This window comes from Methylobacter sp. S3L5C (assembly GCF_022788635.1).
In the GTDB taxonomy this organism is placed as follows: domain Bacteria; phylum Pseudomonadota; class Gammaproteobacteria; order Methylococcales; family Methylomonadaceae; genus Methylobacter_C.
Genome location: NZ_CP076024.1, coordinates 4,665,965 through 4,781,307 on the forward strand (window position 1 = coordinate 4,665,965; position 115,343 = coordinate 4,781,307).

Here is a 115,343-nt window from a genome sequence, read left to right on the forward strand (position 1 = left end):
ACACCACGATCATCGGTTATCTTCATAACGGTTTCCAAGGCTTTGCCATCAGCGCTATTAATTACTGAGGTTGCACCGAAGCGTTTTGCGACGGCCAGGCGATTATCGTCGAGATCTATCACGATAATCTCGGCTGGCGAATAAAATTGCGCGGTAAGTAAGGCCGCCAGCCCGACAGGTCCGGCACCAATTATTGCTACAGTGCTGCCCGGCTGAACTTTACCGTTTAACACGCCGCACTCAAATCCTGTTGGCAGAATGTCACTTAACATGACCAGAGCTTCTTCGTCGGCACCCTCTGGAATGCGATAGAGACTGGTGTCTGCATAGGGAATGCGGACAAATTCGGCTTGTGTTCCGTCGATGGTATTGCCAAGTATCCAGCCGCCGGTAGTGCAGTGAGAGTACATTTTTTTTCGGCAATAAGTACATTTGCCACAGGCACTGATGCAAGAGATTAGCACCCGGTCTCCAGGCTTGAAAGTGGTGACAGCTGACCCGATCTGGTCAATAACACCAACGCCTTCATGGCCAAGGATACGACCAGGCTGACAACTCGGTACATCACCCTTGAGGATGTGCAGGTCAGTACCGCAAATAGTTGTTTTGGTAATAGTGACAATCGCATCAGTAGGTGCGGTGATTTCCGGTTTTGACCGGTTTTCCAGAACTTTTTCCCCAGGTCCTTTATAAACGAGAGCTTTCATAGATGGCTTCCTTAGGTTTTTGTCAATTAGGCCCGGCAAGCCAAATGTAGCATGGTCGAGCAGAAGTAGTGGTAAACAGCATATAACACTACTAGTGAGTTGATCTGTGCGGAAGAACACATAATGACCATATCAGGTAAGTTCTTTATGCTCAGAAAATTGAACGTAATAAAATCAAATAAGTGGCAAAACCATCGAAAAAAAAAATTTCATTCAGAGCGTGATAACGTTTAAGTTTTCTAAAATTTATCCGTTCTGGCAAGTACGTTAGAGTGGTTAGCAAGATGAGTAGGAACTTACGCTTAAATTTGGTTATGCTGGATATTTGTTGCAAAATGGATTCTATGCATTGCATAAAAGCCTTGGGCGTATCGGGTTATTATCGTCGCTGACTACATCTTCAAATACTGGGAGGCTGTCCGGGAATAGGAGTCGTAGCGAGTGGAAGCCATTTTGAGTCAAATCTTTGGATCATTTAACGCAAATAGAGGTTCCATTCAACGAAAATGAGCAGAAAATCTGGCTAAAACAACTTTTCCGCAGTCGATTTTCTATTCACGGGCAGTCTCCTGGGAACCGCTTTATCTTGGCTTTAGCTCCTCTGCAATAAATAATTAATTCTTTATTGGGATTCCCGGATACTCAAACTATAATTTGCTTTCATCATATAATTCTGAGTATTTTCAAACTACAGTTACCTTTTATGAATAACGTAAACGGAGTTGTCAAGCATTAACCCGCACGAACTGAACAATGCCGTCGAGTTTTCTATAGTCGCTGATAGACCATTGGAAAGAGATCTGGATCATACGGGGTTTAATAAACCTGGCCCAAAGTTTCTTGGTTTGCGTTTGGCAGCACTGGATCTGATGTTATTCCGTCATCCATCCCGCTCATGCCGGCGACTTGGATTTTCTGCGGCTGGGTCAGGCCAAGTTCGCTGTTATTAGCCTGGCAACTTCCTCGGTAATGGCAGCGACTATCGCCAACCGAGTTTTATACGTCGATGATAGCCTGGTTTCCTTCAGTTTATGATGGTAGTAACGAATGTCCTCATTTTTCTGGGGGCACTGATGGTATTCAAGTCCAAATTTGGGAAAGTAAAACACAAAGGTTTGCAGGAATACGATGTATTGGCGACGACGTTACATACCAGCCTTTGATAAAAAATGGCTGCGCAGCGACAATGGGCAAAACGAACCTTGGCTGGGTACGGAGGTATACAATCCGTGGCAAATTTGTCGACCAGCGTTGAAAATATTTACAACATGAAAGCATTTTCCTTTGATCCGGGCATGTTAAAAGGGCTTGTTGCCCGTCAACTTTTACATTCCCCTCATCAACCTGAAACCCTCGCTCCGCTCTCACTTTGGAGAAGGAGCTTTAGGACTTGTGTAGATAACTATGCTCTGGAGACTACCATCATGCCACGGAAACTAAAACTAATTATATCCATCCTGTCGTAAGCCCTGTTTCATCCAATTGGAGACTTATTAATGAATACTGATAAAACTAAATCATCAGATAAGGTTGCCTGTATCAAGTCAGACAAAGAGGCAACAGATACCCTGGTATGGGCGGCGGTTCATGAGGGGATTGTCGATCCGACGAAACAACTGATTAAATGCGATTTTCGTGACGCTGGTGAACCTTGGAATAAACGTCGTGAATTTGGTAAAGCCCTGCGTGCGAAAACGCCTAGAGAAAGCCATGCCGATTGGCAACCGGCCGCAGATCGCTCTGATCCTGTAGATATTGTCATAGCGACTAATGAAGGCCGTCAGGCGCATCTAATTCCCCTACGCATGAGTAGAATGGCGGCATCACCGTTCACTTTCTTGCGTGGATCGGTTGCAATAATGGCCAGGGATCTTGCCGGAACACCCTTCACTGGAGTGAATGTGGTGATGAACGGAGACGCGCATATCAACAATTTCGGACTATACGGCACCCCGCAGCGGGATGTAGTTCTCTATCTTAACGATTTTGATGAGGTTACCATCGGCCCCTGGGAATGGGATCTGAAACGGCTTATTACCAGCATTAATGTACTGGGCAGGGAAAACGGTCTGAATCGACGCGAGCGGCGTCTTGCTGTTAGCGGTTGCGTGGCCGGCTATCGCCAGAAAATGGCAACACTCCAGGATATGGGAGTGCTTGATCTCTGGTACCTCCATAATGTGGTCGATCGCCTTGATCCGAAACTTGTAAAGGTCGACTCAAAGTCGGGTGCAATCATAAAAAAAGCCGTCGAAAAGGCTCGCAAACAGCATAACGCCAGTTTGCTGGGCAAAGTCGCTGAAAGAGCCGTTAACGGTGCCTGGCGTTTTAAGGTAGATGCTCCAGAGCTAACAAGTGTAGACGAGGAAACCAAGGAAAAAATCATTGATGCCCTCAATGTTTATTCCACCACAGTAGCTCCAGAGCGCCGCTTTATGCTCCACCGTTATCATGTCGCGGACGTGGCACATCGCGTTGTAGGTGTCGGCAGTGTGGGCACCCGTGCCTATCTGGTATTGCTGTTTGGTAATGGCGACCACGATCCCATTTTCCTTCAGGTCAAAGAAGCCCTACCGCCCGCTCATGCGCCCTATCTGCCAGCGTTGCCAGAGACATTCGCCCACGATGGCCTACGCGTCATTTTAGGGCAAAGGGTTCTGCAAGCCTCGGGTGATCCACTGCTAGGCTGGACCACTATTGATGACAGGCCATTTTATGTACGGCAAATGAAAAACATGAAAGGCTCTATCCCGATGGAGTGGCTTTCCGGCACACCCTTTAATTTCTTTTCCAGAGGAGCGGGTATTCTATTGGCCCGCGCCCACGCACGAACCGGCGATGCAGCAGTTATCGCAGGATACTGCGGAAGCTCGGACGTATTGGACGAAGCACTTGCCGATTGGGCCGAGGCTTATGGTGATCAGACTGTCAATGACCACAAGGCATTATTGAAAGCAATTGAATCTGGATGGGTCATAGCCCGGTAAAGGTAGACTATTTTGTTATTAGTGAGGTGAGTTGTGAATAAAGAGTTACGCCGATTAATTAGTTACTGGTTGTGGGCATTGTCCATGCTGTTCATTTCTTTCGTGAATGCAGGAGCTATCTTTATATCTGTCGATTTAATCCAAACAATAAAAAAAACCAGACTGTCTTTTATCCATTTTTTATTTTCGCTTGCATTACTGAGCGGCGTAGCCTGGACAATACCTGCTTGTGCACAAGCCGCTCAGACTGGCGACTTGACCATGATTTCAGCACAAGCGAAGGAAGATTCGACTGAAGCCTTATCAGTTAATTTTATGAATCGACATATCTTTACGATTCGTTCGGGAGTTTTTGGCTTTACTCAAGAGGAACGAGCGCAAGGCATCAGTAACCGTATAAAAATGGCCATGGAAAAAGGGGGTGACGATCATGTATCGATTCGTTCCACACCCGAAGGTGGCCGATTTGTCGAGCTTAATGGTATGGCGGTATTTCAAATCAGACCTGTTGATCTTGATCCTGTTACAGGTGAAGCGGTAGATGAAGCTGTCAAAAATGCTGCACAGAACCTTAAGATGGCTGTGCATGATGCCAGGGAACAGAGCAATACTCATGTCATGCTCAAAGGCATTGGATTTGCAGTATTCGCAAGTATATTTTTCTATCTGGTTTGGAGGCTAATCTTTTGGGGAGAAAATAAAATAATTAGCCGCTTACAAAAATGGATACAAGCCTGGGAAGCCAAATTGGCAATAGCTATTCATCCACAACAAGTGTTCAATGTTCTGGGTTTTTTAGTACATTTTGCTAAATGGGTATTAGTGATGATAGCGAGTTACCAATGGGCAACATTTTGTCTACGCAGGTTTCCCTATACCAGACCCTGGGGCGAAAAACTACAAAGCTACCTGATGGACACTATTGGGGGAATCCTGTCGGCTATCGTAAGTGCTCTGCCTGGTCTTTTAGTAGTTTTTCTTATTGTGTTACTCACCCGCTTCACATCGCGATTGTTAAAAGCATTCTTTGCCAAGATTGAATCAGGGGCAGTCACCGTTTCGTGGATGGCCCAAGAGACAGCCAAACCGACGCGCAAGCTCTCTCAGGCATTACTTTGGCTGTTTGCTTTTGCTATGGCCTATCCCTATTTTCCGGGTAGTAATACTGATGCATTCAAGGGTTTGAGTGTTTTAGTCGGTATCATGCTTTCGATAGGGGGTTCCGGTGTTGTAGGGCAAGCGGCGAGTGGATTGATCATGATTTATTCCCGGGTTTTACGTGAGGGGGAGTACGTTAAAATAGGCGAGATTGAGGGCTTGGTCACCACGGTGGGTATTTTTTCGACCAAGGTTAGAACATCCAGTGGCGAAGAAGTTAATATACCCAATTCATTGATTGGCAGTTCGGCGACATTTAATTCATCCCGATTGGCCGAGGGCAGAGGCTTGGTCGTACACACTACCGTAACAATAGGATACAACACGCCTTGGCGACAAGTTCACGCCATGTTGATGCAAGCCGCCCAGAGTACCTCCGGGCTTCGTTCCGAGCCTAAACCATTTGTATCGCAGACTGCACTTTCTGACTTCTATGTCGAATATCGGCTCTGTGTACAGGTTGATCGCCCCGAAATTCGCCGAATTACGCTGACGACGCTGCATGCCAATATTCAGGACGTGTTCAACGAATTCGGTGTGCAGATCATGTCGCCTCACTATGAAAACGATCCATTGGAGAAAGTCTGGGTGCCCAAGGAGCAATGGTTTGAAGCACCTGCGGAAGATGGCAAGCATGGCGAATCAATTTAGGGGGTAAGATTATTTCTGGGAACAGTCTTAGCCTTATCAATATCAGCACTTTCGTTACCTCTTCAGCAGAAATCAGTCTGAGGCTAGAATCACCTCAAAGGCTGATATATTCATGGTGTTGGTTATACGCTACGTGGTGGCACTACGTTGTTATAATAAAGATTTTCTTGGTTATAGTAATACTGCCACGCTGAATTTCATGGAATATAAATTATGTATTTTAAAAGGCTAATATTATGAAATATCAATTCGCAAGCAACGCTTGCTTAGTTGTCTTAATGCCGACATTGTTGGTATTGGCGAGCGGTTGTTCCACGCACCAGGTGATCTCATCGCCAACCCCGCAGACGCAGTCAGTAGCTGCCGTTGAGTCCAAAGCAATGGAGCCGTTATCGGATATTGAATCCTCACCCGTTATCGAGCCCAAAGCAATAGCAGCACTCCAGAAAATGGGAGGACTTCTACGAACACTGAAAACCTATAAGGTCGACTTTAAGGTATCCAAGGATGAAGTTCTCGATTCAGGGCAAAAAATCATGGTTGACGGAACTTCTGAACTGACGGTGCAAACACCTGACCATTTTCATTTCTCGACCAAGATTGACGAGGCACACCGCGATCTCCAGTTTTTCTATGATGGCAAGACATTTACTATCTATGGGAACACTAACAAACTCTACGCATCGGTGCCTGCTGCTGCCACCATCCATGAGTTACTAGACGTGGCCAAAGTACGCTACGACATAGATTTGCCGTTTAGGGACTTGTTCAGCTGGGGTACCGACACAGCGGATGTAGCCGCTATTCAGTCAGCTATATATATTGGTCCAACCAAAATCAACGATGTGCCGTGCGATCATTACGCGTTCCGGAATATGGACGTGGACTGGCAACTATGGATCCAACAGGGCAAAACACCGTTACCGAGAAAGCTGGTTATTACGACCAAGACAGAAGAAGGACAGCCCCAATACGTTTCCGACATGGATTGGAAACTATCGCCAAAGATTAACAATAAAATATTCACCTTTGTTCCGCAGAAGGATGCCTACAAGATCGAATTCGCCGTAACTAAAGTTGCTGCTGAAAACACGAAATAAAAAACTGGAGATCATCATGAGCAATTCAAAACTATTCACCCGGTCTATCACTCTGTTTACGACAATGAGTCTAATCATCGGAACCGGATGGATGCTGCCAAAGGATGTAGTGGCTCGGGATGTTAGAGGTAATACGCGAGTTAATGTTAATCAAGGCGGTAATTTTAATCGTGGAGCCAACATTAATCGCAGCACTAATATCAACCAACACACCAATGTTAACCGCAATACTAATATCAACCGAAACACCAACGTGAACGTTAATCGTAACGTCAATGTTCATGGTGGTGGTTACTATAACCACAACCATAACGACGGTATCGGTGTTGGCGGTGCAATTGCCATCGGCGTTGCAGGTATGGCAATTGGGTCGATGATAACAGCCGCCGCGCTACCCCCCTCTTGCAGTATGGTGAATATTAATGGCATGACTTACCAACACTGTGGCAGCTCATGGTATCAGCCTCAATATGCCGGATCTCAGGTCAATTATATCGTAGTTAATCCACCTAGATGATTTAAGGGGGTTCGGATGTCAGGCATCGGCTTATCGACGAACCTATTCCTAAATGCGGTGCCAGTTATCTTTATTGCCACTGGTTTAACGATTTTGGCGAGGCGTTATGCCGATCTTTTTTACCAATATCAAGCCAAAATAACGACCGGAAACCAACCGCAGCGAGTCGAAATCCTGAATAATTGGGTGCGTCTTCGACACTCCGTTTTGTTTTTTTATAGCACAGCTTTCGCTTCAAACCTTAACTGCTTTGATCAGGCGTTATTTTTGAGTTAAACCGCAGAGAATTTACCATAGCCCAGCAATACAATAGATTCTCATAGTCAAAAAACTAATGATATTACCCATTGGGCAAATAATTTTTGAATATTTTAAACATTCAACTAGGTTCTGTTGACGTTTCACCAATCCGGTAGAATAAGTCGTTTTGAATGAAATGAAGCGGATAACATTAAGTGATGAAGAGTGGACTCGTATTTTGGCAAGCTTAAAAAAATTGCCTGGAGTTCATATCGGTTTACCCGATATTTGCAGGCAGTTTGTTAATGCCATTTTGTGGATATTACGTACGGGAGCACAGTGGCGTGTATTACCGTCAACGTATGGTAAATGGAATAGCATCTTCAAGCGTTTTTCACGTTGGTGTATCAATGGCATATGGGGTGAAATTCTCTGTCATCTTGCTGAAGACGCTGATTTACAAGATGTTTCCATGGATGGTTCAGTTATTAGAGCACATGCCTGCGCAGCTGGAGCGGCATATAGTTCTGCTGAGAATGAAGCACTTGGGCGCTCCAAAGGTGGATTTGGTTGTAAGATTCACGCGCTTTGTGATGGCTTGGGCATGCCCATCAAATTTATCCTGACAGGCGGGCAGGAGGCTGAATGCAAGCAAGCCATATCTTTATTGGAAAATGTTAATGCTTCAGCCGTTTTAGCAGACAAAGCCTACGACACGAACGAGTTGCGGGAGTGGTTAGCCAGTCGTGAAATAAAAGCGGTTATCCCACCTAAATCGAACCGAAAAGAAGATATTGAGTGCGATTATTGGCATTATAAGGAGCGGCATGCCATTGAATGTATGTTCGGTAAGCTCAAGCACTATCGCAGAATTGCTACACGATATGAGAAAAAAGCTATTAATTACATGGGGATGCTATCATTTTCCTCGGTGCTTTTATGGCTGAGGTGAAACGTCAACAGAACCTAGAATTAATTATGACTACATTACAGCAGTCAAACATCAAGTAATCGTTCAAAAGTAAATTAACATTATGGTAATGATTGCGAAGTATCACGCAGGCTTGAAGGATCATTTTTAGCTTTGTAAACTTCGTATATCACCAGACGGCTGTCCGAGAAAAGAAAATAAACTGCGAAATAGCTATTTTTGCCGTGTTTTCTGCTCATTTTCGTTTAATAGAACAACTATTTGCCTTAAATGACCAAAAAATCTGACTTAAAATAGCTTCTCCTCGCTACGGTTACTATGCTCGGACAGTCTTGCACTCAGTCGATCTGATTTTGTCCGATGCTATATCAGTAATTTCAGGTTTATAGCGCTAATTTTACTTAACATATCAATGCTGACTGAGTACTAGTACTTTTTGATTAAAGACTTTTGACCAATAACTCAACAATCACCGATTTTTTAATCATTAGGATACCGAAAATGATAAAAGAACGAATGACTAAAAAAGCTCAAAGCCGTTTTCCAACTGTAGCATGTCTTGGCGTTGCCTTACTTGCCGCCAGTGGACAAATCAACGCTCAAGATTTGGTTGATAATCAGGGTGTTCCTATTACCGCAGAGAAGAAATATAGCTTTGGAGAGGTGGTCACTGAATCGGTGACAGGGGATGTATACTCCGACGAAGCGGCTGCAAATTGGCAAGATCTTTCCTACAGCAACCTATTCAGCGCAGGCTGGGACAAAGCGTGGTCCAGTCCTCCGAATGGCGGTGGCGGCGCGCCGCGTCAGGGTTGGTTAAACGCCTATGATGGTGTCTTTTTCCGGCTAAGTATTAATATCTTCGGCTGGCAGCACGGCAATGGCGGCGACGGCTATAGCAACAATATCGTAAGCTATACGCCACTCAACCAGCGCATGGAAATTCAAACCAACATTCCAGTCATCGCCTCAAGCCAAGGGGTCTCCGGCAGAGAGACTAATTTTGGCGACTTTGTAATTACCCCCCGTATCATTCTTTCCGAATCCAAGAATGTCACGCAAACCTTCAATCTGAACTTCCGCACCCCCACAGGAGACGTTTTCAACGGTAATCATGTGGCATCTATTGGGCCGCAGTATAACTTTTGGGCCAATTCATGGAAGGGTCTGGTAGTCCGTGGTGGCGCAGGTTTCTCAGTTCCCTACAGTGGCGATATTACCCGGTCTGGCGCACGGTCAACGTTTGACGCCAATCTGGCGGTGGGTTATTACTTTACCCCGCACGATTACACGCCGGTTGGTGATATGGTCTGGTACGTTTCAACCAACGTTAGCCAACCGATCGATAATCGCGCTGCGACCAGTAATACCTTTGTATCTATGACGCCCGGTTTTCGCACCCACGTAGGCCAGAACTGGTACCTGCTTGGCGCTGTAGAGGTTCCCGTGACGAGTAATGCACCCTACGATTATCAGGTACAGGGCGGCATAATGAAAGTCTATTGATTAGACGAAGGAATACAAGAACCGTAACGATAGTGGAGTAGAAAGCCGAGTAGTCTGCAGAAGCTGTTGGGTTGGAGTGACGACTGCACGGATGCATGAGCAATTGCCGAGGAAGATAAATCAAGCAGTTACATCTCCCTCAACCCAACCTGAAACCGTCGCTTCGCTCTCCCTTTGGAGGTAGTGAAGTGAATTATACTCGGTAAACTTGAATGGCAGTGGACACGAAGGTTCAAGTGGTATCAAAAAATCAGCTGACCATGCTGACTTTTTAAGATCGAAGGGCTACAAAATTTATCCCGACAATATTTTGGAAAGTCTCGATATTGGGCAATTCCAAAATGAGGCATGTAAACTTACCTTGCTGGAAGATACATAACCAGGTATTAAATTTGAAATGTATAACAAGCCTGGCAGACATTTTTCATAATGGATGTGCGTTAGTCTAACCCTATTATTTGTTATACAACTAAATTAGTTACTGAAGTTTCCTAAAAATTTATCAAGCCACCATGCGTAACAATACGGCAACCAGCCAATTTTTCGTGGGTTTGCCGGGTTTGGGGCAAACCCTATCAAAATCCTCATTGAGAGCAGCTTCAGCGATAAGCCGTCGAACATCTGAAAAGGCAAAACAGGTTCGCCCCTTCACTTTATGCCGACGTTCCGGATCAGCTTTCATGCGATTCGCATAAATCCAAGTAATCGTTGACGCCATTAAACAAAATTGCAGATGGTTAGTCACGGCTTGAGCATTGCGACACTGGCTTGTCCGGCTGCCGATATCTTGTTTAAGCTCCTTAAATCCGGATTCGATACCCCATCATAAAAACACCTACAAATTTACGGCGACGTCCACGCTGTCCGGGTCCCTGTGCCTCAGGCTGGGCGAACAACACGTTATTGCAGCGCAGCCGAGATAATATATGGAAACAATCCCCCAATACTTTTCGGACCTGCCGCCACAGACTCTGGTCGCCAAACCAACTATCGGTAACAACCAGTATTGGCGATGTGGGAAAATAATGCCCAATGCCTATCAACATCTGCCCTGCCAGTTACAATTTAGTCTGAAAAGGCACCATCACACCTTTGGTTTTGGCAGTAACCTTTTTCGCGTCAATGGTTTTTTTTGCGAAGTAAAAACGAAAATCTAAAAACAAACAGGCCCAACGACCTTTAACTTGCTTCAGCAAACCGACCGCAACAAAGTTTTGTGCCCATGGATACTGGCTTTGATTAGCTTTGGCGGCATGATCAAAAATTGTCTCGCAGCCGAAGATGTTTTTGCCTATCTTGGGATTGATATAGTCGTCTAACGCCACCAAGAATCGACCTTCTGTTTCTGGCGAAGGTATTAATCCCCAAACAGTTTGCCAAAGCTTCTGCCAAGGTAAGGTCGAAGACGCCATGAACGTGTAGAAACGCTTTTTTTGTATCTCAATACCGAACAACGCTATCAAGGAGCGTAGTAAGTTAGAGGTCATGGAAGAGGTAAACGGGCCGATGATTGCCAGTAAGGTGTAGGCAAATAAGGAAACCCGTTCATGTCCCAGTGCGGTATCGGAAAAATGGTCTTGGAGGGGGCGTAACAGATCGCGTAAAATGAACATGAATGAGGATGTTTTTATCGTATAATCAATAGGTTATAATCGTATATTATACAATAAAACAAGGCCTCATTCATCAATAACTGATTGTTTTTTAAAGAACAACTGGGTGATTTGTAAATACATAGTAGAATTGACTAATATTTTTCGAAAATTAGCATTCTGTAATGTTCTCACTCATAAAAACTGGGAAACTTCAGATTTAAGATATTCACCGCTCAACATCTTATGAAACAATACTGTCGTTTGCTCAAACTCACCTACCCCCGATTCTGATGAACTCCGTTACCAACCAATAACCAAGCGACTTTTATTAGCAAGCGTCCATTTAAACATGACAGCGATAGCCAGGCTTATGGCGATAACCAGCGGTACCGTCACCATGAAGCCAAGTGTTCCGGGAAGAAAATTAAAACGTTTAAAAACGGATAAATAATCAAAGAAATAAAGAATCCATGGATGTATAAAATAAATAGCAAAACTGGTCGAGGCGATATATTTTAAAAAAGGTATCTGTTTATCGTTAAATTTCTGTATTACTGATAACAGGAAAAAACACATCAGTATTTTTTGGAAAATAATCAAATCAATGCCTTCATAAGACAGCAAGTGCTCTTTATGAAAACTACCATACTGCTTGTAGATTAAAATTTGTGCGGCCGATAGCAAAATAACAGAGAGGCCTAAAATAAAACTTTTGCCTTTTAAAAAATGAAATACCTGTTCTCTTTTTATAGAGCACATAATACCTAGCATATAAATAGGAATAAAATAAATGACAGAATGAAAGGTCGATAAATTATGCGCTGGACGATGAATCAAGCTGGAAATGCATAAGAGAAAAATAAATAGCCACAGTTGGACCTTGATAGGTAGTTGTATTTGTTTAATAAAGAGCGGTGACAGCACAAAAATAATCATTATAAAAGGCACATACCAATAAGCATCCAATATGTTGCCTACCAACCAGTATTGGGCGCATAGCCAGATATATTGATGCCAATCGTTTATTTGGTTAGTGATGAAAATTTCAGCATAAGGTGGACGATCCAAATAGAAAACAAAACAGGCAACACCGGCGAGCGTTAGCAAGGTATACGGTAGTAAAACATATTTCGCTTTTTTAAAAATAAATTGCTGGTATTGAAATTTAGGATAAAAAACATGATGAAAAAAGAAACCGGAAATAAACACAAATAAAATAGTGCCTCCGGTGATTAGGTTGGCAAACACTTTTTCATAAAATGATTCTATAGCCCAGTACGTATAACAATGACCGGCAACTATGGATAATATAGCTAAACTTCTAAAATATTCAAATGACTTTAAATGCATGTTTTTCCATTAAAGTGACTAATCTTATTATCGTGAGCATACTGTTAAAATGAGCTCTGCAACATCCGAAAATATAAAATGCCGAACAGTCCAATGATTGTCATAGAGCACAACCTATTGATTGTTTGACTCATAATTAAGTTTTTTGTCTTCAGTAGACATCCTTACTCAGTAATCGCTATCAAAAACTAAGCTCTTGGACTACTTGGCGGGCGCATCAAAGCTTTGGTATCACTATAGCCTCTACTATAGGTTCATTCAGTGCGCTAGCGTACATGGAAGTTGGTTATTCATTCAGTAGATGAAATTGAACAACTCAAAGAAATATTTACCAGGATTTTAAATAATAAAATCATCAAAAATTTGTGATGAAACAGGGTTAACCGCAATTATTAGTCAATTTGAAACAAAATTTGATTAGGACGAAGATTTGTATTTAAAAATTTCTGACTTTACGGATTTGCACCAGTTTATAGTTCAAACTGATGTTAAGTAATGACGAGCCGAATAAAATCATATTTGTACCCAGTAATAAACCAAGCGGCCAAGACCATGTTTCTGGCCAGACGATCCATATAACAACGGCTAATATTAAAGACGTGACACCGTTTAATAACATATCATTCCACTGAGCGAGTCGACGCATCATAAATCCTAAGCATACTTTTATAGTACTCTCCATTATGAAGAGAATGACAAGTAGCATAGTCAAAGTAATTCTGCCTTTAATAGGTTCTACCGCTAAAAAATAAAATCCTATAGCAAACTGGAATAATCCAGTAAATAGAAATAGATTTAATCCAGGAATAGTCATAAACATTAAACTTCTGACGAGTTGCAATAACCCCACGACTAAAAGAAAGTTTCCTAAAACGACAGAAACGCCTTTAGGGATAAAATGCGGTACGATGTATGCTGCTATACCTAGAATAATGAATAAAACACCTTCTGCAGCATACAATTTCCAATGCATTTGAATGTGATCGTGGATTTTATATTGTCGTTGCCGCAATTTCTTGCTATTAAATTCAGCATTCATAATCGTTCGTGTCGGTTAGATTTATTTATTATCAATTAATACCCTTATTTTTCGATGAAAATTTTTTCAGGATCTAATGTTGCAATACTTCGGACAGTTTTGATAGTTGATACTTCACGAATAATAAGGCTTGTGGTGTTTTTTGGAGAATAAAATCAAGCTTGTGTAAAATTCGGCGTCGCATTAAATAATAACCAGTTATTGAAATAATTCGTCAAACAACATATCATTTCAATAACTTAAAACTGTCTGAACTATTGTAGTCAGGCGTTCGACTTTCTTAGTAGAATGGCCCTCACCATTGATTTTATTTCCAGGAAATGCGGAAAGAGTTAATGGAATAGCTAAAACCAAGACAAAGATTATAATTTTCTTGTTCATATTTAGTCACCTTATTCCTCATGGTACAGAACAGTAATAATCTTCTATTCTTGATACTTACTTTAACCATGAAAAGTGCAAATAATGTGCAACCTTTAATTGATCGATCAATAAATAGGAGTAAGCGCGCTGCTTTCTCATAAAAAATTAACTTTCTCAAGCATGGAAGCCAAGCCTTCTCGGGAGTCCATAAAATTTTCAATACTGGCTTTGAGTTTTATTTATAGACTTTCAGATAAATAACATCCCGTTATCGTACAAAAACATTGATTTTAAAATCTTTTTTATTATTAGATTTTGGGAGTCATAATTTATGAAAGACTATAATATCAAATCATTTATTCAACAGCGCCTCTCTTATTGACGACCATCCGCTGTTTAATCGCCAATACTGTCATATTGCTTTGGAACCTGCATATCGTTGGTAGTAAATTTGAAAAATAATAACACCACCCAGCTGTCAACTTTCGCCGTACCTACGCTAAGAAAAGACTTACCCCGCGTTTTCCCAGTATGCGTATCACGCAAACTAATCGCAAATTCCGCTAAAGCACGATTGGTTTCTTTTTTATACAACGAAATTTCAGGGATACTCACATTTCCTATTAATGGAATCGGTACCGTTATTGTTGGCATTCCTACTAATGAACTGGTGTTATCTATCGATAAGGCTCCCGTTCCAATCTCAGCAATCGTATCCCCCTCTTTAAGGTCATCAACTAAAACCACACCCGCATCAATAAAATGCCTACGAATAGCGTGTAGCGCGTATTGTTGATTTTTAACATCAAAGGTATTAAAGTTTTTCGTATAAATAAACGTTTTTCCCAAACTACCACTTAAGTTTGCAATCGCTTCTCCTTGAGAATTCATAACCAATAAATTAGCGGCACGGTCAGCGGCAGTAGAGACTAGCATTTGATCAAGCGCGGTTTGTGTGGGTAAAGTCGTTTGCCACATAGTACCGCAACCACTTAAAGTCAAAACCAAAACCAAGTGTAGCGTTTTTTTTATCATCATGATTTTTCAACTTATGTATTTTTCAGAAGAATAGAGAGTAAGCATTGCCTAAAAAACAACGAGAGCTTGAACCCCAAAATGAAAAGGTTACTGATGTCGCGCACTAATAATTTAGCCCTTAAGCAAGACTTCTAAAGCCGTCTTTCTCCGGCTAAAATCCTGTTGTCGTATCGCCATGCTAAGGTGCTTCTGGTGCCAACAAAGACCTCTAAAGTTTCACAGGAATGTTCTGAATATCTTATCCATCAAGACTTTCAACTTGTTCTCAACTAGCCAAAAGTAGTCCGTTCTGACCGTGTAATTTTTAGGCGATTTAAACTGCCAGGCTTTTTCGTACCAAGAACAAAGAGTTTGTATTTAATATAGGCGGACGTAGAGCTTCATTGGGTAACGCTATCTCAGGACATAGGGCATTATTTTCGAATGGATTACACATTTAATACCTGAAATCTTTGGCTACTGACGGAGGAATGCACGTTTATTCATGATTGATCAAGCTGACACCTTCTTGGAGTTAATGGGGGGTCTTCTACAATACAGCTTTTATCAAAGTTGTCCCAAGTAATGATGGACAATTTGTCTATTAATCAATTTAAGATACAGATTTAACATTTATTTTTGGTTACATCAGGCCTTAGCGTACGTTTCTATCCTATTAGACTTCAGACTTCATAAGTTATTCATGAACCAATTAGTCATGAATAAGGTGCGAAAACCTATTTCCGGCTACTGGTTGGCGATTCTACACACAAGACCGAACTTGTTCGGTGCGGTAACGAACCGATTGGAAATTAGTTCACGATGCACATTGCGACAGTTGCTTTCAATCACAGAAAATCTGTCCGAAGTATTGTAATGAGCATTAAGAAAAAAGCTTTTAAAGTCGCTTTGAAAAATTAATTTAGGGAGGATATCTTTTTTCGATATGAAATTTATATGTAGTTGCCTTGTTTAGGGCATAGGTATCTTTCCATTGTCGTAATATCAGTTGACTCACTAAAATTGACTGACAGCTTTACGTGTGTATGCTGTCATTAGGAAATCTGGCGTCAATGTCGCCGGTGGGTAGGTAGTGATCCTTCATTTTGACAGAGCAAGTTCGGCCAACAGCGGCCAGACGGTTACTCCCAACCAACGTCTACAATATGTTCAATTGCTGTCGTCCGGCTATAACATTGATCAGAAGCCAACAACAATCTCTTAGCACTTAGGTGTAATGCTTCTTCAAAATTGACTATTGAAATAGAGACTCTCATGAGAGTCTCTATATTTGTAAACAATTTATTTCATTATTCGGTATTAAGCCGCTTTATCTTTCCGAGCAAAACCAGTCAGGCCTAGCAGGCCAGTACCAAACAACCAAACAGCTGCAGGCACGGGGACTGCCGCAACCTGTTGAGTCACATTAACGTATGATAAATGATTAGCTTTGGGGTTGTTCCAACCAGAGAAACTTAACACTGTAGAATTGGACGTGGCGAGTAAATTGGCAAATGTATATGTTGTGGCATCTGGCGAGTTTGTAGAGGTCTCTGTATTTATCGTAGCGCCACCCCAATTAGTCACGAAACTAAAATTTTGTGTTACTTCTGTTCGTAATATATATGACAACGTATAAGTATTGCCTGCTATTGTGCTTAGGGTTTGGGAAAGTGTGTCGATGCCGTCAGAAATACCTGCCCCGTTATACCATTCGCCATTTTGAATGCCTTGATATCTGCCTGTTGCTGTCCACCCTGCGCCTCCTGCAATACTAAAATCCCCGTTTTGCACCAGATTACTTGTAGTACTAGCATTGGCTTCCGCGAAACCGCTTAAAATAATTAAAGTTATCATTATTGTGTTCATTTTGGATTTAGAAAAAGTATTCATTTTGTATATTTCCTTAAAATTATTTCATTAGGATTATTTACAACCCGGCAGGCCTTTTAGGCTCCGTGGCTTTCCGTCCTTATCTTGCAATAAGTTTGGCTTGTTCATCCATGAATCATGCACACCTGGATAAGTGAGACACGAGCGTGCAATTTTATTAAGCAGATAACTTTGCTTGACCATGAATACCCATAGTATTTATGTAATCTTTAAACTACGATTCGAATATAACAGCTAAAAATAGCGAGTCAAGCTTCGAATTGTAACAAAATGTAACAAGAAATCTAAATACACTAAATCTATGAACCATGCTGAGCAGAGTGAAAAGCATCATTCGTGACACCGGCATAGTATTTTGGTGGCGTTATTGAGTGGAACTAGATTGGATAAGCGGAGCATTAACGATGGATTGTATACAATATTAATCCAATAGTTTACAAGTAGAATAATAGCGTTCTCGCTGTGCTTTTGTGTATAGCACTACTAAGAAGTAGTTGCTGTAGTACTTCACAGCAATCAGTTTTGTTCGGTAGTGTCATTTAAATTACTAAAATCGACAGTCCGCATTCTGTGAGTATCCTGTCATTTGAAAATATGGCGTCAATGTCGCTTATGGATCGCTATGCATAGAATCTAACTAGTACTTGAACGGTAATAAATTATTTAATACAAAACAATAAGTTGCGATAAAATAGGCCATTGAAAATTAAATAACAGCCTATTGGCGTATAAAATGCTTAATTCAAGTAACTTACTGATAATTATGAATAATATTTTCATCGAAAAGGGCTTGGCGAAAGCGACCTCCCGGATAAGCGCCTCAGCTTTCAAATTCTCGTTGGAAAACTCCCGATGAGAAAGGTATTTCCTCCACAAATGAGCATCGGTCAACGCGATATTGCTGATATCAAAATAGATGTTTCCTCCCGTGATGACATTCCGATCATCTTACTGGGCGTGCAACACATTTATACCACTCAGCCATTAAGGGATGCTGTTTTTAAAATACTGGAGGAAGTGGTGCCTACTAAAATTGACGCCGAAGTGACAAAAATCGTTGCCATCGACAAAGGCCGCCCCGGTATGAATCAATGGTCGATTTTGGTGTTAGGATCGCTACGCGTAGGACTGAATACAGACTATGATCGCATTCTGGAGTTGGCCAATCAGCATAACACCCTACGTGAAATGCTCGGTCTTGGTTGCTTTGATGCCGACAAACGCTATCGCCTGCAAACCTTGAAAGACAATCTCAAGCTGTTTACGCCAGCGATCATGGCGCGTATTAGTACTGAAGTTATTCGAGCCGGCTATCAATTACCTGATCTGGATATTCATGCGCTGATCAGAGGCCGTTGCGATTCTTTTGTGTTAAAAACCAACGTGCATTTTCCAACCGATATCAGTTTACTACATGACGCGATCCGGATTCTGATTCGGACGTGCGTCAAATGGAGCTTGCAACATGCCTTGCCTGAATGGCGATTGCATAAGCACAACCTGTCTAAATTTAAAAGGCGCTATCGCACGCTGCAAAAACTCAACCATTCCACGTCAAAAAATGACGCTATCAAGGCCGCCAAAGCACTTGAGATCAAACAGTCCTACCAGGACTATATTGATTTGGCAGGGTTCTATCTTGAGCGTACTAAAGCCAGTCTGTTGACGTTAAAAAATGACTTTCACATACCAGAAGTGTTGCTTACCGACCTGAGCACTTTTAGCCTGCATGCCGAACGTCAAATCGAGCAAATTAGACGCCGCGCTATTCAAGGTAAAACCATTCCCCATGATGAAAAAGTCTTTTCCCTGTTCCAGACCCACACCGAATGGATCAGCAAAGGCAAAGCCGGAGTCCCGGTTGAACTGGGCTTGCGGGTCTGTATCATGGAAGATCATCAGGGCTTTATCTTGCACAGTCAAGTCATGCAAAAAACTACCGACGACAAAGTCGCCGTACCGATGGTTAAAGCGACTCAAGCAAAATTCCTACGCTTTAACGCCTGTAGCTTTGACAAAGGCTTCCACAGTCCCGCCAATCAAACCGACCTGAAAGCCCTCCTTGAGCAAGTCGTTTTACCCAAAAAAGGCAAGCTATCCAAAGCCGACCAGAATCGTGAATACGCAGCGGAATTTAAACAGGCAAAAAAGCAACATTCCGCCGTAGAATCGGCTATTAATGCGCTAGAAGTACATGGACTGGATAAGTGCCTTGATCATGGCATTGAGGCTTTCGAGCGTTATGTTGGCTTAGCCGTGTTATCGCGTAACATTCAAAAGCTCGGCACAATTAAACGCGACATGGACCGGCTAAGGCTTTTTAACGGGCAACAAAAACTAGTTGCCTGACACTTTTTTGAGAACAGCCAACAGGTTCCACAGGAAAGGTGCGCTTATAATTTATGATTGTTAGGAATAATTCTGAAAAACTGATGGTAAAGCAGAAATTGAGTCGTTTGTTCCACCCCGGAAATATTTTTCCAAAAAATATTTCCGGATGTTGAGCTGGTTTTTTTGAAAAGTGGCTTTTTCGTTCAGGCACTAACTATGAATAGAGATAATTTACAAACCACGCATTATCAACGACTACCAGTAGAGTAGCTATGCATAGTTTTAATACCGAAAGGAAATGCAAAAATTATTACCAACTGGATGATAACTATAAACGGGATATGCATGGCGACATTCAAGCAAGTGTGCTATGAAATCATTAACTGAAGAGTGCCAATTGGCACTCAAGCAGGCATCTTCATATGTGATGTTTGGCAGATGTCCATTGACTTGTCTGAAGGAATAAATTTTCACCTCAGAAATCATGTAAAACTATGTAAAGTTTTTTAACTAATGGCTGATCGAAGCGTCTGTGAAATCAGGTTATGCAGCCGATAGCATTTTAAGACTATTCATAGTTGCCCACTATACATAGGGGTCGCTATGGATAGCTATCCATAGCTGCCAACAACGGACAGACGGATACTCCCAATCAACGTCTGCAATATGTCCGATTGCTGTCGTTCGGCTGTAATTAATTAATTCATCTTTGTCGGATTCGAAAGCGAAATTAAGGTGAATCCCACTAACAGAAAGTATTTTTTGTGATGTTTTCTTGATATTGATAGCTCCAATGTACAAAAAATTGAGCCCAAGCGGTAACGGTTTGGCGCGTAATTACTTTTTGCCATTCAGGGATGCAGCAAGTGCTCTGCACCCCTATAAAGCCGTTGACGTGCCTAATAGTTATTTCGCCTCGTCAACCATCTGCATGATTTTTTCTTCAACTTCATTGGCAACTTCAGCTAACGCCTTGTCTTGGGAGAGTGTCAAAAGCATCTGTGCCGGTTTGATAAGTCCAATCTTGGTTTTGCCTTGCTCAGTGTACACCGAAATACGGCAAGGCAACGCCATGTTCAGGCGCATGTCGATGGATAAAACTTTTGCGGCCTGACTCGGATTGCAGACTTCAAAAATTTTGCACTCATTGTCAAATGCAAGACCTTTACTGCGAAGGGTGTTGCCCAAGTCGTGGATATGTAACACCCCGAAACCATGGTTTTTAACAGATGACTCCAGATCGGCCGATGCTTGGGTAAATGACTTGTCTGTGTCAACGATGTAATACATGCAAACCTCGAAGGTTGTGACTCACAATTGAGTTTATGGTGACGACTATACTCCCCATTAAAAACATATTCCGTTTAAATCGCCATTAAACGCCTAAAATAGCGTCAAATAATTCCTGACTTATGAATTGCGGAGTATATTTAAGACCTTGATTCTTTAGCAAACCAACGAAAGCACGCAAATGATTCTTCGAACCTTCCAATAAGTTTTGGTACGTTGTTTTCAATGCCAGATTTTTGGTAGCCGCGATGGCATTCATCAAATCCAGTATGTCCTTATCCTCGATTGTTGCTCCCACTGTCAGCGCATCGTTGTAGGATGAAATCCCCTGTACAATTAATTTATCGTAAAGCTCTTGTAGATCAGGGTTAGTAAAAATGCCGATCCCGGGCAAACTGGGATCTGTCAGCCCGAAAAGATTTATTTTTTTAAGAATAACATCCATATGCTGTTGTTCCGATGAGGAAATGTTCTTAAAAATATTCATATTCCATGTTTTGTACAATTCTATATAGACATCGCGCGCCAGTTTTTCTTCCTCCCGCATAAAAAGTAGGTTCTTCTGTTCAGCCACGCTAAGTGTGGTGACGCTTTGCTGTGTTTGAAGTCTGTTCGCTTCCGATGAAGGCCCCCGAGCCAGCGCAGGAAAAGCGCTTAATAAAGACAGGATTAATGCAAATCCAATGAGTTTTTTAGTAGTAGTTTTCATGTTAATCACCTTTTTATCAATCAATTAATAAAAGCCGCGAGGATCTCGCGTTGCTGTTGTTGGGCACGCTCCTGATTCTGATCGTGCGTTTGTTGGCGCATACGATCACGTTGCATATCACCTGATTCGTTGAATGAGCCTTGCTTACTGCTTTGCTCCAAGCCTTGCCCCTGGATTCCACCTTGTCCGCAGCCGCGGGCTTGGCTATCAAGAGCGGTTACTGCAACCAGGATGAACAGCAAACTAATTAACGACTTCTTCATGACAATTCTCCTTGGAAAGTGTTGAAAAACCTGACGCTGTCATCAGCGTTCAGTGTAACAGCCTCATAATTCAAGGCTTGCGCTTCACCTGGGCAGACTGAAGCTGGTAGGCATCATGGAAGGCCGCGCATGTATTCATGGTTGAGCTCAATTACCGACGCGTATGCTTGGGATCTTTTAGTGTTTCTGCCTCAGTAGCGATACGGTCGAAATCTTGATGGACTGACGTACCCAGTTGCATGAATGTCGGCGGCAGTACATCATGAAGATGATTTTCGGCCTTATGCCATATTGACGCCCAATGCTCGCGCCTGTTGTGCGACTGCGGTCATATCATCAACAGACAACGCCGCCAGAATAGCTTGCGTTCCGGACAATAGTTTGCACATTTCGCCCAATACATGGGCGCGTTGTTCGGCGTTCAATTTGATGGCTTGACGTTGATCGACCTCCTCAGCTATAGCAGTTATACTTGCCAGACCAAGCACCAAGGTCAGACATATCTTTACGTACCCCGACTTACAGGTTCTCAAATTAAATTTGGGGGCAAGTGGATTTTTCATAGTTCAATGCTCTTTATTAGGGTTGATTAATATAATAACGCTACAATGTTTCCCGCGGTTTTCATAAATGTAACAAGTTGTTTCAAGTTGTTACAAAGGGCGGTATCTTCGCGATCTATAATGTTGATAAGGCTGATTGAATGAATAGATCTGAAAACAAACAATGCATTCTTATCATTGATGACGACACAGCACTCCGTGATTTGGTATCGGGTTACCTAGGTTCGAGCGGCTACCAGGTAGTCGAAGCGGGCGATGGGACGGCGATGCGAGCAATGTTGAGTGAGTATGCTGTAGATTTGCTGGTACTTGATTTAATGCTGCCTGGTGAAGATGGTTTGAGCTTGTTACGATGGTTGCGCGAACATCATGGGCCGCCGGTGATTATCGTTTCCGCACGCGGCGACGAAGTGGATCGGGTGGTCGGGTTGGAGCTGGGTGCAGACGATTATCTCGCTAAGCCCTTCGGTCCGCGCGAACTTTTGGCGCGGGTCCGCGCGGTATTGCGTCGCGGCGAAACTATCGCGCCTACGGATAAACAGATCCTAAATTTCGGTCCATACCGTCTGCATCTCAATAGTCATGTCATTAGCCGGGACGGCCTTGAAATTTCCCTGACGTTTGGCGAATTCAACCTGCTACGGGTGTTGCTGGAGCATGCTAATCAAGTACTATCGCGTGATCATTTGATGAGCTTGCTCAAGGGTTACGAGCGTTTACCCTTCGACCGTAGTATTGATGTGCGAGTCACCCGCCTGCGCCGTAAAATTGAACCTAAACCAGACGCTCCTGTTTATCTGCGTACCATCTGGGGTGAGGGTTATTTGTTCACCCCCCGAGGTGAGGATACGGAGTGAAAGAACGGCCTTCTTTTTTCCGGCGTACCGCGCTCACCGTTGCAGTCGGGCTGTTGATTTTTCAAATTGCCTCCGGTGCGGCGATGTTTGTCAATTTGGTATTGCCGCTCGCCCATCGTTCCGCTGACGATCTGGCTGATTTACTTATTTTGTCTGCGTATATTTGGGACGAGTTGCCGCCAGAGAAACGCTCGGCTTTCCAAGTTGAACTACGGGAAAAATATGGGCTAAATTTACAAGAATCAGGAGCCTCGCTATCTGATGAAATCGGGCTTTATCCCTACATCCGCTTTCTACGCGCGGCTCTTACTGTCCGCCTGCCTCCCGGACAATTAGTCAGCTTATCAGAAGACGCGCACGAACACTTTCAAGTAGAGTTTACCCAAGAAGGTCGGCGACTATATTTTGAATTTTCCAAGGTAAAAATTACACCGCGCCCAAGTTGGGCACTGATTTGGATCGCCATGTCCGGCATTTTAGCGACCCTTTGCTTGGCTTGGTTGTTGGCCCGGCGGGTGACTGCGCCGGTAGCTAGGCTGGCAGAGGCTGCACTAAGAATCGGCAAGGGCGAACAAGCACCCTTGTTGTCAGAACAAGGTGATGCCGAATTCGCCGATCTGGCGCACGTTTTTAACGAAACCTCGCGTCAGCTCCAAGCGCAACGGGAGAATCAGACCACCCTACTGGCAGGGGTGTCTCATGACCTGCGTAGCCCTCTGGCACGGATGAAAATGGCTCTTGGAATGCTCGCCGAGGAGTATTCTTCACCGCTGCTGGTACGCATAGAACGCGACATTGCGGAAATGAATGAGTTGATTGGCGACCAACTGGCACTGGCGCGGGCTCTAGAAGCTGAAGCCGCAGAAAATACCGATATTGATGCGCTGCTGGTCGATTTGATCGAAGCTGCCGACACCCAAGCGCCCGGCCGATTGCAATTGCGCGTCGACGGCTGCCGATGTGAAGCTAAGATAGCTCCGATGGCCTTACGGAGATGCATCGGTAATTTACTGGATAATGCCTTACGGTATGGCGGCGAACGCGAGATTCAAGTGATACGGAGGCGAATTCATAACACGATTTTTATCGGCGTACGTGATCGAGGCCCTGGCATTCCACCTCAGCTGAGGGAGGCCGTATTTCGCCCCTTTTATAGAATGGAACCCTCGCGTAATCGCACCACCGGTGGCAATGGCTTAGGTCTGGCCATTACCCGGCGACTCGTCGAAACTCATGGTTGGCAAGTGGCTCTCAAATCGCGTATAGGCGGTGGTACCTGTATCTGGCTGCTGATTTTCTAGTTCCAGCGCGTAGGATGGGTAGAGGTGATAGCCGAAACCCATCATAATTGCTTCCTTATGCGATGGGTTTCGCGCTGCTCTACCGATCCTACTCTTGGCAATCTACGGGCTACAAAAAAGATTTATCGTTAGGTTCATGCCGGTTGGTTTACTAAAATTGACTGGCAGTTATAGGTGAGGAACCAGACACCCAGATAGTGGAGTTCAATGACCGTTATGGGTCCAGACTGTGTGAAAACTACAATCCAGCTATAATTATATTTTCAATTGAAAGTATATCAATATGAGCGGATTTATAACGGGCGAAGCTCGCACTCATGCGACTTTGTTTCCAGAAAAACTCGATGATTACATCTCGGCAGACAATGCCACCAGAGTAATCGATATATTCATTGATGGTATTGATCTGTCGGCTACGGGGTTTAAAACCCTAGCGGCTGCCACTGGTCCAGACTGTGTGAAAAATCCAATTTATGCAAAATATGGCCTTCGTAAGACTGCCAAGTTCTAGGGTTACGATTTATCGACTATTTTGTGTGTGGTTTTATCCAGTAAAAACATAAAAATGCAACTCAGCGCTGATAAAGACATAAATCCTGTTGAAGAATTCCTTTCTGCGACTAAAGAAGGCTTTTATGCCCTCAAAGCCTCTATGAGAGCCGCAGTGCCCATGATATTCATGACTCGTTTCAAATTATAGGCAAGCACATGCAAGCTCATTTCTGCACTGACCTGATCCAATGTTCACATTTGGAAGTGCGTGTAACCCATCCAGAGCTTAAGCGTTCCAAAAGGATGCTCTACGGTTTTTCGCCTGACCTTCATCATTTCCGGTGCTTGATTAATGCGCTTTTCTAAAGCATCTAATACCGCTTCATGTTCCCAGCGACTAATGCGCCGATTGACACCGCTGGTACATTGCGGTTTCATGGTGCACTTAACGCAGGAAGAAGACCAATAACGCCGCATGGTTTTACCTTTAAAATACTCTTAATGCATGGCAAACATTTACCTTGTCATTTACTGCTGATTCTGCCAGTACTTTAGTTTCACTATTGGGAGCTACAGCAGGCGGTGGTGGTTATATCGGTCTCGACAAAGTTGCAGTCATTTCCGCCGTACCCGTCCCAGCCGCAATTTGGATGTTCGGAACTAGCCTGATTGGCTTGTGCGCAACAATGCGCAAAAAGACACAAGCTTCAATTTATTAAAATTATTGCATCAATATAACCAAAGCCACTTCTTACTGAGGTGGCTTTTTTTTACTCGGTCGTTTATAAAGTATGCGTAATCAGTGGATATTTCGGTACGGAATATTTAGCGTCAGGTATTTGCAGAAAATCGAAAAATACGCCCTTGCTAGCGATTTTTCATGAGGTTTACTGAATATTAAAACACTAAAACTTTAGACAAAACGTTAGAGCAGCAAGCTTTAGTCTATAGTGTCAGTTGAATTGCTAAAATCGACAGTCCGCATTCTGTGAGTAAGCTGTCATCCAAATATCATGGGTGAATGACAACTGTGGGTCTAAGCTTGTCCTTGGACAGTTCATAGAAGCATGTGTTCGCTATAACAATTAACACTTTCTTGAAGGAGGTTTGGGTTCGGGGCAGTTTTTTTAATAAATTTGCCTTTGCCCCCTTACTTTACTCTACCCTTTTTCAAGAGGGAGATAGATACTTATGGTCGGGTTAGACATAAGTCGTAACCCGACCATAGACTTTAGAAAAATCTGGTTTTTGATTTTTGATTTTTGATTTTTGTAATTTCCCGGGAAATGCAAAGGTGATACAAACACACGAGGCTTGCTGATTAAAAAATCATCAAAGTTAACGTTGGGCTTCAAATAACAAAGGCTAACGGCGTTCATAACAGGTTTGAGATCATACCTCACGTTTTGCAACGTAAAGCTAAGAAAATCAGCTACAGTAAGGGTAAGCCCTCACCTTTTATTTACGGCAAGCTTAAAACTTACACTACCACCTTTAACACTGGCGCACTAAAGTCGGCGGTACCGTCCGGCGTTACAGCGGCTACCCTAAAATAATACTTGCCGCCTACAGTAAGCCCGGTAATCTCATGATAAGAGCGGGTTCCCGTTGCAACCAATACCCATTCACTGTCTTCCACCGGTAAACTCTCTTTTGCAGATTGCCAAATATAAGCACCCGCTCTATCCACGGCTTTGGCAATCAACTTTATACTGCCGGTATTGGCACCGTCTGCTGCCGATAACTGGGGTTTTTGACGTGATATGGGTTGCCTGGATTCATGAAAGCCGCTACTTAAAATTTTAGTTTCATCGCCTTCAGCAACTTTTTCGACATAGGCAGCCAATTTATAAAAAACAGCATTCGCTACAACTTCGTTATCGTGCATGGCAGAAATAGCGCTGTGACTACCATCACGCGAAGCGACAAAAGCCGCTTCCAATGCATCTACTGCCGCTTTAGCCTCCGTTAAGGGCACCTCGGGCGTTGGATAGGTTGGATTATCGGTTAATTTGGCAATAATATTACGATAAAAAGCGATTTTTTCTGCTATTGATAATTTGATAAAATCCAATAGTACTTTAATTTTTTTCATACTGAGCTCCTTTAAATAGTTAATTAATTAATTAATAAAAACAATTAAAGTGTGGTTAAATTATTTCATAGCTTTATGCGAGGTGTAAAATAATTTTTTATTGAATCCAAAGGTATTTTTTTATAAACATGCCTTTTGTTTCACTGGAAATCCGACCTGCTTTGCCTGGAATGTTTACTGTTCCCGTTAAAACAAGAATTATCACTATGGAAATACTTATTATTTGAACTTGCTTAAGGCGTGTTTTTATTGGAATACGACCGACTGCAAGTTACATGCAACGTATTTTTCTTGGAGAACAGTCTGTTTCTATTGGAGTACAACATATTTCTATCGGGATGCGATCTGCTCCATTTGTAATAGGGTACGTTTCTGTTGGTATACGACCTACCTGCTATGACATAAGGTTGATGACACGCGGAATCTTCTTTTTATCACGTCGCGTAGCATATATGCCCGATGGGGTGCTACTTTTATTCCAATGAATCAAGCTGGCTATCCCTTTGATAAAAAACCTTTTTAACAATAACAACCATTTTTTATACATAACCCGTTCAACACAAGATGAGCAAAAATCATGCATCACATTGCCATATTTATTACTGGATATCGCTTAAAAACACAGGGCATTTTATTTTTTTCTATTGTTGGTGACTTGTGTTAACAATCCACTATAATCACATCAGCTAGTATTCATAAAGATCAGGCCAGGGCAATAAAATGAAAAAATTTATTCAGGATCTCGCAGAAACACATCGCTATCAGCCAACGCATCTATTACATATTCTACGGTCAGTTCAATCACAGTATCATTACATTCCGCAAGAGGTGATAGAACAGTTAGCCGAGTTGTTAACTATTTCCCGCACCCAGATTATCGGTGTTGTTGAATTCTACAGTTTTTTTCATCTGTCACCGCGCGGACAATACGAACTGTTAATCAGTGATTCCATTACTGATCATATGTTGGGCAAGCAAAACCTGATCAGTTATTTAGCGGAAAAACTAAAAGTCGCTGTTGGTGACGTTCGGCAAGATGGCGTTGTCAGTCTGGACAATACGTCTTGTACCGGCATGTGTGATCAAGGCCCGGCAGGCCTGGTTAATGGCTATGCCCTAACGCGCCTTGATCGTCCCCGGCTTGACCTGATCACTGATTTAATTAATCAACAAAAACCACTCAATGAATGGCCCGCCGAGTTATTTCTTGTCGAAGATAATATTTATCAGCCGGGATTACTGCTGACTAATCCCGTCCAACCGGGTGCTGCCCTAAGAGCCATGTATAAACGTGGCGTACAAGAAACGTTAGCCGAAATCAGCTTTGCGGAGCTACGTGGCCGTGGCGGTGCCGGCTATAACACCGCCTGGAAATGGCATCTTTGTTATGAAGGCCCTGAAGAAGATTCCTTTTGCGATATCGCTACACATAGGCAGCAACAACGCTATGTGGTTTGTAATGCTGACGAAGGCGAACCGGGTACTTTTAAAGACCGGGTGCTATTAAATTCTTATGCCCATGAAGTGTTTGAGGGCATGACCTTATGTGCCGCCATTATCGGCGCCCAACAAGGCTTTTTATATTTACGCGGCGAATACCTACATCTTTACGAGAAGTTGCAAGCAGTATTGGATGAGCGTCGGCAGGCTGGTTTATTAGGCAGCAATATTCTTAAAGAAGGGCTTAATTTTGATATTGAAATTTGCCTCGGGGCAGGTGCTTATATTTGCGGTGAAGAATCGGCATTGATAGAGTCCCTGGAAGGCAAAATGGGTATTCCTCGTAACCGTCCCCCTTATCCGGTTACTCAAGGCTATTTAGGTAAACCTACCGTAGTTAACAACGTTGAAACCTTTATGGCAGCCGCCAGTATTGCTGTAAACGGCGGTGACTGGTTTGCCATCGTCGGTACAGAAAAATCAAAAGGCACCAAGATTTTAAGTATTTGCGGGGACTGCTCTCAACCCGGAATTTATGAATATCCTTTCGGTACGACTATCCAGACAGTTCTTAATGATTGTGGAGCCAGCGATGTGCTGGGTGTACAAATAGGTGGCCCATCAGGTACGTTTATTTCTAATCAGGAGTTTAACCGGCAACTGGCTTTTGAAGATCTAGCCACTGGCGGCTCGTTTATTGTTTTTAATGACAGTCGAAACATTCTTGAAATTGTTAATAATTTCACCCATTTCTTTGCCCATGAAAGTTGTGGTTTTTGTACACCCTGTCGGGTTGGTACCTCGTTATTAAAAAAGCAGCTGGATAAAATTATTGGCGGTCATGGCTCAGCGGGTGATGTGGTCGCACTTGAGGAGCTCTGTCAGCTAGTCAAGACTCAAAGCCATTGCGGCCTGGGACAGACCGCAGCTAATCCGGTACTATCCACCTTGCAGCGCTACCCCGAATTATATCAAAGCCGGTTGAAAAAAATTAGTTATGAACCGGGATTTGATTTGGATGGCGCGCTGGAAACAGCCAGACGATTGGCCAAGCGTAACGATGCCGGTGCGCATTTAGCCCAAGCAGAGGAATAATCATGAGCAAATCAATCACTATTGATGGTAATACTATCCCTTTTGAAGAGGGACAGACCATCATGGAAGCTGCAACAGCAGCCGGTGTTTATATTCCGCACCTATGCCACCATCCCGAATTTACGCCTCATGGCAGTTGCAAACTGTGTACGGTAAAAGTAAACGGGCGCACTTGTTCGGCCTGTACTTTTCCGGCTATGGACGGTCAAGATGTACTTAATAATACCCAGGAATTAACCGATGACCGGCGGCTTATTACCCAAATGCTGTTTGTGGAAGGCAATCATTTTTGCCCCTCTTGCGAAAAAACCGGTAATTGCCAGTTACAGGCCGTTGCTTATCATTTAAATATGCTCGACAACCATTTCCCGCTGTTTTATCCCAACCGGGAACTGGATGCTTCTCATGCGGAGGTCATGATTGATCATAATCGCTGCATTTTTTGTACGCTTTGCGTTAGGGCCAGTCAGCAAAAAGATGGTAAAGATGTGTTTGCCATTAGTGGGCGCGGACTTAATAAACATTTAATTGTTAATGCCCAAAGCGGACTATTAAAAGATACCGATATGGAAGCTACGGACCAAGCGGCACATATTTGTCCAACCGGCGCGATTTTGATTAAGCGAACCGCTTATCAAGTACCTATTGGTGAACGTATTTACGATCATCAACAAATTGATCAAGTCAGTTTAGCTTCGGAGAATTCTCAACATGACAAATAAAATTAGAGTCGCAACCACGTCTTTGGCAGGTTGCTTTGGCTGTCACATGTCATTTCTTGATATTGATGAGCGCATGTTGCAGCTGGTAGAACACGTTGAATTTGACCGCTCACCTATTACCGATATAGAACACTGCACAAACTGCGATATTGGTTTAATTGAAGGTGGCGTATGTAATTCTGAAAACGTTCATGTATTACGCGAGTTTCGAAAAAACTGCAAAATTCTGGTTGCGGTCGGCGCTTGCGCTATTAACGGCGGACTACCGGCAATGCGTAATTTCATACCTCTCGAAGAATGCCTGAATGAAGCTTATATTAATGGTATAGGCGTTGAAAATGCACAAATCCCCAGCGATCCTGAACTGCCCCTATTACTGGATAAAGTTCGTCCGATTCATGAAGTAGTGAAAATAGATTATTTTTTGCCCGGTTGTCCGCCTTCAGCCGATGTATTCTGGAAATTTTTGACTGATTTGATTGACGGTCGCGAACCTTCGTTACCTTATGAGTTGGTACATTATGATTGAGTGAGTTCTGTAGAATGTGCCGACGAAGAAGGCGCGTCAGTCAGGAACGATGAGCTTTGTACCTCAGCGCATCCTGCGGTGCTAAACAGAATATGACAGAACTCATTTTAAAATCAATCATTAAATGCCCTGAATGTAGCTTTGAAAAACAGGAGATCATGCCAACGGATGCTTGCTTGTATTTTTACCAATGCACCCATTGCCAGACATTATTAAAACCTAAACAAGATGATTGTTGTGTTTTTTGTTCTTATGGGACATTCGCTTGCCCTCCGATACAAGCTGGACAGTCTTGTTGTTCCAACCAACTTTAGAGAATTATCATGTACGAACATTTAGAAACCGCCAAAAATACAGAAAACCTGAAGCGAGTCGTTGTTGATCCGGTCTCTCGTGTTGAAGGACATGGCAAGGTCACTTTATTATTGGACGCTGATAATAAAGTCCGGCAAGCCAGATTACATATCGTTGAGTTTCGTGGCTTTGAGCGTTTTATACAAGGACGACCCTATTGGGAGTTGCCGGTTTTGGTGCAGCGTTTATGCGGCATTTGTCCGGTAAGCCATCATTTAGCCGCCGCTAAAGCCATAGATCAACTGGTTGGGATTGACCCCGAAAATTTACCGGTATCCGCCGATAAATTGAGACGTTTACTGCATTTTGGACAAGTGCTCCAATCTCACGCCCTGCATTTCTTTCATTTATCCAGCCCTGATTTGTTATTTGGTTTTGAAAGCGATATTAGCAAACGTTCTGTTATTGCAGTACTAAGTGAATACCCCGACCTTGGTGTGCAGGGAGTAAAGCTTCGCAAATATGGCCAAGAAGTGATACGTATGGTCTCCGGAAAACGCATTCACGGTAGTTGTGCTATTCCTGGCGGCGTGAATAAATCTTTAAGCAAAGCGGAACGTGATTATTTACTGGAAGATATCGGCCAAATGATTGAGTGGTCGGCAGCGGCGGTCGCACTTATTAAAAAAGTACATTGCTCCAACCTTCCCTACTATGATGACTTTGGCACCATACGTACCAATTACCTGGGCTTAACCAAACCCGATGGCGCCTTGGAACTCTATCATGGCGGCATTCGTGCGAAAGATGCTGATGGCAAAACGATTATGGATCATGTCGATTATTGCCAATATAACGATTATATCCATGAAGAAGTTCGCTCATGGACTTACATGAAATTTCCTTACCTGTTATCCATTGGGAAAGAAAACGGCTGGTATCGTGTAGGGCCGTTAGCCAGGGTCAATAACTGTGATTATATTAATACGCCATTAGCAGAAGCTGCTCGCGTAGAATTTAAAGCGCACAGCAACGAAGCGATGGTTCATAGTACACTGGCTTTTCATTGGGCACGTTTAATTGAAACCCTGCATTGCGCCGAAAGCATTAAAACACTGCTCCATGACGCTGACATCATGGGCCATGATTTAGTGGCGCAAGGTGAGAAACGTTATGAAGGTGTCGGCGTTATTGAAGCACCACGTGGCACGCTGTTCCATCATTATCAAGTCGATGAGAATGATATTGTCACCAAAGCCAATTTAATCGTTTCGACCACCAGCAATAACATGGCGATGAATGAATCCGTTCGGCAAGTGGCGGCAGAATACTTATCGGGTCGGGAATTAACCGAACCATTGTTAAATAATCTGGAAGTAGCTATTCGCGCTTATGATCCTTGCTTGTCCTGCGCGACCCATGCGATGGGAAAAATGCCGTTACAATTGGAATTAATTGATGCTGAAGGTAACCTGATTGATAAACTGGTCAAACACAGTAGCGGTCAAATTGAACGGCCAAATAATGCTTAAACCGGTACTTGTATTTGGCTATGGCAACCTTAGTCGTGGCGATGACGCACTAGGGCCGTTATTACTGGAATATGTTGAAAGCCACTGTAATTTGCAAGACATTGAAATACTGAGTGACTTTCAGCTACAAATTGAACATGCGCTGGATTTGGAAAACAGATCGCTGGTATTGTTTGTTGATGCCTCGGTTTCTTGTGTCGAGGCGTTTGACTTTGCCCAACTTGAACCTGCCAGAGATAAAAGCTACACCACTCACGCCATGAGCCCTGCGGCGGTTTTAGCCGTGTATCAGTCAATAAAAAAACAAATGCCACCGCCGTGTTTTTTACTGAGCATCAAAGCCGAAAAACTTGAATTGGGTGAAGGTTTAAGTACGCCGGCCAAAAGTCATCTGGCTCAGGCCTGTGAGTTTGCGGAAAAGTTATTGCAAAATCCTGACCTTAACCTGTGGCTGCAACAAACCAATGCAGTGCAGCTAATGCCTACTGAGCTGTGTAAATTGTAATTTCAACTATAGTTTTCAGAAATTAAATGTCTAATTAGCGTCGCTGTAAGCGCATTCAGATAATAACCCTTAGAGCATAGATATCTATACTCTTAAAGGGATGGTATCTGTTAGCATCGAAATTATTTACCGGTGAATCTGTGTATAGATTTATTGTGTGAATCAACATTCAGCCTGAGCAGAATGATGACAGCTTATATGATCGTTTACGATAATTTGCTAAACTTGGAGTCTGTAACCAATGAGCAATGACACAAAACAAAAATAGAGAGACTCAGCAATGAAATCATACAAAACATTATGGCTGGTGACGTTAATGATTATTAGCGGTAACGTCTGGTCTTATGGCAGCAGCAGTAGCGCAAAAGCCTGTGACAAACCAAAATTTAGCGAATTTAGCCCGGTCAGCAATGCTGAAGTTGCGCCAAAATCAGCTTTTTCTTTTATCGCCTCCGCAAATACCAACCCTGACAGCATTATCGTTACGGTAAAAAATCAGCCGGTAGAGGTCACAGTTACGCCTAAAAACCAGAGTTTTCTGGTAACAGGAACACTACCCGATACCATAAAAAAAGACTTTGCCAGAATTAGTATTGCTGCCGATGGCCCAAATCAATGTAAAGGCACTGACGGCTGGCTGGTAAAAATAATCGAATAAAACCGGTGACCGGTGAGCTTTAACAACAATTTATTTACAGACAAAAACAATTTTATGACATTAAAAAAGACAGCACTCGATAAAGATAAACTAAACCAGATTGTTACCGATGCCCGACGTAACCAGGAAATCAGGGAGCAATCTTATCGTGGTCAGGCACTTAAACTCTATCCTTGGATATGTGGTCGTTGTACCCGTGAATTTACCCATACCAATCTGACTGAGTTGACTGTTCATCATAAAAATCACAATCACGATGATAATCCTGCCGATGGCAGTAACTGGGAATTATTATGTCTTTATTGTCACGACAATGAGCATTCACGCTACGAAGAAACCCGCTTCGGTAATTTGCAAACCAATAATCGAACCAGTGTCTCGATGGGTAGTCACAATCCATTTGCAGACCTGAAAAACCTGATGGGCAGTAAAAAATAGGCCATAAACCTAAGGATGGTGCAAGAGGTTAAAATGTGACTGAGTTGAAGGTTATTCCTTCACCTTTAACCCTTTCATCTGATTACAAGGTATCGATACCAAGATTAGCCAAAGCATCAGCGCGGTCATTACCAATATCGCCAGAATGACCTTTTACCCACTTCCATTCAATCTTGTGTGTAGCGATGGTCGCATCCAGTCTACGCCACAAATCTTCGTTTTTAACCGGTGTTTTTGCAGCCGTTTTCCAGCCTCTTTTTTTCCAGTTGGGCATCCAGTCAGTAATACCTTTTAATACATAACTTGAGTCGCTATTAAGCTGAACGGAGCAGGATTTTGTTAATAATTCCAATGCCTGTATGGCAGCCATTAGTTCCATGCGATTATTGGTCGTATGTTTTTCTGCTCCATAAAGTTCTTTTATAATGCCTTTATAGTCAAGAATCACTCCCCATCCACCCGGCCCTGGATTGCCACGACATGCTCCATCGGTATAAATAATTACGGTACTACTCATGTTTTTTTATCTGTGCTGTTGGATTTAGTGAATTAATTAAAGACAGTCGAGGATTTGCATTTTTCACTGGCGTTAACGGAATAATATTGTAGCGCCGCTTTATGGCTTTAACCGCATAAGCTGTAGAAAAAAATGATTGCCCATAGCTTATTAATTTACCCTGCTTGGAACTGATAGAGTCCAAATTAAACTCGGACGATACAGTCACTTCAAAATTTAACAACTTTAACCAGTCCATGATTCTTGATCGGGAAATGAAGTGCCCTCCCCAGGAATCAGCCATTTTTTTATCCCATAAAAATTGATACCTGACCCAAAAACTCCAAGGATTAAAATTTAATACCACTAATAATCCTTCGGGCTTTAAAACGCGCTCAACCTCTCGCATGGTCTGAAACCGATGGGTATCAAACTCCAATAAATGCGGTATTATAATCATATCGACACTGTCACTTTGAAATGGCAAACTATAGGCTATCGCCCTGATTTTTATTGCCTCATCGCAGCCCATTCCTTTGGTATCCAGTATTGTATAATTTTTGTATAAAGTACAATCAATAAAGTCATTCTCCCAGCCCAAGCCACCAATTTGTAAAATAATTTGTTGACAACTTACGGTAATGGATTTCTGTATATAGTCAGCTTCAAGCTCTTTTAACAGCTTACCTCTTGGGGTTTGGTACCAAGCAAATAAAAAATTTCGTTTCATCAATCACACTCAACACAACATACGTTAATGATTTTCATCCAGAAAAATGATACAATTCCGCTAAAATAATAACTATACCCTTAGGCTTCAAGATGACACGCGTTAATTTTAACAGGTCGGTTAATTTTTTATTAATTTCGATATCTTTAATTGTAACCGGTTGCTCAGATACACCGAAAGAGCCTCTGGTCGTTAATGATCAAATGCCTGTCAAATCCACTCAAAATGACGGCTATGTGTACCATCCTACCCTGCGCAAACATAAATTCAAAACCGCATCAACACACAAAGACACCGTTTGGGAGAGGTTATTATCACTCTATTCGTTACCTGATATTAAAAACCCACGTATAGACCGTGAATTATACTGGTATCTGGAACATCCGGCATCCCTTGCGATAATTCAACAACGGGCAGAACCCTATCTACACCATATTCTTGATGAAATTGAAGCCAAAAACATGCCCGGCGAACTGGCTTTATTGCCCGTTGTAGAAAGTGCTTTTGTACCGGATGCCTATTCAAAAGCTGACGCATCAGGACTTTGGCAATTTGTGCCTGCCACGGGAAAAGAATATGGTCTTCAACAAAATGCCTGGTATGACGGTCGGCGCGATATTTACGCCTCCACAAAAGCGGCAACCACTTATTTAAAAGAATTAAGTGAAAATTTTGATGGCGATTGGTTGCTGGCACTTGCTTCTTATAATTGCGGGAAAGGCCGGGTAAGAAAATCCATTGAAAGAAATGAATATCTCAATCTGCCTACTGATTATTGGTCCTTAGACCTCCCTCAAGAGACCGATGACTATGTGCCAAGATTACTGGCTATTGCCAGATTATTTGCCCATGCCGACGAATACAATATTCATTTACAACATATTCCCAATAAACCTTACTTTGAAGTCGTTGATATTAAATCCCCATTGGATTTGCACAAAGCGGCAAAACTGGCCAATACACCGCTCTATGCCTTTTTAAAATTAAATCCGGGCTTTAACCGCGCCAGCACAGCTCCTGAAGGTCCGCATCGACTGCTGGTTCCGGCAGCTCAAGCGCAAGCATTTAAAAATAATTTGGCGACACTTCCCTATTCTGAAAGAGTCGCTATAAAACAATACAATGAAAAGCGGACAACCGAGCCACGCTTCCAAGACAAAGATCAGGAGCAGGTACAAACAGCCCAGCTTGGCGGTGACAAAACCAGAACAAACCTGGCGCAATACAAAGTTAGATCAGGAGACAATTTGTCTGCTATTGCCAATAGAAACAATACAACTGTTCAATCATTACGCCAAGTCAATCATTTAACCAGCAATACCGTTAATTCCGGTATGCGCTTACAAATGCCTTCAGAAGCAAAATCAAATAGTACTCCGCTACTTGCCAGCATATCAAAACCTAAAGCCACCAGCACTCAAGTCTATACAGTAAAAAAAGGTGATACTTTCTTTAACATTTCTCAACGATTTTCTGTCACTCCGAAAGACATTGCTAACTGGAACAGCGCTACTTTAAAAACAGCATTGATTCCAGGTCGAAAACTGACTATCAATAGCATCAATCCACAACTTGCCAGCGTATCATCGTCAATCCGCCTAATCAGTTACAAGGTCGGGCAAGGCGACTCGCTGACACAAATTTCCAGAAAGTTTAACGTCTCTGTTGCCGATTTGCGTAAATCTAACGCTGCCACATTGGTTAAAGGTCTTCGTCCAGGCCAAACACTCAAGATCATCGTCGATAACAATCAATCCTCAAGCTAAAAACCTGACTAAATCAGGCTTATTTGCCAATGCCAAGCACTGCCAGATAAGCCTGATTTAGCAAGAACTATTTTAAGTCATTTTTCACTTAGCATATTACCAAACAAATTTGTTACCGCACCGTTAGCGACGCCACTGACTTTAATATTATTTCTAATAATACTGGCATAATTCTCATGGAGATGGCCATGAAATATATGCTTTACCCCCATTGCCGCCGCTAATTCACCAATCACCTTAAAACCATGTCGATGAGACCCCGGCGCTTCATGTGATACTAAAATGTCTGCTTTCAGAGCCTTTAATGCCTCAAATTCATCATGCCAAATAGCTGATTTATACTTTAGCGCCATCTCCGAACTCTGCATACTAGCGGACTGATTATGCAAGTAATGCTGCTTACCCAACCATTTGGGTTGTTGCGGTGGATACCATACCCTACCAAGAAAAACACCACTTAATCCGGCGACTCTAAGCCCTGCTATTTCAGTAACTTTTAAGTGTAAATCTCTATCAGAAAAAGCCGAGTTAAATAAATTGTTGTATTTTTCAGGCGATTCAAAATCATGATTTCCGGCAATCCACCAAATTTCAGTGACGCCATCAATTTCCTCTAAACAACTTTCTAACGGCATATCCAGATCATAATCACCCAGTAAAATGATAGCTTCCGGCCGGTATTTATGAGCAGCGGCTATCAAAGGCTTAAAATTTCCATGCGGATCACCAGCAAACAAGATTTTATTCTGTTGGTTCATGTTGTTACCTTCCTTTCTTTTCATGATGAGATGAAAACCAACAATTTGTCAATTTTCGCTAGAGATGAAGATAAAATATGAATATCACTCGGACAATCCGTATTGATTTGGTGACATCCAAGAATTAATAGTCCCAAGTGGCGCAGGATTTTTGTTTATTTACACGACAAAACAGGGACATAGCTGACTACGTAACTATTTTGACAACGCAGTAAATGAATAAAAAAACCGGTAAGCCGGGTATATTATTCTCAGGAAATTACCTTATACAAATCATCGCCCAACACTCTTAAATGCTCATCGTGATTAAGGCCTTTTAACAACACACCCGCACGTCGATAATAAACCTGATCAACTGAGGAGAAATGAAAACAGATATAACTGGGACTACTGCATCAGGTTAAATCATTAAACACTACACCATTCAAACAAAAACCATCATATGGTAGCAAACACTTCTTTTGCAGCTAAAATTTACTAGCTTATGTAAAACTAAACTATATCCCTGGCCTTATTAAAGGCTTCTCTAAAATCAAGATATAATGGCTTATCCGTTTCAAGCATTAATTTTAACATCTCATTCTGAAGCTTGTATTTAACATTGCCCACGGCCAAGGCTCCGACACCTACTGCGCCTTGTGCATTGATTGCATGAATTAAAGGCGCGCCTAAATCACTGCGCTTGATACCTTCTATACCCATTGGCGGAACCGCATTAACATCACCAGCCACTTTTAATTGCCTGGCCTCTTTTAAAACAGCCAAACTGAGTACCTGAACACCCGCTTTGGCGACACAAAAAATAATATCAGCGGTAGCCACCAATTGGGCTTTATCAGCTTCAGAACTAGCACAGGCACCTTTCAGCGTACAACCAAACCGACGATTATAAGCCTTGGCGACATCTTCGGCCGTCTCAAGCAATAAATGGTCGACCAATGCTGTCTTGGCACCCGCCAAGGAAGCGATAATTCCCGTAGCAATACCGACAGGTCCCGTTCCACCAAAAACCAGTGCAGTACAGTCTTTTAATTCTTTACCATGTGTTACCTTTAACTCTTTTTCTACACAGGCAACCAATGCTGCCGCTGTAGTAAATGCACCACTAGGATCGGCAAAAACAGATACTTCAAAAGGCGGAACCATAGCTTGTTGACTGGCATCCAGCATATCCATAGCCAACCCTAAATCACGGCCACCAATAAAGATTCCGGTGCGCTTGACACCTGTTGGACCACGGGAAAAAATAGCATCCTGAGTGAGCCTGTAAATACTGTCTAATTTGACATTACTATAAGGCATAAGCACATCAAATCCTGCGTCCATCGCCATGTTAATATCAAATGGACTATTGTTTGGCATGGGGTCAAGCATGTGAAGAATGCTACGTTTCTCCATTAGAGATGCTCCTTATAATGAGTGCGGGGTAAACTTAATATTGAGTTTAAGCTTTTGACTTAACATAAGCTCTGGCTACTTCAAAGGCATGTTCAAAATGCAAATAAACCGGCTTATCGCATTCGATCATTTTTTTCAACAAGCGATTCTGTGCATGGTATTTAATATTACCAATAGCCAGAGCGCCTATGCCAACAGCACCACTGTTCGAACCTTCAATAGGCTTGCCATTATGAAATGCATCAACACCGGCTATGCCTGAGGGCGGCACCGCATTAACATCTGCAGCAACTTTCAACTGTGGAGCTGAGGCAATTAACTCAGCGCTCAGCAACTCAATACCTGCTGCACCGGTTGCAAAAACAACATCAGCAGTTTTCATATATTCAGCTTTGTCAGCATCAGCACCTGCGGTAATGGTAATTTTACCGTCACCAAATTCATTGCTACACAGTTCAGCAATATGCTGAGCTTTTTCCAGTTGTCTACCAATTATCCTTACGTTGGCACCTGCCTGAGCCGCAATGACTGCTGCGGCTTGACCAACAGGACCTGTTCCACCTAAGGCAAGAATATTTTTACCTGCCAAGGTCGTGTTAAATTTTGTAATTAACTCATGCTCTACAGCGGCAACCATTCCAGCAGCAGTTGTAAAAGCACCGCTAGGATCAGCAAAAACAGAAACTTCAAAAGGTGGAACCATTGACCGCTTGGCTGTTTTCAACATATCCATGGCTTGTTTGGTATCGCGGCCGCCGATAAAAATACCGGTGCGTTTTAAGTTTTTTGCACTGCGCGAAAAAATAGCATCTTGTACAAGTCCTTGAACTTCGCTGGCTTCAACGTTTATATAAGGTAATGCAGAAACCCATCCTGCATCCAGCGCCATATTGACGTCAAAAGGACTTAAGTTTTTAGCAGTGGTTAGCATGTGTAAAATAAATGGTTTTTCCATGGTATCTCCTTGATGTATTTAGCCGGTCAGTATAAAAGAAAAAATAGCAGAATAACAATGGTCTTGCGTAATTGACCCTAAAAATCGAAAAACCGCATTAACGATAATTCCATGAGTCACAACCATGATAAAAGTATCCACAAAGATAATGTAAAGGCCAACTTATCGGCCCAAGGCGAATGAATTACCTATAGAAATCCCCAGCAGGATACTTATTTTAATAGGACCTTATTTATTGGCGCGATGATCAATAATTTCTTCAACTACCGACGGATCCGCCAGTGTGGAGGTATCGCCCAGATTATCCAGTTCATTAGCGGCCACTTTTCGCAAAATACGGCGCATGATTTTACCTGAGCGGGTTTTGGGTAAACCGGGAGCCCATTGAATAATATCAGGATTGGCAATGGCACCAATTTCTTTTCTAACCAAATCAACCAACTCTTTTCTCAGTGCTTCCGAGGGCTCAATGCCAACATTCAACGTCACATAAGCGTAAATTCCCTGACCTTTAATATCATGCGGATAACCGACAACAGCAGCTTCTGCGACTTGTTCATGCAACACCAAGGCACTTTCAATTTCTGCCGTACCCATTCTGTGGCCCGACACATTAATCACATCATCGACACGCCCGGTAATCCAGTAATAACCATCTTTATCCCGACGTGCACCATCACCGGCAAAATAATAACCGGGATAGTTTTTAAAATACGTATCAATAAAGCGAGGATGATCCCCATATATTGTCCGTGCCTGACCTGGCCATGGGCTACTGATGACCAAAATACCTTCTGCGACACCGTCCATAATGGCACCCTGATTATCCATGATTTCCGGCTTGATACCGAAAAATGGCAAGGTTGCCGAACCCGGTTTTAAAGCAGTAACACCGGGCAACGGGGTGATTAATATGCCACCCGTTTCAGTTTGCCACCAGGTATCCATGACCGGACATTGCCCGTTACCAACGACGTGGTAATACCATTCCCATGCCTCCGGATTAATAGGCTCGCCGACACTACCCAAAATACGCAGACTGCTACGATCCGTGCGGGTAACAAAGTCATTACCCTGAGCCATTAATGCACGAATTGCCGTTGGTGCGGTATAGAAAATATTGACCTGATGCTTATCAATCACTCGCCAAAAACGATCTGCTTCAGGATAAGTAGGTACACCTTCAAACATCAAAGTGGTCGCGCCGTTGCACAAGGGCCCGTAAATCATATAAGAATGCCCGGTAATCCAACCTATGTCGGCAGTACACCAATAGATATCACCGTCATGATAATCAAACACATACTTATGGGTCATGGCCGCATATAACAAATACCCCCCGGTGGTATGCACAATACCCTTGGGTTTACCCGTCGAACCGGATGTATACAAGATAAACAAAGGATCTTCAGCATCCATAGCTTCAGCGGGACAGTCAACTGAAGCCTTTGCCATTGCCTCGTGATACCAGATATCACGGCCATTCTGCCAGTCAATGGTGCTGGCGGTATTTTTTATAACAATGACTTTTTGAAGCTGTGGACAAGAAGTCGCTGCCAGGTCAACATTGGCTTTAATCGGTGTCGTTTTACCGCCACGATAACCTTCATCCGCGCAAACGACATACTTGCAATTTGAATCCAGTATCCGGTCTTTTAAAGCATCCGCCGAAAATCCGCCAAAAACAATCGAGTGCACGGCACCAATCCTTGTACAGGCCAGCATTACCGTTGCCGACTCGCTAATCATGGGCAAGTAAATACAAACCCGGTCACCTTTTTTAACACCCTGCGTTTTTAAAACGCTGGCAAATTTACAAACGTCCTCATGCAATTGCCTATAAGTAATTTTTTTATCATGAGAAGGGTTATCGCCTTCCCAGATAATAGCCACCTGATCACCGCGCGTTTCAAGATGACGATCAATGCAGTTGACACTCACGTTAAGTTTCCCGCCGGCAAACCAACGTATAATGCCTTTTGAATAATCACAATCCATAACGCTATCCCAGCGCTTGCTCCAAACTAAAAATTGCTCCGCCTGCGCTGCCCAAAAAGCTTCCGGCTTATCAATCGAATGTTGATACATAGTTTTATAGGTTTCGGCAGTAATATGCGCCTGAGCGGCCATGGCTGGTTTTACATCATAAATCTTAAAGTCTGACATTTATAATTCCGGTGATGTCTGAAAGCAGAGCTAACTCTAGGAGGCTGTCCGAGCATAGAGAACCTACTGCGGAAAAGCTGTTTTGGCTATATTTTCCGCTCATTTTCGTTTAATAGAACAACTATTTGCCTCAACTGACCAAAAAATTTGACTCAAAATAGCTTCCCCTCGCTACAGTTCCTATTCTCGGACAGTCTCCTGGTAAATTGAATGCCTGATTGCACAGTTGTTTATTTACAATCATAAGAACGAGCTTATGTATTCATCCTGTTCAAAAGATTCGAATAATTTTGGGCGGACACATAAGTCAGCCCCTACGGTTAATTTGATAATACCGATATTTTGCGACTTGTTCCGCTTTAATCAGCGCACTTGGCCAGATTTCGCCAATTTGCTGTGCTGCATTGAATAACCAAAATAGACAATCAAACCGATAACCAGCCAGATAAGGAAACGCAGCCAGGTGATACCCGGCAGAAATGCCATTAGGGCTCCACATGACAGCATACCCAACACAGGAAACAAGGGACTGAGTGGCGAACGAAAAGGCCGCACCATGTCCGGTTTGGTAATACGCAGAACGATCACCCCTAAACACACCAGCACGAATGCTGCCAAAGTACCAATATTAACCAGTTCGGCCAAATCGCCCAACGGCATAAAACCTGCAACAAGGGCCATAATAACGCCGCAAAGCACAATAACACGTACCGGCGTTTGAGTATCGGGGTCAACTTTGTTAAAAAAAGATGACAACAAGCCATCCCGCGACATCGCGAAGATAATACGTGTCAAGCCGAAGTACAACACCAACATAACCGTAGTAAGACCTGCGATAACACCGGTTGAAATCAGTGCCGATGCCCAGTTGTAACCCAGCAGAGTTAGTGCATGAGAAACAGGAGAGGAAACATTCAGATCAGAATAGTGGACGATACCGGTCAGTAATCCCGCGACTATAATATAAATAACGGTACAAAAAACCAGTGAGGCAACGATACCAAAAGGCAGGTCTCGTTGCGGATTTTTGGCTTCTTCAGCGGCAGTAGACACCGCATCAAAACCCACATAAGAAAAAAACACCAGCGATGCGCCTGCCAAAACGCCGGTTGTTTTTCCGTCAGGCAAGGTTTGAAACCAGCCAAACGGCATAAAAGGATCCCAATTTGCCGGGTGAACATTGAATACCGCAACACCGATAAATACAGTGATGGTAATGAGCTTAACAACGACCATGACATTATTGGCTTTGGCGCTATGTTTTACCCCCACAATTAACAGGCACATTAACAGCAGGATAATAGCGAAAGCCGGTAAATTGATAATGCCACCAAGCTTGGGTGCTTTTGTAAGTACCTCCGGTAATGGCAGTCCGATTGCCGTGAGTGCATTATTAAAATAACCGGACCAGCCGTTGGCGACTGCTGCCACTGAAATACCATATTCCAATAACAAATCCCAACCGATAATAAAAGCAATCAACTCGCCAAAAGCCGCATAACTATAACCATAAGCACTACCACAACCACCGACAGACGATGACAACTCGGCATAAGAAAGTGCCGCGAAGGCGCAGGCAATACCCGCAATAATAAACGATAAAATGACAGCAGGACCGGCTTGCGTTGCGGCAGCAATACCCGTCAAGACAAAAATACCCGTGCCTATAATCGCACCTACGCCGAGAAAAGCCAGATCCCATGCCGACAGGCAACGCTTAAGTACGTGATCCTGATCATCATGCGAAACGACTGGTTTTGTACGAAAAATTTGCAGCGACATGTTTTAAGATCTCTCGTGTGTAGTTGAACAAGAATTTAGAAGTAGCGAATAAATATCACCCATTTATATAGCGCCAGATTATAACGCACACACAGTTAATCGCGGTAATACTCAAAAAAGCCGTTAAGCATCAGAAAAACTGACAACAAACAGGCTATTTACATAGCATGCAGAGGTTTTATTTTGAATTTTTTTATTTTATAGTTGTAAATTTCTGTTAATGGTTTATTGAAGCAGCCCATGATAAAATATAACCCTACAAATTGGCATTAATCGTGATGTAGTATTAACCAATGCTGATTATTAAACCACGCGTTATTTTATAGTGTTACTGAGAAAATTATTTTAATGAAAATCCGTACCCTCTTTGTTTGTTCATTGTTATTGCTAGCTGTCGTTGGTAATGTTTGTGCTGCAACTTATAATTTGCCGGAAGTTAACGGTGACAGAGTTGTTGCTTCGTCAACAGGAGATACTGTCACAATAACAGTAGATCATGACCAAACGTTATTAGATATTGCCAGACATTTTAATCTGGGACAAACAGAAATAGTCACTTTAAATCCCAATCTTGATCGCTGGCTTATTAAAAAAGATACTGTTGTACGCTTGCCAAATCGACGTATTTTACCGGACAGCCCTCATGAAGGTATTACGTTAAATATTGCTGAATATCGCATGTACTATTATCCTGCCAACCAACCAGGCACAGTAAGATCTTACGCACATGGCGTAGGCAGACAAGACTGGCAAACCCCATTGGGTAAGACCACTGTTTCAAAAAAAGTGAAAGATCCCTCATGGCATCCACCTGAATCAATCAGACGCGAGCATGCGGCAAACGGCGATCCTTTACCGGTTGTCGTCCCACCTGGCCCCAACAACCCTTTAGGCGCTTACGCCTTGTATCTCAATCTTCCAGGGGATTATCGAATTCATGGAACTGACGTTGATAAAATTTTTGGCATAGGTATGCAAATAACGCATGGCTGTGTACGGATGTACCCTGAAGATATCGAAGCTTTATATAATTCAGTTCCGCTGGGAACTTCAGTTTATATTGTTAAACAACCCGTCAAGGTTGGCTGGTTAAATAATACCCTTTATGTTGAAGCCCATCCTGATTTGGAAGGTGAAGAAAAAACTCAGGATCAACGCTATGCAGCCGCTTTAAGCCTTATTCAAAAAGCCAATAATGATGAGCTTCCAGAGTTTGACCAGGTAGCTTTAAACAAGGCACTTAAAGATTTGGATGGAACACCTGTACCTCTTTATGAAAGATTACCTCCATTGGAAGGAGAAATACCCTTCATTGAACCAGAGCCTATTCCAGAACCCATCGCTAAAATCAAAAAGCCGACTCCAGTCATTGTGACTAAAACTAAAAAACCGGCGGCAACAATAACGACCAAGAATTCAAAACCCGGATCAGTAACCACAACTAAAAACACTAAAAAATTACCGGCAATTACCGTTAAATCGAAAAAACAAGAACCAGTAACAACCGCTAAAAGTAAAAAGCAAGTAACAACGACTACCAGTAAGACCAAGAAAGCAGTGCCTAAAACAGTCACTAAAAGCCAGAACAATCAGGCTGGTTATTATCGTGGATCTTAAGCTTTAATCGTGCTTGAAAAGTCCGTAATTCGCTATCTGAATGATGATTTACGGACTTTTACCCTTCGCAAAAAAATATGTTTTACTTAAGTGGTTTCAATATCTACTGTTTTTGCAAACAACGTCAATATAAAGTCGGTTTCAATTTCCAGTTCTGAAATGGCGCTTAAGGCTTGCTGAACACTTGCATTAGCTCGCCATGCAAAAGGTGTCATTTGTAATAGAGCCATTCTTTGCTGAGCATTTGGGGTAATCTTGTAACTAATCCTCTGTGTGACCAATTGATCAAAACCTTGTAAAACCAAACTTTCTGAGGAATGTTCTTTTACCTCTGTATAGATAGATTTTTTTAACTGCCATAAATGACGAGGGCCAGGTGTGACAATAAGCAAATACCCGGAAGCTTTTAGCACCCGCTTAAGCTCGTCATCAGCTGATGGCGCAAATACCCTCAAGATAAAATCAAAACACTGATCTATATAGGGTAGTCGGTTTGAACTGGCAACGACAAATTGTGCTTCAGGCTGTTTTTTAGCAGCGGCGGCTACGGCAAACTTGGCAATATCAATACCATGTAAAGCAATCTTTTCACTGTGTTTATAATGGCAGGCAATTTTCCGACTGTAATACCCTTCACCACAACCCAAATCCAAAAACTGCATACCCTCGCCTTTTGTGTTGTTGGCATCAATCATCATAGCCACTGCTTTAGCTATCGGTTCATAAAACCCTGCCTCTAAAAACAGACGTCTGGCCATCATCATTTCCTTGCTATCGCCAGGCTCTTTAGAATGTTTATCTTGTACAGGTAACAGATTCAGATAACCTTCTTTGGCCAGATCAAAGCTATGTCGATTCTGACAGGCATAGTTTTTACCTGATTGATTTAGTTGCAGTGGCTCTCTACAAACCGGACAGAGATACAGGGTATTTGGCACTTCTATTACTTGTTGCACAGGAAAAAATTCGGTAGTTGCTAAAGGGATGCGGGTTACGATTTAAAACAATTATATTTTTAACCCGACTCATTAAAAACGGTAAATAGACAAAATTTTTATGAAAACTTCGACACGAAAACACGAAGGACGACAAACTTTTATCTTCATGTCCTTCGTAATAAATAAAAAGACTCAAAATTAGCGACTATTTCGTACAGAACGCTTTAATACATCCCGGACTGAGCGCACATTTGACTCGGGTTCGGACAAAAGTAAGGTAAGTACGATTTCTTCAATAGCGGCAAGTATACAGATAACAGCGGCTAATCGAAATGGCCATGCCGGACCACCGAGAAACAACACGTACAATGATAGACCCATAGAGGCGACTGCAATCTTGACTCCCCAAGTATGGTAACTAGTAAAGCGCCCAAACTTGCTAAAACCTGCAATGGCCGGTAACAAGCAACTGGCGACAATCAAGCAGACAAAAACCAGCTCTCTACGAACGATCTCCGGCCATAACCACCAGCAACAAACAGCAATCGTTAGATAGGTAATGACATCCGCCCAGCTATCCAAGGTAGCACCAAACTGGGACACTTGCCCTGTCAACCTCGCGGCCAGACCATCCAATAAATCAGTTAAAAAAGCAATCGCCAATAGCACCATAAAAGCAATGCCATAACCGTACCATGCCAGCAGCAACAAGCCGGGAGCAGCTACAAAACGAAATCCTGTCAGCAAATTAGGCAAGGTTAACCTCGACTGCGCTGTAAACAGTTTACTGTTCATAAAGCAAATGAGGCGGCAAGTGGTGCATGATCGGAAAGCATGTGCCAAGGTGAATGAGTCAACCGGTCACACGACACCGGAATTAGGCCACGATAATAAATACGATCCATCTGAAAAAAAGGCAACCAAACCGGAAAGGTACGGGCATGGTGTCCATGAGTTTGTAAAAAAATCTCATTTAAATCCAGATGATCGTGAAAAAGTCGCCCGGCTTGTCCCCGCCAATCGTTAAAGTCACCCGCGACAATTAATGGTGCGTCATGCGGCACATGACTGTCAATACGATCACACAATTTTCCTATTTGCAGGCGACGCTCTTTACCCATCAAACCAAAATGAATACACACAATATGGATATCCTGGCTGCTCTCAGGTAGGCGGATAATACCATGCAGAAGACTACGGCTGGCCCAGGGAAAGGGGGATACATTGATATTTTCCCAGCTCTCAAAAGGGTATTTGCTTAAAAGCGCATTACCATGATGGCCGGCATTATAAATTGCATTTTTTCCATAGGCAAAATGCGGCCAAACGCCTTCAGCAATAAACTCAATTTGTGACTGATCAGGCCAATGTTCGATATTTTTTTTATGACGACGATGCTCGCCTTGCATCTCTTGTAAAAACAACAAATCGGCATCCGCAGCGACCAACGCTTCACGAATCTGATGTAAGACAAAGCCCCTGTTGCCGACATTAAAGCCTTTATGAATGTTATAAGTAAGTACCTTCAATTCTTTCTTTTTCATAGCGACTTTACTATTCCTTGGAAGTGAGACAATTGGAGCTGTTTTTAATAGGGCTTATTACGAATATGTAACCGGTAAAGAATGGGTGAAAAAAATTCCTCACACAGAAAAAAAAGCACGACAACCAAGGTAATATCAATAAAATCCAACCCTAACGGTTCTTTTAACAGATATAACGGCAACAATGTCTCCGGTATCGTATCAAACCCTCGCGCCTGACTACTTTCAACCTTACCAAGTCGGCGCTTAACAAAGCTGGCCAGCATATCACCCAGCATTGAAAGCATACCAAACAATACCCCCGTTAAAGGTTCAAGCCCACATAAAATTGCTATAACAGTCGTAATAAAAATGGCTGAAAAAAAACCTCGCCAAGTTTTAGTAATGCCTAACAAACGCTGACCATCACCTAAATAAAGCCCGTTATCTATTGGCATTGCCAAGCGGTTACCCAGAACTCTACTGGCAATAACTGGCGCACCATTAGCGACAAGAAGCAAAACCAAAGCCTGAAAAAGGCAATACCAACACAGTGACTGCAAAGGCATATTCAACCCTATCCTTTTAACCTGGTTAAAATCCGGAGAGCGATAACTTAAACAATAATCATAAAAATTGATTATCGGCTATATTAATATTAATTGCACTGTTACCAGTGTATTTACTGATAACCAACCCACCAGCACTTGCTCTTTAGCATTAGTTTCTCAAGGAGAACATATTGTAACCGTGACCATAACGACAAAATTTCCTGCTATATAAGTCTAATGATAAGTCTATTTATTGTGTATTAATTATAGCTAAAACGTTTGATTACAACTGTTTCAAAAATACTTAAAATAGCCGCTATTTTTTAGTTGCTGCCAACCACAAAAAACATCAGGTATTACCTTGAATATAATAGTTTTCTAATATAAACTCACTGTCGCTCCATCATTATAAAAACTAGTATTATTAAACGGGGCAATTCTATCTTGAGGAGGATTTATGTCTAGTCTTAAAAATTATTCCCGTCGTCGCTTCCTGACCCAATCTGGCTTAGGCTTGGTTGCTTTTGCGGGTATGCCGGGCTTTTTGCAAGCGATGGAAGGTATGCATGGCATGCCAAAATTAACACCCAACAAAGCCTCACCCAATTTTAAACCGGATGTTGAATTCGATCTGTTTTGCCAATCCGGTTCTGTATCTATCCTGTCCGGCCAACAGACTCAGGTGCAACAATACACGGCGTTGTTAAAAACAGGACCAAAAGAGACCCTCACAAACATAGCAGGATCTTATCTTGGGCCGTTAATCAGTTTACAAAAAGGCCAGAAAGTACGCATTAATTTGTACAATAAACTGACCGAACCCACCGTTACCCATTGGCATGGCTTGCATGTCCCCGCTAATATGGATGGTCATCCCCAGTACACCATCGATCCCGGTGAAATCCTGGTGTATGAATTTGAAGTGCTAAATCGGGCAGGTATGAATATTTACCACCCACATCCGCATGAAGCCACTGCCAAACAGGTTTATCATGGCCTTGCTGGCGCATTATTCGTTCATGATGATGAAGAAGCAAAACTGGAATTACCTGCCGGCGAATACGAAATCCCGATAGTGATTCAGGATCGTCTCTTCGATGAACAAAACCAACTCATTTATGCGCGTAACATGCATGATCGGATGACAGGATTCTATGGCAATCGTATCCTGGTCAACGGTCGTCCGGATTTTCAGATTGATGTTGCCAGCCGCGCCTATCGCTTACGTATTTTAAACGGCTCAACAGCACGTATTTACAAACTGGGTTGGGATGATGGCACTCCCATCACAGTAATTGGTGTTGATGGCGGCTTGTTGGAACAACCGGAAGTCAAACCCTACGTCATGCTGGCTCCCGGTGAGCGTTTAGACGTCTGGGCCGATTTTAGCGGTCGTAATGAAGGTTCGCAGTTAGTCATGCGCAGTCTGGATTTTTCAGGCGTATTACCAAAAATGGCAGGACGCATGGGTGGTATGATGCATGCCAATACCTTGCCTGTCGGTAGTAATTATCCCATTTTTACTGCACGGATTACCAAAAAAGTCAGTGACAGCCCTAAACTGCCGTCACAGTTATCAAAAATCAACTGGCATCCAATTAGTGCGACGGCCAATCCTGACAAACCACTCCCCATCGGTATTTCTGAAGGCCCCATGGCCATGCTGCTTAATAGTCGCCCCTACAAGTTCGACGATATTCAAGACTTTGAACGCATCAAGGTTAACACTATCCAACTCATGGAAATTTTCCATGCGCACGGCGGTAGTGGCGGTCATGGTAAAGAATCCGCACCGGCAACTGAAGAACATGGCGGTATGGGTATGATGGGCGGTATGAAACATGGTAACGACGACCAGAAAGGTAGTGGCCAAAGCATGATGGGTATGGGTCACAAGGGTGGCATGGGGATGATGAGCGGCATGAAGCATGATGACGACGATCAGAAAAGCGGAGGTCAAGGCATGATGGGCATGGGCGGTGGTATGGGAGGTATGGGAGGTATGGGCATGATGATGACCATGGCGCATCCCATTCATCTACACGGACAACAGTTCCAAATTGTCAGTCGCAGTGTCAGTGCAGATAATGCGGCAGACTATGCCACCGTGCGTGATGGCTTCATCGAAAGCGGCCTGAAAGATACCGTACTGGTGATGCCGGGCGAGAAGGTTCGCATCATAAAACCCTTCCAGGATTTTAAAGGCTTGTTTATGTACCACTGCCACAATCTTGAACATGAAGATATGGGTATGATGCGTGACTTTTTGATTGAATAATCCAGGCACTTCTTTAGCCGGCTAAACAAAAAACGGGTGCATTAAGACACCCGTTTTTATTTTCAACCGATAACGATCCCATTACATCAATGGCAGAATTTGAGCAAGAACCTTACCATTAGTTACCAAAACCTCTTTGGGGAAAAGCCCTTCATTGCCTTTAAAATCTGTCACGCTTGCGCCTGCTTCCTTGGCTATTAAAGCACCGGCAGCAACATCATACAGATTTAATTCCTGCTCCCAGAAGGCATCAAGCTGACCATCCGCAACCAGACATAAATCTACGGCCGCCGAACCAAAACGCCGCTGACCCGTGGTGTTTTGCGCAATTCTGCCAAAGCGCTCCAGGTTATTGTCTTCCAGATAAGAACGCAGACAGGCAAAGCCTGTACCCACCATCGCATCGGCCAGATTACTTTCTGGGGAAACCGTAATTGGCATAGCATTTTTAAAAGCCCCTTTGCCCTTTTTGGCACAGTAATAATCATTTAAAGCCGGCGCATAAACCGCACCCATCATCAGTTCTTGATCAATTTCCAGAGCAACACTGATACCCCAAAAATATTGCCCTCTTGAAAATGAATGGGTACCATCGATAGGGTCGACTATCCACCGATTGGTTTGGTTAGCACTTTGACCAGTCTCTTCGCCCCAAAAACCAAATTCGGGGTACTTTGTGGTGAGCGTTTCTTTTAGAAAAGCCTCAACCGCAATATCCGCCGCAGTAACAAAGTCTCGTGGGCTTTTTTTGTTAACTTCAATATTTTTTAAGTCTTTAAAGTAAGTCAATGCAATTGATCCTGCTTCACGGACCACATCTTCAAGTTCAGCAAGCGAAATGGACATCTGGGATAACCTTATAAGTCAAAAGAACCAATTATACGGCAAGAAAGTTAAGTCGTTGAAAAATGGCTATCGCTAAGGTGATGACTCTCAATTAATTAGAAGCGTTGTACTTAACGTAATAAGTTTTACAAATTTTATAAAAAGCTGTTCACCACGAAGACACGAAGATCACGAAGTTTTTACCTTGTTTTTTTTCGTGGTTTTACACATTAAATTAATACTGATCGCGAGTCGGCAAATACCGATCACGGTCATAGGGTGGAGCTTCATGCGCCGGAATAATATCGTTCGGCCAGTCTTTAGCCCACTGATTCCGGGTTTCTTCATCAGCGTAGTAGCGCAGATAAAGTTCGGCATCCTCCTCGCTACCACTACCTACCAAGTCGATGTGACAAGCATAGTTTTTATCGATTGGCATATCCGGATTTTCCACCCGCAACTCCTCATGCCATAATTCCTCATACAGTTCGCGATCACTGAGATGGTTGGTACTATAAAGAAATATACGCAGCAAAGCCAAGCCGCGTATCACTTCCCACAACTTGGCGTTCAGTTGCATCTCATCCAATGCTTCCGGAGCTGGCAACGCCAGACCGCCTTGCACCAGCAAGTCAAAAGACGTGATTCTTTCAGATTTCTCGTAGGCCACTACATACTCCCAAAACTGTTCTCTCAATTCCTGTGACATGTCTTCTGACTCAAAAAATGACAATTCACGACGAACAAACTCATCGAGCCTATGTTACAAATATTGAATAGGTTCCTTTCTATCAATTTCTTCTTTTGCTTCTACCGGCTTTTTTGGCATTGCGATGCCCTCAAAATCATTATCGATCATGTTGGATAACATGATCTGCGGTAAATAGTCATACAGAAGCATGCCTGAAACACTTGTTCTCGTTTAGGCTCAAAAAGACATATTCCCGCCGACGAGACTATTAACGTTTTTTTCATTCCGGAATAAATGTCTTATAAAAATAATCCACATCACAAAATGATTGCGTTAGAATTATCAATCAGCAATTTTTTTAAATATATAGTCTTGGTCATTTATATTTTTTCAGCTTTTTATAAAAGCTGCCAACTTCTCTTATCCCGCATCCAGGTTATCTCATAAAGAGCATGAATCATTTAAAGTTAAATAAATCCGATTATTACGTAATAGTACCTTTTGCTACTGTTTTGATTTTAACTATTATATTAATGGTATTAATTCAATTAAATTATTTTGACGCACATAAAATTCAATCCAAGGATCAAATAATATCGGTTGTTGCAACTTCACCCAGATCCCCTGACTCATCTATTCAGATCGGTAGTTATATCGATAACATTTATAACCTTTCTATTGATAATAAAACATTCGATGCCAACGGTTGGGTTTGGGTTACATGGTCTGAAAAAGCAGAAGAATTTTTTCAATCTCGAAAACTAACGCCTGATAAATGGTTAAATTTTGCTAATCAAATTGATAATTGGGACTTCAAATTGGAGCAATTTCATGATGACCCTATCAAACTAAAAAATGGCCATTATCGTCAAGGCTTTAAATTCTCAGGTCATTTTTATATAAATGATATTTCTTTTTATAAATTTCCATTCGAGACCTTAAAAATACCTGTTATATTTGAATTGACTGACTTGAATGAAATCAAAACAGACAAAAGCATTCATGATTTATACTTGGAACCAGATCAATTGGCATCAGGTATCGGGAACTATATTGACCTGACTGGTTACAATACTATTGCTTTTAATGTTTTTTCTAAAACACATGTATACGGCAGTAGTTTTGGCTCGACAATCATGGAGACAAAGCCTATCAGTACCAGTCAAGTAATATTTCAGACCACTTATAAACAATCTGTCAACTCAGGATTGTTATCACAGTTTTTACCATTAACAATTGTCATGTTATTGGTTCTTTTATCACCCACGTTATCTTCATCCCTTTGGGATGTTCGTCTGGGAGTACCACCGACAGCATTACTTACGTTAATCTTTCTGCAGCAAGGTTATAGAGAAAAATTGCCGGATATCGCTTATATTACCTTTATAGATTCGGTTTATAACTGTTGTTACTTCGCTATATTAATTACATTCATACTTTTTCTGTGGGGATCCAATAAAATAAACCTTGCTCCGGAATCCGAGAAAGCACTGCTTATTGATAAAATTGACCTGATAGATAAACGGTTTCAGCTATTTATTCCCACAATAATGATTGCTATCATTGTACTTACCTGGATAAAAATTAATTATTTTCATCCTTGAACAGATTAACTTACTTTCAAATAATGGTGAATTACCCACTTCATTAATAATAAACCAAAAACTACCTCAACACGCCCGCAGGGCTGGAATAACTATCCAGGATCTGCACATAATTGGCACGTTCATAAGCGGCGGGATCAATGGCGTGTTGCTGGCTGACGCTGCCCTTTAACTGGTTGATTGACTCATATTCATGCTCAGCCAACCACTGTTCCATTTCAGTCAACATTTCAGTTAAACGACCCACGCCTTGTTTGAGTAATACGCTGCAAAGATGCACGACATCGGCTCCCGCCAATAACGCTTTCAATATATCCGGTGTTTCGTGAAAACCACCGGTAACCGCCAGAGAAAGCTTGGTGCGACCATACAATAAAGCCGTCCAGCGTATACGCAACAAAGCTTCTGATGACGTTGACAGCTCCAGCTTGGGTAGTACTTCCAGCGTTTCCAGATCAATATCGGGCTGATAAAAACGATTAAATAGCGCAATCCCATCGGCACCCGCAGCTTCCAATCGTCGTGCAAAATGAATGGGCGAACTAAACTGGGAAGACAATTTCATCGTGATCGGTAAATTGACGTGACCTTTTAACTCCCGCAATATATCCAGATAACGATTTTCGACAGCATCGCTACTTTCTTCGATATTGGCTGCAACATGATAAACATTTAATTCCAAGGCATCAGCACCGGCCTGTTGCAATTGCTTGCCGTATTCAACCCAGCCACCCAAAGACGTACCGTTTAAACTGGCAATAACCGGAATCGCCAGCGCTGACTTAATTTTTTGCAGTTGCTCCAGATACTGTTCCTGATAAGTTTGAATATTATCCGGTACGGGGTGAAACGAGTCTGCTTCACCATGTCCCAAGGATTGTTGATAAAAAAACCGTTCCATTTGCTGTGCTTCAGCTTCGATTTTTTCTTCGAACAGCGAATACATAACCAACGCCGAGGCACCGGCATCTTCCAGTCTACGGGCACTCCCCACATCTTTACTCAATGGCGATGCTGACGGGACTAACGGATTCGCCAGTTTTAAGCCTATGTAATTTGTCGTTAAATCAACCATTGTCACTCTCCTTGGCAGTATCGTTTTTAAGTTGCGCTTTTACCGCTGAAACACTGGTAGCTTCGTTCCATTCCAGCTCGGATAATTGTTTGTAGTAACGATAGCGATTTTTAACATCTTGCTGTGCCTGTGCCAGAAAACGCTCGGCCGCTTCCGGATGCGTTTGCCACAACATGCTAAATCGGGTTTCAGTTTTTACAAAATCGCGGTAAGGGATTGACGGTTCCGCAGAATCAAGATGCATCGGGTTTTTACCCGCTTTGGCTTTGCCGGGGTCAAAGCGAAATAACGGCCAATGTCCACTTTTAACCGCTAAATTTTGCTGCCTGTGATTATTGGACATATCCACGCCGTGAGCGATACAAGGTGCATAAGCGATGATAATAGACGGTCCATCGTGAGCTTCGGCCTCCAAAAACGCATTGAGGGTTTGGGTATCTTTACCGGCATAGGCAACATGGGCGACATAGACATTACTGTAATCCATCGCTAGTAAGGCCAAATCTTTTTTGGCTGTTGCTTTACCGCCAGCCGAGAATTTTGCCACGGCACCCAACGGCGTTGATTTTGACGTTTGCCCACCGGTATTGGAATAAACCTCGGTATCAAGAACCAGAATGTTAACATTACGGCCACTGGCCAACACATGATCGACCCCGCCAAAACCGATGTCATAAGCCCAACCGTCACCACCAATAATCCAGACACTTTTTTTGCTTAAACTGTCCGCTAACTGGAGCAAGGTTTGGGCAGATTGCCCAACCTGATCGACCTGATTAATCAGGGACGGCAACTTTTGTTTAAGAATCGTAACCCGCTCGCGCTGTTCGTAAATTCCTGCTTCATCAGACTGGTCGGCGTTTAAAATGGCATCAACCAACTCACTACCTAACTGATCGCGCAGAGAGGCCACCAGTTCTTTGGCATAGTCGTTTTGTTTATCCAAAGCGATGCGCATTCCCAAACCAAATTCGGCATTATCTTCAAATAACGAATTGCTCCACGCAGGACCACGACCTTCCGGATTTTTGGTCCACGGCGTTGTTGGCAAATTACCGCCATAAATTGAAGAGCAACCCGTTGCATTGGCAATCACCATACGATCACCAAACAACTGCGAAGCCAATTTAATGTAAGGCGTTTCACCACAACCGACGCAAGCACCCGAAAATTCAAACAATGGCTGCAGAACCATTGCCCCTTTGATGGTATTGGTTTTTAACAAGCGTCGATCATATTCAGGTATCGATAAAAAGAAATCCCAGTTGTCCCGCTCGGCTTCCCGTAGCGGTGGCTGAGGCTGCATATTTAAGGCTTTACGACTGGCATTGGATTTATCACGAATCGGACAAATATCAACACACAAGGTGCAACCGGTGCAATCTTCCGGTGCAACCTGATAGCTCATTTCCAAACCGGCCGGAAAGTCTTTACCCAACATTGGCGTATGTTTAAAAGTTTCAGGCATATCAGCCAAAGCATCTGTTGAAAAAATCTTGCTGCGAATAACCGAATGTGGACACACCATCACGCATTTTCCACATTGGGTACATAAATCGGTTTCCCAAACCGGAATTTCCAGGGCTAAATTGCGTTTCTCAAAAGCCGCCGTACCGGTTGGAAAAGTACCATCAATCGGCATAACACTCACCGGTAAGGCATCCCCTCTACCGGCAATAATTTCACCGGTTACCCGTTTAACAAAATCGGGCGCAGCATCGGTAATAGTCGACATAATATCGAACAGACTGCTAACCGTTGTGGGCAATGGAACGGGATGCAAACTGGCCAGTGTTTCATCAATAGCCTTAAAATTAAGTTCAACAACACGCTGACCTTTTTTGCCATAGGTTTTTTCGACAGCATGTTTAATCGCAGTAATGGCATCGGTCTGCGGTAACACACCAGATATTGCAAAAAAACAAGTCTGCATGATGGTATTAATGCGCTTGCCCATGCCGCTTTTTTCAGCGACCGCATAACCGTCAATGACATAGAAGCGAATTTTTTTGGCAATCATCTGCTGCTGCATTTTGGCAGGTAGCGATGCCCAAACCTGTTCGACCGACTCAGGAGTATTCAGTAAAAACACTGCGTCATCGGCTGCGTTAGCGAGCATGTCGTAACGCTCCAGAAAAATCGTCTGATGACAGCCAATAAAATTGGCATCGTTTTCAGCAATCAGATAAGTGGAGCGTATCGGATTAGGGCCGAAACGTAAATGCGAGACGGTAATCGCACCGGATTTTTTCGAGTCATAAACAAAATAACCCTGTGCATACAACTCAGTTGCTTCACCGATAATTTTAATGGTATTTTTATTGGCGCTTACGGTACCGTCACTGCCCAAGCCGTAGAACATGGCCTGAAAAGTATCGTCAAGGGCATCGGTACGATAACTCGCATCCCAATCCAGACTGGTGTGCGTAACATCATCATGGATACCGATAGTAAAATTGTTTTTTGGTTGTGGTTGTTTCAACTCATCAAAGATTGCCTTGATCATGCCGGGCGTAAATTCTTTGGAAGACAGACCATAACGGCCACCCACCACTTTCGGCAATACCGAAAACCGGGCCGTACCGCTAATATAGTCCTGCGCGATGACACTCAAAACATCCTTATACAGGGGTTCACCATCTGCACCCGGCTCTTTGGTACGATCCAAAACAGCAATGGCATGGCAAGTCTCCGGCAATGCCGCAAGCAGACTTTTCGCATCAAAGGGCCGATATAATCGCACTTTAAGCAAACCGACTGATTCACCCTGACGATTAAGATAATCGATGGTTTCCGCTACCACTTCGGCCCCAGACCCCATAATGACGATAACGCGTTTGGCCTGTGGCGAACCTGAATAGTCAAACAAGCGATATGAGCGGCCTGTCAGCTCGGCAAAGCGATCCATTGCATTCTGTACGATGCCCGGCATCGCCTGATAATAAGCATTAACCGATTCCCGTGCCTGAAAATAGACATCAGGATTCTGGGCAGTACCACGCAGCACCGGCTTATCGGGCGTTAAAGCTCGGCTTCGATGGGCGGCAACCCATTCTTCCTTAATCATGGCCCGCAACACCGTATCATCCAGTATTTTAATTTTGGCCACTTCATGAGAGGTTCTAAAACCGTCAAAAAAATGCATTAGCGGAATACGGCTTTCCAATGCTACCGCATGCGCGATCAGTGCAAAATCCATCACTTCCTGCGGCGAATTGGAACACAGCATCCCAAAACCGGTCATCCGTGCCGACATGACATCGCTGTGGTCACCAAAAATAGACAAGCCCTGACAAGCCAACGAACGGGCGGCAATATGAAATACCGTCGGCGTTAACTCACCGGCAATTTTGTACATATTAGGCAACATTAACAGCAAACCTTGGGAGGCGGTAAAAGTCGTCGCCATTGAACCTGCCTGCAAAGCCCCATGAATAGCTCCGGCGGCTCCGGCCTCACTTTGCATTTCAGTCACTTGCGGCACTGTGCCCCATAAATTGACCTGTCCGCGAGAAGACCATTCATCAGCCCATTCCCCCATATTGGACGACGGAGTTATCGGATAAATGGCGATGACTTCGTTAAGCTTATGGGCTACTGTTGCGGCAGCCTGATTTCCATCAATCGTAAGTGTTTGCTGATTTTTCATTAGACTGCCCTGTGATGAACAAAAAAAGTGTAACAACCTTATTCTTCGTAATTGATTTAGAGAATGAGTGATTTTACCCCTAATCACGCATACTGACATCACCATTTTTTTTGTGAGGTTATAAGTTACCTTATAAGCTGGACTACCGTTTTTTTGCGCATAAGCAAAAGCAAACGTTTTCGACATGCCGTACAAGTGCACAGGAAACCAACATTCCCTTCGATAAAATCAAGTGCATGCCCGGAATCAGCCATTAACCTTTCTCCAACATCTCCAAGGCTAGTTGCGCCATATTTTTTGAACCACCGCCCTGCCCTAATTGCTGTTTTACCAAAATCAAATTGGCACGTATTTCATCAGCATACGTCTTGTCCGTTAAAATTCGTTTAACCTCTGCGGCCAAATTATCGGCCGTCGCCTCATGCTGAATAAGTTCTTTGACAAAGGCCTTACCCAAAATAATATTCGGTAAACCTATAAAAGATATGTTCACCAACCAGCGTCCCAACCAATAAGTTAGCGTGGAAAGTTTGTAGGCAATCACCATAGGTACCGTTAATAAGGCAATTTCAAGGGTTGCAGTTCCTGAAGTTGTCATCACCGCATCGCAACATTGAATAACGTCATAAGGCTGGTTTTTTATCACCGTTATTTTAAGCGATGACAAACGCAAGTAACCTTGAAGTAATTCATCACTGATTGAATCCGCTTGGGGCAATATAAACTGACTATCCGGCAAACTGGACTGTAACTTTTCAGCCGCCGCTAACATGACCGGTAACATCCGGTTAATTTCGTTGGCACGACTACCCGGCAATAAACCAACCACCGGTTTTTTTTCATCCAAACCAAAAAGTATTCTGTCTTCCGCTTGGCTACGCTGAGGATGGACTTTATCAACAGAAGGATGACCCACATAACGCACCGGCACATTCTCGGCATCATAATAAGCGGTTTCAAACGGAAAGATCACCGCCATCATATCAATCGCCTTGCCATAAGTCTTTACTCGACCCGGCCGCCATGCCCAGACTTGCGGACTTACATAAAACAATACTTTGATGCCGCATTGCTTGGCGTAACGCGCCAATTTAAGGTTAAATTCTTTATAATCGACACACACCAGTAAATCAGGTCGTTCAGTTGAAACCAGCTGTTGCATCAACTTTAACGCCCGACGAATTTCACCATAGTGCCTGATCACTTCAACCACGCCAATAACACCGATAGACCCTGAGTCATAACGAATATCGATACCCGCCTGCGCCATTTTTGCACCCCCCATACCCAAGCCATTAAGGTTCGGCTGATGTTTTTTCAGTTCCAGAAACATATTGGCAGCGTGTTGGTCACCGGAAGATTCTCCAGCGCTGAACATTATCGTTAAAGGGGATTTTTGAGACATAAGTAAGTTTCTCTGGGCTATAAACTAATTAATAGCCAATTCATTGGCAATCATTTCTACTTGCTTGAGCACGTTTTCACTGACAAGTAATTGCATATCAGGGGGATGATGGTCGTATTAATTTACTGTTAAATTGACGATGCATAATATTTATCTACTTGCCATTTCCGTGGGTTATTTTGAATATATTCAGCAATTTTTAAATAATCCTCTTCATTACGAATAACATGTTCAATAAAACGTGGCTGCCAGAAAAACTTTGTATTAATCTTTCTCATTTCAAAAGTACATCTACCCTTATACCAGTTCATACAACGAGACAAATTTTCATGCAACATTGGGTTATTATTTCCCGTAACTCCGCCAATTTTTCTGACCGTAGAGACGCGATTTATCGCGTCTGAATTATCAACGCCATCTGGATTATAAGTACTATTTGAGACGCGATAAATCAGATCTGGATTGTCAACGCCGTCTGGATTATCAGCACTATTTGAGACGCGATAAATCGCGTCTCTACTGTCAGAAAGGGGGTTATCAATATTTATTATTCCATGCACATGATTCGGCATGACAATAAAATGGTCTAAAATGACAAATGGAAATTGTTTTTCCATTTCCAACCAATATTTATTTGCCAACTGCCCCAAATCCGACAAGTACATTTTTCCTTCTTTAACATTACCGAAAAAACAGATTTTATTGTCCGTACAAATGGTTACAAAATAAGGGGCATTCAAGCCATAATCCTAGTTTTTTAATCGGGCAGAAGAAATTCTATATTTGCCTTTATACCTATCAACCATAAATCAATCCCGGTGGAGACGCGATTTATCGCGTCTGGATTTATCGCGTCTAAATAATACCTCATGCATTTTACAGATGTAGAAACACGATAAATAGAGACGCGATAAATAGAGAGACGCGATAAATCGCGTCTCTACTATCATAACCAACTACACCGTCAATACACCTCGAATAACTCCAACAATTTCCCTGATCGTATCGTCTTCAAGAAACGGACAAATCGGCAAGGAAAAACAAGTAGCTGAAACCGCTTCGGTAACAGGCAAGCTTAAACCTGCACATGCTTCTTTAAAAACATTTTGTTGATGCAAAGGCACCGGATAATAAACCGCACAGCCAATTTGTTTATCCTGCAGAGCTTTTAAAATGTCATCACGACGATCCGATAACAAGGTGTATTGATGATAAACATGCTCACCCAAACCATCTTCATACGGCGTAATCAACGGTAAATCTGCCATTAGCTCTGAATAAAGATGGGCAACATGACGGCGCGCCTGATTGTATTGATCGATGCGTTTTAATTTTGCTCGTAAAATCACTGCCTGCATTTCATCAAGGCGACTGTTATAACCAATCACATCATGATAATAACGAACATCCGAGCCATGATTACGCAGTTGTTTAATTTTTGCCGCCGTTTCATCCGAGTTGGTAACCACCAAGCCGCCATCACCAAAAGCACCCAGGTTTTTACTGGGGAAAAAACTGTATCCCCCTGCATGACCTATCGCACCGGTTTGTTGACCATTAATGCGTGCGCCAAAGGACTGACAAGCATCTTCAATTAACTTTAAATTATGTTGCTCACAGAGTTGCATAATTTCAGTCATGTCTGCCGGTTGACCAAATAGATGCACCGGCATGATGGCTTTGGTTTTTGAAGTAATAGCCTGTTCTATAGCGAATGGTGAAATATTAAAGGTTCTGGGATCTATATCCACAAAAACAGGCGTTGCACCAACATATTTAATAGCTTCGGCTGTCGCAATAAAAGTAAACGCGGTGGTAATCACTTCATCACCAACACCTATGCCTTCGGCAATTAACGCCAAATGCAATGCATCGGTACCTGAAGCGACACCAATGGCATGTTTAACACCCAAATACTCAGCCGTTTCTTTTTCAAAAGCCTGTACATTAGGACCTAATATAAAAGCACAGTTTTCTATTGTTTCAGCCAAGCCTCGCTCAACTTCATCTTTGATTTCTACGTATTGAGCCTTCAGGTTTACCATCGGTATCATAATTGTTATTACCTTTTTTATTTATGTATGTAGAAACGCGTTTCTAATAGTGAAAATTGTATAACTATACAGCCAGGTACAAGGCAAAGATCGGCCATTATAGGGATTACCTTTAACCTTTAACCTTTAACCTTTAACCTTTAACCTTTAACCTTTTAACCTTAAATACTTATTTATCGCCTAATAATCTTGTGATTTGTATCGCTGTTGCCAATGCACGTCGTCCGGCCTCGCCAGAAACCAAAGGATTTTCGCCGGTTTGGATACAGTTGACAAAATGTTTAATTTCTTCAAGCAGTGCGTCACCACCCTCAAAAACAGATTCTTCAGTGAGTATTTCAGGAATGCCGGGAAACATTTCTTTTTCACCGGTGCGATATTTGGTTAAAACCCGATTTTGAAAATCAACAGAAATATAGGAACTCGGTCTAAACAGTCGCATTTTGCGCTCCATCTTCATACTAATTCGACTGGCCGTTACATTAGCCACACAACCATTTTTAAATAACAACCGGGCATTGGCAATGTCCGTACCTTGCGTCAGCACTGCCGTGCCACTGGCGTCAATACGCTCGACTTCTGAATCCACCAAAGCCAAAATAATATCAATATCATGAATCATTAAATCCAGCACAACGCTCACATCATTGGCGCGGGGATTAAAAGGCGATAAACGGTGCGATTCAATAAACAGCGGTTTTTCATCGTTATCCAAACCTAATACGGCCGGATTAAAACGCTCCAGATGTCCCACCTGTAAAATCAAACACTTCGCTTTGGCAATGGCTATTAACTCATCCGCCTCGGCAACCGTTACCGTAATCGGCTTTTCAACCAGAACATGTGCCCCTGCATTAAGAAAGTCTTTGGAAACAAGGTGATGCAATGTAGTAGGCACAACAATGCTGACTGCATCGACTTCGCCCAGCAAGGCTTGGTAATCTGTCAGGGCTTTCGCACCATGCTTGTCCGCTACCGCTTTTGCAGCAACCTCGTTAATGTCAACGACGGCAACCAATTCACAATCAGGTAGTGAGGCATATTTTTCAGCGTGGAATTTGCCTAAATAACCGGTCCCGATAACAGCGCATTTTAATTTTTTCATTTGCTTAACTTTGCATGGTGTTCGATTTAGTCCGAAGATAGCCTGATAAAAATAAATTATCAGCCAAGAAACTGTCCGGACATGGATAATGCCTGATATTGTAATCTATCAAAATGTATTCAGAAACTTTTGTGGAGTTGGCGGCCGAAATCGCTACTTACCCGGCATCTTTTTTAAAAGATTATCACCATGAAGACACGAAGAAAGAAAACTTCATGTCTTCATGGTGAATTAAAAACAATTGCTGAAGTCTGGCTTCTCGGGTATTATGTGCCTACTGAACGTTTGTTAGGTACATTTTTTTGAGCTCTAAAGAAAAAATATTAAGTATGGCGATTGTTTTATTCGCTCAAAAAGGCTATTCGGGCTTGTCTATGAGGCAGTTGGCTCAGGCAGTTGATATGAGTGTTGCGGCGATTTACCATCATTTCCCCGATAAAGATGCCCTGTATCTGGAATCAGTTCGCTTTGCTTTTTCAGGTAAAGAGCAAATTTTTTGCCAGGTCTGGCAATCTGACTGTTCCCCGGAAGAAAAATTGCGGTTGTTTATTCATTCATTAATTGAAGTCATGCTTAATGACCAGAATTTCTGTCGTCTGATGCAGCGTGAAATTTTGGAAGCTAATCCCGAAAGAATGCAGCTATTGGCGCAAGGCATCTTTAAAAGCCAGTTTTCATTATTAATGCAATTGGCTACTGAATTGGCACCGGAGCAGGATGCTTATCTGGTTGCAACCTCCATTATAGGTTTAACTCAATACTATGTTGAGTACCAGCCTCTACTCAAAAATCTTACCGGCTGGAAACCTGAATACGAGATGCCCGAAGTTATTGCAACCCACGTTACCAACCTTTTAATAAACAGCTTAAAGACAAAGACTGCATGAAAAAAATAGCCAGTCTTTTACCCTTAACCTTATCTATTGATAAACTCAACTTGCGAACAACTACTATTGCCAGTGCCTTAATCACACTGTTGGCTTCCGGTTGTATGCTGGGGCCTGACTTTACCAGCCCCTCAAGTCCTGACACAAAAAGTTATACCACCGATAAACCATCAAACCGTATTACCACAACTTCATCAGAGTCCGGTTCCGCACAATCGTTGGCATTGGGAAAAGATATTCAAGGACAATGGTGGACGTTATTTCGCTCCCCAGCCTTAACCAAATTAATTGAACAAGCAATGAAGCATAATCCTGATTTACAGGCCGCTTCATCGGCATTAACCGAAGCCCAAGAAAAGGCTTCCGTACAGGAAAGCTCCTTATTCCCTACCTTGGACGCAACATTTTCAACCAAACGTCAAAAAATTTCCGGTGCGCAATTTGGTAATCCCGAGTTTGAAGCGCCTGCTTACAATCTCTCAACAGGATCGGTTCAGGTTGCTTACACCCTGGATGCTTTCGGAGCTATTCGAAGGCAAATTGAGGGCTTTGAGGCTCAAGCAGAATATCAGCGCTTTCAACTTGAGGGGACTTTCCTGACACTGGCGTCAAACGTCGTCACCACCGCCATACAAGAAGCGTCTTTAAGAGCTCAAATTAAGGCAACTGAAGAAATTATCGTCGCTCAAGCCAAGGGGCTTGAACTGATCAAACAACAGTTCGAATTTGGGGGAGCATCGAAAGTCGATGTTTTGTTACAGCAAACCACACTCGAACAAACGCAAACAACCTTGCCGCCGTTACAACGGCAACTGGCTCAAAACCGTCATCGATTGACGGTTTTAACCGGCGAATTACCCAGCACCGAACTGGCCGCTCAATTCACACTCTCCGACCTGCACCTACCAGAAGGATTACCGCTCAGCTTGCCATCCAAACTGGTGCAACAACGCCCCGATGTTCGTGCCCAAGAAGCTCAGTTACATGTCGCCAGTGCACAAATCGGCGTCGCTACCGCCAATATGTTGCCTGATTTCACCATCAATGCCAATGTAGGCAGCATTGCCACCCGAATGGGCGATTTGTTTGTTCCCGGCAGCGCCATCTGGAGCGTTGGCGGAAACCTGTTGCAACCCATCTTTCATGGCGGCGGACTAATCCATCAACGGCGTGCAGCAATAGCAGCCTACGAACAGGCCGCAGCGCAATACCGAAGTACGGTATTACAGGCCTTCCAAAACGTCGCTGATACTCTGAGCGCATTGGAGTTCGATGCCACTGGTTTGAAAGCGCAAGATGCAGCCGTAAAGGCCGCGTCTGACAGCCTGGAACTGAGTCAATTGCAATATAAAATCGGCGCTATCAGCTATTTACCGCTACTTATTTCAGAGCGCAATTACCACCAGGCACGTATTACCCAAATAACTGCGCAAACCAGACGTTATGCCGACACCGCCGCCTTATTTCAGGCACTGGGCGGCGGTTGGTGGAACCGTGAGAAGTTATATACCACTTTATTGGCGAACCAGGATAAGAAAGAAAAAAAGTATGAATGCTTTTTTTGTCTTAACCCTTGAGCCCTAACACTTTTTAAAAATTCATGTTTAAACAAACCCCCGGCAGGAAACAGCAATGATTAAACGTATGCTCATTATGCTCATCATGGTAGGCATTGTACTCGGAGGCATTTTTGGTTTCATTAGCTTCAAGGGGCGCATGATCAAGCAATTTATGTCGTCGCAGGGGGTGCCGGTGCAAACTGTTTCCTCCATAACAGCCAACTATTTGGAATGGTTACCAAAACTGGAAGCTGTCGGTAGCTTGCAAGCGGTTCAAGGTGCCAGCATGAGTGCAGAAGTAGCAGGTATCGTAGAAAAAATCTACTTTAACCAAGGCGATAATGTAAAGATTGGAACGCCTTTGTTGCAATTACGCGCCTATGACGATATTGCCAAACTGGAATCGTTAAAAGCTACCGCGCAACTAACTCGTGTTACTTATAATCGTGACCTGGCACAATTTAGTGTCAATGCCATCAGCAAGCAAGTACTGGATATAGACAAGGCAAACCTGGATATAGCCATTGCCAATATTGCCCAACAGCAAGCACTGGTCGATAAAAAACTGATTCGCGCTCCCTTTACCGGTCGTTTAGGGATTCGACTTGTCGATATTGGTCAATATCTTGCGGTAGGTACCGCAATTACTACCCTACAGGCTCTGGATACCGTTTTTGTAGACTTTTATCTGCCTCAACAAGCATTAAAATCACTGGCAATCGGTCAACAAGTCACTCTCAATACGGACGTTTATCCCGCACAGACATTTACTGGCGGCATTACGGTGATTAATCCAAAAGTCGACATCAACACCCGTAATGTGCAGGTCAGAGCCACACTGAATAACCTCGATCATAAACTACTGCCCGGTATGTACGCCACCGTAAATATTGCCACGGGACTCGCGCAACGCTATATCACGCTGCCGCGTACCACCATTACTTTTAACGCCTTCGGTTCTACCGTTTATCGGATAGATAACGATGGTCTGGACGCAGCAGGTAAACCCAAACTGATTGCCAAACAAAGTTTTGTTACCACCGGTGATACGCGCGGTGACCAAATCGCCATCCTTACCGGTGTTAAAGAAGGTGAAACGATAGTCACTACCGGGCAGATTAAATTACGCAACGGCTCACCCGTTATCGTCGACAATACCATTCAACCCAGCAACGACGCTACTCCGCAACCTAAAGACCAATAATACACCATGAATTTTACTGATATTTTTATCCGCCGGCCCATCCTGGCTACGGTAGTCAGCATGATGCTGTTAGTCTTGGGTTTGCGTGCACTAAGTGAATTACCCGTTTTGCAGTATCCACGTACCGAAAATGCCATCGTTACCGTTACTACGGCTTACTATGGTGCTGACCCGGACATTATCGCGGGCTTTATCACGACGCCACTGGAAAACAACATCGCTCAGGCAAACGGCATCGACTATATCACTTCGACCAGCCAGAATAGTGTCAGTACGATAACGGCCAATCTGCGACTCAATTTTGATCCCAACAAAGCCCTGACGGAAATCAATGCCAAGGTTAATGCTGTGCTCAATCAGTTACCGCCAGAATCACAAACACCGGTTTTGAGTGTAAAAATCGGCGAAACCATTGATGCAATGTACATCGGTTTTTCCAGCGAAAACTTGCCCGCCAACAACATCACGGATTATTTAATTCGCTCGGTACAGCCGAGGTTACAGGCAGTAGAAGGTATCCAGACTGCCGAGTTATTGGGTGGTAAAAACTTTTCCCTGCGTGCCTGGCTAGACCCCAATAAACTGGCGGCTTACGGACTCACGGCATCTGATGTCAGCGCGGCATTAACCAAAAACAACTTTATCGCCGGACTTGGCACCACCAAAGGTCAAATGGTGCAAGTCAACCTGACCGCATCAACCAGTTTGCATTCGGTTGCTGAATTTGAACAATTAATTATCAAGCAAAAAGACGGCGCGATCATTCGCTTAAAAGATGTCGCCAATGTCTCTTTGGGCGCCGATGATTACGAGTCCAGCGTCTCTTTCGATGGCAACAAGGCCGTTTATATTGGACTTCAGGTCGCTTCAAGTGCCAATCTGCTTGAAGTTATCGCAAGAGTGCGTGAAGTATTTCCTGACATCCAGGCGCAACTACCGGAAGGAATCAGCGGTAAAATTGTCTACGATTCAACGAAATTTGTTGATAGCTCTATCAATGAAGTCGTCCATACGCTTATTGAAGCATTATTAATTGTTACTCTCGTTGTCTTCGCATTTTTGGGCTCGCCCCGTTCAGTATTAATACCCGTTATAGCCATACCGCTTTCGTTGATCGGCACCTTTACCATCATGTTGATGCTGGGGTTCTCCATTAATTTGCTGACGCTTTTGGCCTTGGTGCTTGCCATTGGCCTGGTCGTTGACGATGCCATTATTGTGGTCGAAAACGTCAACCGACATATTGAAGACGGTATGCAACCGATTCCTGCTTCACTACTGGCGGCAAGGGAGTTGACCGGCCCCATTATCGCCATGACCATCGTGCTGGTCGCGGTCTATGTTCCGGTAGGCTTTCAAGGTGGACTGACGGGAGCCTTGTTTTCGGAATTTGCTTTTACCGTAGTCGCTGCAGTGACCGTATCCGCCATTGTCGCGTTAACGTTGTCGCCCATGATGTGTTCGCGATTACTAAAATCACATACGACCAACCGTGACGGCTGGGAAGAACGTATCGTCGATTTTATTGACCGCAGGGTTTTTGCCTTGCAGCGTATCTATTCACGAACATTACACGGCTCACTTAACTATTTACCCGTAACCAGTACCTTTGCGGTCATCATACTCGGCAGCATTTACTTTCTTTATACCAGCTCCAACAGGGAACTCGCGCCACAGGAAGATCAAGGCGTCATTATTACCATGTCTACCGCAGCACCGGATGCTACACTTGAGCAGCGTCTGGTTTATGCAGCTGAGGTGTTTAAAAAATTTATGGAGCACCCTGAAAGCGATCACGTTTTCCAGCTCAATGTACCCGGGCAGTCCATTGCCGGTGCCGTTCTTAAACCTTGGGATGAACGAACCCAAACGGCAAGCCAACTACAACCCATCATTCAGAAAGAAATGAATGATATTGCCGGGGTTCGTGTTGCGGCTTTCCAACCGCCACCATTACCGGGGAGCAGTGGTTTACCCATGCAGTTCGTAATCGGCACGACCGAATCATTTGAGCAATTAAACACCGTGACCCAACAATTTATGCAGGAAGCCCAAAAAAGCGGCATGTTCATCTTCCTTGATACGGATTTAAAAGTTGATAAACCACAATCACAAGTGGAAATTGACCGTAATAAAACGGCTCTGCTGGGTCTTAGCATGCAAGATGTCGGCTCGTCGCTGGCATCGATTCTGGGTGGTGGTTACGTCAACTATTTCAGCATGACAGGAAGATCCTACAAAGTGATTCCGCAAGTACAGCAAACATCCCGGCTTAATGCTGACCAGTTACTTAACTACTATATTCGTGCAGCTGACGGCTCGACTGTTCCCTTATCAACCATCGCAACTATCAGCACAAAAACAGTACCGCAATCACTGAACCACTTTCAGCAATTAAACGCAGCAGTTGTTTCCGGTGTGCCCTTTCCGGGTGTGACGTTGGGAGATTCAATCAATTCGTTAAAAGAAATCGCCGCCAAAGTATTGCCGCCTGGCTACTCGATAGACTACGCAGGACAATCACGACAACTGGTTAACGAGTCCAGCGGTTTTATTTTTACTTTTGCCTTCGCTTTGATCATTATTTTTCTGGCTCTGGCCGCGCAATTTGAAAGCTTCCGCGATCCGCTGATTATTCTGGTATCGGTGCCCATGTCGATTGCAGGAGCACTTATTTTTATTGCCTTAGGTGTCGGTGGTGCGACACTTAACATCTATACTGAGGTTGGCTTGGTCACCTTAATGGGCTTAATCAGTAAGCATGGCATCTTGATTGTCGAATTTGCCAATATCAAACAAAAAGAAGGCATGTCCAAACGTGATGCAATAGAATCAGCAGCGGGTATCCGGCTACGACCCATTTTAATGACCACCGCCGCGATGGTACTGGGTGTATTACCGCTTATTTTTGCAACCGGCGCAGGTGCCGTATCTCGTTTTAACATAGGACTGGTTATAGCTACCGGCATAGCCATAGGCACCTTGTTTACACTATTTGTAGTCCCTGCTGTGTATCTACTGATTGGACAAAACCATTCCAAGATAGCAGCAAATACCCCATAGCGATGCCGGATAAGATACAATCAATACTTACGAGCTACCCAAAGCCTCCCAATAACGAGTAACCAAACAATGAAAATCACACACTCTTGGACCAAACACACGGCTAAATTACTACGCCCGCTACTGCTGCTTTTACCTCTATCAATGCTCCTATTATCTTCAGGGTGCGCTACTGTAGGCCATGAGTTTCCAGCCGGACAGGTATCTTCTATCCACATAGGCGCAACTACTCAAAGCGATGTTTACACCACATTTGGATCGCCTTGGAGAACCGGCATAGATAACGGCATGAAGACGTGGACTTACGCCAAATATTACTATAGCCTTTTTAGTGACGGTAGCACTGAAGACTTGGTCATTAAATTTGATAAACGCGGAGTCGTTGCAGCTTTTGTATTTAACACCACCAAGCGCGCCAAATAAGCCTGTCAGCGTTGATGCTTTGGCGACCAAATAGATCGGAAATCCTATTACTCCAAATCAAAATGCCGGGATGCGACTTAATATAACTTTTACCTGCGCCTTACCGGTTATTATGAACAGAGCTAATTGATCCTACCCATAATAATGTCGGTGGTAAAATTAAAATCGGTAACCCAGTTTTACCTGTAACCCTATCTGTTCAGACCAGACTTTTACACCGTTTGACCAACTCTGATTAACCCCTGTATCACGCCAGATATGTGTTCCACTGGTCTGAATATACAGGTAGTCGGCAGTCAGTCCCAGCTCTATATTTTGGGTCAGACCCATTATTACTCCTAAAGAACCATGCCAAGCATCACCGGTTGTATCTTCAAAGGTTACCCTATCCCCACGCAGTAAGTGACGATCCACATTATTTCCCTGCACATAACTCCAATCCGCTTGCGTCTGCAATTTCACGTGATGCAGATAAGGCAACGATGTCCACTGATAACCAAATCGCAGCCCCAAAAAATATCGATACCAATCCTGCTTAAAAGAGATTGTGCTTCCCGGCAACGAGATAATAATTGGTGGGGCCCCTGCAGTATCATAGTTATACTGGGCTCCATCATGAACTAGCAGTGAAAGCTGCTGCCAGTTGAAGCCGACTACCGGCCGGAGATCAAAATGTTCCGGCAGGCTCAGCAGATCAGCAACCTGTATATCAATATTAGCCCCGACCTGATAACTTGGATTCAGCCGGGTATCAGTCTCGCCGTAATTGGTTAAACGCCCAGGCATACTATCATCAGCCCAGTCAGTGTCCTTGAATCTACCCGTCTCCTGATCAGCAACAGTGGTCAAAAACTCTATTTCACCGGAAAAACGTGACAGACGCTTCCTTATCTCAAACCCGGCCCAAGCTGAATTAACAGGAAACTCAAGACGACTGAGTGGATCCTGATAAGGAGGCAATGGATTGGCAAACTGATAGGAAGTATGGCTATTAAATAAGGTTTTTTCCTTAATCTCAAATTGCCAAGACGGCTCCATAGAATTTGTCTCTGTCCCGGCACAAACTGTTGGCGTAATAATGGCAGCGGCCAGTAACAGTACCTTTACTATCGCTGTAAAAACAATACCGGAGGCCGGTGGTAGAGCTTGCATACTAATCATGGTTTATTACCTCTTCTGACCAACCGGTCAAAATAATTTTCACGAAGACCCCAGTGGAACTGAGTTTACAGACCCTCTCAAACGTTTTGACACAGCCACTGACGCTGATATTTGTTCTTATCGCACTGTGCGTCAGCTTGTTTTAGAATTAGGAAAGTTAATGACGTTTCCTTTCATAGTGGAAGTAGCAATAATATCCGATGCTGCTTTACCGTCCCATTGACAAATTTTTTGTCGCCTGCTGCCTTGAATTTTAATTTGAATGTCGTAATACCCTTGAGTATTTGTTCGGCAGAAAGGAAATCATGTTCTGTCCTTCATAAAAATCATGGTCAGTTTAATAAATTAAAACTTTTGTGGAATGACTTGGCTATGATGACTGATGGACTATATGGTCAAAATTCTCCATATAAGCCCGACATGATTAAGCGAATCAATGTGTTCGCGCGGCTAAACAGATTCATATAATCAGGGCAGGCACGTACACTTGCCCCTCCAGTTACTTTAATTATTGGCTTTCATTATTCACGGTGACTTTATTGTATAAGCCTGAGGTTAGTCAGCCCTCCCCCAACTACCGCACCAATGGCTGTCGCAACCAAAGATACTTCGCTCGAAAAAATCTGAAAAATAAGAAACCCACCTATCAAACCGCCTACTGCACTAATTATGTCTATTAGCTACCACGGTTCTGGAGGTGGATTTGGTGGCGGAGGTGGTTTTCGCCACCATCTCCACCACCACTACTCGTTACCGCAGTAACCGATAAGCATAAAAAAACACGTAAGACAGAGAAAAGACAAAAGGTGTATTAATAACTTCTACTGCTCCCATAAAACCTCCAATGATATTCGTCGGTTCAATATCAGTCAGGCTTGACCCCAAGGAACAATATAAAGCCCAATACTAACATTGACCTTCAGTCTTTCATGTTTTATTTACCGTTTCAATACGTATAAATACCTAGAAGGCCGTCCTAGAATATTAATCGTGGCGAGGAAAAGTCATTTTTAGTCAGATTTTCTGGTTATTTGATATAAATAATTTTTCCGTGTAACGAAAATGAGCGGAAACTCTGGCTCCTCCTCGTGAAGATATCGAAGGCGAAACCACCGATATAAACTTGAGTGAAAATAGTAGACGTAGTATTACCAATACTGCATTTTCAGATGAAATCACCTCACTGTCTTACACGTTTACTCGAACAGATTTTCTAACATTAAGAGCAACAGTATCACTTCTTGACGCTGTTACTATTGACACGGGGGTATCACCGTAAATGATTACAATCAATGGTATTACTATGTCATCTACAAAGTTTAAATATACACTTCGCGCAGATTATCTACTGCTATCACCCTGACAAGCCTAGATTTTATTGGCTTCTCGGCTTCACGAAAAATAAAATCCAGCTTAAGAGCAATATCTGCATGACTGATTGGTTTTAAGGAAAATTAACCTGCTGTTGATTCTTCCTGATAGGAAAAACCTAAAAAATTCTCGCCCGGATTTTCCAAGCGTGGCTTCTTTATGTTCTATTTTTTGCTGTGTTATGTCGTATAAGACATTAATTTTAATGTGATTAGCCGGTTTCATCATGTAAATGCTGAAGCGTAACGAGGTTTATAACCCCGTTACTCAGGCTTTGAAAGCCATTGAAGTCTTCAAACATTTTGATCAGAGTTACAAACTCTGATCGGCGTCGTTATTGATGTTATGTATTGTCCACTCATTAAATGGTACATCAAAAATATAAATCGCCTTAGTATTCCTTCACTGCATCCAACACACATAGCGCTGTCATATTAACAATACGGCGCACGGTGGCAGAGGACGTGAGGATATGTACCGGTCGGGCACAACCCAGCATGATAGGGCCTATCGCAACACCATAGCCGGCTGCGGTCTTAAGCAGGTTATAGGAAATATTAGCGGCTTCAATATTGGGAAAAACCAGCAGATTGGCACTGCCTTTCAACGTTGTATCGGGCTGCATCTTTTTTAGCAGATCATGGTTTAACGCGGCATCGCCATGCATCTCGCCATCAACCTCCAGTTCTGGCGCCTGTTGATTAATAATCGCCAAAGCAGCACGCATCTTTTGCGCTGACTCACTGTTACTTGAACCAAAACTTGAATGAGACAGCAAGGCAACACGCGGCAGCATGCCTAAATTACGCATTTTTTCTGCGGCTAACAAAGTAATTTCAGCGATCTGCCCGGCCGTTGGATTTTCATTAACGTGAGTATCCACCAAGAGTATCTGCCGTTCCGGCAATACCAGCACGTTCATGGCCGCATAGATATTGGCTCCGGCGCGCTTGCCCAAGACCTGATCAATATAATGCAGATGCTGAATATTATCGCCAAAAGTACCACAAATCATGCCGTCAGCATCGCCTTTATGAACCAACATGGCACCGATTAAACTGTTGCGACGACGCATTTCCAGCTTGGCATATTGCTCGGTGACGCCTTTGCGATGAGTCATTTGCAGATAAGTCTCCCAGAAATCTCGATAACGTTCGTCAAGTTCAGGATTAACAATCTCAAAATCGACGCCGGGAGTGAGCCGTAAACCAAACTTTTCAATGCGAAATTGCAATACGGCCGGACGGCCAATCAAAATAGGCGTAGCGATTTTTTCATCGACAATTACCTGTACGGCACGCAATACACGCTCTTCTTCACCTTCGGCAAAGACAATCCGTTTTTTATTGGCGGGTGTATTTTTGGCAATCTGAAAAATCGGCTTCATGAAGGTGCCGCTGTGATAGACAAATTGCTGCAAGCGGTCAATATAAGCCTGCATATCTTGTATGGGACGCGCAGCAACCCCCGACTCTTCGGCAGCTTTGGCAACCGCAGGTGCAATTTTTGTCATCAGACGAGGATCAAAGGGCAACGGAATCAGGTAATCCGGACCAAAAGACAAGTTGGCGATGCCGTAGGTGCTGGCAACAATATCCGATTGTTCCGCCTGCGCCAACTCGGCAATGGCTCGCACGGCAGCAATTTCCATTTGACGGGTGATGGTGGTCGCACCACAATCCAATGCGCCCCGAAAAATATAAGGAAAGCATAAAACATTGTTAACCTGATTAGGATAATCAGAACGTCCTGTGGCAATAATGGCATCTTCGCGTACCGCCTTGGCATCTTCCGGCAAAATTTCCGGCGTCGGATTGGCCAGCGCCAATATCAAAGGTTTTGGTGCCATGGTTTTAACCATGTCTTGCTTTAAAATACCACCTGCCGATAACCCTAAAAAAATATCGGCGCCGGGCATAACCTCAGCCAAGGTTCGCGCACTGGTTTGCTGGGCAAAACGGGCTTTATGAGCATCTTTTTCAATGCGACCTTTGTAAATAACACCGGCGTGATCGGTAACAAAGATATTTTCAATCGGAAAGCCCAACTCTACCAGTAAATCCAGACAGGCAAATGCCGCAGCACCGGCACCAGAGACGACCAACTTACAATTTTTAATATCCTTACCGACAACTTTCAGGCCATTTAAAATAGCCGCACCGACAATAATCGCCGTGCCGTGCTGATCGTCATGAAATACCGGAATATTCATCCGTTCGCGTAATTTACGCTCGATATAAAAGCATTCCGGGGCTTTAATATCTTCCAGATTAATACCACCAAACGTTGGCTCCAAGGAGGCAATAATGTCACATAATTTATCAGGGTCCAGCTCATTAATCTCAATATCAAAGACATCAATACCGGCGAATTTTTTAAACAATACACCCTTGCCTTCCATGACCGGCTTCGCTGCCAAAGGCCCAATATTACCCAAGCCCAACACCGCTGTACCATTGGAAATAACAGCGACCAGATTGCCGCGCGACGTATATTTAAAAACGTTGGCAGGATCAGCAACAATTTCTTCACAAGCCGCCGCAACTCCCGGTGAATAAGCCAGGGCCAGATCACGCTGATTGGTCAGTTGCTTGGTAGGCGTAACACTGATTTTTCCTGGTGTAGGAAACTGGTGATAGTCGAGCGCCGCATCATGTAACTGCCGACTGATTTCTTCTTTTGGATCAATAGGGGTATTCATGTTCTGCCTTGTGCATAACGATTATTTTAACGATCAAAGCCAAGGTTATCACAGTTGTGATCATCCTAGCATGACCCGGGATTTATGTAACAATTAACGGCGAAAAAAGCGGTGTATTATAAGTTTCTTAATCACTACCCGGATAACCTGAGGCCATTAACCCAAAGCATAACAGGGTATTTATCTCCTGACCATAGTTGATAAAATCATATGGCCACCCTATCGAGACTGTATTAAGTATTCGTTTTTTGTACAGCATTAAAAAACTCACCACCAAAGACACGAAGCTTTCAAGACATTAAATAAAAGCAATTATTTTTCTTCGTGTCCTTCGTGTCCTTCGTGGTGAAGGATATTTTCAACCTGTCTTTCGATAAAAAACTAATTAATCGCCAGCATGTTATCCAATGCCCGCTTAGCCAATCCGACCTCTTCAACCGGTACTGAAATCCGGTTAATCACATTACCCGCAGCGAGATTTTCCAACACCCACGCCAAATGTTGCGGATCCGTTCTAAACATGGTTGAACACATGCACAGCGTCGGCGACATAAAGTGGACATTTTTACCCTGCGCTTTACATTCTTCATGCAAACGATTGACCAAATTTAATTCAGTCGCAACCAACCAACGGGTATTGGGTTCAGCTTCACGAACCGTTTTTAAAATGTATTCAGTAGAGCCGACATAATCGGCTTTCTCGCAAACTTCAAAACAGGCTTCAGGATGCGAAATCACTTTGGTTTCCGGAAAACGTTCCAGAAAGTTATCAATTTGTTCCGCTTTAAAGACTTGATGCACCGAACAATAGCCATTCCAGAGTATGATTTTAGCCTTACGGATTTGTACTTCCGTTAAACCGCCCATGGGTTTATTAAAATCCCAGGTAACCATATCTTCCAACCCAATACCCATGCGATAACCAGTATTACGACCTAAATGCTGATCAGGGAAAAACAGCACCTTGGAGCGTTTGGAAAAACTCCATTCCAGAATTTTTTGGGCATTGGAAGAAGTACAAACAATACCGTCATGCTTGCCACAAAACGCTTTTAAATCAGCCGCTGAATTAATGTAAGTAACTGGTGTTACTTCATTTTCCACATCAATAACTTGTGCCAATTCCTGCCAACATTTCTGCACTTTTAATAAATTGGCCATATCTGCCATGGAGCAACCTGCCGCCAAATCAGGCAAGATGGCTATTTGTTCGGGACGGGACAATATATCGGCAACTTCTGCCATAAAATGCACGCCGCAAAAAACAATATATTCGGCTTCCGATTGTGCCGCATCTCTGGAGAGCTTTAAGGAATCGCCGGAATAATCGGCATGTTTAAACACTTCATCGCGCTGATAATGGTGTCCCAGTATGACACAACGCTTACCCAATTTGGCTTTGGCTGAAATAATGCGGGCATCGCATTCCTCATCATCGAGTAATGCGTAATCTTGAATGGGAAAGGCTGTTGAAGTCATATTTTTTCCACTAGACAGACGTTAAAAAGTTAAAGAGCTTTAGTATGGCTGGCCATTGCCAGTTCATAAAACACGCTCCAGGAATTAATTCTACTCAATCAGTCGGTTTTGACACCTTAAAACACGATAACCGGTTTATAAATAACACAGGGGAATGAGCTATTGATAAACTGTATAGCGGTTTCATTACTGTAGACGTGCAATAACTGAAGGTAATTTTTTCGGCGCTTTAATACGCAATTGCTTGTTAATGTTCATACGTCCAAATACGACGGCAATATCGGCAGTCGCAACATCGAACTCTTTGGCTAAAAAACGCACCATATAATCTGTAGCCTTTCCTGCACGGGGTGCTTCGGTGACACTGATTTTAAGTTGGTTGCCTTTTACTTTGCCAATAACATCATGCTTTGCACCAGGTGTACCCAGTATGTTGAGTATGAGTGTATCGCCATCCCAAGCAAAGAAAGAGCTCATTTTTTTAGGATTGGTCGATATTTTAGGGTCTTTTTTTTCTTTACTTGTTGTTGTTTTTTTTTCTGCCATAGTTCCAATTTTATTTTTTGATTTCCAGTTAACACCGAAAAATCTGATATATAATTTTTTTGTTATAACTGATAAATCCACAAAAAACTTAAAAACAGGATCATCACAAAGACACGAAGGATAACAAGAAAAAACTTCGTGTCCTTCGTGTCTTCGTGGTGAATAAAAACAGCTTAATCCTGCTTAATCTTTTCTTTGGGCTCTTTGCCTGCCGGTCTGATCAAGCGAATCCCCAACTCTTTCAATTGCTCGTCAGTAACCACCGCAGGCGCACTAACCAATGGACAGGCAGCTGACTGGGTTTTAGGGAAAGCAATGACATCACGGATAGAGCTTGAGCCGGTCATCAACATAACCAAACGATCCAAACCAAACGCCAAACCACCATGAGGCGGCGCACCGTATTTTAAGGCATCCAATAAGAAGCCGAATTTTTCTCTGGCTTCTTCTTCGCCAATACCTAAAATGCCAAACACGGTTTGTTGCATGGAGGTGCGGTTGATACGAATTGAACCGCCACCCACTTCAGTACCGTTTAACACTAAGTCATAAGCGCGTGACAACGCCACCCCCGGATTGGCTACCAAGTCTTCTACCGAACAACTAGGTGCGGTAAAAGGGTGATGAATGGCATTAAAACGGCCACTTTTTTCATCCCAGTCAAACATTGGAAAATCAACCACCCAAACCGGTTTCCATTCACCTTCCAGCAAATTAAGGTCATGTCCCAATTTAACGCGCAACGCGCCCATGGCTTCATTAACAATGCTGGCTTTGTCCGCACCAAAGAAGATTAAATCGCCATTTTGGGCATTTGTTTTAGCCAGCACGCTATCCCAAACTTCTTTGGGAGCAAATTTAACAATCGGTGATTGTAAGCCTTCAAGACCGAGAGCCAGATCATTAACCTTAATGTAAGCCAAACCTTTGGCACCGTAAATGCTGACAAATTTAGTTAATTCATCAATGTCTTTACGACTTAAACCACCGGCATTGGGGACGCGCAGAGCGACAACACGGCCTTTAGGGTCATTGGCTGGCGCTGAAAACACTTTAAAATCGACATCTTTCATGTCATCGCCAATATCGATTAATTCCAACGGAATTCGCAAATCAGGACGATCAACGCCGTAGCGTGACACAGATTCCTGATAGCTGATGCGTGGAAATTCGGCATCCAACTCGACATTAATTACTTTCGCAAATAATTGACGAATCATTTCTTCCATAACTTCCATGATTTCGTTTTCATCCATGAAAGACGTTTCTATATCCAATTGAGTAAATTCAGGCTGTCTGTCAGCACGTAAATCTTCATCGCGGAAACAACGCACGACTTGGTAATACCGATCCATACCGGCAATCATCAACATTTGTTTATACAGTTGCGGTGATTGAGGCAGCGCAAAAAAGGCGTTTTCGTGAGTACGGCTAGGCACGATATAATCACGTGCGCCTTCCGGTGTTGCTTTGGTCAGGTAAGGCGTTTCAATTTCAAAAAACTCATTATCATCCAAAAAGTTTCTTAAAACCCGCGTAACATCACGGCGAACTTTCATTTTTTCCTGCATCACCGTCCGACGCAAGTCAATATAACGATAACGTAAACGCAGCTCTTCGTTGACTTCAATATCACTTTCTATCGGAAACGGCGGCGTTTCAGATTCGTTTAAAACTTCAATCTCGCCAGCCAGTATTTCAATAGCACCAGAGTGAAGATTAGTATTGACTGTACCTGTCGGACGATCACGGACAACGCCCGTTATTTTTAATACATATTCACTGCGGACATGTTCAGCAATAGCAAAAGTGTCAGCTACGTCGGGATCAACCACGACTTGCACCAAACCGGCACGGTCTCTAAGGTCGATAAAAATAACGCCGCCGTGGTCGCGACGTCTATGTACCCAACCGCAGATTGAAACGGTTTTGCCTAACTGTTGTGTATTTAATTCTCCGCACTTGTGGGTACGCATAAATTTTCCCTGTGGATTAAAAAGTTGTTTATTGATATTTATTAATGAGATAAAGATATTAGGCGCAAAGTAATAGCACGCCCTGATACCATTATTAATCTTTTTTACTGCTGGCAGGAGTCGAACTGCCGGCTTTTGGAGTGCTGGGAGTTGGCGAAACATCGCCCGCTACATTTTTCTTGTTGCCGCTCTTAAAATCGGTTTCATACCAGCCGGTGCCTTTTAATCTGAATCCGGCAGCAGAGATTTTTTTCATTAATTCCGGCTTGGTGCAGGCCGGACAGACCAATAAAGGATCAGCACCCAGTTTCTGTAACGCTTCGTGCTCATGCCCACAGGACTGACATTGGTATTCGTAAATTGGCATTAACCACTCCGACAACAAAAAATAATAACTATAAATAAGGTCTGTATTTAGCTTTTCCAGATACTTACTATAAAATGACTCCCTATTTTACAGACACACCGCCAACAATGAAAACATTAACCATAACCCGCCCCGATGACTGGCACTTACATGTACGAAATGGCGCCATTTTAAAAACCGTGTTACCGCATACGGCCCGTCAATTTGCCCGTGCCATTATCATGCCTAATCTTAAGCCTCCCGTGACCACGGTGGCTCAGGCTATCACCTATCGCGAAGAAATTTTAAAAGCGGTGCCTGCCGGCATAGATTTTACACCATTAATGACCTTATATTTAACCAGCGCCACGACAGTCGCGGAAATAAAAGCCGCAGCCGGGTCTGACTATGTTTATGCCTTTAAATTATATCCGGCAGGCGCTACCACCAATTCGGATTCAGGTGTTGCTGATATTAAAGCTATTTTTCCGCTACTGGCAGAAATGGAAAAACAAGACATTCTCTTACTGATTCATGGTGAAGTGACCGACGTACACTGCGACATTTTTGACCGTGAACGGGTGTTTATTGACACCAGCTTGGCTGATATTGTCGATAACTTCCCCGGCTTGCGCGTAGTCGTTGAGCATGTTACCACCACTGAAGCTGTGCAGTTTGTGCAAGCTGCCAGCAATCAGGTCGCCGCAACCATTACCCCCCAACATCTCCTGTTTAACCGTAACGCCCTACTGGCAGGCGGCATACGACCCCATTATTATTGCTTACCGATACTCAAGCGTGAATCGCATCGTCTGGCATTGGTTGCAGCCGCGACCAGTGGCAATCCAAAATTCTTCTTAGGTACCGACAGTGCGCCTCACACGACTTTATCAAAAGAAACCAGTTGCGGTTGCGCCGGTTGTTACAGTGCTCACGCCGCGCTGGAACTTTATGCAGAAGCCTTTGACCGTGCCGGGTCATTAGACAAACTGGAAGGCTTCGCCAGTTTTTATGGTGCGGATTTTTACCGCTTACCCAGAAATTTAAACACGATTACCTTAGAAAAAACCGCCTGGACAGTGCCGGCCAGTTACGGAGAAAACGACACACTTATAACACCACTTAAATCAGGTGAAGAGCTGAGTTGGAAAATACGTTAGGAAGCTGTCCGAGAATAGGAACCATAGCGAGGGGAAGCTATTTTGAGTCAAATTTTTTGGTTATTTGAGGCAAATAGTTGTTCTATTTAACGAAAATGAACGGAAAATATGGCCAAAATAGCTTTTCCGCAGTAGGTTTTCTATTCTCGGATAGTCTCCTAGAGGCACAAAATATTGCCTCTCTAGGGCTAACTTGGCGTAACATGTTTTATTTTTTTACTATTTTTGGATACCACCCAACCTAATGGATACACCTGCAATTCCGCTGGCCCAACGCTTTAGAGGCTACCTTCCTGTCATCGTCGATATCGAAACAGCCGGCTTTAATGCCAAAAAACATGCTTTACTGGAAATTGCTGCCGTTATTGTTGAGCTTGACAGTAACAATGATTTGGAAATCACCGAACGCTATACAACGCATGTTGTACCCTTTAAAAATTCCGAACTGGATCCGGCTGCCCTCAAATTTAACGGCATCGATCCGTACCACCCTTTTCGTATGGCAATAGATGAAAAAGATGCGCTGGAAATGCTCTTTAAGCCCATTAAACTGGCCGCAAAGCGTAACAATTGTACGAGGGCAATTTTAGTGGGTCATAATCCTGCTTTTGACATTGCGTTTTTAAATGCTGCTATCCAGCGAACCCAAATAAAACGCAGCCCTTTTCATCCGTTTAGCACGTTTGATACGGCGACACTGGGAGGCTTGGCTTATCAGCAGACGGTACTGGCAAAAATTGCTCAGGCCGCAGGTTTGGAATGGGACAATGAAAAAGCGCATTCTGCATTATATGATGCCGAACAGACAGCCCAACTGTTCTGCATGATCGTCAATAAATGGAAACGACTTGAAATGCTGGATGTGTAGAACCTTCAATAACGTTCAAAAAAGGACAGGTTTTTTGTAGGAGCGACGCCCTCGTCGCGATTTGAGGCGTTAGTCGTTAATCGCGACGAGGGCGTCGCTCCTTCCAAACACAACGGTATTAACTAATTTATCCCTTTACAGCAGGCTTGGACATTTTTACAATAGCCGGGAGCTACCAACAGGAATTTTATTCCTCGACAACACCAACAGCTGTCAGCATTGTCAGCAACTCGCCTTTTTTATACAAATCGATAATGATGTCACAACCACCGACTAATTCTCCATTGATATACAATTGCGGATAAGTAGGCCAATTTGAATAATCTTTAAGTGCTTCACGCAGCTCTGCATCTTCAAATATATTGACGTACATATATTTTGCCTGACAGGCATTTAATATCTGTACAGATTGGCCGGAAAAACCACATTGTGGAAAATCTGGTGAACCTTTCATGTATAAAACGACCGGATTGTTTTCAATCTGGTCTTTAATTCTTGCTATAACGGTCATAATAATTACTCAATTAGATTAAAACTGAGTAATTTTATCAACTTTATGCCACTAAAAAAAGCAAATTTTCTAATCCTTCACTTGCCTGAGACCAGATAGGTACTTATAATCGAACATTTTTTATCAGGTAATCGATAGATGCCTGTTTTTCGTTTGCAGGCAGAAGAAACCATGACCAGCCATATTATGCCAACTTACAATCGCTTACCTGTCACTTTTGAACGGGGAGAAGGCGTGTGGTTGTTGGATGAAGATAACAATCGTTATCTGGATGCCCTGTCCGGCATCGCCGTATGCAATTTAGGGCATGCTCACTCCGCTGTTCATAAGGCTATCTGCGAGCAAAGCGAAAAACTGCTGCATACCTCCAATATTTATAAAATCCCCAATCAGGAACGTCTTGCCGATAAACTAACAGAAAAAAGCGGCATGGATAACGTGTTTTTCTGTAATTCGGGTGCTGAAGCAAATGAAGCGGCTATCAAACTGGCACGCAAATACGGCCATGAAAAAGGCATAGAAAATCCGGCCATTATTGTCATGGCGAAAAGCTTTCATGGCCGTACTTTGGCAACGCTAAGCGCGACCGGAAACAGCAAAATACAACAAGGCTTTGCACCACTGGTTGAAGGTTTTGTGCGGGTTCCTTACAACGATATCAGTGCCATCAAGCAAGCAATTGAGCACAATAAAAATATTGTCGCCGTGTTGGTTGAACCCATCCAGGGAGAAGGCGGTATCAATATCCCCGCTACTGATTATCTTAATCAGATACGTAGCCTGTGTGACGAGCATGAGTTACTCATGATGCTGGATGAAATCCAGTCAGGCATAGGCCGTACCGGAAAATTTCTTGCCTTTCAGTACAACAATATTATTCCCGATGTCTGTACTTTGGCTAAAGCACTGGGCAACGGCGTACCTATTGGTGCCTGTCTTGCGCGTGGTAAAGCCGCCCAACTACTGACTGCAGGCGCACACGGCTCTACCTTTGGCGGCAATCCGTTGGCTTGCAGCGCCGCTTTAGCGGTACTGGCGACACTGGACGAGGAAAACCTGATTGAACAGGCCGGGCAAAAAGGCCAGGCTATTTGCGCCGGATTTATTAAGCACCTGCAGGGTAACCCGCATATTGTCGATATCCGCAATAAAGGCTTGATGATCGGTATCGAACTCGACAGTCCTTGCGCCGATTTGGTTAAATTGGCCTTGCAACAGCGCTTGTTGATTAATGTCACCAATGAAACAACCATTCGTTTGTTACCGCCCTTAATCATCGACGAGCAACAAATCAAACTACTTGTAGAAACTTTGTCGACTATCATTACAGATTACACAAAAAAAACTACACAAGAAACACTATCATGAATTCCAAACATTTCACCAGCTTGCTGGACTTATCCAGCGAAGAATTTCGTTGCATAATCCATAGGGCCATAGAACTTAAAAATAATCGTGACCCTGATTACCAGCCTTTAAAAGGTCAGGTGCTGGCGATGATTTTTGAAAAATCATCGACTCGTACCCGCATTTCCTTTGAAGCGGGCATGACCCATTTTGGCGGCAACGCCCTGTTTTTATCGCCCAGAGACACCCAACTGGGTCGTGGTGAACCTTTGCATGACAGTGCCAAAGTAATCTCCAGCATGGTCGATTGCATCATGTTGAGAACTGACAAACACGAAACGGTAACCACTTTCGCGCAGCACTCCAGCGTCCCGGTTATCAACGGCTTAACCGATCAAGAGCATCCCTGTCAGTTGCTGGCTGATATGCAAACGTATTTTGAATTTCGCGGCGACATTAAAGGTAAAACAGTTACCTGGATTGGCGACGGCAATAACATGTGCCATTCTTATATTCATGCCGCCATGCTGCTTGATTTTAATTTGAACATTGCTTGCCCGGTCGGGTATCAACCACTAATAGAATATGTTTTACCTGCAGGTGATCGCGTCAGGTTTTTTGATACGGCATTGGCAGCTGCTAAAAACACTGACCTTTGTGTCACCGATGTATGGGCCAGTATGGGCCAGGAAGAAGAACAAAAACATCGCGAAATAGCATTTAAAGACTTTCAGATTAATGCAGAAATCATGAAGGCAGCGCACGATGATGCACTATTTATGCATTGTTTACCCGCACATCGGGGTGAAGAAGTGACTGCTGAAGTGATAGACGGTCCACAAAGCGTTATCTTTGCCGAAGCTGAAAATCGCCTGCATGCACAAAAAGCGCTACTGGAATTTCTCCTCTGCAAAAAATAACGTTAAAATTGTCATCACCCGGCAACTTACACAAAAACTACCTGTGAAAAAAATATTCAGTACTTTTTTTATCTTGATGCTTACTTTAGGTTCTGCTCAAGCTGAAACAGTCTATGTGGCAGATGATGTTAATTTATCCCTAAGAAGCGCCGCCAGCATTAAAGGTAAAGTTTTAAAATTGCTTTCTATAGGAACGCCGTTAACACTTATCGACAAGTCAGGCAAAGCTGAATTTATCCATGTTCGCCTATCTGATGGTACAGAAGGTTATATTAAATCCCGATACACACAGCAACAGGCGCCCACTATTGATACTAAAGATAGCGCCAGCAAAGCCTTGGCACTACTCCAATCGGATAATATGGCATTAAAGGCACAATTGACGACGTTGAAAGACTCAACACCTGGATCAGTTACGGAAAAATCCATCGCCATAGAACGTGATCAATTAGCCCGCGAACTTAGTGAACTAAAAAAAACGGCAGCCAGTACAATTCAATTAAAAAATGAGCGCGACGAACTTCAAGAGCGCGTTGTTAGTGTTGAACGCGATTTGCAACAATACAAACTTGAAAATCAGGCGCTAAAAGGCACAGCCAGTCAAGACTGGTTTTTGTACGGCGGTTTACTATCGCTGGTCGGCGTTGTTTTAGGATTTATCCTGCCCAAACTTGGCTGGCAAAGAAAAAGCAGCTGGGATTCATTTTAATTTAAGGCAAAAGGCTCCGCATATTTTGCACCCTTCGTCTTTCGTCTTTTGCATTTCGCTTTTTATCTTAAACACCAGGAATCAATTACATGCCCCACTCAGACGACCACAACACCCGCCCCTTTTCTTCTCTTGTTGTTGACGGCATGGAGCGGGCACCGAGTCGTGCCATGCTCCACGCGGTTGGCTTTAAAAGTGAAGACTTTAAAAAACCGCAAATCGGCATTGCCTCAACCTGGAGCATGGTCACTCCGTGCAACATGCACATCAACAAACTGGCTGATGCTGCAGCGTCTGGTGTTGATAATGCCAATGGTAAAGCCGTTATCTTTAATACCATTACCATATCTGACGGTATATCAATGGGCACCGAAGGCATGAAATATTCGCTGGTATCCCGGGAAGTCATTGCTGATTCCATTGAAACCGTGGTTGGCTGCCAAGGCTTTGACGGCATTGTTGCGATTGGCGGCTGCGATAAAAATATGCCCGGCTGCATGATTGGCATATCACGCCTGAATCGTCCTGCCATTTTTGTATATGGTGGCACTATTATGCCGGGCTGCCATAAAGACAAAAAACTGGATGTGGTTTCCGTTTTTGAAGCCGTTGGTGCCAGAGCCAATAACCAGATTGATGATGCCGAACTGGCTGAAATTGAAGCCAAAGCGATTCCTGGTGCCGGTTCCTGCGGCGGCATGTACACGGCCAACACCATGGCTTCGGCAATTGAAGCACTGGGTATGAGCCTGCCTAACAGCTCTGCCCAAGCCGCTATTTCAAACGATAAAAGACTGGACTGCGAACGTGCCGGCGCGGCTGTACTGGAATTAATAAAAAACAATATCAAACCCAGCGACATCATGACCAAGGCTGCTTTTGAAAACGCGATAACCATTGTTATTGCACTCGGCGGTTCAACCAATGCCGTATTACATATACTGGCGATGGCCAATGCCGGTAATGTCGACATTACCCTGGATGACTTCACCCGCATCGGTAAGCATGTACCATTATTGGCAGATTTAAAACCCAGCGGCCACTACCTGATGACTGAGTTGATTGAAATCGGCGGTATTCAACCGTTGATGAAAATTCTGTTAGACCAAGGTTTACTAAACGGTGACTGTTTAACCGTTACCGGCAAAACTCTGGCGGAAAATCTGGCCGATGTTGAGCCTTATCCTGAAGATCAGGATGTGATTCACTCACTGGATAACCCCATTAAAAAAGACAGTCATTTAGTCGTGTTATATGGCAATCTTGCACCGGGTGGCTCAGTTGCAAAAATCACAGGTAAAGAAGGTTTACGTTTTATCGGCACCGCCAAAGTATTTGAGGCAGAAGAACAAGCTCTGCAAAGTATCTTAAACGGTGATATCGTTAAAGGCGATGTCATTGTAATTCGCTACGAAGGCCCTAAAGGCGGTCCAGGCATGCGTGAAATGCTCTCCCCGACTTCGGCAATTATGGGCAAAGGTTTGGGTAAAGAAGTTGCGTTAATTACCGATGGTCGTTTTTCCGGCGGTACGCACGGCTTTGTGGTCGGACACATCACACCGGAAGCCTATGTCGGTGGCCCGTTAGCGATCATTGAAAATGGCGATACCATCATTATCGATGCAGAAACCAACGAACTTAGATTAGTTATCGATGAACACGAAATAGCCCAGCGCCTTGAAAAATGGACACAACCTGCCCCGCGTTATACCCGTGGCGTGTTGGCAAAATATGCCAAACTGGTAAGTTCAGCATCACTGGGTGCGGTTACGGATAATTTGGATTGATTGTAGGTTGGGTTAGGCGATAACCGTAACACAACAAATCGAGACAAAAAATGTTGGGTTACGCTACCGCTAACCCAACCTGCGGCACTCCAGTTTTCATAAATTAGTAACGCTTGGCAACTATTCAAAAAATTGGGGGCATGATAGTGAATTTAACATTGATGCAGGTGAATAACATGAAAAATGCGCTTCATATCATAGGATGGGCTGACGTTAGAAAGCTCATCAAGCTCACCGGCAACCGATGCGCTTCGTACCTCAGCACATCCTCCCTATAATCATGAATTCACAAAACTCTTTCGTCAACTGGTTTAGAGGCTCATCACCTTATATCCACGCGCATCGCAATAAAACCTTTGTCATTTCTTTTGGGGGCGAAGCGGTACTGGCTGATGATTTTGATCATCATGTCCACGATTTTGCCCTACTAAGCAGCTTAGGCATACGTCTGGTTTTGGTTCATGGGATACGCCCACAAATAGACCAGCGCCTTACCAAGCTCAATTCCCCTGCCCTTTTTCATCGGCATTTGCGTATTACCGATGACTTGGCGTTGCAATGCGTCAAGGAAGCGGCGGGGTTGGTACGCGTAGAAATTGAAGCACTATTGTCAATGGGCTTGGCAAATTCGCCGATGGCGGGAAGCGGTCTTAAAGTCGCGTCCGGTAATTTTGTCATCGCCAAACCGATGGGTGTAATAGACGGGGTTGATTACTGCCATACTGGTGAAGTTCGACGTGTTGACAGCGCCGCCATTCATCAACAACTCGATCAAAATAATATCGTGTTGATCTCGCCGATTGGCTATTCACCCAGCGGAGAAATTTTTAATCTGTCCGCTGAACAAGTTGCTACAGCAGTTTCGATTGCCTTAAAAGCGGAAAAATTAATCCTGCTAACGGAGCAAACGTGTTGCAACCCCGATGATGGCGAGCAAATTCGGCAAATGACCACCAACGAAGCCGATGCTTTCCTGCAAGAATATCGGGACATTGAGGACACCATCAGCCTGCCGCTTAAAGCTGCCATCCAAAGCTGTCGCTGCGGGATAGAACGCGCACATTTACTTAATCGCACCATTAATGGCGCACTATTACTTGAATTATTTAGCCGTGACGGTATCGGAACTCTCATTAGCTCAACACCTTTTGAAGAATTACGTCCAGCTACACTTAACGATATCGGTGGTATTCTGGAATTGATTAAGCCCTTGGAACAACAAGGTATCTTAGCCAAACGTTCCAGAGAAAAAATTGAAATGGAAATAGCCGATTATATTATTATCGAAAGAGACGGATTAATCATCGGCTGTACCGCTCTGCATCCCAATATACAAAGCCGTTTTGGCGCTATTGCCTGCCTTGCCGTCCATCCTGATTATCAGGGTGCAGCACGCGGCGATAGATTGCTTAATTATGTTTATCGCAAAGCAGGACAACTGGCTTTAAAAAAATTATTTGTGTTATCAACGCAAACCATGCACTGGTTTATTGAACGCGGCTTTGTATCATCAGATATTAACAGCCTTCCCGACCCACTCAAGGCACTGTACAATCCAGAAAGAAACTCTAAAATTCTTTTTAAGGACATTTAATAACTCAATCATGGCATCCCTGTCCCTACTGCAAATAACAGACCTACACATCCTGCCAAGTCTGGACGATATTTTTTTAGGTATTAATACCGAGCATTACTTTCATGCCGTTGTTGATCTCGCCTTTACTGAAAACCCTCATTTTGATTTAGTTCTGGTTACCGGGGACATTGCCCAAGATCCTTGCGAGATAAGCTATCAACGAATTTTACAGAAACTTGAAGCTACCAATACGCCCTGCATTTGCCTGCCCGGTAATCACGATAATTATCAACTCATGCAACAGGTTTTTAATACCACGCAGGTTAATTGCCAAAAACAGGTATTGTTAAAAAACTGGCAGCTGATCTGCCTTAATAGCCAGATACCCGGATCTCCGGGTGGCGGCTTGTCAAAAACGGAATTACTGTTTCTGGAAGACTGTCTTAGCGCTTATCCGAATCATCATGCACTCATTGCCGTACACCATCATTGCCTGGAGACTAAAAGCGCCTGGCTGGATACCATGATCATAGAAAACAGCGAAGAATTTTTGGCGATAACAAAAAAATATCCGCAAGCAAAAGTCATCACTAACGGACATATTCATCAAGAAATGGATATCATAAGCGGGTCAGTTCGCATCCTGGGAACGCCATCAACCTGCTTCCAATTTAAACCGGAAAGTAAAACCATTACTATGGATACTACCAGTCCCGGTTATCGGGTGATAAAACTGTATGAAGATGGCAGGGTAGAATCCAAAATTACCCGGCTATCGGAACCGTTAACCGGCTTGCAAATGGATGTCCCCAATTACTGATTTTTAGCTTTTATAAACTGAAACCACAAAGACACGAAACCTTTATATTGGCTTTTGCATCTGGTCTTCGTGGTGATATTTATCAAGTCACTTACAATTCAAATTCAGACGGATTAAGTGCTAATTCTTTGGCTATTTTGATGGCTATCTTTTTTTCATCGTTATCAAACATACCATCAGAAGAAGCAATGGCAATAATCATGCGAACCAACAAGCGCGAGGCTTCAATGTTAGACTTCATCTTGCCTATTGCCTGATAAGCTTTGGCTTCACCGATATCTTTATCGAACTCCAGTTGGCTAACAAATTCCTGAAAGGCTTTGATAACGTCGCTGGTAGTAAAAATCGATAGCGCGTCATTGCTTTCGATAAACTTGATCATTTTTTGTTTTTCTTCTGAACTAATGCTGCCATCGGCCATGGCAATAAGCGCTGAACCTGCCATTGCCGCATTTAGAAAATCCTTGTTTTTAAATTTCAAGACCTCTGTTTTTAATTCGTTCGCTTTGCTTTTTAATTGACTAAGAAAATTATCAAAACTCATTAACGCTCTCCTGGTTATTTATGTAAGGTACTTTTAATTTTACTGATCGTTATTTTAACATTTTTAAGGCATTAAAATGACAACTCTGCATATTCTTTCAATGATAGAGCCTCGTTAACACCGTAACACTGTTGCCGATTAATCATATTACTTGCCCATTGCTGATGGGTTGCCACCTCACACATTGCATTATGCATTCTAAAAACCGCAGGAGAATCCTGATCGCTCAGACTAACCGCCATCTCATAATCTTCCAGATCAACAGCATAAGCAGCTTCAATAGTTGGTACTTGAGTGGGATGAATCGCCGTTTTTCCGGTTAAACCATACGCCAAGTCCAGCTTTATTTCTTTTTGTAAGGTAACTGAATCATCCAGATATTCAAACACCGGTGCCGATAGTGAAAAACCATAAGGCCTGAAAATAGTCACCAGCTGTGAGATAACGTTACCAATCGGCGTTTCATAAAGCGTCGAAAAACGTGGTCTTCGAATACCCAAAAGATTCATCAAGTCGTTACCGCCAATTCTCAGCATTAACACATGCGGCGCAATATCGTCCTGTAACAAGCCCTGACGCAATTGAATCATCGCATTGACATCAAAAACCTCTTTAGTCTCAAGAGTCGGCATCACCTTAAAAGACGTGCCCCGTAATTGATCAAAATAGGCATCAAATACGCTTTCAGTAAATTTTGGCAGCACAAAACCATCCACTTTTTCAATATCGGGGAGCTCCAGTAATCGAGCTAATATTTCCGGATTTCTGGCACGAATAAACCGAAATTTCTGGGTCGAATCCCTAAAACCTTGCATGCATAAACCGATATGACGTACGCAACTATCCACATCAGATTTTGATATTGCATCCTCCGTACAAAAAATCATTGAGCGCAACATCGGATACTTCTCGCCATTGGCAATTTCCATGATGTCGCGGCGATTGCCTGGCATATAAAGTGGCGCACCTAACAACCAGGGTGAAAACAACTTTAACTGATGGTTCATAAGACAACCTTTTTGATTAGCGCTGCTGCACGGTAAGGTAACTCTTTAAAAACGACTATTGGAATTAACTTGGACTCTGCCAACCAGCGCAAATGCAGGGTCGCTTCACAATCCAAATCCTGCAACAGTAATAACTGTGCTTCACGACGTAATAAAACACGCGTCGCCTCACCGATGCCGGGCTTAATGTAATTGTGCTGGGTAATGCCGTATTGCTCGGCAATCCAGCCTAAAAACTGTTGGGAAACTCTTTGTAATTGTTGACAATGGCCTGAATGGTCGGCAAATTTGCCAGCAAAGGTAGACCTTATCACAGCCACTCGTTCAAGTATCGTATTGATAAAATAACGAGATAAATCCTGTTCGGCAAACTGCTCATAATAAAGACAACCATGAAAGTCAGTATGGCTCGTAGCCTGTTTGTCATGCACTGACCGGCTAACCAGCCCCGATATGGTAGCGTTTAGAATGCAGGAAGGAATCAAATAATCTTCCGAAGAAGCGGCAACAGCAGCCCAACCTGACAAATCAGTCAAGACATATAACTCCGGCGGGATATGAATGCCATCACTTACGGCAAAATCCTGCAAGCTGTTTGCCAACTGCCGTGCAATCACGCCTTTTCCTGTCCAGCCATCAACAAAAACCAATGATTCCGGCGCGTGCTTTTGCAAAATATGGCGCAGGGCATTTTGATCGATCCCTATATCTCTAAGAATGGAAATGGAATAATGTTCTGCCTGAATATTAAAATGACGTTTTAAAACATGCTTGAGTAACACACCCACCGGCGTTCCTGCCCGTGCCAAGGAGACCAAAGTAATGCCTCTGGGACGCGTTGCTATAATACCTTGTGCCAACAATAACAAATGCTCTGCCATGCAATCTTGATTTAAGGTCATGGCTCGGTAAAACAACGGTAAATAATCAGCCGGCGGCAAGGACTCATGCGTCAGCATTTCAGAATAATGTTTTTGACCGGATTGAATCAGCGCTTCTTTGAGATGTACCGGCGTATCGGTCACCGCCATCGGTTTTAACAAAAACTGCACATCGTCAACGGTGTAACTGCCGGTAAAAGGCCGTGTGTTTTTCATTCAGAAAAAGCCAGCGTTTTAAACAATTGCGTGTTTTTTGGAATTAACGCGTAATCACACAAGCCCATAAATGGCGCATCGGTATTACTGTCACCGGCTCCAAAGGTCAGTAATTGCGGGTGCTGTTGTTTGTAATTGTCGATCAAATAACTCACAGCACTTTCTTTGTTGATAATCTTGGGTAATACCGCCAGATTATTGCCGTTTAAATGCCAATATAAACTGCCATCAAGAATATGCGGATGCCTTTTAATAATGTTGTCCAATACTGTTGTTAATGGGGTTTCAGTACCATCCACATGTTTGATGACACCATACCAGGTGACAGAAAAATCATTAACCAAGTGGGTTTTAAAACCGCTGAAACACTGGCAATATCGTTCAATTTCTGCCCAGATATCCAGTAATTTCTCATGATAGGCCGGTAAAGCTTGCATCATGCCATCCATCCACACACGATCAACAGTGCGTTGTTTATCCAGAATAACGGCACCGTGATTCAAGACCACTTCTTCCTGAAAAGGCAACATAACGCGGTCAAAAGCATCAACATCACGTCCGGTAACCGGCACGATTTTGAAACCCTTTTCCAACCAATGCCACAACCATTGCTGCTTGTGCGTGGCATAAGAATTAGGCGAGCCATCGGGCAAACAAGCGCGTACCTGTAATAGCGGATCGTCTGCACCCAAAGTACATTTTCTCAGGGTTTGAAACAGCGTGTCATCAAGGTCTAAAAAAATGTAACTTTGCATGGTTTAAGTTTGGCTGTTTAAGTTCAAATCGGGCACTAATGGCTTGCCATGCGTGCAATCGGTCCATTAATGATTTATCAAGTGGCGTTTCATGACACAAAATAATCTCCCGATAATCATCCGGGTTTACATTGTAAATAAAATTAGCAATGCCATCTTCGTAGTTATCTTCAAACTGGCATACCAAAGCAATATCGTTACCCTGATGAATCGGTGATCGAGTTGTACTTTGTACTTTTACGGCAAAACCTTTGCTTTCCAACTCCCGCCCCAGTAAATAAGCCGGAGCGTTGCATTCACCGGTGCCTAATACCAAAATAGGTCTAATGTCTCTGGACTCGGAGTTAAAGCCGCTATGACATAACTGTTCCAAAACATCGGTATCCAAACTAATCGGTGCCGTCAAGCCCAAGCGCCCGGGCCAAGCCAACAAATGTTTTTTACAACGACCATTACCCGACACATTAACAGTAATGTTATCGATGACGGCATTTTGACTATCTTCAAAATGCAATAACCCCTGCCTGAAACAAACCCATTCCACCGCAACACCTGCTTGTGATTCCAGCGCGGCACGGTCATCAGGGTGAGCAAAATTAACCAGACTTACGATAAATACTTTACGTAAGGCTGGATTAATCACTTGATAGGCTTTAATAAGCCGTAAAAAGGTTTTGCCCGTGCTGATTTCATCGTCGATCAATACCAATGTTTCTGCATTTAAAAACTGCTTTCGATATTCCGGATACTCAGGATAATACAGAAAAAAGTCAGTAGCATGACTATGGGCTTCTTCAAACTCCAGTCGGTCTGTTTTATCCAGATGATAACGGGTCGTTTGCATAAACAAAGCCTGTTGCACGCCCGCATGGCAAGCCGCTTCAAAAACGCCATAACCCAAGCCGGTTGCTGTTTCCGCCATGCCTATCCACAGTGAAGACTCGCCTACTCCTTTTTTTAACACCAGCCTTGCCAAAGCACGATAAGACCAGCTCATGGTTTTTGGTGAAACCGGATAATGTTTCCCCAAGACCTTACTAACCAGCAAAAACTTCCGCTTACTGCTTACCCGTGCAGCAAACCCCAGCAAACGCTGCAACGGAATGTGTCCGGGTTCTACCTCAAGCTGAAGTATTCCTGTGTCTAATTTTATAGTGACTGTTTTTTGCATCGTGTTTACTGGCTGGCGCTACTCGGAGGATTATTAGTTAAACAATATGGCGGTTTGGGCAAGAAAATGCACCAAGGTAATTTTAACATCCAGCAATGAAAATGCACTGGCTCTAAGCATACCGACGACGCCCACCAGTATCCAAAATACATTCAGCAAGATATAAGCACTCTCTTTTTTTAAAATAGAGCACCAGGAAAGAATAATCGCGTCTGCCGTATTAAAAGCCCAGATGAAAAAAAACGGACTTTCCGAACCCATCCAACTGACCATTGAAAAACTGAAAATCCGCATCAATACACCAACCATTTCGATGGGTTTGATGAATTTAATAACGAATAAATTTATTTTATTGAAGGGCATAATTTGCAACAGGTTAATGCTGAGAGCATTAATGACTATAAAAACGGCTTACACTTCTTGCAGGATCATTGGCGTATTAACCTCAATCACCTTAAGCCCATATTGAATAACCGGTTGCGGAAAAGCTTTACTTTTAATGCCTCGCAAGGCAATATGCGCGAGGTTGGCACCGGATAAACACGCCATGCCAAAGCCACCCGAAGGACGTGGATTGATTTCCAGTAAACGCGGCCCGTTTACGCCTTCTTTAAACTGGATATTGAATAAACCGTTAAGTCGGTAATGCGTCGTTAAACGACTTACCATATCCTGTATTTCGGTATTGTTGTCGATAAGTTGCCCGCCGCCGGCCAGCTGCGATTTTTTTCGTTGAACAGCACACAATAATTCACCGTGTCGCCCTGCACAATCAACGCTCCATTCAGGCCCGGCCAAATGCTCCATAACCAGCAGTGTGTCAAATTGCGGCGTATTAACCATACCTTGCCGCAGCTCTTGTAACGGAATTTGGTATTCAACTCCTTTGAGTAATTGGGTAATGCTGTCGCGTTGGGTATCCAATACCCGAAAGCCCAAACCAAATACGGATACCGCCGGTTTAACGCACAAACTTTCATGTTTTGCCGATAAGGTTGTCACCGCACGATCAAATTCATCGCTGTTATTAACGGCAATAAAGTCCATGCTTTTAGCGACATCAGCGCTTAAGTCGGCGTAAAAATCGGCTTTATTATGTAATAAACTCAGTGTGTCAAAATCTGCAACAGACAATACTTGAACGCCAATCGCTTGAAACAGGACATGATGTTTACTGATTAATATGGCTTCTTTGCCGGGCCAAAACAAACTGATCTTATGCTGCTTACAAAAGCCCACACACCATTCAAGATAAGCTTGCCCGGTTAAATCGGAAGGTTCCAGATAACTTTCGTCAGCGGCCAGAAAAGCCGCTGCGGTGGTGTGCGCATGGGTACAAATCAAAGTGACTTCGCCCGCCGGAACTGACTGACGAAGATCTTTAAAAACGGCACTAATTGTTGAAAATGTTTTGTTAAACCATATTCTCATTATAAATGAACAATAATTTTAGGCAGCAAATCAGCAATGGTTCGACCGGTACCATTTTCACCAATGGCGTGCATTTTCCATTCACCGTTATGGCGATATAGTTTAGCCATAATTTGTGCGGTATGAGATCCTTGTGAACTTAAGGTATAACGGGCAACTTCATTTTTATCGTTGTTATCAACAATTCGGCAATAGGCATTTTCAACGGTATCAAACGTTTGGCCGGTATATGAACTTACCGTAAATACCAATGACTTAATGTTTGCCGGAATTTTATCCAAATCAACCAGAATTTGTTCATCATCACCGTCACCATCACCAGTACGATTATCGCCGGTATGAACAATACTGCCGTCACGACTTTTTAATTGACCAAAATAAACCGTATCAACGACAGCATTTTGTTCGTCGAATAATACGCAGGAGGCATCCAAATCAATAGCGCTACTGCTACCACCGCCAAACATGCCTTTCAAAAGCCCTACACTACTTTTTTTGGCATCCCAACCCACGCCCATGACAATTTTACTTAACGCACCGCCTGACTCTTTGGATAAAGAGATTTTTTGTCCTTTTTGTAAATTAATAGCCATAAATAGCATACCTCTAAATAAGCATTAGCATTAAAAAGCTCCCTCTCTTAAAAAAGAGGGAGCTGATGTTGGTGTAAGTAGCCCGGTGTTAAAACTTAAACACTAACGCCAAAAGATGCGGCCAAAGGCCCAAGACCGCCAGCAAAACCTTGTCCAACCGCTTTAAATTTCCAATCTGTTCCGACCCGATAAATTTCACCGAAGATCATGGCCGTTTCGATAGAAGCATCTTCGCTAAGATCATAACGGGCAATTTCCTGACCGCCATCTTCGTTAATTATACGAATAAACGCGTGATTTACCTGACCAAAATTCTGTTTACGCGCATCAGCGTCATGAATGGTTACCGCGAAAACAACTTTATCCAGGTCAGCAGGAATTTTTGACAATTCAACCTTGACGGTTTCATCGTCGCCGTCACCAGCGCCCGTTGTGTTATCGCCAGTATGCTGAACCGCACCATCGCCAACGACTTTATTATTATAAAAACAAAAATCGCTGTCTGATCGAACTTTGCCATCCAGCTTGACCAAAAATGCACTGGCATCCAAATCGAATGCCGCGCCATCAGTTGCACGTGCATCCCAACCTAAACCCACCACAATTTTATTTAATCCAGGTGCTTCTTTGCTTAAGTTTACGTTACCGCCTTTGCTAAGTGATATTGCCATGATTGTCTCCTGTTATTATTGAAACTGATGAGTTATTGTTTAAATATTGATACCGTACTGTTTCGCTAAAGCCGCCAAGCCACCGGCATATCCTTGTCCTACGGCTTTAAATTTCCATTCATTACTGTGTCGGTAGATTTCACCGAAAATCATCGCCGTCTCAATGGAGGCATCTTCGCTTAAATCGTAGCGGGTGACTTCGTTATTGGTATCTTTATTAACGATTCTGGCATAAGCGTGACTTACCTGGCCAAAATTTTGTTTACGCATCTCGGCATCGTGGATAGTGACACAAAACACAATGCGTTGAATATCAGACGGTACTTTATCAAGCAGAATAATAACCGATTCGTCATCACCGTCACCTTCGCCGGTACGATTATCGCCGGTATGCTCAACCGAACCACAAGTTGACTTGATCTGATTGTAAAAAATAAAATCACTGTCAGACCTGACCTTGCCATCTTCCTTGACCATAAAAGCGCTGGCATCCAGATCAAAATCTACGCCATCGGTAGGCCTTGCATCCCACCCCAAACCAACTATCACATTTTTTAATGTGGGATCAGTTTTGGACAAACTAATGTTGCCGCCTTTACTTAATGAAATTCCCATAAATCAATCTCCGTTACTATCGCTATGTTGGTATAAAAACAGCCTCCAATCCACGCGATTATTAAGGACAGAGGAAAAGATCCTGCTATGAAGATTACACCAATCAAGTCAATAATTTTCAGACAAGTTTGATCGGTGTAAGATACTATCATACCTGCTAATACCCTTATTGCCTAGTTAACGACCGATACCGGAAAGCGCTTTTTAGTCATGAACAAGAAATAATATTGATACTTTAAACAGCTAAAGTTGAACGATAAATAAACCTGTGATTTATTATTTCCACCGAAAAAAAACACTATTTTTACCGCTGTCCTTCCAGAACAATTGCCAAGCCGCGCAGCACTAAATCAGTATCAATAATCGGCTTAATCTTAAGCTGTGCCGCGATAATATCGGCATCACCACCCGTTATAATCAATTGCACAGGAGTGTGTTGTTGACTTAACACCTGCTCAATTAAACCGGTAGCCGCCATTAAGGTGCCACTATAAATGGCGGCTTGGGTAAAACAGGCAGGACCTGCGAGATAACTTGTTTGATTAAATTGCAGCGCGGCAGTACTGGTCGCCAGAGATTGCTTCATCAGCGTTAAGCCGGGGCTAATCAAGCCACCTTGATGGTTACCATCCCCATCAATTAAATCAACGGTAATAGCTGTGCCGCAATCAACGATGCAGGCAGGATTTTGATAATGGTGACGCACCGCGACCAAAGCCAACCAACGATCAACACCTAGATTTTCAGGTTGTTGATAGGCGTTAACAACACCGAAGGCTTTCGCCTCTGACTTTACAGACATAATCTCAATGGCTGGCCACAGCTCAACGGCCACAGCCAGAACCAACTTCAACAAAGGCGCCTTACCAACACAAGCAATGGCAAGGCGTTTTGGCGGTGATTGCCTTTTCCAGGCAGCAATAAGTTGTTGCCTGGTAAGCTGTTGATTAAGCATTGCCTGACTGGTAAACAGTCCATCTTCTTGCAACATTGCCCATTTAAGCCGGGTATTACCACTATCAATCAGTAAATTCATACTATTGGCGCGCTAAAACTGACTTCGCCAGACGCAAAGGCCTGAATAGTACCATCCGGCTTTTTAATCAGTAACAGACCGTTATCATCAATGCCATCAACAATACCTTCAATTTGTTGCTGACCAATAAACAGGGTTGCCAAGTTACCTTTCAGACAATCATAGCGGCGCCATTCATCCAGATAAGCCTTAATACCGACTGTTTCAAAGCCGTTAACAATAACCAGAATATGCTTTAATAGGGTCCCCGCCAGCCGGTTTCTGGGCAACAGGTTTTCACCGCTGATATTGGTCAGATCCGTCCAGGCCTGAGTAATGCTTTGAGCTTGTATTTCAGGTAAAAACAAATTTAATCCAATCCCAATCACAGCCGCACAAGGACCATCGGCTTCACCGGATACTTCGATCAAAATACCGCCCAATTTTTTACCCTGACTGTAAATATCATTAGGCCACTTTAACCCCACCTCATTAATTTCATGCTCCTTTAATGCCCTGATAACAGCAACGCCAATAGCCAGACTTAAGCCTGCCGTGCCGATAATGCCACCTTGTTGAAAGCGCCAAAGCAGCGACATATAAATATTGCTGCCGTAGGGTGAAACCCATTGTCGCCCTCGCCTGCCTTTACCCGCCGTTTGATGCTCGGCAAAACAGACAAAACCGGACGCGGCATTATTACGGGAGTGCTCTACCAGATAACTGTTAGTCGAATTAAGGCTGTCATGGATTTCCAACGTTGAAACAAGCGCCTTACACTCTTCGCCAAGGCTGGCGTTAATTTTGGATGGTGTCAACAGATCCAGCGCTTTATTCAAGCGATAACCTTTACCGCTGACTGCCGAATGTTGCAACCCTAAGTCAGACAAACCTTTTACCTGTTTACAGATAGCCGATCGACTAACACCTATTATTTCGGCTAATTCAGTGCCGGAATGAAATTCACCATCAGCCAATAACGTTAATATTTTTTTTTGTTTATCAGAAATAAGCACAATTTTGTCATTGAAAGGAAACGGTTAATTAAGCACGTAGGGCTTGCCATACCTGCCTTGGAGGCTAATGCGCACATGGCACGCCCTACAGAAAATAATGTAGTAGGATATCTATAACCGCTTCTTTGCCAGCAGCCTAAATCTACCTGCAATTCAATAAATTATACGTTAACCGAAGATATTATTGTCGATAATTAAAGAACTAACATTACCCTATTATTAGTAAGAATTTTAAATAACAAGTTGCTCCTTGCTCCCGATTATAGAACTGTATATTATTAACTTTTAACACCCTGACCCACTTATGCACGCACACACCGCAGCGGATTTTAACTAAAAAACCCACCTTGAGTTTTCCGCAATATAAGTGTAACCGTGGCGAATATCAAACACACGAGGAACGCCCTTAAGGAAAATAAAATGTCCATACAAACAAATTATATCCGTTGGTTTAATGAATTAACGATAGAAGATGTGCCCCTGGTTGGCGGAAAAAATGCCTCTTTAGGTGAAATGTATCGTGAATTAACACCACAAGGTGTCCAAATACCTAACGGCTTTGCGGTGACCGCTGAGGCCTACCGTCATTTGTTGGAACAAGCCGGTGCCTGGCAACCCTTACATCAGGCGCTGGATGACTTAAATCCGGAAGATGTAGTCGATCTTGCCAGTCGTGCGCGTAAAGCACGCGATATAATCTATGCAGCCCCTTTTCCGACTGACCTTGAAAACCAAATCCTCAAAGCCTATGCACAGCTGCATCAGCAATACGGCGATGATATGAGCGTTGCAGTACGAAGCTCAGCTACTGCCGAAGATTTGCCCACTGCCAGCTTTGCCGGACAACAAGATACCTTTCTTAATATACGTGGTGAATTTTCCTTACTGGATGCCTGTAAACGCTGTTTTGCCAGTTTATTTACCGATCGGGCTATACATTACCGCGTTGATCAGGGTTTTGACCATTTCAAACTGGCCCTGTCAATCGGTATCATGAAAATGGTACGCTCTGATCTAAAGTCCAGTGGCGTCATGTTTTCTCTGGATACCGAATCCGGTTTTAGTGATGTCATTTTTATTACCGGCGCTTATGGCTTGGGTGAAAATGTCGTACAAGGCTCGGTAGATCCTGACGAATTTTATGTACACAAACCGACCTTTGAGCAAGGCCATCGTGCCGTATTAAAACGTACCTTGGGCGCAAAAAAGATAAAAATGGTTTATAGCAATGGCCGTACGCGAGAACCGACTCAAAACCTTGTTACCTCCGCCGAAGAACGTAATCATTTTTGTCTTAACGACCAAGATGTTTTAACGCTGGCCGACTATGCCATCAAAATAGAAAACCATTACAGCGCCAAGGCAGGCCAGACCAAACCAATGGATATTGAATGGGCAAAAGATGGCATTGACGGCATCCTGTATATTGTTCAGGCACGACCTGAGACCGTCGTATCACAATTGAGCGGCATGGTATTGGAGCAATATGTACTTAACAGTAAAGCCACGCCAGTGGTTACCGGGCATTCGGTCGGCAGTAAAATTGCCACCGGTAACGCCCGTATTATTGACAATGTCAGACAGCTGGCTGACTTTAAAGCGGGCGATGTACTGGTTGCCGATATTACGACACCGGATTGGGAACCAGTAATGAAAATTGCCTCAGCCATAGTCACCAACCGTGGCGGGCGCACCTGCCATGCCGCCATTATCTCACGGGAATTGGGTGTGCCTGCGGTAGTCGGTTGTGATAACGCTACGACAACACTTAAAAATAATGCCCCCATAACGGTATCCTGTGCTGAAGGCGACAATGGCAAAGTCTATGAAGGCATCCTTGATTTTGAAATTAAAACCACCAACCTGACCGGCCTGAAACGACCAAAAACCAAAATCATGTTAAATATCGGCAACCCGGAACTGGCTTTTAAAACCAGTTTCCTGCCCAATGACGGCGTGGGTTTGGCGCGTATGGAATTTATTATCACCGAAACCATCAAAGCGCATCCAATGGCGTTGATCCATCCGGAACGTGTGCAAGATAACCAAGAACGGGAACAACTGGCCGAATTGACCCGTAACTACGCAACTCCTGAAGATTTCTTTATTCAACGCCTGTCGGAAGGTGTAGGTACAATTGCCGCCGCTTTTTATCCCAAACCCGTAGTCGTGCGAATGTCCGATTTTAAAACCAACGAATATGCCACCTTATTGGGTGGTCGCTGGTTTGAGTTTGATGAACCCAATCCGATGATCGGTTTTCGTGGCGCATCCCGTTATACCCATCCCGCTTATGCCGAAGGCTTTGCACTGGAATGTGCCGCCATGAAACGGGTACGCGACGTCATGGGCCTGACTAATGTTATCCTGATGATTCCTTTTTGCCGTCGTGTCCAGGAAGCCAAAAAGGTACTTGATTACATGGCGCAACTGGGGTTAACGCGGGGTGAAAACGGCTTGGAAATTTATGTGATGTGCGAGATTCCCAATAACGTCATCCTGATTGATGCCTTCTCCGAGCATTTTGACGGCTTTTCTATCGGCTCCAATGACCTTACCCAACTGACCTTAGGCGTAGACCGTGATTCCGCGATAGTCGCCGAAGACTTTGACGAACGTGATGCCGGCGTTAAAGCAATGATCCGGTTGGCCGTAGAAGGCTCAAAGCGCAACGGCAAACATTGCGGCCTGTGCGGTCAAGCACCGTCGGATTATCCTGAAATGGCCGATTATCTAGTGGAAATCGGCATAGACTCGATGAGCCTGAACCCTGATACCGTGCTGCAAACGACACAGCAGGTATTGGAAACTGAAAAGCGGCTGGGTCGGGTTTAAACAAGCAAAAGCCAAGGTCCACGAAAGACACGAAAAGCACGAAAAAAGACACTAAATTATTGCTTTTTCGGGGCTGGCAATCAATAAGCAGGAGGCGATAACATCCCTTCAAGGAATTAGGGGTTATTATCGGTAAAATAATCCTGCTTTAAATGGCTGATTCCCAAGTTGGAGTTCGGCTCTGGCTCCCAAGCTGGAGCTTGGGAGCCAGAGAAATTAAGCGATATTCTTACGACGCTTTAAGCCCATTAACCCGACCATCGCGCTACCGAAGAGCCAAAACGCACCGGGTACCGGAACGGCGGCAACATCGCCCGGGCGAACAGCCCATGCGTAGAACTGGCCGAACTTATAGGGGGCGCCCTGGTAGCCACTGCTGGTATTTAAGCCCCACGCGGCGCTTGGATCGGGCGCGTACTCACTACCCGACCAGTAGACATAGCTCTGGACGTTAGTAAATAGATCATAGTTAGCATTATGAGTTGTTTCAATATCTGTCCAAGCTGCACCACCTAATTGATTGTAAAACAAATCACCCATTTGGCTACTGGTAACATTGATTCCATCAGCTTTTACTGGTGTAGAGGGTAAGCTCCAGCCCGTAACACCACCCAACGTCAAGTTGTTAACCCAGGCTTGTGCGCCAAACCAGGTCATTGTGCCAGTGCTGGTATTAAAGTCTGCGCTGGTCAGGTTATAGATACCCGTATACCCATCATAATAATTGGCCGTATCATGAATAACCCCGCCGTTAGCCGCGATAATGTCACTGACCATATTAGGATTACTCGCCGCCTGAGTTTGAAACAAGTTGGCATCGGCTGCCCAAGTGATGTTATTAACATCGTCATAAACCATACCGCCGGTACGGGCCCACAGCGCTGCTTGGGCAGTGCCGGTTACTATCGTGCTAGCCAGCAATGCAAATGCCAGCGCTATTTTTTTATATTGCATGTTGTTACCTACGAAAAATTATCATTAAATTTAACGCAACCCGGCTGGCCTTTATCATAGGCTCCGTAGTTTTCCGTCCTTATCTTGCAATAAGTTTGGCTTGTTCATCCATGAATCATGGGCACTTGGATAAGTGGGACACGAGCGTGCAGTTTTATTAAGCGGATAACTTTGCTTGAACATAAATACCTAAAGTATTTATGTAATCTTTAAACTACTAAAAGACTATAACAGATAAAAATACCAAGTACAGCTTTGAATTGTATCGAAATGCATCGAAATGTATCAAGTAACCTAAATATACTAAATTCATAGACTGTGCTGAATAAACTGGTTGCCAAGTTCCAACTTAGCAACCAGTTTATTCAGTATTGATTTCGTGTATTTAATATATTTTTTGTCTTTCATGTCTTTCGTACTTTTCATGAGCTATGGCCATCATTTCATGAAACAGTGGCAAAATTGAACGAAAGGTGAATTATTCGATACGGTTCACACTTTTGTAACAAATAAAAAGTAAATTAGGATTCAACTTGACAGACCTAGCGTGTTGTTGAGGGTGAAAGCAATTATTAGCGGCTCAATTATGCCTGGCTTATTTAATTGCAGATTAACCATTTATATTAACAACATCAAGGATTCCAAAGCTTATGAAACATACACGTATTACCCTCGCTATTGCCGTTGCCGTAGCGCTAGCCTCCACAACCGCCAATGCAACCGGTGGTTTTAGCTACTCTCATGAATGGACTTTCAGCCATACTGCCGCTAATGGCTCAAATTCAATGGGCTCTGAAATTCTCTCCTACGACGCCCTAAACAATCGTCTATGGGTGGCAGGTACGGATGCAAACCAATTAAACCTTGGTCAAGGCGGTATTGATATCCTTGATTTGTCCGGTAATCTGGTCAATTCCTTTTCTACTAGCTCGCTAGGCGGCATCAATAGCGTCGCTGTAAAGAACGGCCAAGCAGCGATAGCCATCACAGCCCCCAACAAGACCAATGCCGGTTTAGTGAGTTTTTATAATGCTAATACTTATGCACATCAGGCGGATGTGACGGTCGGCGCTAATCCTGATGCTGTCACTTACACACCAGATGGTAGTCGTTTGTTAGTGGCCAATGAAGCCGAACCAAGCAGTTATTTGGTTGGCCCTGGTGGCGATCCAGTCGGCTCAGTGAGCATTATCAACACAACCACTTTTACTTCACAGACCGCTGGTTTTGAGAGCTTTAATGGCTCGGCTGCAGCACTTAAGGCTGCAGGTGTCAGACTTACCGGCCCCAATGCTTCTGTTGCCCAAGATCTTGAACCCGAATACATCGCAGTAAGCGCAGATGGCACCAAAGCTTACGCAACCCTGCAAGAAGCTAATTCAGTGGCAGAGATCGATATCGCTACGGCAACCATTACCAACATTAAAGCCATGGGCTTGAAAGACCACAGCCTGGCGGGCAACGGCCTGGATGTTTCAGATCGTGACGGATCAGGCAAAAGCCCCCTGAACGGCAATATCCAAAATTGGAACGTGATGGGAATGTATATGCCAGATGGCATAGCGAGTTTTACCAACAGCGGCAGTCAATACTATGTAACGGCCAACGAAGGCGATTCTCGTGGCGATTGGGCAGGTGGTAATGATGAAATCCGCGTCGGCGATGCAACCATTGATTCCGCTCTAAACGCTACTCTGACCGCTGCGCATGGTGCTGACTGGCAAACCAATAACGACAAACTAAATCGTTTGACTGTCTCTACCAGCGGCGACACCGATGGCGATGGCGACCTTGATCAGTTACAAGCATTTGGTGGACGATCTTTCTCGATTTTAGATGCTAACGGTACAATGGTGTTTGATTCCGGCGATAAGATAGAGCAAACCATAATGGCTAATTACTCGTCAATTTGGGATGACAGCCGCAGCGATAATAAAGGACCAGAGCCAGAAAGCGCAATAGTGGGTAAAGTCAATGGCCGCGATATATTGTTTCTGGGTCTGGAGCGATCCAATGCCATCATGGCTTGGGACATTAGCAACTTGGCAAGCATCCTCTACCTCGATACAATTTTCACTGCAGGTGATGTTGGTCCGGAAGGAATAAGCTTTTTCTCTAACGCCGCAGGCAGCTATCTTGCTGTAAGCAACGAGGTTAGCGAAACTACTTCTCTGTATCAAGTCGCAGCAGTTCCTGTTCCTGCAGCAGTTTGGTTATTCGGCTCGGCAATGGCAGGCTTTGGTGTCTTGACTCGTCGACGCAAAGCCTAAAAGCCGGTATTTTATCAGCATAAAGCGTTGGGCTACATGCATTACCGGTTCCCAAGCCGAAACTTGGGGTCAACGCGGTAAGGTGTAATAGGTAGGGCATCAATAGCATATTGCGCCCTACTTTTAATCCGTCTTATGGCTTTAATTAATGAGTAGGATGTGTAGAGCAACGCGAAACCCATCGAATAAGCGATTGAATATGATGGGTTTCGGCTATTGCCTCTACCCATCCTACGCGCTTTAATAGCTTTTGAAACGTTTGGGACGGGGTTATAAAACTCCGTCCCGCGTTATAATTTGCGATTCAGATCAATAAATATCGCAACGGTATTTTAAAAAACCTTTATTCACTCTCCCCGTCAAGCTACTGGCACTGCCAGAACCTCTACCGGCACTCCTAATACCTTTTTTGTGTCAGTAAAACCCCCCAATGGCGCTGCCAGCACCTCTACCGGCACTTTCAGTACCTTTACTCGCTTTTCCAATACCTTGCTTGGCAGTGCCTCTAAAGGTATTGACATAGCAACCAAAGGTGCTGGCAGTGCCAGTAACTTGCTGAGCAGTGCCAATACTATTATTACTTAATGCAAACCCTTTACCCGCATAACCGGTAAAAGTGTCAAGCTATACAAGCGCCAAACGACAAGCCAGAAAAGCACTATGCGGCGTCTAAATACAATAAAAGTTGTGCAGATTATTACCGTTAATAAAGCCGGGATATGAGTTTTTATTGGCACTTGCCGGTAATAACCCGTGCAAGCACCTTCAGACCGCTATAATAACTATCAGGCATCTGCCCCATACCCATTTGTATTAATCCATCAGAGGGCTTTTATTAACATGACATACTTTTATATAGCACTAGTCTTTGTTGCCAGCTTCTTGTCTGGATGCGCTGATACCGCTGGCTCTCATCAATTGATAGGCTCACCTATGAGTAGTAGTCAGGCAGACCGATTTTCTGATTTGGTTATTACCGTTAAAGCGGATAAGCACGTTACTTTAAATCAAACTGATACCGATAGAATGACGAAACTGATTGTGGCAGATATAAAAACCACTAGCCCAAAACGTTTTAAAACCATCAATACCGGAGTTCCCGGTTCTACAACGCTCAACGCTTCTGTAGCCATAAAAAACTATGATGAAGGCAGTGCTTTTGCGCGATTTATGATGATAGGCTTGGGACAAATGCACATTGATGCCGAGGTAACGCTTGCTGACTCTTTATCCAATGAAAAAATGGCCCGCTATGAAGTCAACAAGACTTTCGCCTGGCATGGTTTTTATGGTGCACTGACGGATATAAAAGATACCGAGGTTGGCTTTTGTAAAGCGGTTGCAGATTCCATTATTGGTAAAGACTAGCAAGGAGGCTGTCCAAGTAACTTCGCTATAGACTTTCAGAAATTAAACTGTCAATTCATGCTCTGTAAGCTCACACAGATAACATCACTTGAAGGGATGGTATCTGTCAACATGGAAATTACTTATCTGAAAATCTATAGTCTTTATTGTGCTGCCATTTTGGCAGCAAAGCCTAAGCTGATTTTTTGTGAAGACTTAATCAAAGATGGAATCAGTGGATATCTGTACCCAATTTAAGCCGGTCTTTTTTTTGCTCTCAATTAGATTCAATTCTTCCGTACCAAGCAAGGCAATCATGCTTAATTCTGACTCTGCTGAGCGCAATTGCTTTATTTCATTGAGCTGTGCGGCCAAATCGAACAAATCCGTTTGATCGACATTTTTTTTAAAATACCTGCGCATGGTCATTGTTTTAAGGGCAAAAAATTAAAGTGAGATATTTCACAAGTCGTCAACCGTCAAGATCTTGTAAACTTCATAGGCAGGTTCTTCATAAGGATGCACGTTAAGTAACGTCTGGACAACTTCCTTGATTACGACAGCAGTGCAAATCATCTCCACCTTATATTCAATAACCTTTTCCAACCGGTTAACTTGCCCAAGTGTTGGCCGGCTATTTGCCAAAGGTCGAAACTGACCTTCTCCGCGCACTTGCCAGCAGCATTGATCATAAGCCTTGTAATGCCCTACGCCTTTTGCAAACAAGGCGCTTTTTACTGCTTCAAGCTGCGCTTCGGGAACGTAAAAACTTAATTTATACATGGCGATAATCGCTTTATGCCGTCTTGCGCTGCAGTGCTGCCCGCACACAACGTAAAATACTGTAACTGTATTGGCCATCAAAATGCTCATAAACCGGTTTTAAGGCATTTTGTTGTTCACCGGGCAGACTTAAAATAGCCTCCTCAATAGTTTTTATTTCCGGCTCAGGCAATTCCACGACATCAACCAACGCCAGTAGTCCTTGCTCCAACGCTTGCGAAAGATGCGTATAGATAGTATCGGCTTTCAATGTTCTTTTTTGGGCAATCTTGTTAACGCTATAACCTAATTTAAACAAATCTACCGATTCTGTCGCCGTATCGTGTCCGCTGTGGTCATCGCTATAATCTTTGATAACCGCTAAAAACTGATCGGCATAAAGGCTTAATTTTCGCTCACCCACTCCCGACAACAAGCGCATTTGTTGGTGATTGGCCGGTTTTTTCTCCATCATAGCCATCAATGTTGCATCATTAAATATAATATAGGGCGGCACATCCTGGGCATCGGCAATCTCTCTGCGCTTGGCACGTAAAGCCTCCCATAACTCACTATTGATTTCGCCCTTGCTGACTGATTTGCCGGCACCTTTTTTGCCAAGCTTGCTTTTTTCGGGCCGTATATCTTTACGTAACATTAACTGTTGTTCGCCGCGTAAAATCGGGCGACAGACATCCGTCAGTTGCAACACGCCAAAATGATCAAAGTTAACGGAAACCAGACCGCGCGCAACCAACTGCCTGAATACGGAAGACCATTGCTGCTCATCCAAGTCTTTGCCCAAGCCAAACGTAGCTTGTTTATCATGGCCGGAACTGACAATCCGCTCGGTAATTTTGCCAAGTAACACATCAATTAAATAGCCCACACCATAACGTTGTCCGGTACGATAAATACACGATAAGGCCTGTTGTGCAGCCAGCGTACCATCCCACGTATCGACCGCTTCCAAACAGGTATCGCAATTATTGCAAGGCAGCTCCAAGTGATCACCAAAGTATTTTAATAACGCCTGCCGCCGACAATGGACTTGCTCACATAACGCCAGCATGGCATCAAGTTTGTGCATTTCCAGGCGTTTATGGGCTTCATCGGCATTGGAATCAGCCAACATGCGCCGCAACGTGATAACGTCTTGTAAGCCATAAGCCATCCACGCATTGGCGGGTAAACCGTCACGCCCTGCCCTGCCGGTTTCCTGGTAATAGGCTTCCACACTTTTAGGCAAATCCAGATGGGCAACAAAGCGTACATTAGGCTTATCAATACCCATACCAAAAGCGATGGTGGCAACAATCACCAGACTGTCTTCCATTAAAAACCGGTGTTGGTGCTGATAGCGTAAATCGTTGGTCATACCGGCATGATAGGCCAAGGCATTAATACCTTTCGATCTTAGCCATTCGGCGGTTTCATCGACTTTTTTACGCGACAGGCAATAGACAATACCAGCGTCTCCGGCATGTTCGGCCTTAATAAAATCAATTAATTGTTGCCGGGCATTTTGTTTCTGCACAATCCGGTAACGAATGTTGGGACGGTCAAAACCACTAAGAAAAAGCGGCGCTTTTTCCAACTGTAAGCGCAAAATAATTTCTTGCCGGGTTTTTTCGTCTGCGGTTGCGGTCAGGGCAATACGGGGAATTTGGGGAAATTGCTCATGCAGCAGGGATAACTGCAAATAATCTACCCGAAAATCATGTCCCCATTGCGATACGCAATGGGCTTCATCAATGGCAAACAGGGCGATCTGGATACGCTGAAACAGCGCAATAGTGCGGCCGGAGGTGAGTCTTTCCGGGGCAATGTACAATAAATCCAGCTCGTTATTCAATAACTGCCGCTCAATAGTTCGGACTTCTTCCTGAGATAACGTGGAATTTAAAAAAGCGGCTTTTACCCCCAGCTGAAGTAAGGCACTGACCTGATCCTGCATTAAAGCAATTAACGGCGAAATAACAATACCAACCCCGGGTCTTATTAAGGCCGGAATCTGGTAACACAATGATTTTCCGCCACCAGTGGGCATTAATACCAGCGCATCCCCTCCTGCCAAAATTTGCTCTATGACGTCTTGTTGCTGGCCTCTAAAACCATCATAGCCAAAAACAGCTTTGAGTATTTCGATGGACTTGTTCTTCACTGCCTCTCCCGCACGACGATAATACTTCTTCAATCAGGTAAACCATTTATAATGCATCAATTATACAGGACTGCAGGGAACACACGCCCACTCTATGACCTATTTTACTAATAAGCTTTCGACGCGCCTGGAACAACTTCTGGCAAATGACCATCAACATCTGCTCTGCGGAGGCCTTAAAGGGATTGAAAAAGAAAGTCTGCGTATAGGCAAAGATGGTTTAATTGCCCAAACACCGCACCCGATCATCTTAGGTTCGGCACTGACACATCCGACTATCACCACGGATTATTCTGAAGCGCTGATTGAATTAATTACCCCACCGTTTGCCGATATAAAAGACAGTTTGGGTTATTTGCGTAACGTCCACCAGTTTGTTTATGATCATTTGGATAATGAACTATTACTGGGTGCCAGTATGCCCTGCGGCATTGATGGAGATGAAAGTATTCCCATTGCCGACTATGGATCATCCAATATCGGTCATATGAAACATGTTTATCGACACGGTTTATGGCATCGTTACGGCAGAACCATGCAGGCCATTGCCGGTATTCATTTTAATTATTCGGTACCCGAAGCATTGTGGCCGGCTTTACACCAACAAGAAGCTAGTCCGTTGACTCTGGAGCAATTTACCTCCGAAGCCTATTTTGGTTTGGTCAGAAACTTTCAGCGCATCGGTTGGATAATTTTATATTTATTTGGCGCATCACCGGCAATTTGTAAAAACTTCTTCAAAAGCCGTCCGGAGTTAATGGCCCAATTTGAAGAGTTTGACCAGGGCACCCTCTATCATCCCTACGCAACGTCATTGCGCATGAGTGATATAGGCTATAAAAGCAAAAATCAGGCTGATCTAAAAATTGATTACAATTCTTTATCCGGCTATGTCAGTAGTTTGAGTAAGGCGATTAATACTCCTTACCCTGACTATGAAAAAATCGGCACGGTTGTTAATGGCGAATACCGTCAACTTAACAGTAATATCCTGCAAATTGAAAACGAGTTTTACAGCACTATTCGACCTAAACAAATCATCAAATCCGGCGAAAAACCCACACTGGCACTTAAAAAACGTGGCGTTCGCTATATAGAAATGCGTTCACTGGATTTGGATTTATTTAATCCCATTGGCATAGATGAAGCCAAGGCACGGTTTATAGAAGCGCTGTTACTCACCTGCTTATTAAAAGACAGCCCGCGTATTACCGACGAAGATCACCAGATCAATAATGCCAATCAGTTGGCAGTTGCCAATTTGGGTAGAAAACCCGGTCTGCAACTGAACAAAGACAATCAACAGATCCTATTAACAGACTGGGCAACAGAAATACTTGAAGCCATACAGCCCGTATGTGCCGTTCTGGATAAAGACAATACCGACAAACCTTATAGTACCGCCCTTGCCCAACAACAGTTATTAATCGAAAATCCGGATTTAACGGCATCAGCAAGGATATTAAAAGGCATGACTGAAACGCAACTGCCTTTTAGTCGTTTTGCTTTAAATAAATCTGCCGAACATGCCAGGCAATTTAGCTTGTCCAAGCTGGATAAAATCCATACCCAAGAATTTACCGAAATGGCTAAAATCTCACTGGCAGAGCAAAAAGATCTCGAAAGCCAAAAGCAAATCCCTTTCGATGATTTCCTGACACAGTATTTTTCACAACAATAAAAACTAACAGGCAGGTTGGCCTTTAGCCATGGCGTAACCCAACCTGCTTTTTTCCGCTGCATAGCCATTCAAGGTACTTTACCGGTATTTGATCAAACAGAAAAAGGACTCCGCCCCCTCATGACAGCCTTTAATATTCAGCAATTACAAACCGACTTAACCAATAAAAACCCACGCACCATTCTTAAAAAAGCCCTTGAGTTATTTGATAGTATCGCTATTTCTTTCAGTGGCGCAGAAGATGTCGTATTAATCGACATGGCACTTAATATCAGAAAAGATATCCGGATTTTCTCTTTGGACACCGGGCGACTGCATCCCGAAACCTACCGTTTTATAGAAAAAGTCAGAAAACATTATCAGATAGAGATTGAATTATTAACGCCTGACCGGGATGTTCTGGACAGCTTTGTAACCAACAAAGGCCTGTTCAGCTTCTATGAGGATGGCCATCAGGAATGTTGTGGTATTCGTAAAGTTGAACCCTTAAAACGTAAGCTGGCAACTGTGGATGCCTGGATTACCGGTCAACGTAAAGACCAAAGTATGGATACCCGACAGGACATTCCTGAAGTGCAAATAGACAGCGCATTTTCTACCCCAGGGCACCCACTGATAAAATTTAATCCGTTACTCAACTGGAATTCGGCGCAAGTTTGGGATCACATTGAAGCCTATCAGGTACCCTATAATGAATTGCATGAAAAAGGCTTTATCAGCATAGGTTGTGAGCCATGCACTCGCGCTGTCCTGCCCAATCAACATGAACGAGTTGGCCGCTGGTGGTGGGAATCCGGAACTAAAAAAGAATGTGGCTTACATGCCGGGAACTTAAAACAAAAGTAGATATAGAATTTTTTGCGCACCTTGACAAGCTTGCAAAATGAGCGCCATAGACTACACTTTAATTTAATTTAGCTGCACTGTGGTTTCATGGTACAGAGAGCCGATAATCAAGCTTGGTCATCGGCGCATTTATATCCCTAAATAGTTGACTACCATCCAACTGCGGGTAAGCTAATAATTCGTCCCGAATACACTGAGAAACAACAAAACTTGTTAACTATTACAGGCTAAAAGTAACTCAATAATCGAGGCCAGTACTTTAAATAACGATCAGATGGTTATTGGAAACCATAATAATTAGAGCAAGAGACTATAGTGAGTTAGCACTTTAATCGAGAAAATTCAAGTAACCTTTAATTCACGAATAGCTTGTATAACAAGTGCTAATTCCTCAAATTAATATCGATATGGCAGTGCCATAATGTCGCCTTGAGACCGTTCAAAGCGAAGATTTTTGGTTTGAAAATACGCTGTTATCGCTCTCATTAACCATCCTGATTTAAAACGGGGAGAGCCTCAATGCAACATAAAATTCACATGCAAGATCAAGTGTTAAATAAAATTGAAGATATTATGAATCATTACAAAAAAAAGTCTCGCACGGGGTTCATACGACTATTAAAGCAACTTATCAAAAAATAATCAGCGCTTTAATAGCAATATCAATTTACGTGTGCCACGACCTTTCTGGCTGCTTGGTAAACGTTATCTCAGGGAAAATTAATATAGGTAGCATTAATTCAATGGCTTTGGCATCCTGACCACCATGTTTTCGCGCCTGGCGTTTGTTGACTTGGAAACCACCGGTGCCAATGCCACTGTGGATCGGATTACTGAAATCGGTGTCGTTTTGGTGGATGAAAATGGCATACACGAGTGGAGTCGTTTAATTCAACCACAAGCACGCATCCCGGTCTTTATTGAAAAATTAACCGGCATTACCAACGCCATGGTAGCCGATGCGCCACTGTTTGAAATCGTCGCAGAAGAACTGCTTACACTGTTACATGGCTATCTGTTTATTGCCCATAATGCCCGTTTTGATTACGGCTTTCTGAAGAACGAATTTAAACGTTCAGGACTGACGTTTCAACCCGCAGTATTGTGCTCTGTCAAATTATCCAGAGCGCTGTTTCCAGAATACCAACATCACAACCTTGACAGCCTGATTGAGCGCTTCGGTCTGACCGTCAAAGCCAGACATAGAGCACTGGGCGACGCCCAACTCATTCATCAATTTTGGCAGCAAATCCACTTAAGCCAAGATGTAAATCTGATCACCGATACCGTACAAAAACTGATTGCACGTTCCAGTTTACCGTCGAATATTGATCGTAGCCTGATCGACGAACTGCCCGAGTCACCGGGCGTGTATCTGTTTTATGGCGAAAATGACTTACCGTTATATATTGGTAAAAGTATAAACATTAAGCAAAGGGTATTATCACACTTTTCAGCCGATCACAGCCATGGCAAGGAAATGAGTTTATCCCAACAGTTACGCCGCTTCGACTGGATAGAAACCGCCGGTGAATTAGGAGCTTTATTGTTGGAGGCGAAACTAATCAAGGCCATGCAACCCATACATAATCGTCGTTTACGACGCAACAACGGGTTGTGTGCTTGGCAACTCCAACAACAGACCGAGCATCTGCGTCCGGTATTGGTTTGGGCCAATGACCTTGATTTCGGTGTGCAGGATAATCTTCATGGTCTTTATCACAACCAACGCGATGCGCAAAAAGCACTCCGCAGTATCGCCGATCAAAACCAGTTATGTTTAAGTGTACTCGGCCTTGAAAAAATCACCAAGGGACGTCCTTGTTTTGCAAGGCAGTTAGCAAAATGTAAAGGTGCCTGCATCGGCGAGGAAGCGCCACTTAACCATGCCGCTCGTCTGGTCATGGCAATGAACAAACTTAAACTGGCCTCCTGGCCTTATCCAGGAATCGTAGGTATTAAAGAAGGTGGCGATGTACATCTGATTGACCATTGGTGTTATCTCGGCACCGCGAAAAATGCCGCCGAAGTGGATGATTTATTATTATCCAGTCAACCGGTTTTTGATCGCGATACTTATATGATACTCAGTAAAGCCTTGAAAAAACCCAGGCAATTAGTTCATGTTGACAGGCAACCGGCTTACCGGTAAAAAATGCGTCAAACATTCCTCTGTTTTTTCATCACAACTTATGCTTTCTGCATAAAAATCGAAGCCTTTAACTACAAAAATCTAAAATTAACCAAGGTTTAGTCATAAGCAGAATGGCTAAAACGGCAGAAGTTGAAGCCCTATTAGAAAATACCTGAGTATAATGGTCCAATTTTTAGAAATAAAGGCGTTATGAGTAAGCAAAGAAAAGCAATAGCATTGATTTCCGGTGGTCTGGACTCAATGCTGGCGGCAAAAACAGTAATGGAACAAGGCATTCATGTTGAAGGCATTAATTTTTTTACCGGTTTTTGTGTAGAAGGCCATACTCATGCGATTCGTGAAAGTGACAAAGCAAAACCCAAGCGCAACAACGCCTTATGGGTTGCCGAACAACTAGGCATAAAACTGCATATTATCGATGTTGTCGAAGAATATAAAAAAGTGCTGATTAATCCCAAGCACGGTT

99 protein-coding genes, 1 pseudogene and 2 riboswitches (2 of these 102 running past the window's edge) are annotated in these 115,343 nt (G+C 43.4%); of the genes and pseudogenes, 43 read left to right on the top strand and 57 right to left on the bottom strand.

Translation table 11 applies throughout. The annotated features are described in order from the left end of the window. A protein-coding gene (locus KKZ03_RS21145) for a zinc-dependent alcohol dehydrogenase family protein (protein WP_243218739.1) crosses the window boundary here: on the bottom strand, positions 1-707 show its 5' portion. 331 nt of this gene lie to the left of the window's left edge; only the first 707 of its 1,038 coding nucleotides appear in the window; its start codon is at positions 705-707; its stop codon lies off the left edge, out of view. Between the two features lie 1,496 nt (positions 708-2,203). On the opposite strand from KKZ03_RS21145, the gene KKZ03_RS21150 reads away from it, so the two are divergent. From KKZ03_RS21150 to KKZ03_RS21175, 6 genes are all read left to right on the top strand, one after another. Beyond that, positions 2,204-3,694, top strand: coding sequence for a DUF2252 domain-containing protein (locus KKZ03_RS21150; protein WP_243218745.1), 1,491 nt, complete (start codon positions 2,204-2,206; stop codon positions 3,692-3,694). A 33-nt stretch (positions 3,695-3,727) separates the two neighbouring features. Beyond that, positions 3,728-5,503: a mechanosensitive ion channel family protein gene (locus tag KKZ03_RS21155; RefSeq protein ID WP_243218750.1), complete on the top strand. Its 1,776-nt coding sequence runs from the start codon at positions 3,728-3,730 to the stop codon at positions 5,501-5,503. Positions 5,504-5,739: 236 nt separating this feature from the next. Then, a complete protein-coding gene (locus tag KKZ03_RS21160; RefSeq protein ID WP_243218752.1) occupies positions 5,740-6,603 on the top strand; it encodes a DUF2092 domain-containing protein in 864 nt (287 codons plus the stop codon). 16 nt (positions 6,604-6,619) lie between these two features. Then, entirely contained in the window at positions 6,620-7,120 is a 501-nt protein-coding gene (locus KKZ03_RS21165) for a hypothetical protein (protein ID WP_243218753.1), read from the top strand. Positions 7,121-7,556: 436 nt separating this feature from the next. Next, complete coding sequence (locus KKZ03_RS21170; protein ID WP_243217187.1) at positions 7,557-8,312, top strand: IS5 family transposase; 756 nt, start codon at positions 7,557-7,559, stop codon at positions 8,310-8,312. 480 nt (positions 8,313-8,792) lie between these two features. After that, a complete protein-coding gene (locus KKZ03_RS21175) occupies positions 8,793-9,797 on the top strand; it encodes a hypothetical protein (RefSeq protein WP_243218754.1) in 1,005 nt (334 codons plus the stop codon). 502 nt (positions 9,798-10,299) lie between these two features. On the opposite strand, the gene KKZ03_RS21180 is transcribed toward KKZ03_RS21175, so the two are convergent. From KKZ03_RS21180 to KKZ03_RS21215, 8 genes are all read right to left on the bottom strand, one after another. Next, entirely contained in the window at positions 10,300-10,542 is a 243-nt protein-coding gene (locus KKZ03_RS21180; RefSeq protein ID WP_243218756.1) for a hypothetical protein, read from the bottom strand. Positions 10,543-10,597: 55 nt separating this feature from the next. After that, positions 10,598-10,843 carry a transposase gene (locus KKZ03_RS21185; RefSeq protein ID WP_243218757.1) on the bottom strand — a complete coding sequence of 82 codons (246 nt, stop codon included), beginning with the start codon at positions 10,841-10,843 and terminating at the stop codon, positions 10,598-10,600. A gap of 12 nt (positions 10,844-10,855) precedes the next feature. Then, positions 10,856-11,410, bottom strand: coding sequence for a hypothetical protein (locus tag KKZ03_RS21190; protein ID WP_243218758.1), 555 nt, complete (start codon positions 11,408-11,410; stop codon positions 10,856-10,858). A gap of 282 nt (positions 11,411-11,692) precedes the next feature. Further along, positions 11,693-12,742: an acyltransferase gene (locus KKZ03_RS21195; protein ID WP_243218760.1), complete on the bottom strand. Its 1,050-nt coding sequence runs from the start codon at positions 12,740-12,742 to the stop codon at positions 11,693-11,695. 436 nt (positions 12,743-13,178) lie between these two features. Then, positions 13,179-13,781 (bottom strand): HdeD family acid-resistance protein, encoded by a 603-nt coding sequence (locus tag KKZ03_RS21200; RefSeq protein WP_243218762.1) that lies wholly within the window; start codon positions 13,779-13,781, stop codon positions 13,179-13,181. A gap of 231 nt (positions 13,782-14,012) precedes the next feature. Beyond that, positions 14,013-14,162, bottom strand: coding sequence for a hypothetical protein (locus tag KKZ03_RS21205; RefSeq protein WP_243218764.1), 150 nt, complete (start codon positions 14,160-14,162; stop codon positions 14,013-14,015). Between the two features lie 378 nt (positions 14,163-14,540). Then, positions 14,541-15,182, bottom strand: coding sequence for a DUF6655 family protein (locus KKZ03_RS21210; protein WP_243218765.1), 642 nt, complete (start codon positions 15,180-15,182; stop codon positions 14,541-14,543). Positions 15,183-16,481: 1,299 nt separating this feature from the next. Then, positions 16,482-17,054, bottom strand: a complete 573-nt coding sequence (locus KKZ03_RS21215; protein ID WP_243218768.1) for a VPLPA-CTERM sorting domain-containing protein — start codon at positions 17,052-17,054, stop codon at positions 16,482-16,484. A gap of 35 nt (positions 17,055-17,089) precedes the next feature. Beyond that, positions 17,090-17,164, bottom strand: a riboswitch (cyclic di-GMP riboswitch). Positions 17,165-17,906: 742 nt separating this feature from the next. Between KKZ03_RS21215 and KKZ03_RS21220 the strand changes: the two genes are divergently transcribed. Then, complete coding sequence (locus KKZ03_RS21220) at positions 17,907-19,403, top strand: ISNCY family transposase (protein WP_243218774.1); 1,497 nt, start codon at positions 17,907-17,909, stop codon at positions 19,401-19,403. Between the two features lie 888 nt (positions 19,404-20,291). On the opposite strand, the gene KKZ03_RS21225 is transcribed toward KKZ03_RS21220, so the two are convergent. The 4 genes from KKZ03_RS21225 to KKZ03_RS21240 form a co-directional block, all read right to left on the bottom strand. After that, on the bottom strand, positions 20,292-20,675 hold the full coding sequence (locus KKZ03_RS21225; RefSeq protein ID WP_243218776.1) for a DUF302 domain-containing protein: 384 nt from the start codon (positions 20,673-20,675) through the stop codon (positions 20,292-20,294). An 85-nt stretch (positions 20,676-20,760) separates the two neighbouring features. After that, positions 20,761-21,384 carry a DUF2202 domain-containing protein gene (locus tag KKZ03_RS21230; protein WP_243218783.1) on the bottom strand — a complete coding sequence of 208 codons (624 nt, stop codon included), beginning with the start codon at positions 21,382-21,384 and terminating at the stop codon, positions 20,761-20,763. 20 nt (positions 21,385-21,404) lie between these two features. After that, positions 21,405-21,647 (bottom strand): hypothetical protein, encoded by a 243-nt coding sequence (locus tag KKZ03_RS21235; protein WP_243218785.1) that lies wholly within the window; start codon positions 21,645-21,647, stop codon positions 21,405-21,407. 281 nt (positions 21,648-21,928) lie between these two features. Continuing rightward, positions 21,929-22,210 carry a hypothetical protein gene (locus KKZ03_RS21240; protein ID WP_243218793.1) on the bottom strand — a complete coding sequence of 94 codons (282 nt, stop codon included), beginning with the start codon at positions 22,208-22,210 and terminating at the stop codon, positions 21,929-21,931. 140 nt (positions 22,211-22,350) lie between these two features. Here KKZ03_RS21240 and KKZ03_RS21245 point away from each other — a divergent pair, with 140 nt between their 5' ends. From KKZ03_RS21245 to KKZ03_RS21255, 3 genes are all read left to right on the top strand, one after another. After that, positions 22,351-23,067 carry a response regulator gene (locus KKZ03_RS21245; RefSeq protein WP_243218801.1) on the top strand — a complete coding sequence of 239 codons (717 nt, stop codon included), beginning with the start codon at positions 22,351-22,353 and terminating at the stop codon, positions 23,065-23,067. A 53-nt stretch (positions 23,068-23,120) separates the two neighbouring features. Continuing rightward, a complete protein-coding gene (locus tag KKZ03_RS21250; RefSeq protein WP_243218809.1) occupies positions 23,121-24,368 on the top strand; it encodes an ATP-binding protein in 1,248 nt (415 codons plus the stop codon). A gap of 283 nt (positions 24,369-24,651) precedes the next feature. Continuing rightward, positions 24,652-24,879 (top strand): hypothetical protein, encoded by a 228-nt coding sequence (locus KKZ03_RS21255; protein ID WP_243218810.1) that lies wholly within the window; start codon positions 24,652-24,654, stop codon positions 24,877-24,879. A gap of 122 nt (positions 24,880-25,001) precedes the next feature. Here KKZ03_RS21255 and KKZ03_RS21260 read toward each other — a convergent pair. Together KKZ03_RS21260 and KKZ03_RS21265 are read right to left on the bottom strand one after the other, a co-directional pair. After that, positions 25,002-25,349 (bottom strand): annotated as a pseudogene (locus KKZ03_RS21260) (transposase); the annotation flags it as partial. 991 nt (positions 25,350-26,340) lie between these two features. Next, entirely contained in the window at positions 26,341-26,955 is a 615-nt protein-coding gene (locus KKZ03_RS21265; protein ID WP_243218811.1) for a fibronectin type III domain-containing protein, read from the bottom strand. A gap of 720 nt (positions 26,956-27,675) precedes the next feature. On the opposite strand from KKZ03_RS21265, the gene KKZ03_RS21270 reads away from it, so the two are divergent. From KKZ03_RS21270 to KKZ03_RS21305, 8 genes are all read left to right on the top strand, one after another. Further along, a complete protein-coding gene (locus KKZ03_RS21270) occupies positions 27,676-29,490 on the top strand; it encodes an NAD(P)H-dependent oxidoreductase subunit E (RefSeq protein WP_243218812.1) in 1,815 nt (604 codons plus the stop codon). A gap of 2 nt (positions 29,491-29,492) precedes the next feature. Further along, complete coding sequence (locus KKZ03_RS21275; protein WP_243218813.1) at positions 29,493-30,212, top strand: 2Fe-2S iron-sulfur cluster-binding protein; 720 nt, start codon at positions 29,493-29,495, stop codon at positions 30,210-30,212. Next, complete coding sequence (locus tag KKZ03_RS21280; protein WP_243218814.1) at positions 30,202-30,741, top strand: NADP oxidoreductase; 540 nt, start codon at positions 30,202-30,204, stop codon at positions 30,739-30,741. The genes KKZ03_RS21275 and KKZ03_RS21280 overlap by 11 nt, the downstream gene beginning before the upstream one ends. Before the next feature lie 92 nt (positions 30,742-30,833). After that, a complete protein-coding gene (locus tag KKZ03_RS21285) occupies positions 30,834-31,055 on the top strand; it encodes a GDCCVxC domain-containing (seleno)protein (RefSeq protein WP_243218815.1) in 222 nt (73 codons plus the stop codon). 9 nt (positions 31,056-31,064) lie between these two features. Continuing rightward, complete coding sequence (locus KKZ03_RS21290) at positions 31,065-32,567, top strand: Ni/Fe hydrogenase subunit alpha (RefSeq protein ID WP_243218816.1); 1,503 nt, start codon at positions 31,065-31,067, stop codon at positions 32,565-32,567. Beyond that, entirely contained in the window at positions 32,560-33,072 is a 513-nt protein-coding gene (locus tag KKZ03_RS21295) for a hydrogenase maturation protease (RefSeq protein ID WP_243221702.1), read from the top strand. The genes KKZ03_RS21290 and KKZ03_RS21295 overlap by 8 nt, the downstream gene beginning before the upstream one ends. A gap of 280 nt (positions 33,073-33,352) precedes the next feature. Next, positions 33,353-33,730, top strand: coding sequence for a hypothetical protein (locus KKZ03_RS21300; RefSeq protein ID WP_243218817.1), 378 nt, complete (start codon positions 33,353-33,355; stop codon positions 33,728-33,730). 54 nt (positions 33,731-33,784) lie between these two features. Further along, positions 33,785-34,168 carry a YajD family HNH nuclease gene (locus tag KKZ03_RS21305; protein WP_243218818.1) on the top strand — a complete coding sequence of 128 codons (384 nt, stop codon included), beginning with the start codon at positions 33,785-33,787 and terminating at the stop codon, positions 34,166-34,168. Between the two features lie 82 nt (positions 34,169-34,250). Here the strand turns inward: KKZ03_RS21305 and rnhA are convergent, their stop codons facing one another. Together rnhA and KKZ03_RS21315 are read right to left on the bottom strand one after the other, a co-directional pair. Next, positions 34,251-34,685 carry a ribonuclease HI gene (gene rnhA / locus KKZ03_RS21310; protein ID WP_243218819.1) on the bottom strand — a complete coding sequence of 145 codons (435 nt, stop codon included), beginning with the start codon at positions 34,683-34,685 and terminating at the stop codon, positions 34,251-34,253. After that, positions 34,678-35,394, bottom strand: coding sequence for a class I SAM-dependent methyltransferase (locus KKZ03_RS21315; RefSeq protein WP_243218820.1), 717 nt, complete (start codon positions 35,392-35,394; stop codon positions 34,678-34,680). The genes rnhA and KKZ03_RS21315 overlap by 8 nt, the downstream gene beginning before the upstream one ends. Before the next feature lie 203 nt (positions 35,395-35,597). On the opposite strand from KKZ03_RS21315, the gene KKZ03_RS21320 reads away from it, so the two are divergent. Then, positions 35,598-37,160 (top strand): LysM peptidoglycan-binding domain-containing protein, encoded by a 1,563-nt coding sequence (locus KKZ03_RS21320; RefSeq protein WP_371744778.1) that lies wholly within the window; start codon positions 35,598-35,600, stop codon positions 37,158-37,160. A gap of 77 nt (positions 37,161-37,237) precedes the next feature. Here KKZ03_RS21320 and KKZ03_RS21325 read toward each other — a convergent pair whose 3' ends face one another. The 5 genes from KKZ03_RS21325 to KKZ03_RS21345 all read right to left on the bottom strand — a co-directional run bounded on the left by KKZ03_RS21325 (position 37,238) and on the right by KKZ03_RS21345 (position 44,219). Next, a complete protein-coding gene (locus KKZ03_RS21325) occupies positions 37,238-37,918 on the bottom strand; it encodes a metallophosphoesterase (RefSeq protein ID WP_243218822.1) in 681 nt (226 codons plus the stop codon). Positions 37,919-38,410: 492 nt separating this feature from the next. After that, positions 38,411-39,316: an NAD(P)-dependent methylenetetrahydromethanopterin dehydrogenase gene (locus tag KKZ03_RS21330; RefSeq protein ID WP_243218823.1), complete on the bottom strand. Its 906-nt coding sequence runs from the start codon at positions 39,314-39,316 to the stop codon at positions 38,411-38,413. Between the two features lie 46 nt (positions 39,317-39,362). Next, complete coding sequence (locus KKZ03_RS21335) at positions 39,363-40,271, bottom strand: NAD(P)-dependent methylenetetrahydromethanopterin dehydrogenase (RefSeq protein WP_243218824.1); 909 nt, start codon at positions 40,269-40,271, stop codon at positions 39,363-39,365. Positions 40,272-40,499: 228 nt separating this feature from the next. Next, positions 40,500-42,437, bottom strand: a complete 1,938-nt coding sequence (gene acs / locus KKZ03_RS21340; protein WP_243218825.1) for an acetate--CoA ligase — start codon at positions 42,435-42,437, stop codon at positions 40,500-40,502. Positions 42,438-42,800: 363 nt separating this feature from the next. Further along, a complete protein-coding gene (locus tag KKZ03_RS21345) occupies positions 42,801-44,219 on the bottom strand; it encodes an amino acid permease (protein ID WP_243218826.1) in 1,419 nt (472 codons plus the stop codon). Positions 44,220-44,567: 348 nt separating this feature from the next. On the opposite strand from KKZ03_RS21345, the gene KKZ03_RS21350 reads away from it, so the two are divergent. Beyond that, positions 44,568-45,836, top strand: coding sequence for a L,D-transpeptidase family protein (locus KKZ03_RS21350; protein ID WP_371744779.1), 1,269 nt, complete (start codon positions 44,568-44,570; stop codon positions 45,834-45,836). A gap of 86 nt (positions 45,837-45,922) precedes the next feature. Here the strand turns inward: KKZ03_RS21350 and rlmA are convergent, their stop codons facing one another. The 4 genes from rlmA to KKZ03_RS21370 form a co-directional block, all read right to left on the bottom strand. Further along, positions 45,923-46,792 carry a 23S rRNA (guanine(745)-N(1))-methyltransferase gene (gene rlmA / locus KKZ03_RS21355; protein ID WP_243218827.1) on the bottom strand — a complete coding sequence of 290 codons (870 nt, stop codon included), beginning with the start codon at positions 46,790-46,792 and terminating at the stop codon, positions 45,923-45,925. Between the two features lie 180 nt (positions 46,793-46,972). Continuing rightward, on the bottom strand, positions 46,973-47,569 hold the full coding sequence (locus KKZ03_RS21360) for a CDP-alcohol phosphatidyltransferase family protein (RefSeq protein ID WP_243218828.1): 597 nt from the start codon (positions 47,567-47,569) through the stop codon (positions 46,973-46,975). Beyond that, positions 47,566-48,318: an endonuclease/exonuclease/phosphatase family protein gene (locus KKZ03_RS21365; protein ID WP_243218829.1), complete on the bottom strand. Its 753-nt coding sequence runs from the start codon at positions 48,316-48,318 to the stop codon at positions 47,566-47,568. Before KKZ03_RS21365 ends, KKZ03_RS21360 begins: the two co-directional genes overlap by 4 nt. A 44-nt stretch (positions 48,319-48,362) precedes the next feature. Next, on the bottom strand, positions 48,363-48,866 hold the full coding sequence (locus KKZ03_RS21370) for a CDP-archaeol synthase (RefSeq protein WP_243218830.1): 504 nt from the start codon (positions 48,864-48,866) through the stop codon (positions 48,363-48,365). A gap of 439 nt (positions 48,867-49,305) precedes the next feature. On the opposite strand from KKZ03_RS21370, the gene KKZ03_RS21375 reads away from it, so the two are divergent. Further along, the gene (locus tag KKZ03_RS21375; protein WP_243218831.1) at positions 49,306-51,126 is read left to right on the top strand and encodes a multicopper oxidase family protein; all 1,821 of its coding nucleotides are present in this window, start codon (positions 49,306-49,308) and stop codon (positions 51,124-51,126) included. Between the two features lie 81 nt (positions 51,127-51,207). Here the strand turns inward: KKZ03_RS21375 and KKZ03_RS21380 are convergent, their stop codons facing one another. Next, positions 51,208-51,972 carry an inositol monophosphatase family protein gene (locus KKZ03_RS21380; protein WP_243218832.1) on the bottom strand — a complete coding sequence of 255 codons (765 nt, stop codon included), beginning with the start codon at positions 51,970-51,972 and terminating at the stop codon, positions 51,208-51,210. 214 nt (positions 51,973-52,186) lie between these two features. Then, the gene (locus tag KKZ03_RS21385; protein ID WP_243218833.1) at positions 52,187-52,660 is read right to left on the bottom strand and encodes a hypothetical protein; all 474 of its coding nucleotides are present in this window, start codon (positions 52,658-52,660) and stop codon (positions 52,187-52,189) included. Positions 52,661-53,094: 434 nt separating this feature from the next. Between KKZ03_RS21385 and KKZ03_RS21390 the strand changes: the two genes are divergently transcribed. Next, the gene (locus KKZ03_RS21390; protein ID WP_243218834.1) at positions 53,095-54,246 is read left to right on the top strand and encodes a hypothetical protein; all 1,152 of its coding nucleotides are present in this window, start codon (positions 53,095-53,097) and stop codon (positions 54,244-54,246) included. Between the two features lie 61 nt (positions 54,247-54,307). Here the strand turns inward: KKZ03_RS21390 and KKZ03_RS21395 are convergent, their stop codons facing one another. The 6 genes from KKZ03_RS21395 to KKZ03_RS21420 form a co-directional block, all read right to left on the bottom strand. Continuing rightward, positions 54,308-55,321, bottom strand: coding sequence for a dihydroorotate dehydrogenase-like protein (locus KKZ03_RS21395; RefSeq protein ID WP_243218835.1), 1,014 nt, complete (start codon positions 55,319-55,321; stop codon positions 54,308-54,310). Then, positions 55,314-58,970, bottom strand: a complete 3,657-nt coding sequence (gene nifJ, locus KKZ03_RS21400) for a pyruvate:ferredoxin (flavodoxin) oxidoreductase (RefSeq protein WP_243218836.1) — start codon at positions 58,968-58,970, stop codon at positions 55,314-55,316. The genes KKZ03_RS21395 and nifJ overlap by 8 nt, the downstream gene beginning before the upstream one ends. Positions 58,971-59,223: 253 nt before the next feature. Next, a complete protein-coding gene (lpxB, locus tag KKZ03_RS21405; protein WP_243218837.1) occupies positions 59,224-60,375 on the bottom strand; it encodes a lipid-A-disaccharide synthase in 1,152 nt (383 codons plus the stop codon). 128 nt (positions 60,376-60,503) lie between these two features. Continuing rightward, the gene (locus KKZ03_RS21410) at positions 60,504-61,115 is read right to left on the bottom strand and encodes a transposase (protein ID WP_243218838.1); all 612 of its coding nucleotides are present in this window, start codon (positions 61,113-61,115) and stop codon (positions 60,504-60,506) included. Between the two features lie 216 nt (positions 61,116-61,331). Continuing rightward, on the bottom strand, positions 61,332-62,429 hold the full coding sequence (locus KKZ03_RS21415; RefSeq protein WP_243218839.1) for a DegT/DnrJ/EryC1/StrS aminotransferase family protein: 1,098 nt from the start codon (positions 62,427-62,429) through the stop codon (positions 61,332-61,334). A gap of 169 nt (positions 62,430-62,598) precedes the next feature. Continuing rightward, positions 62,599-63,534 (bottom strand): Gfo/Idh/MocA family protein, encoded by a 936-nt coding sequence (locus KKZ03_RS21420; RefSeq protein WP_243218840.1) that lies wholly within the window; start codon positions 63,532-63,534, stop codon positions 62,599-62,601. 302 nt (positions 63,535-63,836) lie between these two features. Here KKZ03_RS21420 and KKZ03_RS21425 point away from each other — a divergent pair, with 302 nt between their 5' ends. The 5 genes from KKZ03_RS21425 (at position 63,837) to bamE (ending at position 70,670) form a co-directional block, all read left to right on the top strand. After that, on the top strand, positions 63,837-64,421 hold the full coding sequence (locus KKZ03_RS21425; protein ID WP_243218841.1) for a TetR/AcrR family transcriptional regulator: 585 nt from the start codon (positions 63,837-63,839) through the stop codon (positions 64,419-64,421). Further along, complete coding sequence (locus KKZ03_RS21430) at positions 64,418-65,998, top strand: efflux transporter outer membrane subunit (protein WP_243218842.1); 1,581 nt, start codon at positions 64,418-64,420, stop codon at positions 65,996-65,998. Before KKZ03_RS21425 ends, KKZ03_RS21430 begins: the two co-directional genes overlap by 4 nt. A 55-nt stretch (positions 65,999-66,053) precedes the next feature. Beyond that, a complete protein-coding gene (locus KKZ03_RS21435) occupies positions 66,054-67,184 on the top strand; it encodes an efflux RND transporter periplasmic adaptor subunit (protein WP_243218843.1) in 1,131 nt (376 codons plus the stop codon). Between the two features lie 6 nt (positions 67,185-67,190). Next, complete coding sequence (locus tag KKZ03_RS21440; protein ID WP_243218844.1) at positions 67,191-70,247, top strand: efflux RND transporter permease subunit; 3,057 nt, start codon at positions 67,191-67,193, stop codon at positions 70,245-70,247. 69 nt (positions 70,248-70,316) lie between these two features. After that, complete coding sequence (bamE, locus tag KKZ03_RS21445; RefSeq protein ID WP_243218845.1) at positions 70,317-70,670, top strand: outer membrane protein assembly factor BamE; 354 nt, start codon at positions 70,317-70,319, stop codon at positions 70,668-70,670. A gap of 159 nt (positions 70,671-70,829) precedes the next feature. Here the strand turns inward: bamE and KKZ03_RS21450 are convergent, their stop codons facing one another. The 6 genes from KKZ03_RS21450 to KKZ03_RS21475 all read right to left on the bottom strand — a co-directional run bounded on the left by KKZ03_RS21450 (position 70,830) and on the right by KKZ03_RS21475 (position 80,271). Continuing rightward, positions 70,830-71,831: an omptin family outer membrane protease gene (locus KKZ03_RS21450; protein ID WP_243218846.1), complete on the bottom strand. Its 1,002-nt coding sequence runs from the start codon at positions 71,829-71,831 to the stop codon at positions 70,830-70,832. Positions 71,832-73,593: 1,762 nt separating this feature from the next. Next, positions 73,594-75,903, bottom strand: coding sequence for an NADP-dependent malic enzyme (locus tag KKZ03_RS21455; RefSeq protein WP_305852359.1), 2,310 nt, complete (start codon positions 75,901-75,903; stop codon positions 73,594-73,596). A gap of 381 nt (positions 75,904-76,284) precedes the next feature. Further along, on the bottom strand, positions 76,285-77,382 hold the full coding sequence (nadA, locus tag KKZ03_RS21460; protein ID WP_243218847.1) for a quinolinate synthase NadA: 1,098 nt from the start codon (positions 77,380-77,382) through the stop codon (positions 76,285-76,287). A gap of 186 nt (positions 77,383-77,568) precedes the next feature. Next, positions 77,569-77,928 (bottom strand): DUF167 family protein, encoded by a 360-nt coding sequence (locus tag KKZ03_RS21465; RefSeq protein WP_243218848.1) that lies wholly within the window; start codon positions 77,926-77,928, stop codon positions 77,569-77,571. Between the two features lie 173 nt (positions 77,929-78,101). Then, positions 78,102-79,904 carry an aspartate--tRNA ligase gene (aspS, locus tag KKZ03_RS21470; RefSeq protein WP_243218849.1) on the bottom strand — a complete coding sequence of 601 codons (1,803 nt, stop codon included), beginning with the start codon at positions 79,902-79,904 and terminating at the stop codon, positions 78,102-78,104. A 94-nt stretch (positions 79,905-79,998) separates the two neighbouring features. Continuing rightward, positions 79,999-80,271, bottom strand: a complete 273-nt coding sequence (locus KKZ03_RS21475) for an FmdB family zinc ribbon protein (RefSeq protein ID WP_243218850.1) — start codon at positions 80,269-80,271, stop codon at positions 79,999-80,001. Positions 80,272-80,378: 107 nt separating this feature from the next. Between KKZ03_RS21475 and pyrC the strand changes: the two genes are divergently transcribed. Both pyrC and rnt read left to right on the top strand, forming a co-directional pair. After that, positions 80,379-81,410 carry a dihydroorotase gene (pyrC, locus tag KKZ03_RS21480; protein ID WP_243221705.1) on the top strand — a complete coding sequence of 344 codons (1,032 nt, stop codon included), beginning with the start codon at positions 80,379-80,381 and terminating at the stop codon, positions 81,408-81,410. A gap of 244 nt (positions 81,411-81,654) precedes the next feature. Next, the gene (gene rnt, locus KKZ03_RS21485; protein ID WP_243218851.1) at positions 81,655-82,278 is read left to right on the top strand and encodes a ribonuclease T; all 624 of its coding nucleotides are present in this window, start codon (positions 81,655-81,657) and stop codon (positions 82,276-82,278) included. Between the two features lie 187 nt (positions 82,279-82,465). Here the strand turns inward: rnt and grxD are convergent, their stop codons facing one another. Then, positions 82,466-82,789, bottom strand: coding sequence for a Grx4 family monothiol glutaredoxin (gene grxD / locus KKZ03_RS21490; RefSeq protein WP_305852360.1), 324 nt, complete (start codon positions 82,787-82,789; stop codon positions 82,466-82,468). Positions 82,790-82,960: 171 nt separating this feature from the next. On the opposite strand from grxD, the gene KKZ03_RS21495 reads away from it, so the two are divergent. From KKZ03_RS21495 to cpdA, 6 genes are all read left to right on the top strand, one after another. After that, positions 82,961-84,157 (top strand): aspartate aminotransferase family protein, encoded by a 1,197-nt coding sequence (locus KKZ03_RS21495; RefSeq protein ID WP_243221708.1) that lies wholly within the window; start codon positions 82,961-82,963, stop codon positions 84,155-84,157. Beyond that, positions 84,154-85,056 (top strand): ornithine carbamoyltransferase, encoded by a 903-nt coding sequence (gene argF / locus KKZ03_RS21500; protein WP_243218852.1) that lies wholly within the window; start codon positions 84,154-84,156, stop codon positions 85,054-85,056. Before KKZ03_RS21495 ends, argF begins: the two co-directional genes overlap by 4 nt. Next, positions 85,013-85,765 carry a TIGR04211 family SH3 domain-containing protein gene (locus KKZ03_RS21505; protein WP_243218853.1) on the top strand — a complete coding sequence of 251 codons (753 nt, stop codon included), beginning with the start codon at positions 85,013-85,015 and terminating at the stop codon, positions 85,763-85,765. Before argF ends, KKZ03_RS21505 begins: the two co-directional genes overlap by 44 nt. An 89-nt stretch (positions 85,766-85,854) precedes the next feature. Further along, positions 85,855-87,552, top strand: coding sequence for a dihydroxy-acid dehydratase (gene ilvD / locus KKZ03_RS21510; RefSeq protein ID WP_243218854.1), 1,698 nt, complete (start codon positions 85,855-85,857; stop codon positions 87,550-87,552). A 280-nt stretch (positions 87,553-87,832) separates the two neighbouring features. After that, complete coding sequence (argA, locus tag KKZ03_RS21515; RefSeq protein ID WP_243218855.1) at positions 87,833-89,146, top strand: amino-acid N-acetyltransferase; 1,314 nt, start codon at positions 87,833-87,835, stop codon at positions 89,144-89,146. Positions 89,147-89,156: 10 nt separating this feature from the next. Further along, on the top strand, positions 89,157-89,948 hold the full coding sequence (gene cpdA / locus KKZ03_RS21520; protein ID WP_243218856.1) for a 3',5'-cyclic-AMP phosphodiesterase: 792 nt from the start codon (positions 89,157-89,159) through the stop codon (positions 89,946-89,948). A 91-nt stretch (positions 89,949-90,039) separates the two neighbouring features. On the opposite strand, the gene KKZ03_RS21525 is transcribed toward cpdA, so the two are convergent. The 12 genes from KKZ03_RS21525 to birA all read right to left on the bottom strand — a co-directional run bounded on the left by KKZ03_RS21525 (position 90,040) and on the right by birA (position 99,863). Then, complete coding sequence (locus KKZ03_RS21525; RefSeq protein WP_243218857.1) at positions 90,040-90,492, bottom strand: tellurite resistance TerB family protein; 453 nt, start codon at positions 90,490-90,492, stop codon at positions 90,040-90,042. A 71-nt stretch (positions 90,493-90,563) separates the two neighbouring features. Continuing rightward, positions 90,564-91,499 carry an HpcH/HpaI aldolase/citrate lyase family protein gene (locus KKZ03_RS21530; protein WP_243218858.1) on the bottom strand — a complete coding sequence of 312 codons (936 nt, stop codon included), beginning with the start codon at positions 91,497-91,499 and terminating at the stop codon, positions 90,564-90,566. Beyond that, the gene (locus KKZ03_RS21535) at positions 91,496-92,596 is read right to left on the bottom strand and encodes a cysteine protease StiP domain-containing protein (RefSeq protein WP_243218859.1); all 1,101 of its coding nucleotides are present in this window, start codon (positions 92,594-92,596) and stop codon (positions 91,496-91,498) included. Before KKZ03_RS21535 ends, KKZ03_RS21530 begins: the two co-directional genes overlap by 4 nt. Then, positions 92,593-93,351: an HAD hydrolase family protein gene (locus KKZ03_RS21540; protein ID WP_243218860.1), complete on the bottom strand. Its 759-nt coding sequence runs from the start codon at positions 93,349-93,351 to the stop codon at positions 92,593-92,595. The genes KKZ03_RS21535 and KKZ03_RS21540 overlap by 4 nt, the downstream gene beginning before the upstream one ends. Beyond that, positions 93,323-94,522: a phosphoribosyltransferase domain-containing protein gene (locus tag KKZ03_RS21545; protein ID WP_243218861.1), complete on the bottom strand. Its 1,200-nt coding sequence runs from the start codon at positions 94,520-94,522 to the stop codon at positions 93,323-93,325. Before KKZ03_RS21545 ends, KKZ03_RS21540 begins: the two co-directional genes overlap by 29 nt. A 33-nt stretch (positions 94,523-94,555) precedes the next feature. Further along, positions 94,556-94,885, bottom strand: coding sequence for a hypothetical protein (locus KKZ03_RS21550; protein ID WP_243218862.1), 330 nt, complete (start codon positions 94,883-94,885; stop codon positions 94,556-94,558). A gap of 48 nt (positions 94,886-94,933) precedes the next feature. After that, positions 94,934-95,953, bottom strand: coding sequence for an ATP-grasp domain-containing protein (locus KKZ03_RS21555; protein WP_243218863.1), 1,020 nt, complete (start codon positions 95,951-95,953; stop codon positions 94,934-94,936). Beyond that, a complete protein-coding gene (locus tag KKZ03_RS21560; RefSeq protein ID WP_243218864.1) occupies positions 95,953-96,546 on the bottom strand; it encodes a TerD family protein in 594 nt (197 codons plus the stop codon). Before KKZ03_RS21560 ends, KKZ03_RS21555 begins: the two co-directional genes overlap by 1 nt. 95 nt (positions 96,547-96,641) lie before the next feature. Then, positions 96,642-97,217: a TerD family protein gene (locus KKZ03_RS21565; RefSeq protein ID WP_243218865.1), complete on the bottom strand. Its 576-nt coding sequence runs from the start codon at positions 97,215-97,217 to the stop codon at positions 96,642-96,644. A 39-nt stretch (positions 97,218-97,256) separates the two neighbouring features. After that, positions 97,257-97,832 (bottom strand): TerD family protein, encoded by a 576-nt coding sequence (locus KKZ03_RS21570; protein ID WP_243218866.1) that lies wholly within the window; start codon positions 97,830-97,832, stop codon positions 97,257-97,259. Positions 97,833-98,136: 304 nt separating this feature from the next. Further along, positions 98,137-98,868, bottom strand: a complete 732-nt coding sequence (locus KKZ03_RS21575) for a type III pantothenate kinase (RefSeq protein WP_243218867.1) — start codon at positions 98,866-98,868, stop codon at positions 98,137-98,139. Beyond that, complete coding sequence (gene birA, locus KKZ03_RS21580) at positions 98,865-99,863, bottom strand: bifunctional biotin--[acetyl-CoA-carboxylase] ligase/biotin operon repressor BirA (RefSeq protein ID WP_243218868.1); 999 nt, start codon at positions 99,861-99,863, stop codon at positions 98,865-98,867. Before birA ends, KKZ03_RS21575 begins: the two co-directional genes overlap by 4 nt. Positions 99,864-100,283: 420 nt before the next feature. Between birA and ppsA the strand changes: the two genes are divergently transcribed. Then, positions 100,284-102,698 (top strand): phosphoenolpyruvate synthase, encoded by a 2,415-nt coding sequence (ppsA, locus tag KKZ03_RS21585; RefSeq protein ID WP_243218869.1) that lies wholly within the window; start codon positions 100,284-100,286, stop codon positions 102,696-102,698. A 216-nt stretch (positions 102,699-102,914) separates the two neighbouring features. Here the strand turns inward: ppsA and KKZ03_RS21590 are convergent, their stop codons facing one another. Further along, on the bottom strand, positions 102,915-103,652 hold the full coding sequence (locus KKZ03_RS21590; protein WP_243218870.1) for a DUF1566 domain-containing protein: 738 nt from the start codon (positions 103,650-103,652) through the stop codon (positions 102,915-102,917). 31 nt (positions 103,653-103,683) lie between these two features. Next, positions 103,684-103,762: riboswitch (cyclic di-GMP riboswitch) on the bottom strand. Positions 103,763-104,302: 540 nt separating this feature from the next. Here KKZ03_RS21590 and KKZ03_RS21595 point away from each other — a divergent pair. The 3 genes from KKZ03_RS21595 to KKZ03_RS21605 all read left to right on the top strand — a co-directional run bounded on the left by KKZ03_RS21595 (position 104,303) and on the right by KKZ03_RS21605 (position 107,290). Further along, a complete protein-coding gene (locus KKZ03_RS21595; RefSeq protein ID WP_243218871.1) occupies positions 104,303-105,922 on the top strand; it encodes a choice-of-anchor I family protein in 1,620 nt (539 codons plus the stop codon). A 411-nt stretch (positions 105,923-106,333) separates the two neighbouring features. Next, complete coding sequence (locus KKZ03_RS21600; RefSeq protein WP_243218872.1) at positions 106,334-106,507, top strand: hypothetical protein; 174 nt, start codon at positions 106,334-106,336, stop codon at positions 106,505-106,507. 255 nt (positions 106,508-106,762) lie between these two features. Next, positions 106,763-107,290, top strand: coding sequence for a DUF4410 domain-containing protein (locus tag KKZ03_RS21605; RefSeq protein ID WP_243218873.1), 528 nt, complete (start codon positions 106,763-106,765; stop codon positions 107,288-107,290). Positions 107,291-107,485: 195 nt separating this feature from the next. On the opposite strand, the gene KKZ03_RS21610 is transcribed toward KKZ03_RS21605, so the two are convergent. Genes KKZ03_RS21610 through recQ form a run of 3 tightly spaced genes read right to left on the bottom strand, consistent with a single transcriptional unit; the run spans position 107,486 to position 110,195 of the window. After that, positions 107,486-107,692 carry a hypothetical protein gene (locus tag KKZ03_RS21610; RefSeq protein WP_243218874.1) on the bottom strand — a complete coding sequence of 69 codons (207 nt, stop codon included), beginning with the start codon at positions 107,690-107,692 and terminating at the stop codon, positions 107,486-107,488. A gap of 39 nt (positions 107,693-107,731) precedes the next feature. Then, positions 107,732-108,052 carry an NGG1p interacting factor NIF3 gene (locus KKZ03_RS21615; protein ID WP_243218875.1) on the bottom strand — a complete coding sequence of 107 codons (321 nt, stop codon included), beginning with the start codon at positions 108,050-108,052 and terminating at the stop codon, positions 107,732-107,734. Between the two features lie 13 nt (positions 108,053-108,065). Next, positions 108,066-110,195 (bottom strand): DNA helicase RecQ, encoded by a 2,130-nt coding sequence (recQ, locus tag KKZ03_RS21620; protein WP_243218876.1) that lies wholly within the window; start codon positions 110,193-110,195, stop codon positions 108,066-108,068. Between the two features lie 94 nt (positions 110,196-110,289). Here recQ and gshA point away from each other — a divergent pair, with 94 nt between their 5' ends. The 4 genes from gshA to KKZ03_RS21640 all read left to right on the top strand — a co-directional run. Continuing rightward, on the top strand, positions 110,290-111,876 hold the full coding sequence (gene gshA, locus KKZ03_RS21625; protein ID WP_243218877.1) for a glutamate--cysteine ligase: 1,587 nt from the start codon (positions 110,290-110,292) through the stop codon (positions 111,874-111,876). Between the two features lie 120 nt (positions 111,877-111,996). Then, on the top strand, positions 111,997-112,722 hold the full coding sequence (locus KKZ03_RS21630; protein ID WP_243218878.1) for a phosphoadenylyl-sulfate reductase: 726 nt from the start codon (positions 111,997-111,999) through the stop codon (positions 112,720-112,722). 766 nt (positions 112,723-113,488) lie between these two features. Continuing rightward, positions 113,489-114,874 carry a 3'-5' exonuclease family protein gene (locus KKZ03_RS21635; protein ID WP_243218879.1) on the top strand — a complete coding sequence of 462 codons (1,386 nt, stop codon included), beginning with the start codon at positions 113,489-113,491 and terminating at the stop codon, positions 114,872-114,874. 192 nt (positions 114,875-115,066) lie between these two features. Beyond that, on the top strand, positions 115,067-115,343 hold the beginning of the coding sequence (locus KKZ03_RS21640; RefSeq protein ID WP_243218880.1) for a tRNA (5-methylaminomethyl-2-thiouridylate)-methyltransferase. It continues 767 nt past the right edge of the window; the window shows 277 of its 1,044 coding nt (coding positions 1-277); its start codon is at positions 115,067-115,069; its stop codon lies beyond the right edge, outside the window.

Bases quoted from the DNA above. Each gene is read 5' to 3' on its own strand.
- gshA (WP_243218877.1), top strand. From the start codon at position 110,290: ATGACCTATTTTACTAATAAGCTTTCGACGCGCCTGGAACAACTTCTG.
- KKZ03_RS21575 (WP_243218867.1), bottom strand. From the start codon at position 98,868: ATGAATTTACTGATTGATAGTGGTAATACCCGGCTTAAATGGGCAATG.
- KKZ03_RS21215 (WP_243218768.1), bottom strand. From the start codon at position 17,054: ATGAATACTTTTTCTAAATCCAAAATGAACACAATAATGATAACTTTA.
- KKZ03_RS21540 (WP_243218860.1), bottom strand. From the start codon at position 93,351: ATGCAAAGTTACATTTTTTTAGACCTTGATGACACGCTGTTTCAAACC.
- KKZ03_RS21455 (WP_305852359.1), bottom strand. From the start codon at position 75,903: ATGAATACCCCTATTGATCCAAAAGAAGAAATCAGTCGGCAGTTACAT.
- rnhA (WP_243218819.1), bottom strand. From the start codon at position 34,685: ATGAGTAGTACCGTAATTATTTATACCGATGGAGCATGTCGTGGCAAT.
- KKZ03_RS21330 (WP_243218823.1), bottom strand. From the start codon at position 39,316: ATGGAGAAACGTAGCATTCTTCACATGCTTGACCCCATGCCAAACAAT.
- KKZ03_RS21435 (WP_243218843.1), top strand. From the start codon at position 66,054: ATGATTAAACGTATGCTCATTATGCTCATCATGGTAGGCATTGTACTC.
- KKZ03_RS21525 (WP_243218857.1), bottom strand. From the start codon at position 90,492: ATGAGTTTTGATAATTTTCTTAGTCAATTAAAAAGCAAAGCGAACGAA.
- KKZ03_RS21160 (WP_243218752.1), top strand. From the start codon at position 5,740: ATGAAATATCAATTCGCAAGCAACGCTTGCTTAGTTGTCTTAATGCCG.
- KKZ03_RS21390 (WP_243218834.1), top strand. From the start codon at position 53,095: ATGAATCATTTAAAGTTAAATAAATCCGATTATTACGTAATAGTACCT.
- KKZ03_RS21185 (WP_243218757.1), bottom strand. From the start codon at position 10,843: ATGTTGATAGGCATTGGGCATTATTTTCCCACATCGCCAATACTGGTT.
- KKZ03_RS21245 (WP_243218801.1), top strand. From the start codon at position 22,351: ATGAATAGATCTGAAAACAAACAATGCATTCTTATCATTGATGACGAC.
- KKZ03_RS21265 (WP_243218811.1), bottom strand. From the start codon at position 26,955: ATGAAAAAAATTAAAGTACTATTGGATTTTATCAAATTATCAATAGCA.
- KKZ03_RS21595 (WP_243218871.1), top strand. From the start codon at position 104,303: ATGAAACATACACGTATTACCCTCGCTATTGCCGTTGCCGTAGCGCTA.
- cpdA (WP_243218856.1), top strand. From the start codon at position 89,157: ATGGCATCCCTGTCCCTACTGCAAATAACAGACCTACACATCCTGCCA.
- KKZ03_RS21350 (WP_371744779.1), top strand. From the start codon at position 44,568: ATGAAAATCCGTACCCTCTTTGTTTGTTCATTGTTATTGCTAGCTGTC.
- KKZ03_RS21240 (WP_243218793.1), bottom strand. From the start codon at position 22,210: ATGAAAAATCCACTTGCCCCCAAATTTAATTTGAGAACCTGTAAGTCG.
- KKZ03_RS21560 (WP_243218864.1), bottom strand. From the start codon at position 96,546: ATGGCTATTAATTTACAAAAAGGACAAAAAATCTCTTTATCCAAAGAG.
- KKZ03_RS21205 (WP_243218764.1), bottom strand. From the start codon at position 14,162: ATGAACAAGAAAATTATAATCTTTGTCTTGGTTTTAGCTATTCCATTA.
- KKZ03_RS21635 (WP_243218879.1), top strand. From the start codon at position 113,489: ATGTTTTCGCGCCTGGCGTTTGTTGACTTGGAAACCACCGGTGCCAAT.
- rnt (WP_243218851.1), top strand. From the start codon at position 81,655: ATGGATACACCTGCAATTCCGCTGGCCCAACGCTTTAGAGGCTACCTT.
- KKZ03_RS21590 (WP_243218870.1), bottom strand. From the start codon at position 103,652: ATGCAATATAAAAAAATAGCGCTGGCATTTGCATTGCTGGCTAGCACG.
- KKZ03_RS21345 (WP_243218826.1), bottom strand. From the start codon at position 44,219: ATGTCGCTGCAAATTTTTCGTACAAAACCAGTCGTTTCGCATGATGAT.
- KKZ03_RS21570 (WP_243218866.1), bottom strand. From the start codon at position 97,832: ATGGGAATTTCATTAAGTAAAGGCGGCAACATTAGTTTGTCCAAAACT.
- KKZ03_RS21200 (WP_243218762.1), bottom strand. From the start codon at position 13,781: ATGAATGCTGAATTTAATAGCAAGAAATTGCGGCAACGACAATATAAA.
- pyrC (WP_243221705.1), top strand. From the start codon at position 80,379: ATGAAAACATTAACCATAACCCGCCCCGATGACTGGCACTTACATGTA.
- KKZ03_RS21225 (WP_243218776.1), bottom strand. From the start codon at position 20,675: ATGTATTACATCGTTGACACAGACAAGTCATTTACCCAAGCATCGGCC.
- KKZ03_RS21375 (WP_243218831.1), top strand. From the start codon at position 49,306: ATGTCTAGTCTTAAAAATTATTCCCGTCGTCGCTTCCTGACCCAATCT.
- KKZ03_RS21165 (WP_243218753.1), top strand. From the start codon at position 6,620: ATGAGCAATTCAAAACTATTCACCCGGTCTATCACTCTGTTTACGACA.
- KKZ03_RS21175 (WP_243218754.1), top strand. From the start codon at position 8,793: ATGATAAAAGAACGAATGACTAAAAAAGCTCAAAGCCGTTTTCCAACT.
- argF (WP_243218852.1), top strand. From the start codon at position 84,154: ATGAATTCCAAACATTTCACCAGCTTGCTGGACTTATCCAGCGAAGAA.
- KKZ03_RS21220 (WP_243218774.1), top strand. From the start codon at position 17,907: ATGAGAAAGGTATTTCCTCCACAAATGAGCATCGGTCAACGCGATATT.
- acs (WP_243218825.1), bottom strand. From the start codon at position 42,437: ATGTCAGACTTTAAGATTTATGATGTAAAACCAGCCATGGCCGCTCAG.
- KKZ03_RS21190 (WP_243218758.1), bottom strand. From the start codon at position 11,410: ATGTTCATTTTACGCGATCTGTTACGCCCCCTCCAAGACCATTTTTCC.
- nadA (WP_243218847.1), bottom strand. From the start codon at position 77,382: ATGACTTCAACAGCCTTTCCCATTCAAGATTACGCATTACTCGATGAT.
- KKZ03_RS21430 (WP_243218842.1), top strand. From the start codon at position 64,418: ATGAAAAAAATAGCCAGTCTTTTACCCTTAACCTTATCTATTGATAAA.
- KKZ03_RS21370 (WP_243218830.1), bottom strand. From the start codon at position 48,866: ATGCCTTTGCAGTCACTGTGTTGGTATTGCCTTTTTCAGGCTTTGGTT.
- KKZ03_RS21475 (WP_243218850.1), bottom strand. From the start codon at position 80,271: ATGCCAATTTACGAATACCAATGTCAGTCCTGTGGGCATGAGCACGAA.
- lpxB (WP_243218837.1), bottom strand. From the start codon at position 60,375: ATGTCTCAAAAATCCCCTTTAACGATAATGTTCAGCGCTGGAGAATCT.
- bamE (WP_243218845.1), top strand. From the start codon at position 70,317: ATGAAAATCACACACTCTTGGACCAAACACACGGCTAAATTACTACGC.
- KKZ03_RS21325 (WP_243218822.1), bottom strand. From the start codon at position 37,918: ATGAACCAACAGAATAAAATCTTGTTTGCTGGTGATCCGCATGGAAAT.
- KKZ03_RS21365 (WP_243218829.1), bottom strand. From the start codon at position 48,318: ATGAAAAAGAAAGAATTGAAGGTACTTACTTATAACATTCATAAAGGC.
- KKZ03_RS21495 (WP_243221708.1), top strand. From the start codon at position 82,961: ATGACCAGCCATATTATGCCAACTTACAATCGCTTACCTGTCACTTTT.
- aspS (WP_243218849.1), bottom strand. From the start codon at position 79,904: ATGCGTACCCACAAGTGCGGAGAATTAAATACACAACAGTTAGGCAAA.
- KKZ03_RS21530 (WP_243218858.1), bottom strand. From the start codon at position 91,499: ATGAACCATCAGTTAAAGTTGTTTTCACCCTGGTTGTTAGGTGCGCCA.
- KKZ03_RS21235 (WP_243218785.1), bottom strand. From the start codon at position 21,647: ATGAAGAAGTCGTTAATTAGTTTGCTGTTCATCCTGGTTGCAGTAACC.
- KKZ03_RS21605 (WP_243218873.1), top strand. From the start codon at position 106,763: ATGACATACTTTTATATAGCACTAGTCTTTGTTGCCAGCTTCTTGTCT.
- grxD (WP_305852360.1), bottom strand. From the start codon at position 82,789: ATGACCGTTATAGCAAGAATTAAAGACCAGATTGAAAACAATCCGGTC.
- ppsA (WP_243218869.1), top strand. From the start codon at position 100,284: ATGTCCATACAAACAAATTATATCCGTTGGTTTAATGAATTAACGATA.
- KKZ03_RS21255 (WP_243218810.1), top strand. From the start codon at position 24,652: ATGAGCGGATTTATAACGGGCGAAGCTCGCACTCATGCGACTTTGTTT.
- KKZ03_RS21230 (WP_243218783.1), bottom strand. From the start codon at position 21,384: ATGAAAACTACTACTAAAAAACTCATTGGATTTGCATTAATCCTGTCT.
- KKZ03_RS21210 (WP_243218765.1), bottom strand. From the start codon at position 15,182: ATGATGATAAAAAAAACGCTACACTTGGTTTTGGTTTTGACTTTAAGT.
- KKZ03_RS21505 (WP_243218853.1), top strand. From the start codon at position 85,013: ATGCACAAAAAGCGCTACTGGAATTTCTCCTCTGCAAAAAATAACGTT.
- KKZ03_RS21420 (WP_243218840.1), bottom strand. From the start codon at position 63,534: ATGAAAAAATTAAAATGCGCTGTTATCGGGACCGGTTATTTAGGCAAA.
- KKZ03_RS21280 (WP_243218814.1), top strand. From the start codon at position 30,202: ATGACAAATAAAATTAGAGTCGCAACCACGTCTTTGGCAGGTTGCTTT.
- KKZ03_RS21170 (WP_243217187.1), top strand. From the start codon at position 7,557: ATGAAGCGGATAACATTAAGTGATGAAGAGTGGACTCGTATTTTGGCA.
- KKZ03_RS21275 (WP_243218813.1), top strand. From the start codon at position 29,493: ATGAGCAAATCAATCACTATTGATGGTAATACTATCCCTTTTGAAGAG.
- KKZ03_RS21285 (WP_243218815.1), top strand. From the start codon at position 30,834: ATGACAGAACTCATTTTAAAATCAATCATTAAATGCCCTGAATGTAGC.
- KKZ03_RS21535 (WP_243218859.1), bottom strand. From the start codon at position 92,596: ATGAAAAACACACGGCCTTTTACCGGCAGTTACACCGTTGACGATGTG.
- KKZ03_RS21545 (WP_243218861.1), bottom strand. From the start codon at position 94,522: ATGCAAAAAACAGTCACTATAAAATTAGACACAGGAATACTTCAGCTT.
- KKZ03_RS21610 (WP_243218874.1), bottom strand. From the start codon at position 107,692: ATGCGCAGGTATTTTAAAAAAAATGTCGATCAAACGGATTTGTTCGAT.
- KKZ03_RS21300 (WP_243218817.1), top strand. From the start codon at position 33,353: ATGAAATCATACAAAACATTATGGCTGGTGACGTTAATGATTATTAGC.
- KKZ03_RS21295 (WP_243221702.1), top strand. From the start codon at position 32,560: ATGCTTAAACCGGTACTTGTATTTGGCTATGGCAACCTTAGTCGTGGC.
- argA (WP_243218855.1), top strand. From the start codon at position 87,833: ATGAATTCACAAAACTCTTTCGTCAACTGGTTTAGAGGCTCATCACCT.
- KKZ03_RS21615 (WP_243218875.1), bottom strand. From the start codon at position 108,052: ATGTATAAATTAAGTTTTTACGTTCCCGAAGCGCAGCTTGAAGCAGTA.
- KKZ03_RS21550 (WP_243218862.1), bottom strand. From the start codon at position 94,885: ATGCCCTTCAATAAAATAAATTTATTCGTTATTAAATTCATCAAACCC.
- KKZ03_RS21465 (WP_243218848.1), bottom strand. From the start codon at position 77,928: ATGGCAGAAAAAAAAACAACAACAAGTAAAGAAAAAAAAGACCCTAAA.
- KKZ03_RS21335 (WP_243218824.1), bottom strand. From the start codon at position 40,271: ATGGAAAAACCATTTATTTTACACATGCTAACCACTGCTAAAAACTTA.
- KKZ03_RS21630 (WP_243218878.1), top strand. From the start codon at position 111,997: ATGACAGCCTTTAATATTCAGCAATTACAAACCGACTTAACCAATAAA.
- KKZ03_RS21395 (WP_243218835.1), bottom strand. From the start codon at position 55,321: ATGGTTGATTTAACGACAAATTACATAGGCTTAAAACTGGCGAATCCG.
- KKZ03_RS21385 (WP_243218833.1), bottom strand. From the start codon at position 52,660: ATGTCACAGGAATTGAGAGAACAGTTTTGGGAGTATGTAGTGGCCTAC.
- KKZ03_RS21270 (WP_243218812.1), top strand. From the start codon at position 27,676: ATGAAAAAATTTATTCAGGATCTCGCAGAAACACATCGCTATCAGCCA.
- KKZ03_RS21415 (WP_243218839.1), bottom strand. From the start codon at position 62,429: ATGATACCGATGGTAAACCTGAAGGCTCAATACGTAGAAATCAAAGAT.
- KKZ03_RS21305 (WP_243218818.1), top strand. From the start codon at position 33,785: ATGACATTAAAAAAGACAGCACTCGATAAAGATAAACTAAACCAGATT.
- KKZ03_RS21195 (WP_243218760.1), bottom strand. From the start codon at position 12,742: ATGCATTTAAAGTCATTTGAATATTTTAGAAGTTTAGCTATATTATCC.
- KKZ03_RS21320 (WP_371744778.1), top strand. From the start codon at position 35,598: ATGCCTGTCAAATCCACTCAAAATGACGGCTATGTGTACCATCCTACC.
- KKZ03_RS21315 (WP_243218820.1), bottom strand. From the start codon at position 35,394: ATGAAACGAAATTTTTTATTTGCTTGGTACCAAACCCCAAGAGGTAAG.
- KKZ03_RS21440 (WP_243218844.1), top strand. From the start codon at position 67,191: ATGAATTTTACTGATATTTTTATCCGCCGGCCCATCCTGGCTACGGTA.
- nifJ (WP_243218836.1), bottom strand. From the start codon at position 58,970: ATGAAAAATCAGCAAACACTTACGATTGATGGAAATCAGGCTGCCGCA.
- KKZ03_RS21450 (WP_243218846.1), bottom strand. From the start codon at position 71,831: ATGATTAGTATGCAAGCTCTACCACCGGCCTCCGGTATTGTTTTTACA.
- KKZ03_RS21565 (WP_243218865.1), bottom strand. From the start codon at position 97,217: ATGGCAATATCACTTAGCAAAGGCGGTAACGTAAACTTAAGCAAAGAA.
- KKZ03_RS21380 (WP_243218832.1), bottom strand. From the start codon at position 51,972: ATGTCCATTTCGCTTGCTGAACTTGAAGATGTGGTCCGTGAAGCAGGA.
- KKZ03_RS21555 (WP_243218863.1), bottom strand. From the start codon at position 95,953: ATGAGAATATGGTTTAACAAAACATTTTCAACAATTAGTGCCGTTTTT.
- KKZ03_RS21290 (WP_243218816.1), top strand. From the start codon at position 31,065: ATGTACGAACATTTAGAAACCGCCAAAAATACAGAAAACCTGAAGCGA.
- ilvD (WP_243218854.1), top strand. From the start codon at position 85,855: ATGCCCCACTCAGACGACCACAACACCCGCCCCTTTTCTTCTCTTGTT.
- KKZ03_RS21150 (WP_243218745.1), top strand. From the start codon at position 2,204: ATGAATACTGATAAAACTAAATCATCAGATAAGGTTGCCTGTATCAAG.
- KKZ03_RS21360 (WP_243218828.1), bottom strand. From the start codon at position 47,569: ATGAACAGTAAACTGTTTACAGCGCAGTCGAGGTTAACCTTGCCTAAT.